The sequence below is a fragment of the Bacillus sp. FCW2 genome (genome assembly GCF_021228595.1).
Taxonomy (GTDB): domain Bacteria; phylum Bacillota; class Bacilli; order Bacillales; family Bacillaceae; genus Bacillus; species Bacillus velezensis.
This window is the reverse complement of sequence record NZ_CP089436.1, coordinates 1388418-1503760: the sequence shown is the minus strand read 5'-3', so window position 1 is coordinate 1503760 and position 115343 is coordinate 1388418. Positions and strand designations below refer to the sequence as shown.

The following is a 115343-nucleotide window of genomic DNA, read 5'->3' as shown; positions in this document are numbered from 1 at the left end:
TGATGAAGCTGTGTTTGATGAGGAAAAATACTTAAAAGTCAAAGGCCTGTACGGTAAGTTTAAGAAATCTATTGGACAAAGCGCTGTTTTAAACACAGGAGATCCTTCTGAAAGAAGCTCGTACGACTCTGAGTTACATACCCAAATATCAAATTCACAAGAACTATTCAAACAAGAGGTTTTTCAAATAAGTTCGAGTGTTAATGAAGTAACCAATTACCTAGTTAAATTATTTTATTTTGATGAAAAGACAGCTAACAAAGAAGTTTTATGGTCTGCTTTTGGCCAATACATATTTGAAAATATCAAAAAGAAAGCAAAAGAATTTTACATACCTGCTTCTGATACTAAAGGAGAGATCGAATATTTGAATAATAGATACACATTGAAAAAGGTGGTGTTGTAATGAGTGACATAAAGTTTAAAGAAAAGGATTACGCAGAGCTCTTACTCAAAAAAGGCTTAATTTCAAAAAATTTCGGCACTGAAATGAAAATCTTAGCTAAATATTTTAAATCATTGGGTAAAAAGCCAAAAGAACGAGAGAAATTACTCTATGAGTTTTGTGAAAACTATGTTACTGATTTTAGCCGGGTTCTTTATTTTAAAAAAATCAATTCAGCCCTTAATTATGCAAGGAAAAAAGAAAATGTTCTAATCAATATTGATCAAATTGAAATAACGAAAAACGAACTTGAAGTAATTGACTCTTTAGATGTTGGCCATGTACAAAAGAAACTTTGTTTTACTCTCCTAACACTAAACAAGCTTTACTCAACAATCCATGAAACTAAATATGGTGAGAAATCTGAAGAACATTTTTACGGGGGCAACAATAAGAAGTACAAAGAGTTAATTGACTCTTCACATACTTCCCTCACAGCAAACAAACTTCATCTAATTATCGGAGAACTAGCTGCCAAGGGAATTGTTGAAATAAGAAATAAAGGTTTTATAAAACTATCCTTTATATATGAGATTAACCCTGATAGCGAAGTAACGATTTTAATTAATTCTTTTAATGATATAGGACTCTATTATGACCTATATACAAATCAACCGAGGGTTAAACAATGTTCCGCTTGTAATACACCGATTAAAATTAAAAGTAACAAAACAAAGTATTGCTCCAGTTGTGCTAAAGAAATTAAATCTATACAGGTACGAAATTTGGCTAGAGAATCAATGAGAAAGATTCGCTCTAAAAATGTTAATAAAATAGAAAAACGCTGAAGCCCTTGATACATAAGGGTTTGAAGGACATTTATAAATTTTCTAGTTATGGTAAGACATGTACATATTAAGAATAAAAATAATATAATAAAGGAGAAATCACATATGAACAAAACAGAATTTGTTGGAGAAGTTGCAGAAAAATTAGGAGTTACTAAGAAAGAAGCTGCGCCTAAAGTAGAAGCAGTATTTAACGTGATCGTTGAAACACTTACAAAAGGTGAATCAATCAAGATTCCAGGAGTTGGAACGTTTGAAGTTCGTGAACGTGCAGCTCGTAAAGGGAGAAATATTCAAACTGGCGAGGAAATCGAAATCCCTGCTTCAAAAGTAGTGAAATTTAAGCCTGCTAAAGCACTAAAAGACGCAGTGAAAGCTTAATAAAAGTTACTGAGGACGACAGGAAAGGCTTCCTGCACGCTTTGTCACATAGAGCTTATGCTCCTAAAAGTGGCAGAGTTAGATGTTATGGAGGAAATTGTCGCCCTCCCCTCTTTTCGCATGTGTTCAGCTCCAGGTTAATTAATTAGAGTTCTTTTATTGATGGCATGGGGGTGTCGTCAATAATAAGCTGTTTACTGATATGTGGGATATCAGTTCTCGGCTAATATTCATTTGTTTGAGGACTTGGAATGCCAGGGTTTCGGATAAGTGGATATTAGCGGGGTATTGCCCCATCGTGGATGAAGCCTTTTCTAAACATGTCTATGCTATTTTCATACGAACAAAAGCATTAAATTCGACTTTACAACTACAACTGGTCATTGTGGTTGGTCGGATAATGGTCACTTATGAGGGTTCGAGGTTAACTCAGAAGTCTGTGTCTTAAAGAGACAGGTAAATGGCTATTATCGGGCTAAAAATGTCGGTAAGACCATTGCTACTCAAGCTGAAAAATTGCTGTTTATGTAGGGTGAATCCCATCACAGTCTTACTATGGGTGACATGTAGCCTGAATATTAATTGCGGTGTACTGCTTCGGCTTGCACTTAGGTAAGGCAGATGCGTCTCCCTTCCCTTTAAATAATGCCCTTGTAAGCTTTGTTGCTTATTAGAGGTAATCAAAAATTTTTCCGGGTTAGCGAGGCTTTGTAATTACATACCCTCGTAAAATAAGTGAAATGGCTTTTGAGCGCTTGATCACCGCTCCCATTTCACAGAAAAGGATTATTTTCGGTCTTGCCTTTTCAATTTCACTTAGAAACATATTCGCTATTTTATTCGCTACTTCTCATTCAATTTTCTGAATGGAGCCTAACCCCATGCACATACCTCCTTACACGGGTCAGAGAAGACTGTGCAAAATAAATGGCGAGCGTTTGAGACGCTTTGTTTCTCAATAAGGCGTGTAACCTGACAAGAGAGACTGAAAATGCCATTGAGAAGGCTTATAATGGGTCTTTCCTTCTTATATTTTTAAATATCTATAAACAGCTAACGTGCAAGCTCTTTTAAGGTGATGCTTGATAGAGCGATACTAAGCAGTTCACGAGACAACCGTGAATTCTCCGCCGGTGGGGACTTTAAATACGTTCCGGAAAGCGTGTAATATTTGTTGTCATAGCTCATCTGCCAGGTGTAGAAGGAGAATCCGGTTTTTATGCTCATGTACCTTGATGTACAAGGAGTTTCTGAAGACGTTATTTGGCGTCTTTTGTTATTTTCGACTTACAAAGATTTCGATCGATGAATCCGTAATCAGCGTATTCCCTGTCGATTTTGCGTACCTACTTGGGTTAATGAATAATATGTAAGGAAACGCTAATTTCGTATAATTTTCAAGGGAGGACGAAAAAGATGGACACAAATATTCGCGTTAAAGTTATGTATGATGACACGGTATATAATAAGTGGGGCGAGATTATCGATGCTATCCTTAACGAAGACACTGAAGAATATTTTGGAAAAGATCATGAAGGTCGCGAAGTATTTGTCGCATCTCTCGACATGTACGGTGAGCTCGTATTAGAGCCTGGATTTAAATTAGTAGACGACAAATAACGCAATCAGAACGAGGCTTCCGCACCCTGTGGCGAGGTCTTTTTGTGCTTGCGTTTTACTATGGATCATCCGGAATGTGCTTACGAGCCTTCCGGTACGCAAGTTATCAATAGTCTCCTTCGGGCGTTTCCCCAACGCCTATCCGACTTATCTTTTCATCTCCTTATATCCCCTTTTCGGACGTTACCGATGCTTCGGATCATCGGGCTTCCGAAGGAGCTTATTGAACGTAAATAAAACACATATTGGAGGAATTTAATTTGGCTAAAGGGAAGAAAGAGTATTCTTTTAAGAACTGCACTGTAAATGTTGATGAAGATCAAATTATTGAGCATAAAGGTGATGGCATACACATTCACTCATTATCTAAATACCTAAGAGAGCTTGAAAGCAAAACAGATCCAATTGATTTCACGTTAAAAAGTGACAGTGATGTTGTTCCTCAAGAAACTGAAGGACTTTCTGAGTAGGTGGTGACTGAATGACAGCTATTTTAGATACTGTTTTACAACGAGAAAAAGACGAATCATTTACTGATTATCATATCAGACTTTTCAAAAACAAAGACACTTATCACATTGATACACAAACAATTGCTGCCCTTTTAAACAAGGATCAGGGAACCAACTATGATGAAAGCAAATGGCGTAAAGACTTTAAACAATTTGAGCGCTGGCACGATTACTTTATCTCAAAGAATATGAACAAAGAAGTTCAACAAAAACATGAAGAAATTCGCATTGAATCCGAAAAACAAACAATCAAAGCACGAGATCAAAAAAGAGAATACCGGAAATTCATTGCCAATCAAGCACGGTTTGAACAAATTAAAGATGATGTCGTACAAGCTATTGCATCTTTAGAGTCAAAAAGACCCCTTCGCTTCACCTTCCCATCCCCCGCTATTGCTGAAAAACATGGGCTTGCACTATTCAGTGATTGGCACTTCGGAATGGAAATCGACAACCGCATTAACAAATTCAATAAAGAAATTTTTAATGAGCGTGTAGAACATCTCACGAACAAAGTGATTGAGTATGGTAAACAGAATCATGTTTCCACACTGCATGTAGCAAATCTCGGGGATTTAATCGGAGGTCTTATTCATGTGTCTACAAGAGTTCAGGCCAATGAAGATGCTGTAGAACAAATTAAATATGTATCAGAAACGCTTGCCGAGGTTTTAGCGATGTTGGCAAGTGAGTTTCAAGAAGTTAAGTTCTACAACGTAGCAGGCAATCACGGTCGGCTCTCCCCTTCTAAAAATGATATAGGGATTAAAGAAAACTTTGAATACCTCATTAATTGGTACCTCGAAGCCAGATTGAAGAACATAAAGAACATCTCCATTGAACCTGAGCAAGACGGATTCATCCCCGCTAAAATCAACAATCAGGAAGTCGTGTTTGTACACGGACACTACGATCGTGTTGATCAGTGCGTAACACGATTACCTCAATTACTTGGCTACATCCCTTCTTACATATTCGGTGGTCATATTCATCACAATTATGAAAAAGAGTACGGCAGCACAACGGTTGTTGTAAATGGAGCGCTTGTCGGTGCAGATGATTATGCTATGCAAGGTCGGTTTGGAACAAAGCCTTCTCAAAAATTTATGGTTTTTGATGATGCAGGTATTGAGGCTACATACATAATTAGATTTAAGAATGAAATATAGGGTTGCGACCAATCGCTTTAAGGAGAACGATTATGGAAAATAAAGATTTCATCAAAGATAATATCGGTAATTGTTTAAGTAAGCTGTCTGAACTACGCAAGGAAGGAAATCATCCGGCATACAAAACTATCGCCAAATCCCTGTGTGAGTACATGAAGATGATAAATACTCAAGACATGAATGAAATTAAATACTTGTCAAATATTAATAAATTAATCTCATCTGAAATGGACAATCTCAAAATCTTTATTACTACTTCATTTAATAAGAGGGATTTTAAAGCTTATCATAGTTTAAGTTGTGTTTTCGGTGAATTAAGTAGAAATTTAGGTTCTCTTAGAACTTCCCTTCGATTGATACATAAGGAATTATCTGAACGTGTACTGCATTACCAAAAGGAGGATTAAATAATGAACGTTACTTCATTTATTAATGAACTTTCAATTTATTGGGAGCAATTTTCGGAAGAATTTAAGAGGACAATTACTGAGTCTTTGTTTCAAAGGAGAGAATAAATTTGGAATTAGCAATGCACGAAGTTTATAACCTTCACTTGTATGATAAAACAACTGAGGAGTCTTTAATTGATTTAACATCTCTTCAAGATGTTGAAATCTTTTATAGCGATGAACATGAAACGTATTTGATTTTTGCGAAGAACGCTCTGTTAAACTTTGATGTACTTAAATTTTTAGGCGATTATAAAGCCCCTACCTCCTTTGAATCAAAGTTAGGGAAGAAACAATATATTTCAGTTTTAAAAGAGACTCCTCGCTCTGAATTCAAATTATTAGCTGAAACAATTGGTCGCCATATTGAGACAACAAAGTCACACAAGGTTACTTTAGAATTTAACAATGTCGAAATTATTTCTAGAGCAGAACTTAAAGGTGTTAGTGGAGAAGTATCAGGTTTAGATTTGATTTTTAAAGTAAACCCATTAGATAACGAATTCTTCAAAATTCACTATTGATAAAACTTTAATTTTATTCAGATTGGAGCAGTGTAAGTGGCTGATTACAAAGATGTTTACGAGTCTTTCTGGAAGGAAATCATTGAAGATGGAACAGGAAATATTAACAAAGAACAATTAATGAAAGAGCTGTGTGATTATAAGTATCTGTTGGATTCAATTCCTGCTGTTTATGAAGAAGTGACTTGTAATACTGTAAGTAAGCCATTTGCTGATCCTAAATATATTATTGAGACTCATAGAGAAGCTTTTATAAATAAAAGAATTGCCATAGATGATTTAAGAAACATGAGTGTGGCAGCAAAACACTATTCACCTTATGAGACAGTTGTGAGCCTAGGAGCTATTGAAGGTTTATTAAAGTAATATTAAAAACGATTGAGGATGAAGACAAAAAATGACGACTGAAGATTTTAAATACTTAAATAAACATTTAGAAACCCTCTTAGAGTTAAAACAGTCTGGATACAGATGTGATTCTGAGATTAAGCGTGTATTAGAAGCTATTCATTTAACTATTTTTGGAGAGAAAATCCAACCTCCATCCAAGCGAATGAAAGTTGTTTTTAATGACGTGGATAAATCACTACAAGAAAAGTTTCATAAAAATGCACCCAAAATGCTGCTGGTAAATGGTTCTCAGAGAGGTAAAGGTAAAACAACTCTTCTTCTTAGGCTATCACAAGAGAATAATATTCCTTTACTTGTAGGTGCTCATCAAAAGGTTTACAAAGACTTAGCCAAAGAAAAAGGAATTAGTTGTACTATTATCTCAGCCAATTATTTAGAAGGTAACCATTTTCCGAATGGCGTTTATATCGACAGTACTGTTACTAAAGATCAACTCAAAACAATTAAAAAATTAGGAATTGAGATCAAAGGAGGATTTCATCATGATGAAGTCCTCTCTTCTTTAGTTTAAATACCTTTTTAGAACGCCCAGGATGATTGCGGTACCCCCTTCCGCTCTATTACTGGGCGTTTTATAAAACGTGTTTACATCAACTAACTTTATGGAGGTGAGATATGTCTGCTGAAAAAATAAAATGCTCATGCTGCGGCAAAGAACAAAATGCCAATCAATATTATATTTCTGAATCCGCTTTTAATGCTGCAACCGGCAAACTATCAGTGTGTAAGAGTTGTCTCCAAAACGAATTCCAAAAAGACAAAGATAACTTGAAGAATGTACAAAACATCTTAAGGATGATTGATCGCCCATTTGTTTACGACTTGTGGGTTTCTGCTGTTAACGAATCCGTTTCCAAGAAAAAATCAGATGGCAATGTGTTAGGTACGTATATGAAGAATATCGGAATGAAAGATTACAAGTCAAAAACTTGGGCAGACAGTGAATTTGACTTTGAAGAAGAACAAGAATACACAACACAGTTATTACTCGCTAAAAGTACAGAAGATATATCTAAGGAAGACATAAATGAATTAATGCAATTCTGGGGTCGTGGTCTTGATGTTGAAGATTACATTTGGCTTCAAAATGAATATATTGATTTCACGAATAGGTATGAATGTGACTCTAAAGGAATGGAACTTCTTATAAATGAAATATGTTTGACGCGGCTAGATATCCGCAAACGGCGGGAGAATGGTGAAAAAGTCGATCAGCAGCAAAAAACTCTTCAAGATTTACTTGGCTCAAGTAATTTAAAACCGGTTCAAGAAACTGGAGCAAGTGGAGTTGAGCAAGAGTCTTTTGGAACCTTGATAAAAAAATATGAGAATGAGAGACCAATACCTGAGCCAGAGCCTAGGTGGAAAGATCCTGATAAAATTGGTAAATACATTAAGGTGTTTTTCCTTGGTCATCTGTCCCGAATGCTTGGTCTGAAAAATCAATATTCAGATGAATATTGGGAAGAAATGAATAAGCACACTGTTGAAGAACCTGTTACAGAAGAAGAGGAACGAGAAAATGACCTCACATAAAAATTTTACAACAGATCGCAACAAGCATAGTCGAGGAATTAATATCTTTAAAAAGGGAAACAACTTTAAAAAGAAATCAAAATCCGAACGATTAATGGATGGTATTGGTGCATGGACTTCATTCTATAGAGCAAATCCACATCGTTTCGTAAAAGAATACTTGGGCATTACGCTTAAATTGTTCCAATGTATTTTAATTTACATGATGGTACATAACCATTATTTTATGTATTTGGCCAGTCGTGGTCAGGGTAAAACTTGGTTAACCTCTGTATACTGCTGTGTGCAAGCTATTCTTTTCCCAGGTACTAAAATAGTTATTGCATCGGGGACAAAAGGACAAGCTCGTGAAGTCATAGAGAAAATTGATGACTTACGTAAAGAATCGCCTAATTTAAGGAGAGAAATAGAAGATTTAAAAACCTCAACAAATGACGCTAAAGTTGAGTTTCATAACGGCAGCTGGATTAAAATCGTCGCCTCAAATGATGGCGCACGTTCCAAACGCGCAAACCTCCTCATTGTAGATGAATTCAGGATGGTTGATTTTGAAATCATCAGTAAAGTACTCCGAAAATTCCTAACAGCTCCCCGTTCTCCTAAATATCTTGAAAAAGAAGAATATGCTCATCTCAAAGAGCGAAACAAAGAAATTTACCTCTCATCCTGTTGGTATAAAGTTCATTGGTCATTTAACAGGTTCATTACATACTACAATGCAATGATGAAAGGTTCTAAATACTTTGTTTGTGGCCTCCCTTATCAAATCGCAATAAAGGAAGGTCTTTTGGATAAAGATCAGGTGCGAGATGAAATGGCTGAAGAAGACTTCGATCCTATTGGTTGGTCAATGGAAATGGAAGCTCTCTGGTTTGGTGAATCTGAAAAAGCTTATTTTAAATTTGAAGACATTGAAAAGAACCGGAAACTTGCTTCTCCCCTCTTCCCTCCAGACTATTATAGCTTAATCAAGGATTCCAACTTCAAATATGAATCCAAGAAACCAGGAGAGATTAGACTGGTAAGTAATGACATCGCCGGAATGGCCGGTAAGGATAACGATGCCAGTGTTTACACAGTATTCAGACTGATTCCAAACTCCAATGGATATGATCGTCATATCGTATACATGGAAAGCATTGTAGGGGGTCATACAGGGACTCAAGCAACAAGAATTCGACAAATATACGAAGACTATGATTGCGACTATATTGTATTAGATACTCAAAGTATCGGGCTTGGCGTGTATGATGCATTATGTCAGCCTCTATATGATAAAGAACGCGCTAAAGAATATGAGCCGTTTTCATGCATTAACGATGAAAGAATGGCTGAGCGTTGTACTTATCAAAATGCTGAAAAAGTAATTTATAGCATTAAAGGTAATGCACAATTAAACAGTGAAATTGCGGTATTACTCAAAGATGGATTCAAACGAGGGAAAATCAAAATCCCTATCAATGAAAATGAAGGAAAAGAATACCTGAAAAGATTTAAAGGCTATGAAGGCTTATCCCCTGAGGTTAAAGGGAAATTCCTTTCAAGCTATGCTCAGATTACACTTCTAATAAATGAAATGATCAACTTAGAAGCTGAATATAGCGATAATGGACAAGTTAAGCTTAAAGAGCCAAAAAGTAAACGAAAAGACAGATATAGCTCAGTGGCTTATGGCAATTATATTGCCACAGTATTAGAAAGACAGTTAAACAAACAAACTGAATATGACGTTGAAGATGAGCTGGTCTATTTTTAAAAGAAATGAGGTGAAACATGGTTTCCTTAAATAAAGTTGACATTGAATCAGAAGAGTATAAGCAAATGCTGAATGACTATTCAACTTATACTGCTACATTTGCTTCTGGCTTTATCTCGAATATGTTTTCCAGTGGCATTGTTACGGAAGTTGAGGCCGAACAATTAAAAAACTATTTTTCTAACCCCGATCAATTTCAAGAAGAAATCGAAGATCTTGCAGAGTACTTTTACATTTCTACTGCAGAGATTCACCAACTGTTTGAATTGATTGAAGCCCTCCCTACCCTCAACTATAAAATTGATTCCTTTTATAAAGCTAAGTCTTCAGATAAGCATATTTCCCTTTTAAATAAATCCTTACATAAAGTCAAACATAAAAGACTTACTAGAGATTTGTTAAAACAGGTTGCTACAGCCGGCACTCTTGTTGGTATATGGCTTGGAGACGATAAGAGTCCCTATCCGTTTATCTTTGATGAGATTAAATATGTGTTTCCCTCTTTTAGGAGAAATGGAGACTGGGTATGTGTAGTTGACATGGAGATGTTCACTAAGTATAAAGTTGATCGCAGGAATGAATTGTTAAAAAGCCTCTCCCCTTTTATTAAACAAAGCGATTATGAAAACTTCGTGAAAGATCGAGAGAAATATCGATACAAGGAATTGCCGCAAGAGAGAACTTTCCCACTACGCACAGGAACACTAAAGAGAAATCAAGGCTTGGGAACATCTTGGGTTACCCCAGGTCTATATGATGTGCTTCACAAAAAGAAACTTAAAGATGTCGAGAGGTCTATTGCAAATAAGATTATTAACGCTGTTGCAGTATTAACAATTGGTACAGACAAAGGTAACGGAGAATATACAAACATGAAGTTGCCTAAAGCAGTTAAACAAAAAATTCATGGCGGAGTTAAGTCAGCTTTAGAAAAAAACCAAAAAGATGGAGTGACCGTAGTATCAATCCCTGACTTTGCTGACATCAACTTTCCAGATGTTAAAGCAGATGGATTAGATGGAGCAAAATTCAATCATATTAATAGCGACATTCAATCTGCTTACGGCTTGTCCGGATCCCTCCTGAATGGTGATGGAGGTAACTACGCAACATCATCATTAAATTTAGATACATTTTATAAGCGGATTGGCGTTTTAATGGAGGATATTGAACAAGAGGTTTATCAAAAGCTATTCAACCTTGTCTTACCGGACAGTCAAAAAGACAACTATTATATGAATTATGATAAAGACAAGCCGCTCACTCTGAAAGAGAAAATGGATATCCTAATTAAATTAAACGATAAAGGCTGGTCTATTAAGCATGTAATTGACAACTTAGCTGGAGTATCCTGGGAGAGCTATCTCGAACAAACTCTTTATGAAACTGAAGAGCTTAGACTCCAAGATAAAATTAAACCATACCAAACATCCTACACAATGGGTGATGGCTCTTCAAACAATGGAGAATCTGAACAATCTTCAACCGAAACTCCTACAAATGAAAATACAATAAAATCAAGAACATCTGATGGAAACAATACGCCTGAATAGTGTTCTCTTTTGAAAGGGGGTGAATTTCATTTGACAAAGAAGCAAAAGAAACGATCATGCCAGTTGCAGCTTAATGAAATTAGACAATCAGATGATCCAACAAAGTTACCTTGTACCTTCATCATATTTGATTTTGAAGTATCACATAACAACACAATAATCCCCAAAGAAGTAGCCTTGGAAGCCTCCCCTACTATTATTAATAAGCCCATCGTTGCCAAATATCATGAAGTTGAAGATATAAATACTTCAACAGATGCACTTGGTTCTCATGAAGCCTATTTAGGAACAGATAAGCATGGCGAACTTGAAGTAAAGTTGGACACAACTCCAATTGGAGTTTTCACTTCTGAAGGATACATAATGGAAATTGATACACCAGATGGAAAAAAAGAAGTTCTTGCAGCAGATGCTGTATTGTGGAGGTCTCGTTTTAATGATGCCTGTGAGTTACTACAAGAATGGTATAGCAGAGGGATCAATATCAACACAAGCTGCGAAATCTTATATTCAAACTATACAGTACAGGATGGTATTGAGGTTATTCAATCCCCTGTTTATTTGGCTGGACATGCAATTTTAAATTCCGAAAAGCGAGGCGAACATGATGTTGTCCTCCCAGCTTACGAATCTTCTAAACTTCTAAGCTTTAATGAACTACAGCGATTCGAAAAATTAGTGTTTCAAGCAGCAAGTAAAGAAAATCAAAAGGAAGGTGAAACCGTGGATAAATTTAAGAAAGTGTTTGAATTATCTCATTCAGACATTAGAACATTGCTTTATGGTCAACTAGACCCTACTCTTGACAAAGAGTCAGATTCATATATAGCAGACGTTTACGATACATATTTCATCGCAAACGTTTATAGTTGGGCAGATGAAAATAGTTATGACAAATACTATAAGTTTGATTACACCAGAACAGGCGAAGTTGTTTCAATTGATTTTGAAAGTAAAACCGAAGTGTTCATGACGCGGAACTGGGAGGAAGTTGTTCCTGAATCTGTTCAATTACAACTTAACCAGAAAGAAGAACAGATTAAGGATTTGACGAAACAAGTAAATCAAATCAATAAGGATAAAGCAGAGGTTGAACAGCAATTCAACTCTGCTAGTGAAAAGCTTATCCAACTGAACTCTGAAGTGGAGCAATTGAAGCCTTTTAAAGAAAAGCACGAGAAAGCTTTATTTGAGCAAAAATTGAATGAGAAAAATGAATTTTACAAAGCTAAATTTGAAGCTCTAAAGGCCGAGGATAAATTCAGTTCAGAAGCAGTGCAAAACCTTATTCATGCTTCTATTAAACAAGATGAGGAAGGTGAAAAAGCTGTATTACAACTTAACACAATGTTAGTTGATTTAGTTAGTACTCCTGCTGAAACAAATACAACCATTAGAGAATTTTCAAGTAAACGGGAAAATCTAATCCCTAATGATGACTCATTTGAATCCCGCTTTTCACAATAAATTTTAAACTTGGAGGAATAAAAAATGGCTACAAGATTACAAAAAGCCCTTACTGAAGTAGGTAATCATACTACTGGAAACTTGAATTCTTTAAAAATCAAAACAGTTGCTCACGGTGCAAAAGTGACTGGATCAGATATCGACAACTTCATGCTTGTTGAATTAGGTTTTGACGCTGAGGGAAATAGAACAGCTGCGAAGCTATCAGATAAAACAAAAAAAGCATATTTAATTGCTTCCCCTGAAGCACGGTATCTTGGTGAATCAATGCGAGACTTTTATAACGGTGTAGGAGAACATGCTCGAATTGTTATCCTTGAACCAGCTTATACTCGTTTTGATGTTTCTGCATTTTCATTAAATGCGGCCGTAACCGAGGTTAAACAAGGTCAAGTGGCACACTTTGATATTGCTACTCAAAAATATATTCTTAGTGATCCCGCATCACCTCATGAAGATTATGCTGATTCTTCTGCAAAGTTCCTGGTTGTAAATAACGAAGATGACCTTGTTTACACAATGGGGCAAAAACTTGTTCGCCTAGAAGTAATTGAAGCTTAATCCATAACAAATAAATTTCAATAAAAGGAGTATTCAAATGAAATTAGATACTGTGAAAATCAAAGGCTTGTTTAGCCGTGTATTAAACAACAAAATGGACGGTACAGATCAAGCTGATATCCAAACTTACATTAAGAAAGTGTTTGGCGATGGCGGAACGACACCTGATCCTTCCATGCTCCATCAATTTAATAACCTTGTCGTTGAACAAGCTGATGAAATTGCAAAACCAAAAGTAACTGAGTTACTCTCCCTTTTAGCCAATGTTCAGCAAGAAAAACGAGGTAATATTAAACAAATTAAAATTCCGAAAAAGAATAAAGCAAAAGTCATTTGGTCTGCTACAGGTTCTGGCGTTGATTTAGTTCGTGTTGAAGGTCAAGAAACTGTTCCAGCCGTTCCAAAAACTATGTCAACAGGTTTTTACTATGAGCCTCTAGACCTCGTAACAGATTCAATTACTTACTTTAATAAATTGGTGAATGATATTGCAGATGCTAAAGTCCGTCTATACCTCGATAAAATTCATCAATTAACTGCAAGTGCAATTACAGCAGGTAAAATCCCTGCAAAAAATGTTCAAACAGGCTCAAACCTTACTCTTCAACAATACAACAAAGTAGCCTCTGTGCTTCAACGTTATGGCGGGAAGCCTATCTTCGTAGCTGACACCCTTCTCATTGACTACTTCGCAATCCAACAAGGAACAGACTCAACGTATAAGAACTTCTTAACAGAAGAAATTAAAGGAGAGCTCCTTACTGCATTAAACCCTGCTACAATCGGTAGAACAACTGCTGTCAACCTCACTAACCCATTTACTGACGATACAAATAGCAAAGTTGAACTCCCTGTCAATAAAGGATATATGTTTGCCGGCGGCGTTTCTCAGAAACCATTTTCTGTTGTTGAGTATGGCGGATTGCGTCAATTGACAGAGCAAGATATTGAAGATGAAAGAATCAAGATGAAAATTGTTCAAGATGCTTCTGTTAATCTTCTGTTTGGAGAAGCGATCGGAATTATTGAAGAACAAGCTGCAGTATCAATTTAAATCGAATATGAGGATTTTTTAGGAGGATATGATTTTGACTGAGAAAATTAAGTTAGCTCGACACAGAAGCACATCTTATTTTGTTGGATTTACTGGTGATGGTGGACATAAACAATATACCTGGGCTGGAAGCAAAAATGGTAAGGTTGATATTAAAGAAGTCCCAAAAGAAGTTGTTGAGTGGCTCACAATGAATAGCGTTTGTTTTGATAAAGGTGAATTAGTTATTGTAGATGACAATGAAACAACAAAAGAGATTAAAGACTCTATTGTTGAATCAGAGGCTTATGAAAACAATATTCACACTAAAGAAGAAATAGAAAAGATGATTAAATCGGGCAATATTGCTCAACTTAAAAATAAGCTCGATAAAATCACGGTCGATTCTGAGAAGCAATTTATTATTGATGTTGCTTCAGAATTTAGCGATGACATTGCTGCAGGTAAATTAAAAGTATTGGCTGATTGGATGGGAGTCGCTGATCCTTCCCTTCTCTTTGACTAAGAGGAGGGGTTTTTATGACATCTTATGATCAAATATGGGAAACCTTTTTAAACAACTGTGAAACATCTGATTTTGATGTTCCTCAAGAAGAAGAGGACATTTATAAATCAATTCGAAATGCAATCCTTCATTTCAATAACAGATTGAGAGACAATTTAAAAGCTGATGATTCAACAGAAACTGTAAGCAGAGAATTATCTGAGGATGATATTCTTATTCTTGCACACTTCTTGAGATACATCTTTTTGTTAAATAAAAAGACCTTGTTTGAGAATACATGGCAACCCTTCACGAATGATGTGGGTATTAAGAACTTTGGCACACAGATCAATTCACTTAAACAAAGTGTAGTTGAACAGAAAAACGAAATTGAGCGTTTGATATTAAATGCTGCGGTGGATTATCTATGAGTATGATTCAAGTTAAATCGGTATTAAACAATGGACAAATTAAGATTGAAGAATTAGACGTGTATTGCAATACGCTCAGCAAGAAAAACATTTCAGTACTTTTCAAATTGGAGAAATACCTTAACAAAAAGCTACTGAGTGACCCTGACCTTATAGAAATCAGAGACATTATTTTAACAGTAAGTGGTGAGTTAAACAGGCTTAATGATTGCTTATTGACAGACGGTGATTCAATTGAAGGATTACAGTAATTATCACAAGATTAACATTAATGAGAAGCTTTTGCATGATGGAAAGCTCATTTTCAAGCAAGGTCTAAAAGGTTTTGAATCTGAGAAAGTTACGATTGATGGAATTGAAAAAACAGTAATGATTACTTCAAAGTATTCTAGTGGTGATGGAACTTCTAAATATATATTAGGTGAAATATCTGACATTTATTGTGGTGGTGTGGTTAAATATAACGGCGAAACATGGCTCATCACTTCGCTTCCTCATAGTAACAAAATATATAAGAAGGCCGAGATCAAAATATGCGGTGCTGTATTCACTCTAACCTCAGATGACAAGTCTGTTGAATCAGGTAAGGTTAACGAAATAACGGGTAAGCCAATTTACAAAAATATTCCAGGTGAAAAGACTGAAGTTCCCTGTATTTTTGAAAGGTCTACTTCGATAAATGGAACTGAATTGGCAGTAAATCTTCCAGATGGACAAGCAAATATTACAATCCCTTATTTTGTACATGAAAAATTAAAAATTGGCCTTACTCTTACTTTCTTTGGTGAAACCTACCAAGTCAATGATATAGACTACTCCAAGGTCTATGGAGACATCGGGACAATTAAACTTATAGCCAAGAAGAAAGTTGGAGGTGATAGCGAATGAGTATGATGGTCGAACATATGACAACTGTATTCAGAACTATTATGAATGATACAGAATTGAATCGTCTTTTATATTATAAAGATGACCCTCTCTCCTCTTCTCTCCCTGACGTTCAGACATTGGAAAATTATTATGATCCAGTTGATGATTCCCCATCGATATTAAGCTCCATAATCAAACGTGCTCCCAAAACTGATGATTTAACCGATCAACCAATTTGCAGGCTTTGTGTCTATCTTGGTAATGGAATCCCTAAACCCTCAACCCAAAGTGTGATGCTACTAGATCAAGACTTGATGATTGATGTTTATACACACATTAACACTTATGAGGAGACTGAATTCAGGAACCTGAAAATTACTGATCGTATTTGTAACATGCTCTTCAATCAAAATTTTGCTGGCATCGGTAAAAATGTTAAATACACTAGACTGCTCATATCGAACGCACCTGAAGGGTATTTGGGATACAAATTAATATTCACTTTCGGAGCTATGAAATGATTGATATGGAGTTTTTCATTACTGGAGAACCTATCTCTACAGAACTTGGTGAATGCAGATTCATTAAAGTTAAAGAGTACGGTCAGTTAGCCAATTATTTAAGGCTAATCAAAATGTCCAAAAAAGAGATCATTTACGTTTATAACAAAGAAGATGTTAATCGTTTCGGGGAACTTGATGAGCTTGTTGCTGAATTAAAAAAAATGACTCTTTATGAAATTTCGGGTGCCCTTCCTAATTTTCAAGAAGCCTATAGCACAGTGTTTTCTAAAATGTTCAATGGAGAAGAAATACTGGATAAGCTTACTCCTGAAAACTTCGATTCCATTAGAGAACTTGTATTAAAAATGTGTTGTTTGAAGGAAGAAAAAATAAGCTCCAATCCTGAAATTCAAAAAGCTAATGAGCGAAGCAAAAGAGTCAAGAGTCGAGATGGTGATTCAGTTGATATGGCAGATATCATTAGCACAGTGTCGACTTATACAGGCTACCTTTATAAAGACATTAATGACATGACCCTGTTTCAACTTTATATGACTTATCATCGGATTGCTCGATTCAAGCAATATGACACTTCTGCCCTCTTTGCTACAGTTTCACCAGAAGCAGGTAAAAACATTGTGAACTGGGATAAACACATTGATTTATTTGAGGAAGAGAAACATTACATAAGCCGAGATAAATTTATTAAAGAGACCAAAGGTTTTTCTAAGGGCAGCTAAAAGCTGTTCCTTTTTTTATTTTAAGGAGGAAATTTATAGATGAAAACAGTTATTCAAGATACAGCTGATGTTTATTTCAGAAGAAAATCTGATGGTCAGCTTGTATTCACAGCAGAAGCACAAACAGCTTCATTCTCCCAGGCCATCTCCGAAGAAAAACTTCGTGGTGGTATCGGAAATAAACCGCTTTATATCTTGAAGTCTGAAAAAGAAATCAATCTTACTGTCAAGAATGCATATTTCGACTTAGAGTGGTTAGCAATGACACAAGGTGAAACAATTGAGGAAGAAGCAAAAGTTCAGGTTTTCGACCGTGAACATGGTCTAATTGTTGATGACAAAAATGCGGTTACACTTAAAGGTAAACCGGTAAGTGATGTAACCTTCTTCAACAAAAAAGGATTGACTTATAAGACGCCTGTATCTACAGATGGCACGTATTTAATCCCTACAGGATTTGCTGGTACAAAAGAGAAATTAACAGCTGTATATCAGATTAACAAAATCGGCAGACGGCTCGCTATTAAAGCAAGTAAATTCTCTGAGCGATATGAAGTTGAGTACCGTACAATTGCGTATAACCCTGATACCGAAGAGGTCTATAGCGATATCTACATTCAATTCCCTAACGTATCCCCTTCAGGTGAGTTTGAAATGTCCCTCGAAAACGGTAATGCATTAGCTCCAGAAATTAAATTTGAAGCACTGGCCGACACTGACACAGACGAGATGGCCGTTGTTATTGAAGCGAGCAGAGATGATAATGTAGCCACTCCAGATCCTGACCCTGATACAGAAACTCAAACTAAATCCGTAGACGTTGGCAATTAATTTTACAGGAGTGATTTTTAATGGCAGCAAAACTTAATGATTTCGATGGCGTAAAATCTTCAGCTAGAGATGATGGAAACGGTGGTTTAGTAACTGACATTCATCTCAAATCACAAGAAAAGCCTCTACAAGTTGACTTCCCTCAAGCTGGTTTAGATGCTATCAAAGGCATCCAAGTACAATCCCCTTCCGTGACCTTGAATGAAAGAGATCCTGGTTTCTCCTCTTTTAAAACGGATAAATTCACTGTTACTTCAACAGCTCAAAAAGTTACCGCAGGTATCACTGACAGAACAGCACTTACTATTTATCCTCCTGCAGAAGGCACGATTTACATTGGAAACTCTATTGTGACTGCTGATACAGGTATCCCATTGACAGCTGGTGACAAACCTTTTTCAGTTCCTGTCGCTGCTGGTAAAACACTTTATGTCTATGTGATCAATGACGGTACTGACAGAGACGTAAGAGTATTTGAAGCTAAATAATTTGAGGGGATTCTTCCCCTCTCCTTTTTAAATAAAAGTCAGTTTTTAAACAGATTTAGGAGGTGGAGTTGTTGACAGAAACCGATGCAAATATTTTAAAAACCATTCCAGATAAAGCAACCTTTACATTCCACGAAGCAACAACTGCCCCGTCTGAAGGTGAAGAATTTGTAGTATCACATTATCGGGATATTACTGTTAAGATCTCTGGTTCCTCAACTTCAAGAGAAATAAAATTCTTTGCCGTAGATGAAAATGGTGAAAAGACAGAAATTGCTGGAACAAACAAAACTGATTTTCAATTAGGTACGGGCACATTGAATACAAATGAAATCTGGGATTTTGATATTGCAGGGCTTTTCAAATTCATGGTTGAGGTTGTTTCCGTAAATGGAGATGTAACGATTAAAGGAATTGCGGTGAGTTAATGAGTAGTAGTAAATTTGTAGGTCAGCTCAAACAAAACAATGAGCAAATTAATAATCTTAAAGATCAATTTTTCAGAACTGAATCTCATATGTCTGATCATGAAAAACGCTTGAATGACAAAGTTGATGAGTTTATGGAAAAGCAGAATTTTGATTTAAAAATGCATATTCAAAACAGTGAGAATCCACATCATGTGACTAAAGAACAAGTCGGATTATCAAATGTAATAAATGAAGAGCAAGCCACAAAAGTTGCTTTTGATGACCATCTTAACGATAAGAAAAATCCTCATGCAGTTACTAAAAGCCAAGTTGGTTTGTCTAAGGTTGATAATGTTCAACAAGCAGCAAAAATTGATTTTGACGCTCACAATGCAGACCTCGATCGACATATCACAAAGGATGAGCGCAGTTATTGGAACAGCTCTGATGAAAGGTCAAAGTCCATTTTAGCTGAACATACTAACGATCAATCAAATCCTCATAAGGTTACTGCTGAACAGGTTGGGCTTGGGAATGTAGTCAACGTAAAACAAGCTGCTAAAAGTGATTTTGATGATCACCTAAATGACACTAATGTCCATATCAATAAATCTGATCGGGATAGATGGGACGCTGCTCAACTTTTCAAACTCACTGCCGATGATGGGAAAGTATTCTACAAAGGTAGCTCCGAAAAAACCGAATACAACGATTTGATTACCACCGGGTTTTATTTAATCGCCAACCAGGGTCTTCACTCCCCTGCTAACTTGTCCAATGTCTATTTAGTTGTCATGAATTATGGTGATTCAGTAGCCCAATTTGCTTTAGAAGCATATTACGGAACACATACTTATTTCCGATTTAGGAAAAGCGATTTAACTTGGACTACGTGGCAAACACATGAAACGACTGACGGAGCACAGACCCGAGCTACTGCTGCACTCAACTCAGCTAAAACCTATACTGATACCAAGCTTTCCTCAATAACATGGTACACTCCTACTTTACAGAATGGATGGGTTAATTACACAGATGTTAACTCAACAGACCAAACAGTGTTTAAAACTCGGTATACAAAGGATGCAACGGGGACTGTTTTTGTAGAGGGAGCTATAGCAAAAGGAACGATTGGTTTTGGAGTGGCAGCATTCACTTTGCCTGAAGGATACAGGCCTGGAAGAGCGTTTCAATGGGTTGGTGTAGCTTCCCAAGCAGGAATGTCAGGAATACCTCAGACTCACAGAACGCTTGTTGATACTGAAGGAAGAGTTATTATAGAAAGTTGTACAAATACCTCCAAACCCAATGATTACATTAGTTTCGGCTTTAGTTTTAAGGCCGTGTAGGGAGAATATTATGATGCAAGTATACAAATATGACGAAAATTATATTTATGAATCCCCTGTTGTGCTTGAAGACGATAGTCCAATTCCTGATAATTGCACTATAATAGCTCCATCCGATGGTCTTTATATTCCCGAATTCAACCCTAAAACAAAAAAATGGATTGAGTCAGCATCGAAAGAATACATTGACAGCTTAAAACCACTTGACCCCGAGCCATCGGAAGCTGAAAAGGTTAAAAAACAATTAAGTGACTTAACATATCAACTAATGATGGATGGTGTACTTTAAATGAATTGGTATGAACTTATAAAAGATTATTACAACGACGGCAATGGTGTGTGGGATGAATATCGAGTAGCGCAAGCTGTAGTAAAAGGAAAAATTACACCAGAACAGTACGAAGAAATTGTTGGAAAGAAATATATTGAACCAACTACCTAATTATGATAATTTTAGGTCATGAAAAAAATAAAATTGATAACATTAACTATTGCTTTAGCCATACTAGGAGGATGTTCATTTAACGAAGTTGATTCATCAGCTTTAGGTTATGGGAAAGGAAGCAGTAAAAAATACGAGCCGCTAATGATTGCACACAGAGGCGCCTCGGAAATTGAGCCAGAACATACCCTACTCTCCTATGAACGAGCAATAAAAGACAAAGCAGACTACATTGAAATTGATTTACGACAAACCAAAGACGGTCACCTAGTCGCAAACCATGACAAGACTGTTGATCGAACCACAAACGGTAAAGGAGAAGTTGAAGATCTTACATTAGACCAGATTAAAAAGCTACATACTAGAAAAGGACAAAAGATCTTAACGATTGAAGAAATCATTAAGAAGTTTGGACAAACAACAAAGTATTATATCGAGACTAGAACAAACAACAAAGGCAAATTGGTAATGGAGAAAAAGTTAATTGACATACTCTCTAAAAATAAACTAATCGCTAATAACAAAGTTGTTTTAGAGTCATTTAGTGACAAAAGTCTAAAGAAGTTACATAAGCTAAACAATGATGTTCCTCTTGTTCAACTTTTGAAAGATGAAGACATTAAGCCGATGAGCAAATCAAAGCTAAACGAAATAAAAAATTATTCTAATGTTGTTGGCCCTAATGCAAAATTTGTTGATAAAGGTTTTGTTGATTTAGTCCACAAAAACAATATGAAAGTACATGTGTTTTTTAACGCTGATAAAGAAAGAGCACTCACATCCAAAATGCTTAAGTTGAAAGTGGATGGACTATTTACAAATAACCCAGCTTATACAGAGAAAGTTCTAAAAGAAGATTATAAATAAAATACAAGTTTTATTTAGACACCTCTCCCCTTTTGAGGTGTCTTTTTTAATGAGTTCAGAGGATATATAAGGAGGAAATGAGATGGCATCGAAAAAATTAAATCTTGGGTTGATCGAAGAAAGTGTAAGCAAATATGACAAGAAAGAACGAGTGCAACTTACCGATGACGTTCATGTTTATATTTACCCTTACTTCTCCCCTACCCGCTTAACCAAAATGCTTACTGAATTAATTACGGATCAAGAAGAGGCAAAAGAAGCAGGAATTAAGTTTGAAGATATCAATCCTGTTCATTGGGGGAACTTTTCACTAATAAAAGAATTTACAGACTTAGGCATTCCAAACGATATCAAAAATAAGGTTAAGTGGTTTGTTAAATTAATAGACTCCGAATATTTCCCAATGATTATTAAAAGCTTTCCTGAAGAAAGTATAGAGAAACTTGAAAAAGCAGCAAAAATGATGAAGATGAGTTTAGACAAATTTTCCAACATGTCTAAAAAAGAAATAAATGAACTCATCCTTAATAGGGTCGAAGAGATTGAAAATGAACAAGAGGCTGAATAATGGCCAAGAACATAAAGGAAATAGCAGCACTAATTGAATTTGCCGCGAAGCAAGCCGTTCAAAAACAATCCAGCACAAAAAATACGATGATTAAAACAGGTCAAGAGCATGTGCAATCTGATGTATATGACACATACGATCCTCTTGTATATGAACGTACTTCTCTTTTGAAGGACTCCTTCGTCATTCAAAATGAATCTAACGGAATTTCATTAGACAATACCCGTGAAGACAACGGTAAGGATGTTGCCACGGTTGTTGAGACTGGTCAAGGGTACACGTATCCAGATAAATACGGTTATGGTTATGGAAAACCTCGCCCATTTATGAAGAATACCGCTGAATCGTTAAAAGATGGACGATTAGCTACTGCTATGAAAAAAGATTTAAATACAAGTGGTATTAAAACAGAATAACGGTGGTGTATTAATGGCCAAGATCAAAAAAGTGCGCTATTTCACCAAAGAAAGAAAAGCACTTATCTCAAAAGAAAACAGAAAGAAATACGATAAGTATCTCAATAGCAACATAATCAAAAACAGAGATGTAAAAGACACTACCTATAAGGTTTACAGCAATTATATGGATCAGTTTTTGGTTTATCTTGCTGAAAAATGGTCTAATATCGATCTGTATTCTGAAGAATTCATGGAAGATGCAGTGGATATTATGGAGGGATACATTAGCTTCTGTCAGGACATCCTTTTCAACAACAAAAAAGTAATCAATACTAAGCTTTCGACAGTTTCGAGTTTTTATCTTTGGAGTCTTAAACGTGGATATATCGATAAACACCCCTTTGATAAAAAACTTGACCGTATGAAAGGTGCAAATGAAGAAAAAATCATCAACTCTTATTACCTCGATGATGAACAGATGAACCTCATAACTGAAACCCTAAAAACTGACCCGAAATTTGATATCCAAGACAAGCTAATATGGTCTATAATGCTGGATTCAGCTAACCGAATCGGGGCTATTTCCAAGCTTACTATCCAGGCTCTTGATCTAGATAACATGGTTTTTAACGACATACGAGAAAAACGCGGGTACAAGGTTGAAGTGGCATTTAATGATTACAGTAAAGAGCTTATACTTGAATGGTTAGAAATGAGAAAAGAAATGGATAACCTCGAAGTCGATTCCCTATTCATTACTAAATACGGTGGTGAATATCGTCAAATGTCAAAAGGCACTATTCAAGACCGGGTTACCAAGATCGGAGAAATTCTTGGGCTCGATGATTTTCATGCTCACTGTATCCGAAAAACTGCCCTCAATGATATCTACGTTAAAACTGGCGACCTCTCTCTTGCTGCTGAAATGGGAAATCACAAATCCGTTGAAACCACCCGTTCGAGCTACATTAAACCTCAAACAAAAGCTGAAGTCCGCCAGAAGATCATTAAAATGAAACAGAAAATGCAGGAAAACAAAAAGAAAGATTAATATCTTTAGAATGGGACTCTTCAATCCTCATCAAAATTCAGTCGAGAAAATGAAGTAGCAAATCGATGAATTGGCCGAAATTGTTGCTGAATTAACTAGGCAGCTTGATACTAAAGCTGATAAGAACCAATTCGGATCTAAACAGATTGATGAATCCAAGATCAGTGACGGTAAAGTTCTTGTTTACAACGCAAGCACCGGTAAACTTGAATACGGGAAGATTAAGAAAAGCTTGTTGGGTGACATATCAATTGATTTGCTTTAGCATCACTCTTTATGAAATCCCTCTTTTATGCAGAATCAAGATCCTTCAACCGAGGGATTTTGCTTACGTGTAAAAACAGCTATATTAACATTAATGATAAATTAAATGGGAGACCTCCTCAATGAGAAGAACAGATGAAGTCATTGAATTTATTGAGAATTTTTTGAATTAGAAGAAAGGTAAAAAGTCATTTCCTAAGACCATTTAGCAGGTTTACTTTTTTATGATGAAAAAACGGGTCTATTTTTGAATATTCCGAAGGTAATGCAATCAAGCTTGATATGAATGCTAAATAGGCTATTATAGTAACTAATGTGTTATTATGGAATCACATTAGTTACAGGAGTGATTAAAATTGCCCTCAGTTTTAGAAAATAAAATAAAGAACTTTACAAATGCTGTTGAAAAATCAATTGAAGATGAAAATTGGTACTCTGCCTTGGCTTTAGCTTTAGCACTACCTGACATCTGTGGAAACCTCCAAGACCCTAAAAGGTCATCCTCAGATAAATATATAGGGTTTTTTAATGATTTTATAAAACAAAAATACACTCGTTTAATTGGGGATCCTAAAGAACCTCAAGAATTTTTAAATGGAAGAGATATGTATGCTTTAAGATGCTCTTTCCTACATGCCGGCGAAGTGGAAATATCAAAACAAAGGATAAAAAATGTATTAGACGGTTATATTTTCTTAAAGCCAAATAATATAATTTATGCGCATATGAACAAAGTTAATGATACACTTCAATTACAAATAGATGTTTTTTGCAAGCATATTATACAAGCTGTTAATGAATGGCTTATATCTTACAAAAATATAAAAGAAATAGAGGAACGTGCAGAGTTAATGATTGATATTGTGGGATCGACTGACAATATAAGCTTTTAAAAAAGAATAATAAGAGAAATCAGATCACCTTAACATATTAACACCTTTTGACGATAGTATGGAGAGGTGATTTTTATGTTCAATAAGAACTATATCAAACGGCAATTTGTTGAACTTCGTGTTAATGAGCTTATAAAATTTATAAAAAAAGAATTCCCATATGAAGGTCAAGATTACGTGTCACATAACAATAAAATCCAAGTATTGAAATCTCTCAGCCACTCTGACTTATCAGCAATTATTGCACGCATGTCAAGAATTGAAATTGTTCACGATATAACAAAAACAGTTTCATTGATTACTGCGGTTCTTTCTGCAATAACACTTGTAATGAAATTTGTATTTGGTGAAGGAATGTCTTACACTGTGTTATTTGCGCTTTATGTCTCGTGTATAGCTATAGCAGGATTGCTAGATAGAAGGAAACATATTGCGGCTACTTATTTTAAAGACTTGGTAATACGTATCAAAGAAGATAAAGTTAGAGACGAACAAAAAGATTGACGCTGTTTCCCTCTTTCTGATGATACAGTTCTAAGCTTCTGGAAACCATGATATAATGTAGGAAAATAATACTGGTGGTGGTTGGATGATCTGGGCTATCATTCTAATTTTAGTGATTGGCGCTTTCATTATTATCGGGGTTTGCGCTTCAGATAAGCAAAAAGAAATGGATAAAAAAAGGGCAACCGAGATTGAGATCATCGGGAACTTCCCTTCTAATTACAAGTCGATTATTAATCCCGATAAAAATGCAAAGCTTACATTAGTTGAACCGGATGATAAGTTTATGATCCACAAATTCAATCAATATGGAACACTGGAAGAAAAAATTATTCCCTTTGAAAAAATCATTGAAGCCGAGGTTTCAATTGATGATTGTACAGTTACAAAAGTATCCAAAGGAAGTCAAATAACCGGCGCTGTTGTTGGTGGATTAGCAGCAGGAAGCATTGGGGCATTAGTTGGTGGGCTATCTTCCAATAAGACAGAAACAAAACACTTCAAAAAAATTGATTTAAAATTAAAACTCGATGATTTCTCCTCCCCTATTTACAGATTTGATTTCCTGCCGAGTAAAGATGAATTTGGCCTAGAGAATGTTAAAGGGTTTAAACAGGATGATCCAAAAGTTAAAGATGCTTTATCAAATGCTGAAATATGGCAAGGGATTATGGAGATTGCAATACGGAAAGCAAACAAAGTCGCTCAATAATGAGTGGCTTTTTTATATGCCCTAAAAATCACTCTCCCCTATTCGAAAGGATGTGACCTATATTTGAGTCAAGATTTAAAGATCATACTCACACCCAAAGCTGATACTTCTTCAAAAACTGTCGAACAGTTAAATCAGCAAATTAAATCTTTAGAGAAAAAGCTAAATTCCCTTAATTTAAAGACCAATATTGATGCCTCTGCTTTAAAGACTCTCAATGATTTCTCCTCTGCAGTCGACACTTATCAAAAACATCTCAAATCCTTCAATCAAACAGTTAAAGAAACTACAACTATTACCAGAAGTGCTGATGGCACTGTTGAAAAGCTTACACAGCAGTATAAGAAAAATGGCGAAATCATTCAGCGTGAAAAGAAATTCATCGACAATCGTAATCAATCACTACGTGAACAAACGCAAGAAGTTAACAGACTTACTCAAGCGACTGAAAAACTTGGTCAGGTACAGAAGAAAACAGAACAAAAGAATGCTCAAGGACAAACGACGAGGGTTACTCAAAAGAACCGCAATGGCTTTGACGATATTACCTATACTACTGACCCAAAAACAAACGCTACGTCGTCGAAAGTTACAACAAACTATGATCAGCAACGAAAAGCAATTGAACAATTAAAACTGGATTTAGAAAAACTTAGGCAACAAGGAATTGTAACTGATACCACCCTCTCCTCCCTTGGGCGGAAATTAAATACTGCTCAGACAGCACAGCAAATTGAAGCATTACAAAACAGAATTAAGATGCTCGATGATAAGTCTGCTGCTGTGGCGAAAAATAATGAACTCAGAAAAACTATTGAGTTGTATCAACGTCAAGCGCAGGTAAACGTACAAAACCTTAATACACGTTACGGCGATACTATGGGTACCGGCAATAGACAAGCTGCTCAAGATTATTTAAATGCAGTAAATAGTCTTAATGTAAGTGCCGGCGGTAATAATATCAGATCTCAAATGCAAAGCTTGAACATGCAATTTAGGGAATTGGCTTCAAATGCTCAAACAGCGTCTAGTCAAGCCTCCTCTTTTGGCACAGAGTTAACTCAAGCTTTCAAAAGTATGTCGACATATTTGATCTCCGGTTCTTTGTTCTATGGTGCTATATCTGGGCTCAAGGAAATGGTTTCCCAGGCTGTTGAAATTGATACTCTAATGACGAATATCAGACGTGTAATGAATGAGCCTGATTATAAGTATAATGAGCTTCTTCAAGAGTCAATCAACTTAGGTGACACGCTTTCAAATAAGATCACTGACATCCTGCAAATGACTGGCGATTTTGGGCGTATGGGTTTCGATGAAAGTGAACTGTCTACGCTTACTAAAACCGCTCAGGTTCTACAAAACGTCTCTGATTTAACTCCTGATGATACAGTTAACACTTTAACTGCCGCAATGTTAAACTTCAATATTGCTGCGAATGATTCTATTTCAATCGCAGATAAGCTTAATGAAGTCGATAACAACTATGCTGTAACTACTCTTGACCTAGCGAATTCAATCCGAAAAGCAGGAAGTACCGCTTCGACTTTTGGCGTTGAATTAAACGATCTGATTGGTTATACTACAGCAATTGCAAGTACCACCCGTGAATCAGGAAACATTGTTGGTAACTCACTTAAAACCATTTTCGCACGTATTGGGAATAATAATAGCTCAATTAAAGCCTTAGAACAGATTGGTATTTCTGTGAAAACTGCCAGTGGCGAGGCAAAATCTGCTACTGATTTAATTAATGAGTTAGCAGACAAATGGAATACCCTCAGTGATGCTCAAAAACAAAATACCTCAATAGGTGTAGCGGGCATTTATCAGCTTTCAAGATTTAATGCCTTGATGAATAATTTCTCCATATCACAAAATGCAGCGACCACTGCATCTAATTCCGCAGGAAGCGCTTGGAGTGAACAGCAGAAGTACGCTGACAGTTTACAGGCAAGATTAAACAGGCTGTCAAATGCATTTACAGAAATGTCGATTGCCTCAAGTGAAGCCTTCATCTCTAATAGCATTGTTGTTTTTGCAGATGCACTTAAAGGATTAATGCAAACTAGTGCTCAAATTACTAAAACAGTCGGACTCCTACCTCAAGTTTTTGGTTCTGCGACAACTGCAATCCTGCTTTTCAACACCTCTCTTCGTACAGCTACCATCTCAACTGGAATGTCTGCAATATCAACCCTTAAAAATCTTGTCTTAAACTTTAATGCTGTTGGGATTGGCGCAACCACCGCTTCAGCTAAAACTGCAGTTTGGACTCGAGTGGTTAATGCTTCAAGCGTTGCGATGAGCAACCTAAAGAAAGTAGCAGTCTCTACAAGCGCGTTTTTAGCCGGTAGTTTTCTTCCTATGGCAGCCATGGTTGGACTTGGCGTCGTTATTGAGAAGTTAATTTCTTCTTACTCTGAGTTGAAACAAGCTAGAGAAGATTTTGAACAAGCGAAAACTACAAGCATTGAAGCAATTACAACCAATAAAGATGAAACTGATAAACTGATTAGCCAATACAAAGAACTGCAAAAGGCTAAAGATGGCGGGGCTTTATCAGCCAATCAGGAGCAAGAATACTTACAAGTAACGCAGCAGTTGGCGCAAACGTTCCCGAATTTGATCGCCGGGTATGATTCTCAAGGGCAAGCAATCATAAAGAAAAACCAAGCACTAAAGGATGCTATAAAGTACACTGAAGACCTTAGTAATTTAAACAAAAAAGACATTCAAACAGGTGCCAATAGTAACTTTAAGGAAAGCTTAAAAGACATTGATAAACTCAATGATAAGATTAAACAGTATAAGCAGGTTGCCGATTATTATAAAAACGGCAAGAGTTGGGATATTTTCTCTTCTGAAAATGACAAAAAAAATCAAGGTATTAAAGCTGAACAAGATGCACTACGTACTGAACAAGAGCTATCCAGCTCACAGGCTAAAATTAGAGAGCAAGTGCAACAGACAATTGATGCCTTTAACTCAATAAAGATAAATCCGAATCTTTCAAGGGAAATATCTAACGCTTTCGATAAAATCGATTTCAGCAAAATGAATGCAGATGAACTTGAGTCATTTTCAATAAATGTTTCAAAATACATGGAAAATATCCAAAAAGCTCTGCAATCGGGAAATAAAAATAATTTTGATTCCGCCTCTAAAAGCTTAGAACAGCTTGTTAATCAATATATGAGTGGCAAAGATAAAGCTAATGGTTTGGCTTTATCTTATGATGACCTTAAAACTGCCATTGACTCTACAAACGATTCTGCACAAACTGCAAAAGTAACATGGGATGAAAATGGTGAAGGTGTAGATGCATTAGGTGAGCAAGTCGGGAATTTATCTGACAAGCTCAAAGAAGCTAAAGGTGATTTTGAAGCAATTAAAGGAATCATCGATGAATTAGTTGAATCGAAGCAAAATGATGCTGCTATATCTGCTATTCAAAATGAAGCTTATGACACTATGTCTGACAGCATCTCCCCTTTAAACAACCTCCTTGAAAAAATGTCTGAAGGTAAAAGCATATCTGCAACAGAAGCCATGAAGCTTATTCAGAAAGAACATGATCTTGCTGATGCAATTTCAGTTGAAAATGGTGTTGTAAAAATCAACAGAAATGCAGTTGTTAAGCTTCGGGACACAAAACTCAAAGCTTACAATGATATGCAACAATCTGTTAGACAAGATCTAATTAATCAGGCTAATGCATTAAATAAAAAGATTAATATGTATAAGTCTGAAGTCAAGGCTATCAAGACTGTTCAAGACGCTTATAAAATGAAATCTGAGCTTGAAGACAACAAGAAAAAGATATACGACGAACTAAAAAAAGGGAACAGTGGTGCGCTGCAGTTCCTACCCAAAACACAGGATGATTTAAACCAGGTCACTGATATCACTGATCAGCTTAAAGAGCTTGATAAACTAGCCGATTTGGCTTCAACTTCCCTATCCGAAACAGGAACATCTCTTGACGACCTTTCTTCTTCAAGTGATAAAGCCTCTGAGGAAATGAAAACATCTATGTACGTGGCTGATAAATACAAGGAAGCTCTGGAGAAAGTCACCGCTGAAGTTGAAAAGTACAATAAGCAGGTAAACGACTATCCAAAGTATTCTCAAAGTTATCGAAATGCCCTGCAGAAAGAAATTAAAGCTCTTCAACAAAAGAAAAAACTTATGCAGGAGCAAGCCAAACTCCTCAAGGATCAAATTAAGTCAGGGAACATTGCACAATACGGTATCGTAACCTCTTCCCTTTCCTCTGGTTCATCTTCTGGTGGTTCTTATTCTTCTGGTGGCGGATCTTACTCCGGTAAATACTCCAGCTACATTAATTCTGCCGCAAGCAAATACGGTGTTGATCCAGCTCTAATTGCAGCTGTAATCCAACAAGAATCAGGATTCAATGCAAGAGCTCGTTCTGGAGCAGGCGCATCCGGATTAATGCAGTTGATGCCTTCCACTGCTAAAAGCTTAGGTGTAAACAATGTTTATGATCCTTATCAGAGCATTATGGGTGGCACAAAATATTTAGCCCAACAACTAAGCAAATTTGGTGGCAATGTTGAGAAAGCACTTGCCGCTTATAATGCGGGGCCTGGGAATGTAATCAAATATGGTGGCATCCCTCCTTTCAAGGAAACGCAGAATTATGTTCAGAAGATCATGTCAAACTACACCAAGTCAATGACTTCTGCTAATTCCTCCATTGCAAGCTACTACACGAAGAATAGTGCGTTTAGAATAAGTTCTAAATATAATGCGAAAGATGGCGCTTACCGATCAACTCCACATAAAGGGACAGACTTTGCCGCAAAAGCCGGTACAGCAATTAAGTCTTTGCAAAGTGGAAAAGTTCAAATTGCTGGCTATAGTAAAACTGCCGGTAACTGGGTTGTCATTCAACAGGATGATGGAAAAGTTGCTAAGTATATGCATATGCTTGATACCCCTTCTGTTAAAGCCGGTCAAACTGTTAAAGCTGGCCAGACCATCGGTAAAGTTGGCAGTACGGGTAATTCAACTGGAAATCACCTTCATCTTCAAATTGAGGAAAACGGAAAGACAATTGACCCTGAGAAGTATTTAAAAGGTGTCGGTACATCTATTTCAGATGCATCTCAAGCTGAAGCAGAACGACAACAAGCAATAGCGCAAGCTAAATCCGACCTCCTCTCCCTTCAAGGTGACATTGACTCAGTAAACGATCAGATACAAGAGCTCAGATATGAGATCGTTCAATCGAAGCTCGATGAGTATGACAAACGTATTGGTGATTTTGATGTAAGAATCGCTAAAGACAAAGCCCTCGCTAGTCATTATCTGAGCGATAGTAAAGAGTTCCGTAAGTATACAAACGATCAGAAAAAAGCTTTAACTGAACAGCAAAAGATTCAGGGTCAGAAGGTTTCTTTTATTGAAAAAGAAATCAAAACAAACAAAACTCTGAATGCCGCTCAAAGAGCACAGCTTGCTGAGGAATTAAAACAAGCTAAGATTGATCTCATCAATTTTCAAGAAGAAGTAAGAGAACTTCAAGGACAGCTCATCCAATCTAAAGTTGACGAAACGCTTAACGGTATAGAGAAATCAACCAAGAAAACTGAATCCAAGCTTAAAGATGTTAGCAACAAAATATCCATGACCGAGGAAGATAAAGACAAGGTTAAATATTATAGCCAACAGATTAAGCTTATTCAGCAGCAACAGACTGAAGCGAAGAAGTACATCAAACAGTTGGAAGCACAAAAGAAAGCTGCCAAAGGGTTTCCGGATATTCAGAAACAAATTACTGAAGAGATCGAGAACTGGAAAGATAAGCAGAAGGACTACAATCTGGAGCTTTACAACACAAAGAAATCAATCAAAGATGTGTATAAATCTCTTGCTGATGAAGTTGTCTCTATCTACAAAGAGATGTACGAAAAGATGCGTGATATCGAATTAAAAGCGCACCAAAAAGCTACACAAGACTTGATTGATGAGATTGATAAAACTGATGATGAAGCTAAATTTCAAAAACAGTTAAAAGAGAAGCAAGACAGTATCCAAAAACTCACTGATCAAATTAATCAGTATTCTCTTGATGACTCAGAATTTGGCAAGTCAAAGGTTAAGGAATTGACTGAGCAGCTACAAAAGGAACAGTTAGATTTAGATGAGTTTCTTAAAGATCGTGAAAGTAGCAAACGAAAAGAAGCGTTGCAAGATCAGCTTCAAAAAGACGAAGATTCAATTAACAAGAAATATGATGATCTCGTCAATGATGAGCGTGGATTTAAGGAACTTGAGAAAAAGCTAATGGATGGGAAGATTACTGATATTGCTAAACAACTGAATGAATTCTCTAAGTTCATTAACAGCAATATGGAGTCCATTGGGAAAAGCATCTCTAATAACCTTATCGATAAGCTTAAAGAAGCTTCTAATGCCCTTAATACTGTGACCAAGGGTAATAAAACTGGGAAAAAGGTATCTTCTTTTGCATCGGGCGGATATACAGGAACAGGACTAGGCGCTGGTAAGCTCGCCTTCCTTCATGATAAAGAGCTTATCCTAAATAAAACAGATACTGAAAATATGCTTGAAACTGTAAAGCAAGTTCGCAATCTGTCTAATAACGATTTGAATAATGAAACACCTAAATGGGGGCAAGGTGGGAAATTAGCAGCTTTGATTAACAAAGGGATTACCTCTATTCCATCAATAATTCCGAATATTAATCAATCGAGTCTTTCTAATAGTTTGATACCAAATGTTAAAACCACTAGCCTCCCTCCTACCACAACCGTTAATTCTAATGGTGATAAAACAATTAACACACCAATTATTTTCAATGTTGATAAACTTACAGGTGGGGAAACTGGAGCAAGAACAATGCTCGAAACCATCAAGAAAGAAGTTATAAAATTAAATGGAAGCATGTAAGAGTCTGTATAATGCAGGCTCTTCAGCTTGCTTTTTGATTGTTAAGGGGGAAATTTTATGATTAGAGAAAGTCAATATTTTATGTTCAATGATATCCCCTCTTATGAAATTGGGGCAGTGAATGTAAACACAGATGGCGGACTAATGGAAGAGACATTCATAGCGAATAGAACAGTAAATGAAACATATACACGATCAGCTTCTGAGCCATATGTAGACAGTGTTAAACGTGAACCATATGAAATCCCTTTAAACTTTTACATAGAAAATCATTTAGATGAAGAAAATATTCGAAGAGTTGCACGTTGGCTAAATGTAGATGATTATAAGCCTCTTTCATTCAGTAGTAATTTAGATATCATTTATTTTGCTTTGCCAGTGAATGCAACAGATTTGGTACACAACTGCTCTAATGACGGATATGTGAAGCTGACAATGAAAGTATTTCCTTATAGGTATGGACGAGAAACAACTACCCATTGGTATGACATATCATCAGGTTCTAATAATATAGAAATTAAAAATATAGGGGATTTAGATATCCCACTTTCTCTTGAATTCAAAAAAATCGGTGATGGAGACATCACAGTCGAAAACTTGACAGCTTATAAAGAACCTCTAAAATTCACATCAATTAAACATCAAGAAGTTATTAATGTAGATGCCAATAAAGAGCTGATCACCTCCAGTGTTACTGGGTATGAGTGTTATGATCAAGTCAATGAACAGTATGTTTTTTTAACAAGGGGGATAAACAGAGTTAAAATAACGGGCGAATGTTGTATCCGGTTTATATACAGATATAAGTATTTGTAAGGGGATGTTTTATTGATTTACGATTTTAAACCAGGCCATCTCAAGCTTTCTTTAGCAAAACCAAATAAAAAGAAAATCGCTAATATAGTAGATTTCTCTAACGCCTCTCTAAATTTGAATTTTGATGAACTCCACGATCTAACTTTTAATATCCCACTTAAAGCAAGATATAATTTCAAGATGAAGCCAAACCATGTGGCAGAACTCATAAAAGGCTGGTATCTCATTAAGGCAGAGTTCTTAAACAGAGTTGAATGGTTTGTAATTACCGGGTTGACAAAGTCAGAAAATGAGGAACAAACAATACAAGTTAGAGCTCAAGGACTTCCCTACATTCTTCATAAAAGCAAAATCAAATCATATGAAGGCATCTCTAAAAATCTGTTGGAAGTTGCCACAGATTGTCTTAAAGGAACTTGCTTTACTGTAGACTTTATTGACCCCTCTTTTAATGAAAAACGCCGCTCATTTGATGTTACCTCTACCCGATATGAGTTTTTAAAGAACATTGGAGAAACTTTTGAGGCTGTGCCTATATTTGATACTGTTAACAACACAGTATCATTTTATAAAAAAGAAACTGTGTCCAAGTATAAAGGTGTCCAATTCTCTCCTAAAAGGTTCATGATTGATATGGAAGATACCATTGATATTGATGAAGTTGTAACACGGTTAGACATTACCGGTAAAGATGGAATTGTTATTAATTCAGTCAATCCTACTGGGCAGAGTTACTTGGATGATTTCTCTTATTTCCTCTACCCTTTTGAACGTGATGAAAAGAGAAATGTAATTAAGCATAGTGATTACATGGATGATGATTTGTGCCATGCAATTTTAGATTACAATGAACTTGTAAATAATGAAGGCTCTTCTTTTTACCTCCTTTTAAATCAGAAAAAAGATCTGGAAGCAATAAAAACAACACAGGAGAATACCCTCTTCACCCTAGAAAAAATTGAATTACAACAAATCTTAGATAAGATCACAGTAGCAAAAAAAGCTGGAGATGACACGAAAGACCTTATCAAGCAAAGAGATGCCAAACAACTTGAAGTTACATCAAAGAAAGCTGAAATATCCACCACTGCCAATCAGATTTCCAAGATAACTGAAGAAATAGCAGTGTTAAAAGATCGGTTATCTATGGATAAGTTTCTCGGTGAAAAGCTAATGAAAAAGTTGTCTTATTTTATCCGTCAAGATGATTGGTCTAATGACAACATTTTTGATGAAACAGAGCTGTATGAAAAAGGCCTTGAGGAACTTGGGGAGAAAAATACACCTCCGGTAGACATCAGAACAAACATTGTCAACTTATTTACTGTCAACAAAGAAAAGGATTTTTGGGGTAGAATTTACCTGGGAGATATAATCAGATTAGTTAATGACGATTTTAGAACTGATGTCAAAGCAACACTTACAGGAATGAATTTTGATTTTGAGCAGCAAAGTATACAAGTAACACTCTCGAATGGAAAAAGAGCTACTACGATAGAACAAGACTTTGCACGCTCATTGTATACTGCTAAGAAAGCATCAACTGAATTCAATAAGAAAAAGATTGATTATGATACCCTACTGACCAATTACAATGCACGAAATGATCGTATATCTGCACCCGTAGCAAACCCAACTATCCGAAATGACGGGACTGCTATAACTCACGTTGTAAATGATAATGGATCTGTAGATGTATCAATTGAATGGGATTTTCCAGACTCCGATGAGGATAAATACAATATCGATGGTTTCCTTATCCATTGCTACTCCGACACATCAGATGATACCTATCTTTTTGGTTCAAAGATGTCATCTGAACAATATTTATCAGTTAGTTATGATAAACGAATTGCAACATTAACCGGTCAAGTTTCAAATAAACACTATACATTTGGAGTACAAGCCTATCGCACAGTAGAGACATCCATTGATAGCAGTGGTCGAATACTATCTGATATTGTACAGCCTAAATCCCCTTCAGAAAACCCCTACCTCCCTTCTAATTCTGTTGAAGTGAAAGGAAGTCTAAGCGGAAAAGTTAACGGGCTTTATACAATATCCACCGAAACAAAGCCTATTTCGCCAGATGCAGGAACGATTTGGATTGATTCAAAGACTAATAAACAAGAGCTTTTTAATGGTGAAGAGTGGATTGTGTCTTCTGCGGGCTCGGCTGATTCATTAAATGGTTACACGACTTCAACGCTATCCACGCCTAATTCAATACCTGTACGTAATGACCAGGGAATCATTACAGGTTCCATAGATGGAAACGCTGAGTTTCTTGGCGGTAAACCACACTCAGAATATGCGCTATCCTCTGATGTTCCTCAGATAGCTAAAGGAACGTATGTGGGCGATGGAACAATTAGCAAACAAATATTGCTGCCTTTCACTCCAACACATGTGAAAGTGTGGCCAGTGTCTCCTAATGATTCTATGCTATTAATTGATGAGACAGGGGGTTATACGTATCAGATAAATGAAATAGGAATATCCCTGGTTGGGGGAAACTCTACATACGGAAGTATAAACGAACTTGGGTTTATAACAGGCTCAGATAGCAATCAAAGAGGGAATAAATTAAATACAAAGTACATCTGGGAAGTATATAGGCATGTAAAATAAACAGGCGTACCCTTATTGGATGCGTCTTTTTTTATTTCAACTTTCTTTCTAAATAAAATTCTACTTTATGCAAACACTTGACCGTTTTCATACGATAACACCCCTTTTTCACTTAAAAATACCTTGTAAATTATAAAAAACTTTACCACTTGATTCCATATTAGAAGTTGTGTCATGATGGATTTTGGTATATAAAGTGTTTAACAGAAAGAGTGAGGGGATCATCGATGAGTGAAAAAAAATATGAATCTATACACTGGTTTGCGTCAGTACTAGCGCTTTTATTAATAATTTTGAATAGTTTTTTTATAAAAATTGAGGGTGTAACTGTTGGTATTGCGATTGTATACATAGTGATCATGGGAATTGTTAGGAGCACATGGAAAAAGGCTTAGAGAGAAAGAAGAGATAGTCGCGCACTTGGAAGAATTGCTCAAATCAATTACACAATAAGAAAGGGCGGTGAATTTAGTTTGGATTTTCCTCAGCTCTATAACAACCCTATCCTTTCTCGAAAAAGGAAAGGTTCAAACGATGATCCTTATTTAAGTTATAGTGAAACTTTAACCGTTTATAACGGCCGAGCCGTACTTACTGAAATACCAAACCCCGAGTACAGAGTTATAGTTAGTGGTGACAGTAAGGAATGGCGAGAAATTGAAGATGGTGAATTAGAAGACAACTACTTTAAGGTTGAATACCTTATGGGGGTTGTCTTTTTCAATGATTCGAATGAAGGTAAATCACTTACTTTTACATATCAAGGAGAAGGTGCATCCTTCTTCCCTGCCTCAAGGATTTGGATTAAACGGCAAGGAAATATGGTCATTGAAACACTTCAAGGCTTAATTGATGATGCTGAAGATGCCATTATTCGTATCAACGAACGTATTGCTGAATGTGAACGTGTCACCAAGAGATGTATTGAAATAACAAATTGGTGCAGACAAGCAACATCAGATTATGAGTATGTAGTTGAGAACACTAGAAAGATTTACTTGCCGTTTGTGTACACCTATCAGGATTTATTAAACACTTATCCTTCCCCTCAAATTGGTTGGACTGTCACTGTAAAAGAAACAGGAATTGAATATCGATGGGATGGTTTTGACTGGATAAATATTAGCGTCTCAGATAAGTATGACGGTTTCAACATTGTTTCTAGCTATGTAGAGCCTTACAACATCAGATCAGTATGGTTGAGAACGAACAATGCTCCCAAAAAGATGAGGATAAAACCTTCTGCAGAACCCCCTGACGGAAGTATGGTTTGGATTAGAAAAGGATAAGGAGGAGTATATATTGAGCGACAATTTAATTCCCGTAAACACAATGGGGTATATGGACGAAGAAACAGAGCAATGGATACCCATTGATGCTATAGGGTTAAAATCAAATAATATCAGATATACTGCAGACGATATTCAAGAGGCTTTTGATAAAGCTTCTAAGGATATTAAAAACGTAATAAGCACAGTCGATTCTGGTTTAACAGATATCACAAACACTATTGGAGATATTTCAAAAATCCCTGCAGCTGGTGCAACAATTGTTGATAAAGTCTTAAATGAGTTTATCAGACGAAGTGTCAATGTTCAGGATTTTGGGGCTAAGGGTGATGGTGTTACTGATGACACTGAAGCTTTCAAAGCTGCTTTTTCCAGCGGGAAGCGAGAAGTTTTTGTACCCGCAGGTATTTATATGGTTCAAGGATTACATATCCCTTCTTATGTCAGACTTTACGGTGTTGGATCAGGATCTATTATCAAGCTTCACCCAACTGCTACCGGAACATCTTGTGTGTTAACCAATAGCGACTACACAAACGGAAATGAATATATCTTAATTGAAGACTTAGACCTCGATTGGAATTTAGACAAAAAGGACAACACCATTACAAATGGAACAAATGCAAACTGTGTGGGTATTGTTAACTCTAAATTTGTTCGGGTTAGAAACGTCAATGCTCGAAATCCAGGTCTTCATGGTTTTGATGTAAGCTCTCCTATTTGGAACACTTCTTCAGATGGTGCTGATTATTATCAACCGAAGGGCAGTAGATATGTTTGGATTGAAAACTGTACTGCAACTAATTTCGGTGACGATGGCTTCACAACTCACTATTCTGAATACATCTACTTCACTAACTGTCACGCATACAATGCCAATGGGTCTGCTCATGACAAAGGCTCATCAAATTCAAATGGTTTTGAAATTGATGACGGTTCTAGAAACGTATGGCTGGTGAACTGCAACAGTCAGAAAAACTGCAGAGGTTTTGAAGTTAAAGCCCACAATAGAGCGCCTGCAGCAAGAAATGTTAATTTAATCAACTGCTACTCAGAGAATGACATTCGTGCATTTGATTTTAGACACATCGGCTTTCATCGTGCTTCTGATAAAATTTCCACTAGTGCATTCGACATTAATGCTGTTAACTGTACTGCGAAGTCTCCAATCTTTAGTGACCTTTATAAAGAGTTGAGCCCACGAGCACTAGTAATCTCAGCTTACAGAAATGTTAACATTTCAAACTTTAACGCAATTGGAGACCCTTCTTATGATTACAAAGGAAATCCCGCAATCGCTACGCAATTTAAATCAAGAAACATTAATTTAAACAATCTTTCTATTTCTAACTTCAAAACAGCTGGAGCTGACATTTATGTATACGGTGGGGATCAAAAATCAGATAATGTAAATATTTCAAATGTAAATTGTTTTGAATCGGCGAGAATTGGTGTGCGTATTGGCAGTGGCACAGAAAATGTAAAGCTTATTAATGCAAGTTTGATAGGTGACGGGAAAGCTGACAGTATTGGTGTGTATTGTTCTAATTCTCAGGCAAGCCTAATGGGAATTTCAGTGGAAAAATACAAAAAGGCTGCCAGAATTTCAGGAGTTGATTACACTTTTGTACCAAATAATATAAAAGGCGGGACAAAGGTTGCAACCTCTTCTGGAGTACCCAAATCTAGCACAGGCTTAATAGCAGCATCTACTGGACAGCCTGAAGTATCAGGTGAAGCTTCTGCTGTTATAGGCACCACAGGTGGAGCAAAAGCAACTGGGGTCAGAACAGGAGTATTTTCCTCTTCCGGAGCAAGTTCCGTTAGCGGTTCGCGTAGCACAGTCATGTCTTCAAACGAATCCCACATTGAAGGCGATAATGTCTCACGAACTATCTTATCTTCGGGAGGAGTCAAACTCGGTACAAATGATCGCTATATGGTGGTTGGTGGATATGGTTCTACCCCATCAAGAGCGAATATCAAATGGATGCTAAACTCCATGAACGGAGATATAACATCTACCGGCAAGATGAATGGCGGAGCCACTTTCAGTGATTACGCTGAATATTTTGAAAGCCTTGACGGAAAAGCAATTCCGACAGGAACAATTGTCACTCTTGAAGGAGCTAAAATTCGCCCAGCGAGAAAAGGTGAAGATGTACACGGAGTAATCTCCGAAACTGCAGGAACTATTTTAGGCGGAGCTGATATTCACTGGCAAGGTAGATATTTAAAGAATGAATTTGGTGGATACATATATGAAGATGTAGTCAACCCAGAAACCGGTGATGTTAAGAAACTGCCTAAAGTAAACCCTGAATGGATTGAAAAAATAGATTACGTCCCCCGTGAAGAACGCCCTGAATGGAACATAGTCGGCTTACTTGGACAGGTTTATGTGAAAGTGGACAGCACTGTTTCTGTGGGAGATCGTATTGAAGGTAATTATGGCATCGGCACAAAAACAGAAGACAGGTTTTACTCTTGGAAGGCTATGGAGATTGTAACCCCATATTCAGACAAGCTTGGCTATGGCATTGCCATCTGCTTAATTAAGTAATCCCTCAAAATTAAAGGAGGTGGTTATGTTCTAGTTAAAATATAAATTTTATTCAATTTATAGCATTCAAAAACAGAGATAACAAGAGCATACGTGAGATAAAGAGAGATTGGGATTTGCCCCTTCTCTCTTTTTTTGTGCTCAAATTTAATTTTTAGGAGAGATGTTCAATATGACAATTGCAGTGAAAAAGAGATTAGTTCCAAGTGGAAAATACGCTCTGAAATGTCCGAACCCAATGACACCGGAGTATATCACTATTCATAACACAGCAAACGACGCATCAGCCGCCAATGAAATCAGTTATATGACAGGAAACAGCGAATCGACAAGCTATCATTTTGCCGTCGATGATAAAGAAGTAATTCAGGGGATTCCGCTGGATCGGAATGCTTGGCATACTGGCGATGGCACAAACGGAACCGGGAACCGTAAGTCTATTGGCGTGGAAATCTGTTGCAGCAAGTCAGGTGGTGCGCGTTACCGGGCAGCAGAGGCGCTGGCTATCAAGTTTGTGGCGCAACTTCTCAAAGAGCGCGGATGGGGCGTTGACAAAATCAGAAAGCATCAGGACTGGAACGGAAAATACTGTCCGCATCGTATTCTGTCTGAGGGACGTTGGGATCAAGTGAAAGCGGCCATTGCTGCAGAATTAAAAGCACTCGGCGGAAAAACTTCTTCCTCATCTTCAAAGCCAACAAAAGTAGTTAAAACAAATGGTTCTTATGTTAAGAACACAGTTATCGCTGACAGTCTTAATGTGAGAACCCAACGCAATGCAAACTCCTCTATTGTACTCGCTCTTCCTAAAGGCTCCACTGTCCAATACCAAAAAGGATCAACTCAAAATGGTTGGGGATATATCAAATATACAAACTCTAAAGGTGCTACATACAGCGGTTACGTAAATGTGAAGTACATTAAAAGTGATGCTGAACTTGGACAATCAACCCCAAAGCCTAAATCCACTTCTAAGCCTAAAAGCAGTGGTATCAAATCTGCAGGCAAAATTAAAATTGTCGGTGTAAAAAGCGCTGCAATCGTTATGGACAGACCCGATAAAAACAAAGCAAAGAATCTTGGCACCGTAAAGTTAGGTGACACACTCAGCATTTCTGGTTCAGTGAAAGGTTCAAACAATGCTAAGGGTTACTGGGAAGTGATCTATAAAGGTAAACGCGGCTACATCTCAGGTCAGTTTGGGTCAAAAATCTAAATATATTTAAATATCTTTGAGGATGATTGTTGATCGAGGTATATCAATGATTATCCTCTTATTTTAGGAGGTGATGTAATGTCACCTTTCTATTTTATCAAAGGTTGGTGACAAATGGATAACTTTGAGCAAAGCACCATTTCAAGATTAAGTGCACTTGAAGAAAAAGCTAAGCACACTGATAACAAAATTGACTCTCTTGAAGAAAGAACAAATGTTATTGGTCGTATTGCTACGCTTGTTGAGCAGCAAGTCGAAATTAATAAGGATTCTCAAGCACAATCGAGAGAACAGTTCAGCACTCTGAACGAAATGAGCAACAGTTTAAAAAATCTGAGTAAATCATATGAAAAACTGGACAATCGAGTTGAAATATTGGAACGCTCTGATTCTACTCGCAAAATTGATCCCTCTCAGTTTACTAAAGACCTTGTGTTTAAGGTACTGCCCAGTGTAATTGCGACTATTGTCGCAGCCTGGTTACTCATACATTTTGGCCTTAAATAAAATGAACAGGAGCGAATTTCATGACTAAAATTAACTGGAAAGTAAGACTTAAAAAGAAAACATTCCTGGTTGCAATCTTCTCTGCAACTCTTTTGTTTGCACAAGCTATTGCATCTGCTTTCGGATACGATATTTCTGTATTTAGTGATGATCTCACTGAGAAATTTAATGCTTTACTTACGTTTTTAACTGCAATGGGGGTTGTAGTGGATCCAACCACTACAGGTATCTCAGACAGTGATCAAGCAATGGAATACACAGAACCAAAATAACTCGGGGGAGTTCATCTCCCCTTTTTTTCATTTTTAATTAAGAAAGGAATGATTGTTGGCCATGCAAATAGGATCTGGATATATCGGGAGTCCAATGCTTGAGAAGTCAGAATCTAACCATGAAGTAATCCCTTCCCCACCTGCAACCTGGACGATTAAATATTCTTTCTATAAATTCAGCTTTTCGAATGATCAGGAATGCCACGTATCAATCAATGGCAGTGATCCTATCTATTTAAGAGCTGGACAAGGCTTTCAAATGGACGCTCATGATTCACCTATCACAAGCTTCAAAATTTCTGAGTCAGGAATAACATATAATTTTTTGGGGGCGCATAAATGAGTTTCTTCAATCCAATGGTTAATGTCTCAATTGTCACTGGGAAGTCTGCTTATGATATTGCAGTAGACAATGGTTTTTCAGGAACTGTAGAGGAATGGTTAGCTTCATTAAAAGGTGAAAAAGGCGATACTGGAGCTACAGGTGCAACCGGGGTTAAAGGTGCTACTGGCGCTGCCGGTAAAGATGGAAAATCAGCATATGAATTAGCCGTTCAACAAGGTTTCTCAGGAACATTGGATGAGTGGCTTGCCTCACTGAAAGCAACAGCAAACTGATAACGTACCCTTCTCTAACGAGGAGGGTATTTTTTTCGTTTCGGTCATAAACAAATTATTGATTTGTTTTTAATTTTCACTCAAATCCCCTTTACATTTCTTTCCTCTAATGCAACTATATAATAAAATGGATATGAAAGGGGTTTAGGACTTGAAGAGTGAAAAAGTCATTCCTTATGATTTAGTAGCAACAAAGATGAATCATTGGTATGTGGCTATTAAAAAGAATTGGGTCGGTAGAGCAGAAGAAATGCGTAAAGAAGTTATGCAGGAAATAAAAGTTATGGAAGAAAATCAAGATGTTTTACTATACTTCTCCCTACTTGAGTTTAGACATAAGCTAATGTTGGCATATATGTATCCTAACGCTATAAAAGACATTGAGAAAAATTATGGCGAGCTAAAAGAATATGAAGGTCATGGAAATTTAACAGGAATGCTGGAATATTACTATTACTTTTTCATGGGCATGTTCTATTTCAGACAAAAAGAGTTAACATTCTCCCTTAATTACTATAGACAAGCTGAGAGGTATTTGGATTCAATCGAGAGTGGAGATATTGAAGTTGAAAAAGCTGAATTTTATTTTAAATTGTCAGAAGTGTATTACCATATGAAACAGACTTATTTTTCAATGAATTATGCCATGAGGGCTTACGATATATTTAAAAAACAACCTGCTATTGACGGGAACCCTACATACGGGGTACAAAAGGTGCGCTGTCAATTCGTCATATTTGGTAATTTGCTGGACAGTATGAAGTTTGATGAAGCTTTAAAGCAAGCATACAAAGCGTATCAGGAGGCAGTAGAGCTAAACAAAAGTGAAAAGAATCGTGGGCATTTGATGCGTTCAGCACTGTTTAATATTGGATTGTGTTATAATCAAATGGAAGAACTTGATAAAGCATTTTTTCACTTTAATAAGTCACTTCAAATCATTGAGCCGGAAAATCATGATTACGCTGCTAAAACATTATTTGTTATCTCCTTCTTAAAGGGAAGGCAAAATGACGTTGAAAACGCAAAAAAATTTTATGAACAGGCCAAACAGCTGGCTGAACGGCATAACAATGAAATGGTACTTGAAAAGTTAAAAATGGTTAAAGGACTTTTCTTGGACTATGATTTAGACTTAGTTAGGAAAACATTCGAGTTCTTCAAAGAAAGAGGTATATACCCTGACATGGAAAGTTATGGTGTCTCTGTAGCAGATTTTCTCACTGGAAAACAGGATGCTTGGGGTGCAGTTGAATTTTATCGTTTGGCAAATGAAGCAAGAAGACAAATCAAAAGGGGAGAAGCAATATGAAAACTAAACTATTTATCTGTGCAGTTCTATTATTCGGCGTTGCCGGAACATTGGGTGCTTCCTATCTCCAACAACAAAATGATACGTTCAAGGTTGCTGAAAGAGCCGAAACGTAAAAAACTAATAACTTTGTAAGGAGAACAGAGGGAGCTGCTCTCTGTTCTCATGACTTATGTCCACCAGTCAAACCTGCTCTTTGCAATGCTGTTCCACCAGGTGTATATGAAACAGCTCGTAAGATCGCTTTAGATCCGTATTTATTTCTTATCCCGTCCATCACAAATCCAAGCTTCCTTCTCTTCTCATTATCCTTTTCAAACAGACTTAATTGCTGATTCACATCGTCTTCAATATTGGATAAAGTAACTGAAATACTTCTTACTGTTTTTCCTGTATAGAACTTATCAAACAAAATCAAGCAGTATCGATAAATATCCATTGTGATATTCGTAGGCAAATCAATTGTTTTAGATCTGTGAAAGCCACCGCCGAACTCATCTTTACTGTAACCAATTCCTAAGCTGATCGTACGCCCTACTTTGTTATGTGTTCGTGCTCTTCGTGCAACCTCTTCACAAATCTCCAAGAGGACTACTTTGATATCCTCTTTCTTCGTATAATCTCTAAGTAATATCTGACTTTTCCCGTAGCTTATTTGCCCCTGCATTAAAGGAGCTCCAATTTCAGAAAGGTCAATTCCATGGGCATGATAATAAAGCTGATTCCCCATAATGCCGAAACGTTTTTCAAGCAGCTCTAATGGATAATTGGCTAATTGGCCAACAGTCGCAATCCCCATTCGGTTTAAATTCCTTTCCATCCTCCCTCCTATTCCCCACATTTCAGATAACGGATGAACACGCCAAAGTTTTTTCGGAACATCTTCATACCTCCACCGTGCAATCCCAGTCTTTGTTTTCTTGCTCTCTAAATCAAGAGCTAACTTACTCAGCAGCATATTGTCGCCAATGCCAACAGTACAAACTAAGCCGAACTCTCTCTTCATACTGCTCTGAATTGCTTCTGCCATGACTTCAGGATTTTCTTTTCCTGCATCTAAAAAAGATTCATCAATTGAGTACGTGTGTACACATGTTTCAGGAACGAACCTGTAAAACAATTTAGTTATTTCAGTTGAAACTCTGATGAAAAGTTTCATTTGCGGGTTTACTATGTGAATTCTTGGATCATCTGGAATCTCAAATAGCCGGGAGCCAGTCTTGATTCCATAATCTTTTTTAAGTGCAGGAGACGCTGCTAAGACAACACTCCCCTGTCTATCCGTGTTTCCGACTACAGCGAGATAACATGTCATTGGATTCAATCCCATTGTTACAGCTGAAACCGAAGCATAAAAGGATTTCATATCTACACAAAGTATATTTTTACGTGGAAACTGTGAGTAATCAATCATTGTAAGCAACTCCTATGATGTCATTCATGGTGATGTATACGGTTTGATCGTGATGATCTTTTACATGTAATTTGTGTTGTTCGTAATTGAGATATTGAACTGTACCGATTAAATCCTCGGCAATTCCTTCTTTAAAGAGTTTAAACTTCAGTTCTTTATTGAATGCCATTGCTTCAGAAACCAAGATGTCAATCTCCTCAATTTGCTGTTCATCTAAAGATGGCTTCTCCATTTTCGAAACATCTAACAAGTCCTGTTTTAATTGCGTTAAATGTTCTGGAAGCATCATGGAAGTCCATTTGATTGTTCCTCGATCTCTAAGCATTTTGAATCACTCCTTTATTGATCTAATATTAACAGAACAAATGTTCTTTGTTCAATATAAATAAGAACAATAGTTCGATGTAATTGTTGGAAATGACTATTCATTAAATATCTTTATGGTCTACTCTAGTCGAGACATTGAATTCTCTCCAATAGGCATGGGAGCGAAAAGAAATCCGCAGAAAAAAGTAAACACACAGCCGCATTATTTTCTGGCAGCTGTGTGTCTTTATTTGTCTTTATCGGCTCCGGATTTCTCTTGTTTTTTATTCGGTAGCTGAATGGAAGGCGTCACACCTGACCCGCCGCTTCCGTTATAAAACTGTGGCACCTCTCCTTGAATCGCTTTAATGGAGACTGGAATATTATTTGTCACGACAGATGTCTTACTGGCAAACGGAATAATGACCTTCACTTTAATTTCCACAAAGATGCTGATATCAATCAGGGCATTGTTGATGCCGTACGGCTTTATTTTTGTTTTCACATCAGTTAACGCATCACCGATCAAGTTAAAGCGCACGGGGATTTTCGGCCCAAGATTTCCGAGAATGCTGTTTCCCGTGACCTGCCCTAAAGGAATATCAATCATAATTGCATCGGCCGTTTTCGCGCCTTTTTCTGTTTCATGCTGCTTATTGTTCGACTCCACTTCCTTCAGATGAGCCTGAAGCTGCTTTGTCACTTTCGCCTTCATACTGTTGACCATTTGTGTATTAAAATCCATCGTTGTGACTTTTCCGTTTTCATCCGTTTTCATATCGACCATATCTTTCACATTGTCGCTGTGAGACATGTATTCTTCAATGGATTCCGTAATGACCTCTGTCGCCACCCGTTTGGTTTCCATTTCTCCTATGTTCATCAGCACCGGTTTGATTGAGGAGTTGATCATCCAGAGGCTGATGACCGTCGATATGATAAAAAAAGAAAACGACAGAAGAAGCACATACCGAAAAGGCAAAGGCCCTCTCTTGCGAAGAGCTCTCCGGTATCTAGGCAAGAAAAATCCCCCCTTACATATCACAATGTATGCTTGTAAGGGGGGACATAGTAATTTATTTTCACACTTAAAAACTCCGGCACAAAGTGTTCCTTTTCTTTCGGATCACGCAAATGACGGGCTATTTTTTATATCCTGCTTATTTTAGTTTTTCTAATCCTTTTTCTTTTCATATCTTCATTAGATATTTTTGTTTGCATCTCCATAACACTTAATTGGCTTTTTAATATCTTAATGTCTTGTTTATTGAGCACTGGTGGCACATTTATTTCTGCCCTTTTTCCACTTGTTAATGAAAACTTTAAAACCTGTTTAGCTAAAGTAAATTCCAACGCCAGATTCTCCCTTAGTTAATTTCAACAATTTAAAATCATAAGAGCCATGATGCACTTACACAATAAAGATTACATGATATTGTCTTAATCATCAAACTTTGATTTTCAATTGACTGTTTCAGCTTGGTAATCTGATTCCTATAATCACAGACATATATTTGGAATTAGTGTATAATGATTCCTGTACATTAAAGCATGCTCACTCAAGGGAGTCTTGCTCATCCCCTACGAAAGGGGGTGATGCTTATGTCAACATTTCAGGCATTAATGTTAATGCTTGCATTCGGGTCGTTTATAATTGCCCTGTTGACGTATATAAATAAAAAATAGACCTCCCTTGAGACTGGAATCCTGAAGGGACAGGTCTATCACGAATAACCGCTGAGCAAGCCCTTTGATGGGTAGCTTTTTGTACAGAACCGGGGTGTTGGTAGCACCCTGGTCTTTTTATTTTATGCATTTCATAAATCAAAATGCATAAAATAATCATATAACTGTATTACCTACACTAATTATAACCACATAAAAATGGTATTTGCAATACTATTGCTTTATGGATTAAACCACTTTTACTTTGTCTAAGGACACTTATTGCTGCTTCCTCATCGCAATTGCAATACTTTTGCTTAACTGTTTAATAAATCATCATCTAGCTCAATAGATAAAATACCATCGTCCTCATCTGTTGTCTCTTCAATAAACAGACTTTGAATGAAGTCAGAGAAAGAATTTGCGACCAAAAATGTGTCTTTTATTCCATTTGTCAGTTCATGATCCCAAAAATAAACTTTCCCTGTTGCCTCTCCTTTCACACCCAGACAAACCTGGTCTCCTCCATCGCCATCAGCAATCGGGATAATCCAGTCTGGCATTTGTTCTTCATAAGTAACTGTCATTGATATAACATCAAAGTCAGCATCGTCTACCCCAAACCCATAAAATAGCCCTAATCTTAAATGATTATTACTAGCCAATGGATTCTCTTCTAAGCTTGGAAATAAAACATTATCTGCCTGTATCGTGCTTCCGCCATATCTTACAACGAATTCTTTGTACACCTCATCAAGATTTACGTTTAATTCGTTTTCAAATGCTTTGATTTTTCTTTTGCTTCTTTGTTCATTGCTTGATGCGTAATACTTTAAATTAAATTTGTTCATCTTTTCAGTGATATCGTGTATACTCATTCCAAAATCCCCACTTAGATCGGGTTTTCAGGATAATCAGCTTTATATTTATCAATTATCCCTTTTAGAGACGCATCAGACGGTTCCTCACCTAGATACTTATGTTTCCAAATGATGTGTTGATCACTGAAGCTGTAATCAGTGCTGAACCAATCAGTGTAATCAAAACTGATATTTAATTTGCCTGTTCTTTCAAGGCTTAACGTAAACGAATACCATAATTCTTGATCGTTCTCCTTGAATACTTCTCGTAGCCTCTCACTCAGATCAAACAACTTTCTCTTTTTCTCAGTAAAGTCATCTTCATCAATTGTGAAAATAAAAGGTACTTCTAAGCTATACTTGTAATTTTGTGGCTCGTCAGGAGTATTGTAATAAAAATAAGTTCCTCCTCCTGTTTCCGAAACTTGTGCATAAAACCAAAACTTTTCCCATTGTTCGGGGATCATTTCATTTATTGTTTCTGCAATCTCTTTATATAGATTGTTTAGCTCAGTCTCCATCATATGCATCACCCAATGTACTAAAATCATCCCTTAACCAATACCAGTGCTCACCCTTATTCTCAAGCAGTCGCTGTATTAAATCAGTAAATGAAGTGGCTATTACCTGTGTTTCACCAACAATTCCATGTCGATCAAAAAAGCTGTCGTAACACTTACCTTTACGATCTTCATTTAAATCAATTGTCAGATATTCTCCTTTTCCATCCGTACAAACAATATACCACTCGGAGGAAATGTCTTCTTCACAAAGTTCCCCAACAATAACGGGATTAGCCAATTTAAACTCAGTTGGTCGTACTATATATATTGGATAATCCGCATTTTCATATAAAACTGCTCCACCGCATTGTTCATAAAATTCACTAACATCTCTTGGTAGTTGATGCTTCTCGTCTATTGTCGGGAGACCGTCAACTTCCAACAGCCGGCAGTCTAGTGTAGAAGCAATCTTCTTGATTAACATATGAATACTCAAGTCTACACCTACTTTCTAAAATTGTATTGATTAAATGCATTATAATATTGCTGTCTCGCTTCTTTAGGAACATTAGCAGCATCAAACATCTTCTCAGTAAGTTCTTGTATTTCTCTAGGGGATACTTCTTTCCAGTTTACTTTGCCGCCAACTTTCTTCCCTGTTTTTTCGAACAACCATTCTCTATATACTTTCTTGGTAGCGTTGTGTTGTTCCTTAGTTAAAGCTACTGTTGGCGTATTACTACCTCTACTCACATAATTCGGAACATTATGTTTAGCCCATACATCCATTACACCGTGATGATTCTCTAAAGGACTGTTACTTGGTCTATAATCTACGACATCGAAAGGTTTTACTTCTTTATCTGACCTTTTAGCAAAACTCATTAGTTGATTTTTTAAGTTTGCTCCGTCCACTACATTGTATGGCACGTCACCTGTCAGAGCAAGGTTATACTTTGGATTATATGGCAGTAAATCCGGAATTTTAACATCCTTCAATTTCGTACCTGTCTGCCCTACCTTGTTTATGACCTTGCCTGCTGCATCTGCTTTGTTAACGGCTCCTGCGCCTTTCGTTCCGACGACAGCAACAGCCACTGAACTGACCGCATATGTCACCCATCTTGATCTGGAGTAAGCATCCCCGTTCACCATATCTTTTTGATACGATTCCTCAATAGCTGTTGAAATGGCATTATACGTGTTAATTGGGTGAGCAACTGCCCCTATGATACCTTCGATAACTTCATCAGGCTTGCTGATCAGCTGCCATAAACCTGTTACCGTGTCTTTCCCGACATCATATAAACCAACGCCGGCCCCTTTTAAAATATCCCAAGTCACTTCTCCGGCTTCTTCCATCTGTTTTGCTTGTTCAAGCTGGATCACATATTGCTGTTGGGAAGGTTCAAGGTTCTCGTAACCGATCTTTTTCGCAATCTCTAAGTATTCATCCGGATCAGTTACTCCATCGGCGAGCTTTTTCTCCAAATCCTTGATTTCCCGCTCTTTCGCTTCTTCCTTCTTAATCGTTAAATATGTGTCTGAGTGTCTTGCAATCTCGCCTTTTTTCTTATGTATGTCACTTTCTCTGTACGCCTCGGCATTATAGTGAAGTGGTGTTGCGTTTTTCCCTTTGCCCGTGGCATTTTGGAGCTGCTGGAAGTCGGCTTGGATGAACTGTTCGTTTGCTTCGGTTTCTGCGTATTCTTTCGTTAGATCATGATCAAGCTTGCCGAGCTTATGTACAGTATCGTCCCGTTTTTTGTCTGCTGAATCCAGCTTTTGATCGACATCCTCTGTAGAGAAAACATCAAGATGAACAATATCACTTATCTCATTAAGAATATCCCTCATTTCATTCCGCTGCTCTTGCATGATGGCTTTTGATTTATTCTTCGCATGAATCAACTCATGTTCTAAAAATGACTCTTCCACAAACGAATCGGCTAATCCGGCATCAGCTACTTTTCCTGAAATACTGTTAAGAAAAGCAATCTTCATATCGATCAGATCAAGCCAGCTGTCTGTAACACCAGCGTGATCTTGGAAGAATGCTTTAATGTTGTCAGCGCCTTTGCCTGAAAACTCACTATCGTCTAAGTCAGCCATTCCCTGAAACGCTTTTCTGAGATTGATAAATTGTTCTCTAATCTGATCGTATTCTTTTGCTCGTTTCTCCGCTGCTGAGATTAACGAGGATGCTTCAAATACTTTCATATCTGTCTCCTTTCCACTTAATTAATCTTTTCTAAATTTTACCATAGTTTTAGGTTCTTCGATTTTCAAAATCAGATGTTTACCTAAAATTAATTTTACAATCTTTGGTTCTATAATTATAATTAGGAAGGTTTGTCCGATATAAAGACAGAATAAACAAATTTGGGGGAATTACATTGAAGAAATGGTTATTAGGTATTGGCGCATTATCTCTAAGCTTTTCTTTGGCTGCATGTGGGTCTGATTCAGCTTCTACAGATAAAACAGATTCAGATAAGGCTAAAACAACGCAGCAAGAAGAAAAGGATACAAAAGAGACAAAGACAGACTCTCAATCAAACGACAAAAGCAATAATGACAAAAATGAAAAAGCCGAAAATGCTTCAAAGAAGGATTCGTCGGATAAAAAGACATCTGAAAATAAGAAAAAACTGGTCGATGTAACGCTTAACAGAACGGTTGACGGAGACACGATTAAAGTTAACTATAAAGGCGAACTCAAAACAGTACGTTATTTACTTGTCGACACACCTGAGACTAAAAAGCCAAACTCTTGCGTACAACCATATGGTGAGGATGCTTCAGCAAGAAACAAACAGCTGGTTAACAAGGGAAAACTTCAACTGGAGTTTGATAAAGGAGATCGTACAGACAAGTATGGCAGATTGCTGGCTTACGTTTATGTGGATGGCAAATCAGTACAAGAAACACTGCTTAAAGAAGGATTAGCACGAGTAGCTTATGTATATGAGCCAAACACGAAGTATTTAGACACGTATAAGAAAGATGAGCAAGCTGCGAAAGATAAAGACTTGAAGATTTGGAGTAAGCATGGATATGCGACTGATAAAGGATTTAATGGCTGCGTAACGAAACCGAAGAAATCAGTAAGTGTATCTAAGCCGGCTCAAAAGTCAGTTACAACACACCAATCCGAGACACATAAATCGAACCCTAGCAATTCAAATTCAAGCAGTTCAGCATCAAGCAGCTCTTCTAACTCTGCACAAGCCTCCCCTTCTGCTGGAGGAACAGAACACTTTGCAAACTGCACAGAGCTGAGAAAGAAATATCCGCACGGTGTACCAAGCACTCACCCTGCCTATACATCTAAAATGGATCGCGATAATGACAATTTTGCATGTGAGAAGAATTAATCAATTTGAAGCCCTCTGAGGCTTCTTTTTTATTTGGGCATATTCTCTATCTAAATAAAAAACCACAGAGCGCTGTGAGGGACTCTGTGGTCTATAGTGGCTGTTAAACCCCTATGATACATCAATTAGGATACTTTAAATTAGATTAATAAGCAAGCTGATCTAAAATGTTTCGTTAAAATGAGGATTTTATAAAGAAATTCCAATGTGCATGATATAATCTAACTACACTTACAATAAGAAGAAAGGATGAAATACTTGGCATTACACGAAAATTCAAGAATAGCAGTTTACTCAAGAAAATCCAGAGAAGACAGAGATTCAGAAGATACGCTCGCCAAACATAGAAATGAGCTAGAATATCTCATAAAAAGAGAGAACTTTAAAAATGTTCAGTGGTTTGAGGAAGTTGTCTCAGGTGAGACTATTGATGAACGACCAATGTTCTCAATGTTGTTGCCCAGAATTGAAAATGGCGAGTTTGACGCAGTTTGTGCTGTAGCAATGGACAGGCTTTCCAGGGGATCACAAATTGACTCCGGGCGTATCCTTGAAGCATTTAAGCAGAGTGGGACATTGTTTATTACGCCCAAAAAAACATATGATTTATCAATCGAAGGCGACGAAATGCTTTCCGAGTTTGAATCAATAATTGCTCGAAGTGAATATAGAGCAATAAAACGGAGAACGATTAACGGAAAGAAAAATGCTACAAGAGAAGGTAGACTGCATTCAGGGTCAGTTCCTTACGGTTATAAGTGGGACAAGAATATTAAAGCTGCAGTTGTTGTTGAGGAAAAGAAAAAAATATATAGAATGATGATTAAATGGTTCTTAGAAGAGGAATATTCTTGCACAGTAATTGCTGAGATGTTAAACGAACTGAAAGTCCCCTCCCCATCCGGCCGCTCTATTTGGTACGGAGAAGTTGTTTCAGAAATTCTGTCCAACGATTTTCATAGGGGCTATGTATGGTTCGGTAAATACAAGAAAAGCAAAAGCAACAACAGTATTGTTCAAAATAAAAATTTAGATGAAGTATTAATCGCAAAAGGTCATCATGAAACCATGAAAACTGATGAAGAGCATGCACTAATCCTGAATAGAATAGAAAAACTTAGAACTTATAAAGTGGCAGGAAGACGTCTAAATATGAATACCCACAGGCTTTCTGGAATTGTTAGATGTCCTTATTGTCATAAAGCTCAAGCTATAGAACAGCCCAAAGGCAGAAAAAAGCACGTTAGAAAGTGTTTGCGAAAATCTGCTGAAAGAACGAAAGAATGCGAACAAACAAAAGGAATTCATGAAGAAGTATTGTTCCAGTCGATTATGAAGGAAATAAAAAAATACAATGAAGCTCTCTTCTCCCCCACTGAGCAAGATGTTAACGATGACTCTTATACAACTCAGCTTATTGGTTTAAGAGAGAAAGCTGTTAAAAAGGCAAAAGGAAGAATAGAACGCATAAAAGAAATGTACTTAGATGGAGACATCAGTAAAACAGAGTACAAAGAAAAGCTGAAAATTTCACAAGAAACACTTCAAAAAGCTGAAAATGACTTAGCAGAATTAATTGCATCTACTGAGTTTCAAAATGCTCTTAGCGCTGAGACAAAAAAAGAAAAATGGAGCCATCATAAAGTGCAGGAAATGATTGAGTCTACAGACGGGATGTCTAACTCTGAGATAAACTTAATACTAAAGATGCTCATTAGTCATGTAACGTATACGGTCGAGGATTTGGGAGATGGTACGAAGAATGTGAATATCAAGGTCTACTATAACTAGGTTTATGTCGTACTCAATCAATAATTCTTACGACAGATCCGGTTACGACAGGCGGGAAAAACGATACGAGCTTACCGAAGAAAAACGACAGCAGAATGACAAGCAGACCCGATGCCAAAATGCTTCCGTAAATGGCTGAAATCCCGTACTCCTTACCGATGGAAATAATCGGCGCTACCGCGGTGAACGTACAGCCGAGCACAACGGGCAAGCCGATGCCAAAAAATTTATTCCTCCATACTTGAAGCAGCGTAGCCGCCCCGCACATAAAAATGTCAATTGATACGAGATATGTCAGCTGTTCTGCGTTCAGTCCCAATGCCGCTCCTACAATTAAAGGAACGACGACGGCGCCGGCATACATGGCAAGCACATGCTGGATACCGAGGGAAAGTGTTTTGGCATAGCCGTTTTTCATGAACGGACCTCCTGTACAAATGTCACTTTTCCGTCTTCAAGCGATTGAATTCTCGCCAGCGATTCGACTCGGCATCCTTTTTTCACCAGCTCATCTCTTCCCGGCTGAAATGACTTTTCAATGACGATTCCGATCCCGCAAACCGCTGCGCCTGCTTGTTTTACGATGGATAAAAGCCCTTCTGCCGCCTGTCCGTTCGCTAAAAAGTCGTCAATGATTAACACGCGGTCTTCTTTCGACAGATGATTTCCGGAGATTGCAATCTGACTTTCTGTTTTTTTCGTGAAAGAATAGACGGATGCCGTCAGCAGATCATCCGTTAATGTGAGAGACTTCCTTTTTCTCGCAAAGATGACGGGAACGCCGAGTTCAAGGCCGGCCATCACCGCAGGGGCAATGCCCGAAGATTCAATTGTGACGATTTTGGTTATCTCGTCTTTTTCAAAACGGCGCGCAAATTCCCGGCCGATCTGCTGCATGAGAACCGGATCAATTTGATGGTTTAAAAAAGAATCCACTTTCAGCACTTGATCAGAAAGAACAATTCCGTCTTCTGCTATTTTTCGTTTTAATGCTTCCACAATGATTACCCCCGCTTATAAAAAATAAAAAAAGCATTGCCCGCTCTCAATAAAAAGAGCAAGCAATGCCGAATGATCTACACGCAACGGCCGAATAAAGCCGTTCCATTGCTCACTCATAGTCGGACATTTACGGTGACCGGTAGAAACTTGCGTGCCATATCCACGCGATTATATGAGTGTTCGTATGATATTAATCAAATTATAACAAGATACACTTCTTTTGCATAGTGAAATTTGAATATTTCCGAACTTTTACAAAGAATTGGTTTTCGATTATTCGTCTTTTTAGAATTTTTAGAAAAACACCCGGTGTATACCAGGTGTTTCGTTTATAAATATAAATTTGAATATTTACCGACGAGATACTCAATGAGATATTGAACGTTCAGCTCTTCTCCCGTTGCATCTTTTATGATGTCAAGCGGCATTTTGCGTCTTCCGTGCTGATGAACCTTTTCTGTCAGCCATTGTTTGATCGGCTCAAAGTCGCCCCGTTCTATTAATTGATCAAATTCAGGCAGATCGTCAAGCATGGTATGCTTCAGCTGTGCCGCATACATATATCCGAGCGCATAGGAAGGGAAATAGCCGAAATCGCCGCCCGCCCAATGTACGTCCTGCAAAATGCCTTTTGCGTCAGATGGCGGCGTAATGCCTAAATAATCATGATATTTTTGATTCCACAATGCAGGCAGTTCTTCCACTGTCACTTCATTACTGAAAATTGCTTTTTCAATTTCATAACGGATAATAATATGAAGCGGATATGTCAGCTCATCGGCTTCAATTCGGATAAAGGTCGGTTTCGCCTCGTTGACAGCGCGTACAAAATCTTCTCTTTTCACATCTTGAAATTGATCAGGCGAAGCCTCAACCATTTTTTCATAATAGGCGGTCCAGAAATGTTGATTTCTGGCGATAAAGTTTTCATAAAATAACGATTGGGATTCATGAATTCCCATGGATGCACCGTCAGATAAGTTCGTTCCGCTCAGCGCTTCGTCAATATTCTGCTCGTAGATCGCATGCCCGCATTCATGAATCGTTCCGAAAATTGCCGTGCGGAAATCGTTTTCGTCATATCTGGTCGTCACCCGCACATCGCCCCGGTTGATTGTCGTCGCAAACGGATGCACCGTCTCGTCTAGGCGGCCGCCGTCAAAATCATACCCGAACTCTTTTAAGAAATACAAGGAGAGGTCTCTTTGTTGTTCTTTCGGAAACGTTTTCGTTATAAAGGAAGTGTCCGGTTTATTGCCGGATTCCGTCACTTTTTTGATAAGCGGAATGATCGCTTCCTTCAATTCAGAAAACAGCTGATCCAGCACCTTTACCGTAACACCCGGTTCGAAAATATCGAGCAATGCGTTGTACGGATGATCTTCATAGCCCCAATACGAAATAAACCGCTTATTAAAATTAATCAGCTTCTCAAGGTACGGAGCAAACATAGAGAAATCAGAGGCCGCCTTTGCATCCTCCCAAGCCGTTTCAGCTTTCGATGTTAAAATGACATATTCTTTATACTCATCTTCAGGAATTTTTTTATTATGATCATAATCTTTTTTCGCAAGTTCCGCCGCTTTCACTGTATCTTCAGGCAGCTCTTCTGCATGCGCGAGAAGGATGTCGATCAGCTCTTTCATCCGGTCGGATGTCTGGATTTGAAAAACGTCAGCCGACAGCTGTCCGATGCTTTCCGCCCGGTCATCAGAGCCTTTTTTCGGGGCTCCCGTTCTTAAGTCCCAATGCATAAGTGCAATGGCTTCGACATAGTGGGATACTCTTTTTAACAGATCAAAAAACTCTTTTTCATATGTATGTAAATCCATATCCGTTTCCCTCCCTTTTCACTATCAATTACAGGCTAATGGAATGCCGTGATAAAGTCAACTTCCCGGATTTAAAAAAGCCGCAGGATAAGAATCCTGCAGCTTTTGTTTTTATACGATTTTCGGTGTAACAGGCAAGATCTTTTTGACTTCGGCCAGGACCCGTTCACTTTCTCCGCCCGCATAAATGGATATGGTTCCGCTGTCCTGATTAGAACGGATAAGGCGGCCGATTCCCTGCCTGACTCTCAAGAGCATGTACGGCAGATCAACTTCCTCAAACGGATCTTTTTTCGCTCCGTTCCGCTTTGCGGTGAACACGGGGTCATGAGGCGGATACGGCAACGCCCAAATGGTCACATTCCGGAGCGAGTCACCGGGAATGTCAAGACCTTCCCATAAGTGGACGGAACAAAGCACGGATTCTTCATCCCGCTGGAACTTTTCGACCAGACTGCTGATCTCTTCGTCACCTTCGTAGTATATCGGATACGGCAGCTCCCACGCGGCAGCCTGTTCTTTAAATTCTTTCATGTCTTCAAAGGAAGGGAAAAGAACGAGGGTGCGTCCTTCATTCTCCTTAATGGTTTCAATCGTTTCGGCTGTTTTCTGCTCAGACGTCATGTCACCGTGAAGCGCAACAGACATTTGCTCCTCGTAATCGTACGGAGATTCAACGGTGAATGATAAAGGATCACGGATTCCGAGGCTGTCAGCGATATAATCAAATGAACCGCCCTCAGAAAGAGTGGCCGATGAGAAGATATAAGGAATCTTTTTAGAAAAGACCTTTTCTCCCAGCACTTCGGCTACAGTTCTCGGCATAACGACAAACGTTGAGTCTGTATCCCGCGTTTCAAGCCAGCTGATGGCATCCTTCTGATACAGCGACAGCGAATATGCCATTTGTTCGACGTATTCTTCTACAACTGACAGCTCGTACTTATCAATCGTATACATTTCCGATTCAAATACGAGCGCCTCGCCGATTTTATCGAGCAGACGGCACAGTTCGTCAGCCGCACGCTTAACGCGCTGGTCGTTTTGGATGTCCAATCGGTGAGAGCCGGCGATTTCCTTCGATTCCTCTGACAGCACATAGAAAAACTCATCGTTTGCGGCAAGGGCATCTTCAATCAGTTCGGCGAATTCCTCTCTGATGTCATTTTGAAGCAGACGCTCTAAAAACAGCTCGAGCGTCGACTGCTTCACGCGATAGGTTAACGCTTTTTGCGCGGCGAATTCCAGCAGATGTCCTTCATCAAACACGACGGCGCTGTGATCCGGCAAAAGCGGCAGCTGTCCTTCCCTTTTACGTGATTCTTCCGTCCATACATGCTCCATGTAGAAATCATGGGAGCAAACAATCAGATCCGTTGATTTTCTGTAATGATCTCTTGAAAGTGTTAAACCGCATCTATGTCTCATATCACAAGTTAAACAATCTTGGAAGGAATCATAGCTGACGCCTGCCCACTCTTCATTCGTCAAATCAGCGTACTGTTTGCGGTCGCCGTACGGATAAAAGCGCTGCATCGCTTGTGATTCGTGTACGAATGAAGGCAGCGACTCATAAAGATCCAGCCACTTTTCATCATCAGAACGCTGCATTGTTTTCTCAAGCTTTTTCAGACACAGATACTGCTCATGGGATTTGGACAGCCGTGTATCAATCTGGAGATCCAAATGTTCTGTCAGCTTGGAAATGTCGCCTTCTTTTTTGACAAGCTGTTCAATTAACGTTTCATCGGCGCATGCGATAATGGCCGGTTTACCCGTATATCTGGCATAGCTGATGGCAAACAGCAGATACACCAGCGTTTTCCCCGTACCGACTCCTGCCTCAGCGAACATGACCTTTTTCTCTTTAAATGCCCGTTCAAGCTGAAACGCCATAAATACCTGCTCATCCCGAAGGTCAAAGCCTTTCTCGGGAAGGATATCGTAAAACACGTCACCAATCCAATTGTTCAATTCTTCGTAAAAATTCTTTTCTTTTGTTAAAGCAAAAGGCAAACGTGATGTTGTCACCCAACTCCAACCCCTAACTATTCGGCATTCAGACCATCTATAATATCATTTAACCCTTTTCAATACAACAAAAAAACTTGGCCTCGCCAAGTTTTTGTCATGATCATTTCCGATTAATGATATGTGTACATAGGAACGGATGGTCTGTTGAATGTGTATGTTTTACCGCATTTTCAAGTTCTTCCTGTGCGTGTGTCATGGCGGAAGGACCGAACTCCGCTCCGGCTTCCTCCAGCCGGAAAGCAGTTGCGTCTAACGCCTTTTGTATTTTACTGAAGTGCTCGCTGTTCAGCATAAAATAAGATCACCTCTCAAATAGAAATAATCATCATTCTATGCCGATGTTTCACTTTCTATACATGCCATTCTGAATGATCCTCACCTGACCTGCACAAACTACAACAGATATTCGATCGAATATCCATCTTCACAAATTTATTCTACCCGGGAGTGATGGTTACATGAGTTATAAAGATCGATTAGATCAGCATTCTGAATTGTTTCATCACAATTGGACGCGGCCGAAACGCTCTAAATCGCAAGTGAACGGCCACACCGAAATGTCCCAGACCAACATTATTTTACGGAGCAACGCAAAAGCGCACCGCTGGTAATGGCAGAATAAAACGTAAAGATGCCGGAGAAGACGCTGTTTCAGGCGTCTTCTCTTTGTTGCGGCTTTTTCCGCTGCGGCCGCACTTTAGCCCAGTACTGATAATAATCCGTTTTGATAAAACCGTTAAAGAGCTTCCGTTTTTTGGTTGCTTTTCTTCCGTAGGCCTCTTCAAATTGTTCATTTGACGTTAACATGTAGACAGACCATGTATCAAGAGATTCAAATGCCCGGCCCATTTCTTTATACATCTGCTCGACTTCCCTTTTTTCGCCGAGCCGTTCGCCGTACGGAGGGTTTCCGACGATTACGCCGAATTCGAGTTTTGTCGTAAAATCCTGCACCCGCATTTGTTTGCATTCAATCAGGTCCCCAAGTCCCGCTTCTTCTGCGTTTTCTTTGGCGATATTTACCATCCGGTGATCCACGTCACTGGCAAAAATCTGCAGCGGCTGATCATAGTTCGCCTTTTCCTCCACTTCAAGACGCGCCTTGTCCCACAGTTCTTTTCCGATCCATTCCCAGTCTTCTGAAACAAAATCACGGTTAAAACCGGGAGCAATGTTTTGCCCGATTAAAGCGGCTTCGATGGCAATCGTGCCGGAACCGCAGAACGGATCAACGAACGGACGGTCAGGCGTCCAGTTGGTTAACTGAATTAACGCGGCAGCGAGCGTCTCTTTAATCGGAGCTCCTCCCTGATCAACCCTGTATCCTCTTTTGTGAAGGCCTGTTCCTGATGAATCCAGTGTAAGTACGGCTTTATCTTTTAAAAGGGAAATCTCCACCTTATACTCAGGGCCCGTTTCTTCAATCCATTCATTTTGTTTTCCTGATTGAAGTTTCAGCTTTTCCGCTATCGCCTTTTTGACGATCCGCTGGCAGTCAGGCACACTGGCAAGCACTGATTTCACGGACTTTCCGATAACGGGGAACTTTGCGTTTTCCGGAATGTACGCGCGCCAGTCAATCGCTTTTGTTTTTTCAAACAGCTCATCAAACGTTTTCGCCTGAAACTCGGCGACCTGTACCTTGATGCGGTCAGCCGTCCGCAGCCATAAGTTAGCGCGGCAGATCGCAAGCGCATCTCCTTCAAAGATGACTTTTCCGTTGTCTACTTTGCATTCATAACCTAAATCACGCACTTCTTTGGCGACGATCGCTTCGATTCCCATCGGCGCCGTCGCTATTAGTGTGTACTTCTTCATCGTATCACCCTGTCTCTTTTAAGCTTTCGTTTCATTCAAGATAAAAGCTCCCCTTTAAAGGAGAGCTCTAATTTGTCATATCAATAATGTTTAACGTTCTGTAAGCCATGTTTTGTTCCGTCGTACTGCAATCGGCTCATCACCTCGTACTCAGGCGGCAATCATCTATCTACAGAAAGTATTCTGTCCTTCTATCTGTTCAGTTCCTTCAAGAAGGTTCCCCTACCAAAATTTGGGTTTCTCGCTCGAGGGGTTTACCGCGTTCCACTCTCACCATTTCTGATGAGACTTCGTCACTGTGGCACTTTCAAGGATACTCAGCCATATCCGGAGACGTAGGCTTTTTTCCTGCCGTCAGCCTATCAAGGCTGCCCTAGCTTATTTCTTCGCTAGGCACGAACACTACGGGCATCTCAGCACCGTGCGAGCATGGACTTTCCTCTACAGATTCAAAGATCTGCAGCGATTACCCGAACGTTAAGAACACTTGTTCATTATAAAGCAACTTGTCTCATTTGACAAGTGTATCTGCCTTATTCGTCATAAAGTTTGCTGCCGAATACATGTTTCTCAAGGTTGGACAGCCTTTTCAGAATGTCAAAGTTGGTCGTATTGGACTGCACCGGCTGTTTTTTACTTGCTTCTTCAAGCTGTTTTTTCAGCTGCAGATTTTCCTGCTGCAGTTCTTCAATTTCTTGATGAAAGGTTTCATAATCCTTAATAATCATATCTAAAAATTTGTCAACGTCTTCTTGTCTGTAACCTCTAACGCCTGTTTTAAATTCTTTTTCCAAAATGTCTTTCGCAGAAAGCTTTACTTTATCAGCAAGCATCTTTTTCACCTCATATCGTGAATCATCATGTTATATTTTATTCAGAAACACGTCCCGTTGTCAAATATTCTCTGACGTGTTATGTAAAGAAATCTTCTTCTTCAACGGCGGCACGGAGATCATCCATCGTAATCGAATAAATCGGATATCCGTCTGTTTCACGGCGTTTTTCTGCCTGCTGCAGCATATATTTCGGCGATCCTTCCATTTCAGGATCATATAAAAGCAAAAGCGCATCTGACTTTTCAATAAAGAACGCGTTTTTCTGCCGGAATTGGAGCGGACTTTCGTACGGCCGATGCGTCAGGCTCTCCTCATAATCTGCCTGAGCAAGCATCGCTTCATACATTTCTTTATTCGGCTCCTTCCACTTTTCCTCCTGGCCGTAGAAAGGCGTGATAACGGCAACCTTTAATTCCGGATACTCTTCTCTGAGATCGTACGCCGTTTCTGCCGCCCAAAGCTCAGTCCCCAGCTGTCCTGATATGAGAATCCATTCCAAGCCTTCGTCAAGGAAGCTTCTGAGTCTGGTTTCTATCGCCTTTTTTATATAAACAAGCGCCCGGTCATCCTGTTTAAAAATCCCGAGTTCAAACGGCTTGTATCCTGTTACGGCTAATACTTTCAATTGATCACCTGCTTAAAAAATGGGGCTCCCCATCGGGCCCCATTTTGATTTGCTGATATCCTAACCGATCTTGCTTAAGCGTTCAATACTAATGATCGCAGCAAGGGCTTCCGCACTGAAAATGCTGGTGAGTTGTCGGGTCAACATTTGAAAAAGTGTGCGGATAGTAATGAACGTGCTCAAAGTTGTGGTGATTTACGTTAGTTGTATGTTGCGGATGAATATGCGGCACAACTGTGTTAGAAAAACAATGGTGTTCACAGCAATGAGTCGGATGGACAATCGGCGGCATCACGTTTGGTCTGCAACAATGATGATGAAACATGCTAAATCCCCTCTCCATTAACTTTTATTACACTGTTAGGTTATGAAGAAAAGAGGGTGCATGTTCTAATTCAATCACCCAATTTAAAAGTGCGTCAGCAAGCTGTCTTTAAAATTCGAAAATACAAACGCAATCAAAAAAACCACGACAAAGAACAAGTAAAAAACACCTTTATACATACCAACTCTCCCCTATAAATAACTAACGCTATTTTACAAGATGCGGCACCATTCTACAACAAAATCGATGCGGATTCAGAAAAAAATATTTTTGGCGAAACAGCTCGGCTTTTGCGCTTTCCCGGGCAATATTTCAAGAGGAATATTTCCTCTTGAGCCGGGCAATTCTCACATGGAGCTTCTCGGCTTCTTTTTCCGATATTTCCCCGTCTTCTGCCGCCTGCTGCGCGGCCTGCAGAGCTTTTTTGTAATCTTTTGCGTGATGCTCAAAATAGATCGCCAGCTCTACCGCTGATTGGTGTCTGCATATGTGAAGATCAGAGCCCGTCAGTTTCTCCCAAAGGGGCACGGCGTCTTGCCTGCGGTTTTGTTTTTTATAAAGCAGTGCTAAGTCAAAAAGGGCCCGATCTGAATCTTCAAAGGCTTTGCCTTGCAGCGCTTCCAGCTGTGAAACAGCCCGATCGGTTTCTTTATGAGCGATAAACCATTTCGCCATGGCGTATGCTTCCTGACGTTCTGACGTCTGATCAGAAGATGCAAAAATCTTTTTTGACATATGGATGTAAAGAGCGATGAGGGAAAGCACATCTTGTTCATTATGCGAGAGCACTCCCTTTAAAAGAGCCGGGTCCTCCGCCTTTAAAAATTGAAAATACAGCATCGGCGCCAAATAACCAGGGGTGTCTTCGTCCCTTTTAAAAGCAAGCTCTTCATTTTCAACCGCAGAAAGCGATACACGCTCTAATTTATGTTTCCAAAGCCGTCTCGCTCCGTGCAGAAGATCAAAGTGTCCGAAGTCAGGAAGTTTCGGAAGCCTGTCCCGCAGCAATGTATGCCTAGTTTTTACCTGAGGCCAGTCAAAGGCTTTTCCGTTATACGTAACAAGAGACGTAATGTCAACCTCACTTAAAAAGCTTTTGTAAAGAGCCGTCTCGTTTCCCGGTTTAGGAAGCAGATGCTGTTTAACCGCGACACGGTCTTCATACACTCTTGCATGACCGAGCAAAAAGATCATATTGCCGGCCCCGCCGCCGAGGCCGGTCGTTTCAGTATCAAAGAAGAACAGCTGGCTTTTTTCGTATCCTTCTGCTGATAAAGTATGTGTCAAACCGCCTTTATTCCATAATGCCATGACGTCATCAAGTTCACTGAAGCTGTACCGTCCGTGACGGTGCGAAAGCGGATAGACGGTTTCGCGGATAAGACAGAATTCATCCTCAAAAAAGAAAGGCTTCACTCCGAATGCCTCCCATTCTTCTCTAAATGGGACTTGAATATCCGGGACCGAAAGTTGTGAAGCTGCCGGCTTTTTTTCAGCTTCCGGCACATTCAGGTGGTTTTTCATCCGCTTTAATTTATTTTTCAAGGACATCTTTCGTCCCCCTTTTCTTTTACACGTAATTCAAGAGCCGGAGTATCGCTTTCTTTGCATCTATTCCTTCTATTTCGGAGCCGATGCAGGAAGGACATCCGTCTTGACATGGACATTGTCTGATCAGGCGCTCAGCCCCTTCATTGATTTCATCAAATCGCTTATATACTTCATCAGCAAGTCCGATTCCGCCCGGATAATGATCATACAGAAAGATTGTCGGAAGTCCGGTATGTGCGGCTTTGATTTGCGGCACGACATGCACGTCATTTCGGTCGCACATGACGTATACAGGCACGATATGCTGCAGGACGTGGGCAATGCCTAAAAGCAGCTGTTCAAGCGTTTTTTCGCCGATCTCCGAATCCGTCTCTTTCAATTCAAGCCAGGCAGCACTGGTATGCAGTTCTTCTTCTGGAAGATGAATCGGCCCTGATCCTATATTTTCAAATGTCGTCATTTTAATTTTTTTAAATATTGTCGGAAGTGCGTTCACGGTTACATCGCCGAAATGTAAGGCCGTTTTCTTTCTGCTGTCCGTTCTGTCAATGTCCAGCACTTTCAGCTGCACCGCTAAATTGGCATCTGTATAATATTCGACATCGACCTTTCGTACGTACGCTTTTTTATGGTCCCAATCAAGCTTTTCAACCTGGTACTGCACCCCTTCATGAAGATAAATCGCTTCATCATGAAGAAGCGTCATCGCGCTGAAACGGTCCATTTCTCCGATGATTTTTACATCAGCCGTCTCTGACCGGTCAACGATGACCACGTTTTCCTGTGACGCCGAACGGAGACTGATGTTGGAGGCGGGAAAAGATTCGCTCGCCCAGTGATAGCGTTCGCGGTTTTCGTGAAGCACCCCTTCTTCTTCTAAATACTCGAGAATGTCTCTTGCATCATTTTCTCCGAATGTTTCATCGGCTCTGAAAGGCAGCTCATACGCAGCGCATTTCAGGTGATCGACCAATATAATGAGATTATCAGGATTAATCCTTGCAGATTCAGGCGAGCGTTTAAAGAAATAATCAGGATGGCGCACAATATATTGGTCAATCGGATCAGAGTTCGCCACCATCACGATAAGCGCCTCTCCCTGCCGCCGTCCGGCCCGGCCCGCCTGCTGCCATGCGCTCGCGACACTGCCCGGGTACCCCGTCATCACGCAGACCTGAAGCTGGCCGATATCAACGCCAAGCTCCAGCGCGTTTGTGCTGACAACCCCGAGAATGCTGCCGTCTCTTAACCCCCGCTCTATATCTCTTCTTTCTTTCGGAAGATATCCGCCGCGATAACCTCTGACAGACTTCGCGCCGATTTCCTTTTTTACGATCTCCTGAATGTGGCTTAAAATAATTTCAACCCGCACACGGCTTCTTGCAAAAACAATCGTCTGGATCTTATTTTTCAAAAAAGTTTTGGCAAGTTCGTTCACTTCCACGGTGGCGCTTTTTCGAATATGCAACGGTTTATTTATAATCGGAGGGTTGTAAAAAGCAAAATGCTTTCTTCCGGCCGGGGCGCCGTTGTCGTCAATCAGGCGCACTGATTTTCCCGTCAGCTGCTCCGCCAATTCCATCGGATTGGCGATTGTGGCGGATGTGCAGATAAATGACGGCTTGCTTCCGTAAAAAGCGCAGATTCTCATTAAACGGCGGATGACGTTCGCCACATGGCTGCCGAATACGCCGCGATACGTATGTAATTCATCAATGACGATATATTTCAGGTTTTCAAACAGACTCACCCATTTTGTATGGTGGGGAAGAATGGCTGAATGAAGCATATCGGGATTTGTGATCACAATATGCCCGGCTTTTCTGACTTTCTGCCTGATGGCCGGAGACGTATCTCCGTCATAGGTGAAGCTTTTAATGTCCATGCCCGTCTCGTCTATGATTTCGTTCAGCTCGCTTTTTTGATCCTGTGCGAGCGCCTTTGTCGGAAATAAATAAAGCGCGCGGCTTGAGGCATCTTCCGCGATAGACTGAAGAACCGGAAGATTATAGCACAGTGTTTTTCCGGAGGCCGTCGGTGTGACAGCCACAATGCTTTCTCCGTTTTGAACCGTCTGAAAAGCGGAGTATTGATGTGTAAAGAGCCGCTCGATCCCCCTCTTTTCGAGAGCCGCCCGAATGTTCGGATCTACTTGCTCCGGCATCGGCATGGTTTTCGCCTCCCGCGGTTCCTCTTCATGCCAATGCACAATATTTTCATGATTTTTTAATTCCTGTATCAGTTCGCTCAGTGATTTTTTCTTCATCGTTCACACCTCTTTATGAGGTACAGTTTACCGAATATTTGTTTGCCTGGCTAGATGAAAATCCTGCACAAGAAAAAAAGCAGGGAATCAGCCCCTGCCTACTTCATTTTTATCGTAAAAAGCTCTGTTTGTCCTTTTTTCGCTTCATTTGCGCCTGCAAATTGCAAAGGTTCTGCGGCATCGCCATTCATAATCACCATAGGGATGACGGTGCTGCTTGCTTTTTCTTTTATTAAATCCAGCCGGCACGTTAAAAGCAGATCGCCTGTTTTCACTTTGTCGCCTTCTTTTACATGCGCTTCAAAGCCTTCACCGTTCATATTGACGGTATCCAAGCCGACATGTATCAAAAGTTCCGCTCCGGAAAGGGTGCGGATGCCGACAGCATGTTTTGTATGGAACAGCTGAATCACTTCTCCCTCAACCGGTGAAACAATGTCTCCGTTTGCAGGCTCGACGGCGATCCCATCCCCCATCATTTTTTGTGAAAATACAGGATCCGGCACTGAAGCCAAATCCATCACCGCTCCGTCAGCCGGAGAAAAAATCACTTCTTCGGCCGGCTTTTTCCGGCTGTCTCCCAATCCAAATAATTTTTTCAGCAATGTGTTGTGCTCCCCTTCCTAAATGTGAATCCGTTACCAGTTTATTCTCCACTATTTAACCATACTTTCTTTTTTCCTTCAATTCTTAACCATACGGCATAACATCGCATAGTCTGTTTGTAAAAAGGCGGTGGTCATATGGATCAATCACAAAACGATAAACTTGATCCGCAAAGAAATGAGGACATCATCAGCCATGCGATGGACCAATTTTTTCACTCAGGTCCCTTCGCAGAATTGATGCAGGGTTTTCAACACCTTGTCAATTCGGCTTTTACTGAAGCGCAAGTGACGATTGACGTCAGAGAAGAGCCGACGGGCCTCGCGGTTGATATCAGCGTTCCCGAGACATTCCGTGACGGGGATATGCTGGTGGAAACGAAAGGGTGCTACCTTCACGTTACAATCCGCTACGATCATAAACAGGCTCATTCATCCCACGTGTCTTCAAGCATGACAAGAACCGTTGTCCTCCCGTATAAGGTGAGTGAAGAAGATATGGAAACATCCTGGAATGAACAGACGCTTACCCTCTTTTTCCCTAAAAAATAAGCATGAATGATGGATATCATTCATGCTTTTTATTTGAAGATATTGGTGAGGCCTTTCACCAGCGATCCGACCTGATTTACGGCGCTTACCATCTGCCCCGTTGTATCTATCATTTTATTAAAGTCAAACTGTCCGTTCGTTTTTTTAAACTGGGAGAGTATGCCTGAGAATTGGGAAGACTGCTGCTGATTCGGTCTGGGAACGGGGTAAGGATTCACAAACCCCGGCTGCCCCCCGGGCATGGCTGCCTGAGGAGGAGGGGGAGCAAACGGCTGCTGCACATGACCGTATTCCTGATTCGGATAAAATTGCTGCGGGTACTGCCCTTGCTGATGATATGGCGGCGGCTGCAATGGCTGTATCTGCTGCGGACTCGGCTGTTGTAATGGCTGTATCTGCTGCGGACTCGGCTGCTGCAGCGGCTGTATCTGCTGCGGGTAGAAATATCCCGCCGGCTGCTGGTACATATTTTGATAGGGCTGCGCTCTCCATTGCATATGACATTCCCCCTTGTCTCTCACTAAGTTTCTGCTATATATGTATGAATTCCGCCTTGGTTATGTGCTTTCGGAGATTCTGATCTTTGTCAAATGCTGTCGAAAGTCTTAATTTTTTAAAAACAGAAAAAAGTCGAATCGTTATGTTACCATAATCTCAACATACATGAGAGGGGATGCACCATTATGAACGTATCATACTTAAGAAAGCGTTTTGCTGAAGTGAAAAAATATGAAACAGATTGTGCAGATAAACTGATGGACTTTGCAAAATTCCTCTATATTCAAGGCCATCTCACCGCAACCGAATTTCGAAACAGTATGAAGGTTCTCGAAGCAAGTGGAGCAGAAAACCCGGCGTATGAATAACATACCCGACCCCTTTATATAAAAGAAGGCAGCCGTTTTCAGCTGCCTTCTTTTTCAATTTCATCCCTTAATATACGAAGCGTATATAAAACAGATTCAGTTAAATCTCTGTATCTTTTTTTATGAATATGATGAACATATGATTGGAGCATCAGCTCTCCGAAATTTTCTGTAACGGCCTGAATCTGTGCGTGATGAACGTATTTCGGACGGTTTTCCTGAATAAACGCAAGCGCTGCTTTAGTCCAAAGCGCGCAAAGCCGGTCTCTTTTTTCAACATCGGGTTTAATAGTCTCAAAAAAATCATATGAACGGCCTGACTCTTTTCCATCCTGATACCTTTTTTCGGCTTCAAGAACCGCCTTTATCATTTGTTCTGTCAGCTCCAATAACGACTGTGTCTGCAAACGGACTCACCTCAGTACATATGGTACCAAAGTTTTTGCATAAAATCAGCTGATCCGGCAGGCTCTCGGCAAATCCTTTTTACGCCGGTCAGCCAAAAACAGGTCATCAATACAAACATGAAGCTCCCGCGCCTCTTCCTCAAGGCGGGAAAGTTTCTCCTGTCTGATTTCTTCAGCTTCCGCCTGACAGGATCTGACTGCCTGGGTAAGCGTTTTTTCAGCAGCAGAAATCCGGATTTCAATATCAGAAAGCAGACGGAGAATATCAGCCTTGCTCGTGTAAACAGACATTCATGTTCCTCCCTTTTATCACTTGCGTCTCTTTAGAATATAATTCTCGTTTTCATACCGCTCTCCTCTGCACATGACAAAACTAGAAGCAGTTCGGCAAACAAACAGAGATTATCCTAAAAGGCGTGCCTTTCGACAAAAAAGTGCCGCAAACTTTGTATGAACCGGCACGTTAATGCAAACGATACAGTTGAGGAGGTGCCGTATGAAAACGAGACCGAAAAATGCAGGTAAACAGCAAAAAACCGAAGCAAAAACGACTGATACGCTTGATAAAAAATTAGGCGGCCCAAACCGCCCTTCCACGTAACACATCAGCAGCCCGAAACCCCAGCGAACGGTTTCGGGCTTTTTCATTTCTTCAGCCACTCTTTCACCGCGAAGAGCGCATGGAGCTCCCGTCTTTTTTGGAAGTACCAGTCCGTCAGTTCAAGCTGTTTCGGCATTTTCTCCTGTAAGAAAGCCCCTTTTCTTAACCTTTTTTGAAACCAATCCGCCCTTTCGCCGTCTAATGGGTGGGCAACAATGGGATAGGTTGTCCTCAGCATCGGTGATGTTCTTTTTTTGATGCCGATCATTTTCTCCATATCAAAGCGCGAACCGGTATGAGGAACGGTATCAAGAAAACGGTAAAAAGAAGCGTGCAGATCAGGACTGAACAGAAGGCGGGCCAGCTGTTTTCCGAGCGTAATTCTTTCTTCGATTTTCGAAAACCGTTTGACGGAAATTCCGTATAAATGTCCGTCAAATGAAGGGAATATCACCGTATTAAAGTGAAACCAATCACTTAAATAAAAAGGAATCGTGCCAAAAACATTCTTTTTAAACGAAGGATTTTGTATAATAGGTGCTTGGATAGTGTTTTGTTCATTTATAATAAGAGCATACATGAGCCGTTCCGTATCTCCGTCACGCCAAAAGCGAAACCATTCTTCCTGCATAAAAGCCGAGACGCGGAAATGAGGAAGATGACGGAAAAGAGGTTCGCCGATTTGTTTTGACCACTGGTAGACCAGAAGCTGAGGATAGGCATCAGAAAAAATCAGCCAATTCGCCCTTTCATACGAAAGGAAAAACCAGTTTTTCTGACTGCTGTCAAGACCCTCCTGATAAAGGACGCCTCTTAAATCAGTCATCGACCAGCCCGCATTGCGGGACACAAAGGATGCCAAAAGCGGCCACTTGATCTCAGGATGGCGGTCATAATATGCTTTATAGGCATTCGTCCGGGAAATATTATCGGCATTTTTTATTTTTGTCTCTTTTTCGATCAGGCGAAGAATGGCGGTTACGGTCTGTCGTTTATGCACGTTCATTCACTTCCGTCACTATTAGTTTGATAAGGAGGATGGAAAAAGTGATTCGGTACCCGAATGGAAAAACTTTTCAGCCGAACAAAACGGTTTCATCCCAAAACAGCCAGAAACGGACCCATTCATACAGTAATCGCGGCATGACCCTCGAAGACGACCTGAATGAAACGAATAAGTATTATCTGGCTAACCAAATTGCTGTCATTCACAAAAAGCCGACACCCGTCCAGATTGTAAACGTCCACTATCCGAAAAGAAGCGCCGCAGTCATTAAGGAAGCTTATTTTAAACAGTCTTCAACAACTGACTACAACGGCATTTATAAAGGACGCTACATTGATTTTGAGGCAAAAGAAACAAAAAACAAAACGGCATTTCCCCTGCAGAATTTTCATGATCATCAGATTGAGCATATGAAGCAGGTGGTCAGGCAAGACGGCATTTGTTTTGTTATTATATCCGCTTTCGGAAAGGTTTATTTCCTCGAAGCCGACAAGCTGTTTGTCTTTTGGGACAGAAAGGAGAAGAACGGCAGAAAATCGATTCGCAAAGACGAATTAGAAGATGCTTCCTTTCCGATTTCCCTTGGATACTCACCGAGAATTGATTATATTAGTATTATTGAACAGCTTTATTTTTCGCAGGAACAGTAGACTGAGCGAAAGGTTGATAAACGAAAGGTTGAGATGTTATGTCAGATCAATTTATGAGCCGTGAAGAACGCCGTAAGGCAAGGCAGACGAAAAGCACTAAGCCCTCTTCACCGAAAAAAGGCAAGAAACAGCGTAAAGGCGGTTTATTCAAAAAGATTGTGCTGTCCTTGGTTATTCTGTTTGTCCTTGGCATAGTCGGCGGAGCGGCGGCATTTGCCGTTTTGGTTTCCGGCGCGCCCTCTTTGGACGAAGCAAAGCTGAAAACGCCTTACTCTTCAACGATTTACGATAAAAACGGCAAAGAAATCGCGGAAGTGGGCGGCGAAAAACGAACCTACGTCCCGATTAAGGATATACCCGATGTTGTGAAAGAAGCATTTATCGCAACTGAAGACGCCCGTTTTTATAAGCACCACGGTATAGACCCGATCCGGATCGGAGGCGCCTTGGTCGCCAACTTTACGGATGGATTCGGTTCAGAGGGAGGAAGCACAATCACCCAGCAGGTTGTGAAAAACTCGCTTTTGACCCATCAGAAAACGATTAAACGGAAAGCACAGGAAGTGTGGCTTTCACTGCAGCTGGAGCGCCATTATTCTAAAGATGAAATCTTAGAAATGTATTTAAACAGAATTTATTTCTCACCGCGCGCCTATGGCGTCGGTAAAGCGGCTGAAGAATTCTTCGGCGTAAAAGATTTGAGCAAGCTTACGGTTGAACAGGCGGCGACGCTTGCCGGAATGCCGCAAAGCCCGACCGGATATAACCCGGTTAAAAATCCGAAGGCTTCCGAAAAACGCCGAAACATTGTTCTCAGCTTAATGGAAAAGCAAGGATTCATTTCAAATTCTGAATACCAAAAAGCGAAGAAAGTGTCCATGAAAGATGAAGGCGTCGTCAGCCAAAAGGAATACGATAAAAAGGACACAAATAAATACAGCGCTTTTGTTGAAGAAGTTATGAAAGAAATTGAGACAAAAGAAAAGAAAGACGTCGATATTTCAACTGACGGACTGAAAATTTATACGACTCTTGATACGAAAGCACAAGATTATCTTGATCAATTGATGAACGGCGACACAGCCGGATTTACCGAAGGCATGCAGGGCGGCGTCACGCTCCTTGATACGACAAACGGAGAAATCCGCGCCATCGGAGCAGGACGGAACAGAACTACCGGGGGATTCAATTATGCAACACAAGGTAAAACCCAGCCCGGTTCAACGATAAAACCGATTCTGGATTACGGCCCGGTCATTGAAAATAAAAAATGGTCGACGTATGAGCAGATTGATGATTCGGCTTATACGTACTCTGACGGCACACCGATTCACGACTACGACAATAAATACAGAAATATGATATCAATGCGAGAGGCCCTCTCAGACTCGCGTAATATTCCGGCTCTGAAAGCATATCAAGCAGCCGGTAAAGATAATGCCGTCGACTTCGCAAATGACTTAGGACTAGGATTAAACAAAGAGAGTGTAACCGAATCTTATTCGATCGGAGGATTTGGTCAGGATAACCGCGGTGTATCTACTATGACAATGGCGGGCGCCTACAGCGCTTTCGGAAATAACGGAACGTACAATGAACCGCATGCGGTCACATCGATTGAATTTAATGACGGCACTAAGCTTGATTTAACACCGAAACCGAAAAGTGCTATGAGCGATTACACGGCATTCATGATTACCGATATGCTCAAAACAGTCGTGCAGTCAGGAACAGGCAGACTAGCTCAAGTACCGAACGTGGAAGTCGCCGGTAAAACGGGTACCACTAACTTTACTAAAGAGGACATTCAAAAATATAATATCGCACAAGGCGGAGTCCCAGACTCATGGTTTGTCGGATACACCCCTCAATATACAGCAGCGGTTTGGACCGGAGTTGAGTCTGGCAACAAAGCAGGTAAGAAATCACTGTCTTCTGCTGACCAGCAAGTCGCAAAACGGATTTTCCAAAAGCTGATCTCATACGTTGATGACGGTAAAGGAAGCTTCAAGCAGCCTGACAGCGTCGTCAAAGAAACGGTTGAGAAAGGCTCGAATCCTGCCGCTTTAGCCGGACCGAATACACCGGATGATAAAAAAGTGACGGAGTACTTCGTGAAAGGAACGCAGCCAACTGCCGTTTCTAAAACGTACACGAAAGAAAAAGCCGATAAACCGACAGGATTGCAAGTGAAATACGACAAAGATAAAAAATCATTAACCTTAAGCTGGGATTATGACGGTGATGCAACATTCAATGTCAAACAATCCGTTGACGGCGGAAGCTATAGTGACATTCAAAACAGTTCGGCAAAAGAAGCCGTCGTCTCAGATGTCACGCCAGGCTCCACATACAGCTTCCAGGTGACAGCGGAAAACGATGACGGAAAAAGCGATACGGCATCAGCATCTTTCAAAGTCCCGAAAGATGAAGAAGACGATGCAGATAAAGATAAAGCGACTGACGATGAACAGAAGTCTGATGAAGATAAAGATAAAGACAAGACGCAAACCGATGATTCAAACACAGATGACAATCAGACAGATACGTCTGACGGATCGGATCAAACACCCACTGATGACTCAGATAAAAATCAGGATCAATCCGATAAGGATCAAACGGATGACAACAATCAGAATCAGCCCGGTAACGGGACGGATAACAACGGACAGCAAGATAACGGCTCTGATAATGATTCCGATTCCGGTTCAGACGGCACAAATAAACCTGACAGCGGTCAAACGGACAAAAACCAAGACTCATCTTCAAATATCAACGGGCAGTCCAATTCGTCAACCATCCAGTCAAATTCCGCTCATTAGCGGACGAAATCCTTCACCTCAAACAGGTGAAGGATTTTTTTCATACAAAAAAACCTCCTTATGAGAAAAGGAGGTTTTTAACATTTGTTCATGGCTTCATGTTTATGATATTGCTTCTTCATCTCCGTCATCAATTCATCAAGCTGAATAAACGAGTGAAATTGAGTCGGTTTCGTTAAAATAAACGCCATTCGCTCCGCCCAATTGATCGGTTCGGCGGGAAAATGTTTTGTTTCAAGCACAGTCCAGTCGAGTGATGTAACCCGCTCCCCTGCCGTCCAGTGAAAAGCGGCAATCAGACAGGCAATTCCCTTCAGCATGTCATTTTGATCACATCTCGATTTTCTTGTTTGAAAAACGGGAAGCAGCGTTTCTTTCGTTTCGTTCCAAATCTGAAACAGAAACGGGACATATTCGCCCCTTTCCCTCCATGGCTGCACTGTTGGCTGACCGCTGAAATCCATATACAGCGGATGGCGGCGCAGCGCCGTTTTGATCTCGTGGCTTTCCAAGTCCGTAAGGCTGCGCAGGTATGTTTCATAGCCTGCCAGAATGTCAATCGCCGTCACCGTTTCACCAGCCCTTTTTTGTCACGCTTCTGCCCTTCTCTGCATAGCGGAAGCAAAGGACATTCCGCACAGCGGGGAGATTGCGCTTTACAATGATACCTGCCGAAAAATATTAATCTGTGGTGCGTAACAGACCAATCCTCTTTCGGCACTTTTTTCATTAATGTTTTCTCTACTTCCAAAACAGAGTCCTTCCAGCGGCAGATACCGAGCCGTTTAGAGACCCGCTCCACATGAGTGTCTACTGCAATCGCAGGTACGCCGAAAGCAACAGACACGACCACATTTGCCGTTTTCCGTCCGACACCCGGCAGATTCACAAGCTCATCCCGGTCTTTCGGCACTTCTCCGCCGTACTCTTCGATGATCATTTTGCTCAGCTTTTGAATATTTTTGGCTTTATTACGGTACAGGCCGATTGATTTAATATCCTGCTGGAGTTCTTCCAGCGATACGGCAAGATAATCTTCGGGCCGTTTATATTTTTGAAATAGCGTTTTTGTCACTCTGTTGACGAGAGCATCCGTACATTGCGCGGATAATGCGACTGCCACAACCAATTCGAAAGGATTTGAATGGACAAGTTCACATTCTGCGTGCGGAAACATATCGCCGATTTTTTCAAGACAATATTCAATCTGCTTTAAATTTAACACGTTTCTCCCCTTCTCATGTTATTGTTCCAGCCAATTGTAAAAAGGCACCTGCCTCGTATACTCTTTTTGCGGATCATTTTGTTTCGTTTGAACACGCCGGAATTTTTGGCTGTGCGCCTTCGCCTGCTCAACCGTTTTGAAGCCGTTCTTTTTCCATTCAAATAAAATCCGGTCAATATAGCGAAAACTGAGTTTCCCCGATAAAACGGCTTCTTTTAAGGCGTGTTTAATCAGAATCGCATCATGCTGATCCTGATCCTGCCATATGGCCAGCGTCTCGCATTCAAGCGGCGACAGCGGTCTTCCGAACTCTTCTTCAAAGATGGTATACAGGCTTTTTTGTTCTCTTTCTGACGTTCTTTCCTGCGTTTCGTTTTGTGAATGCTGCATGTAATCATACAGCTTCGCCCATAACGGCTGCAGAGAATATTTTTCAAACTTTATACCGTTATGGTCTTCACATTCTTCAATAAACAGAAAACCTTTTTGAATAAACATTCTCAGGCAGCTTGTACATTCTTCAGCAGAGATGGACATGCCTGATTGAAGTTCAAACGGCGTCGGAAAATAAGAGCCTTTTTCCAAATGCATTTTAATCTTCAAAAGCAGGATCAATTCGGTTTCATTCAGCCCAAGCTGCCGGTAATGTGTCAGCAGCAGGTTGGGAATGCTTGAAATGCCGAGTTCCTGCATATCTATAAATTGCTGTTTTTTCATCCTTACACCTCTTACTGTAAAAGGTTATCTCCGGGAGCTTTCCCCTTTACTTAGAAAAAGTCTCCCTTGCAGGAGACTTCGTTTTTCATAACTATTACGGATACAGACGGTTCAGAAGTCTCGGGAACGGAATCGTTTCACGCACGTGAGGCGCTCCGCTGATCCAAGCCACTGTCCGCTCAAGTCCAAGGCCGAAGCCGGAGTGCGGAACAGAACCGTATTGTCTGAGTTCAGCATACCATTTGTAAGCATCTGAATCCAGACCGTGTTCTTTTAATCTTTCTTCCAATAAATCCATATCATGAACGCGTTCTGAACCGCCGATGATTTCCCCGTAGCCTTCCGGAGCGATTAAGTCGGCACATAACACGACATCGTCACGATCTTTGGCAGGCTGCATATAAAACGGTTTTAATGACGTCGGATAATGAGTGATAAACACCGGTTTGTCATAGCTTTCTGCGATCGCTGTTTCATGCGGCGCACCGAAGTCATCTCCCCACTCAATATCGTCAAAGCCTTTTTCTTTCAGGAATTCGATCGCTTTATCGTACGTAATGCGCGGGAATGGCGCTTTGATTTGTTCAAGCTTCGATGTGTCTCTTCCTAATGTGTTCAGCTCGATCTTACAATGTTCCAGCACGCTTTGCACGATGTATGCAACATAATTCTCCTGAACTTCAAGGTTTTCTTCAAATTCAACAAATGCCATTTCAGGCTCAATCATCCAGAATTCGATGAGATGGCGTTTCGTTTTCGATTTTTCCGCTCTGAACGTCGGTCCGAAAGAGAATACTTTTCCGAGCGCCATTGCAGCTGCTTCCATATACAGCTGGCCGCTTTGAGACAGGAAGGCATCTTCATCAAAATATTTCGTCGCGAACAGCTCAGTCGTGCCTTCCGGAGCGCTTCCCGTCAAAATCGGCGGATCAACTTTCACGAAGCCTTCTTTGTTGAAAAATTCATAAGTCGCACGGATGATTTCGTTGCGGATTTTCATAATTGCGTGCTGGCGTTTCGAACGGAGCCATAAATGTCTGTGATCCATTAAGAATTCCGTACCGTGCTCTTTAGGCGTAATCGGATAATCAGTCGCTTCGTGAATGACTTCAATGGATGTAACAGCAAGCTCATAGCCAAGCGGTGAACGCTCGTCCTCTTTCACAATTCCTTTTACATAAAGTGACGTTTCCTGCGTCACTGATTTCGCGATTTGGAAGATGTCTTCTTCTACTTCAGCTTTGACGACAACTCCCTGAATGAAGCCGGTACCGTCTCTCAGCTGTAAAAATGCGATTTTACCGCTTGAGCGTTTATTAGCGACCCAAGCTCCAATCGTTACTTCCTCGCCTGTGTGTTTATACACTTGGTTGATTGTTGTTTTCAAACTCTTTCCCTCCAGAACAAGAAAGACATTCAGGAATCTGCCTGAATCTCTTTTTTCATCACTTTATTATACCCGTTCTACTCTAACGGGGTCAATGCAAGTGAAAAGCGGCTTTAAAAGCCGCTTTTTCAGAATCAGCTGTGTTTTTCCGTGAAGCGGCGGATTCTTTCGACCGCTTCTTCTAAAAGATCAAGTGACGTTGCGTAAGATAAACGGACGTTGTCCGGTGAGCCGAAGCCCGAGCCCGGCACGATGGCGACTTTTTCTTCTTCCAGAAGCGCCTTGACGTATTCATCGACATCTTTGAATCCGCAGTTTTCTGCGGCCGCTTTGGCGTTAGGGAACAAGTAAAACGCCCCTTCAGGCTTGACACAGGTGAATCCGGGAATTTCACTGAGCTGAGCGTAAATGGTGTTCAGTCTGTGCTCAAATGCCTGTCTCATCTCTTCCAGCGGCTCAGCCGGACCGTTATAGGCCGCAATAGCGCCGTATTGAGCGATGGACGTCGGATTTGATGTGCTGTGGCTCGCAAGGCTCGTCATCGCTTTAATAATCGTCTCCGAACCCGCCGCATAGCCGATCCTCCAGCCCGTCATGCTGTGAGATTTCGAAACGCCGTTAATGATGATCGTCTGCTCTTTCAATTCATCTGAAAGCTGTGCGATTGAGACGTGTTTTTTTCCTCCGTATGTAAGCTTCTCATAAATCTCGTCGGAAACGATCAGAATGCCATGCTCCAGACACACTTTTCCAAGTTCCGCAAGCTCTTCTTTCGTATACATAACACCTGTCGGGTTGCTCGGTGAATTGATAATGAGCGCTTTTGTTTTCTCGGTGATAGCCTGCTTCAGCTGCTCCGGTGAAATTTTAAACTGATTGGATTCCAGCCCTTCTGCATAGACGGGACGCCCCCCTGCCAGTTTCACCTGCTCAGGGTAGCTGACCCAGTAAGGAGTCGGTATAATCACTTCGTCCCCTTCATCAAGAATGACCTGAAATAATGTATACAGAGCGTGTTTCGCTCCGGTGCAGACAATGATTTCTGACGGCTTATATTCAATCCCCTGATCGTTTTTGAATTTTTTTGCGATACTGTCTTTCAGCGCCGGCAGACCGCCTGAAGGCGTATATTTTGTGTGGCCTTCATTCATGGAACGCACCGCGGCATCTATAATGTGCTGAGGCGTATTAAAATCCGGTTCTCCTGCTCCGAGGCCGATGACATCATGGCCTTCTGCTTTCAGCTCTTTCGCTTTTGCAGTAATTGCAAGTGTTGCAGACGGTGTTAATGCGGATACTCTTTTTGCCAATTTCAACTTGAACTCCCCCTAATACGTCTCACGGTGTGATGTTTTTGAGAATCTTGCCGCTTGTAAAGTCCACATAGCTAAAGCTATACTGCCCGCTTTTGTTGATATAGGTCACTTCCCATAACGGAACATTGTTTTCTCTCGCCGGGTGAACGCCATTCAGCTTGGAAACAAGCCCTTCGTCCCGAACGATCTTGGCAGCCTTGCCGCTTGAAATGCCGTCACTGGCTTTTTTTGAGAGGATTTTTGCTTTTTTGTCGGCCGGAACCCATACATACATATCTTTTCCATGTTTATCCGTTCCGGTAACAACATAATATTTCTGTTTGCCGACAAAGGTCTCCACTTTCTCAGCATCTGTCAGATCCGTTTTTTCTTTAGCGGCTGCGGCAGCTGTTTCGTGGCCTTCTTCTTTTTGAGCCATTGCAGATTTAAAAATGCCGGCCGAAAATAAAAGAACTGCTAAAAAAATAATACCAAATACGGCTGTAAATATTAATGCTTTTTTTCTCATCTTTTTCACCTATGTACGATAAATGGTGAAGACCGCTTCATTTTGATTTTCTTCGTCGAGCGCAAGGCCGAACATCAGATTGTCCCGTTTCAAAGTCCGGTTTAATGTATCGACGATTTTATATAAATCATCTGAATGCTCCACATTAATCGTTGACAGAATTTCAATTTTGCTTTCCATTTTTATACCCTCCATCGGTCGAACAAATTTTGTTAGTCATAACGGGATGCGCCCGCGGCATAATAAAATCACAAGGCGGCATGAACCCGCTTTTACTATAAAAACAATTCCTCATCCCACACCACGAAAGCCGCGTTTATGCGGCTTTTATTCCGTTTGGCTGACATAAGCCCCGAGTTCGGCATCCGTCAGCTCCAAAAGAGATGAAGTCGGGAGCGCTTCAAGAAACAGCCGTCCGTAACCCGCCGTCTTTACACGCTGATCTAAAAGAACGATTGTTCCCTTGTCTCCCGCCGTACGGAGCAGGCGCCCGATCCCCTGTCTGAACGTTAACACAGCCTCAGGCAGGGAAATCGTCTGAAACGGATTTTTCCCCTGCTTCTTGGCAAATTCGCATTTTGCGGCGTGAAGCGGATTGTCAGGCGCCCTGAAAGGAAGTCTTGCGATCATGACAGTTGACAATTCATCCCCCGGAAAATCAACGCCTTCCCAGAAATGATTCGTCCCGAGCAAAATCGCCCGGCTTGCCGTTTTAAAGGTTTTCATTAATTTACCGGGACTCCCGCCCGAAATACCTTGGGCGAGAAGCTGAATGCCTGAGATCTCCATACTGAGTTTCAGTTCCTGATACACTTTTTTCAGCATATCATGAGACGTAAACAGGACAAGGATCTTCGGCTGTTTTCCCTTTGACATGATTTCCGCATACTTGGCAATATGCTCAATGACTTCCCGCTCCCCGTCATATTTAACGGATTTCATCTCTTTCGGAATGATGACGTTCATCTGATCATCGTAAGAAAAAGGAGACGGGATGCTTTTGGTGCGCGGATAAAAATCCGCAAGTCCGAGCCTTTCAATCATAAATTGAAAAGACTGCTCCACCATTAAGGTCGCTGATGTGAGCACAACGCTTTTTTTGCGGGCGAAAAACTGGTCTGCCAGCATTTCACCGGGCTCCAAAGGCTGCGCATAGATGCTGACGGCGTTTTTTGCGCCTTTCGCGTCAATTTCAACCCAAACGGCTTCTTTCTCATCATTTTCAAACAGCAGCCTGCTGAACGTATCGCGATATTCTTTCAGCCCCCTGATACACTTTACATATTCGGCCGCTAAAAAAGCCGCTCCGCTTTTCATCTGATCAAGCTTTTGATGTAACAGTTTCTCCTGTACTGAAAACATGTCAAGCAGCTGATCCAGCATCGCACAAAGCCGCTCCGCTCCGTCCGTTATCATGTGAAACCCTTTATCCTGGCTTTTATGATTGAGACTATAGACGAGACGGTTCAGATCGTCTTTAGGTTTTCTTCGTTTGACAAAAGAATGCACTGAACTGAAAAATGCGTCGCTTTCCGATTGAATATGCTTCATCCACTCATCGGCGTCAAAAAAACTTTCCGCCGGCAGTTCATACGTATAAAACAGTTTCCTCATCCGCTTTAACAGTCCGTGTTCCTTTAAGGTTCCGATTCGGCTGAGCTTTGTGTGCAGTCCGATGTATGAAGCTCTCTTCCCGAGGTGCTCGCTGGCAGCGCGTTCGAAATGATGCGCTTCATCAATGATGACCGTTCCGCTTGCAGGCAGTTTTTTCGTTTCACTGCTTTGATCTGAAAACAGCAAAGCATGGTTTGTGATAATCAGATCTGCGGCCTGCGCTTTTTCTTTAGCCCGTTCATAAAACCCGGCAGCCGAGTCCTTCCCTTTTTTCAAAAAAGAATTCTCATCGTAAGCCATGCGCTCCCACAGCAATCTGCCGCCTGATGGAAGATTCAGCTCAGCGGCGTCGCCCGTTTCAGTCTCCGTCAGCCAGACGAGAAGCTGTGCTTTCGTCAAAACCGCATCATAGTTGTCATCTTCCTCATGCAGAATATGTTCAAACTTAGGCAGGCACAGATAATGTGATTTCCCTTTTAAAATAGCGGCTTTGACCGGCCAAGGAAACATACGCTCCAAAAGCGGAAGATCTTTAGACATGATCTGCTGCTGCAAAAGAGTAGAGTACGTGCTGATAATCACGGGAGTTTGTTCCGCTTTGGCAAATAAAACAGCCGGAACGAGATAACCGATCGTTTTTCCGATGCCGGGCGCCGCTTCAATCAGCGCATGCTCCCGATTGCGGAAGGCGCCAAGCACTTCATCCATCATCGAAAGCTGCCCTTTCCGCTTTTCATAGCGGGGGATGATATCGGATAAGATCTGTTCTTTTTCTTCGTTCCACTTTTCAAGGTCAATGGCCGCATTCACCGGACGGGAAACCGGAATGTGATCGGGCTCTTTGATTGAAAAAGAGGCGTATGGAATGCAGCTCTTTTCTTCCGCCGGCCTGCTTTCATGTATAAAAGAATCCAAAAGCAGCGTCAAATCGCTGATAAAATGCTGTGAAAGCCTTCTAAGCTGCTTTAACGTCGGTAAAGGCAAATGTTTCAGTTTATGTAAAATGTCTAAAAAGACCAGTCCCGTAACCTCCGCATCGCTGTCTGCGCGGTGAGGGCGGTCATGAACAATATTCAGCTCCGCGCACAACTCACCGAGCTTATATCCTTCAAACCCCGGGAAAACAATACGCGAAAGCTCAACCGTATCAAGCACTTCACAATCCGGCAGCTCATAGCCCGCTTCGCTCAGTTCATGCCGGACAAATCCGAGGTCGAAATGAATATTGTGGGCAACAAAATACGCGCCGTCAAGCAGATGAAAAATCTCCTCTGCGACCGCTTCAAACGGCAGTTCATTTTCAACCATTCCGGACGAAATTCCCGTCAGCTGTTCAATAAACGGCGGGATGACCTGATTCGGATTGATATATTTTGAAAACCGCTCAGTTATTTGTCCATTTTCAATGACAACCGCTGCGATTTGAATGATTTTATCGCCCTTTTTCGGCGAATTTCCTGTTGTTTCGACATCTATGACAACGAACCGTTGTTTGTTCATTAAAATGGACACCTCAATTCTTGCATACGAGAAAAGTGTAACACGTTTTGTTGAGAAATGGAGCGGAAAAACAGCTTTTGCCCCTAAATCTTAAAAGAAAACCCCCATGAAGGGGGCTCTTTTACAAAATCGTGTGTGCCGGCTCCTGGCCCAGCATCTGCTCGATTTTATTCTGATCATCCAGTACGGCCACCTTCGGCTGATGGCTTTTTGCTTCCTGATCAGACATCATTTGATAAGAAATAATAATGACTTTATCTCCTTCTTGGACGAGACGGGCGGCAGCTCCGTTTAAACAGATGACGCCGCTCCCCCGCTTACCGGGAATAATATACGTTTCAAGTCTCGCTCCGTTGTTATTATTCACAATCTGAACTTTTTCATTAGCGAGCATTCCGACGGCATCTAAAAGATCTTCATCAATCGTAATACTGCCGACATAGTTTAAATTGGCTTCCGTCACGGTAGCGCGGTGCAGTTTTCCGGCCATCATAGTGCGGTACATATTATGATCTCTCCCATTCATCAATATCAATAATGATATTATCAATCAGTCTGGCTTTAGAAAATTGGACGGCGCAGGCCAGAATGACCTTGCCGTTTAATGTTTTAAGCGGAGTCAGCTCCGGATAAGCGTACAGTTCGGCATAATCAATGACGCCGCTTGTGTTTTCGATGATATCGGTGACGGTTTTTATGACGGTTTCCGGATTTCTTTCACCGTCTTTGATCAGTTCGGCACCTTGCTGCAATGCTTTATAGATCATCGGCGCTTCTTTGCGTTCCTGCTCAGTCAGATAGACGTTGCGAGAGCTTTTGGCAAGTCCGTCTTCTTCTCTGACCGTGTCCACTGCAACCAATTCGATATCCATAAAGAAATCCTCAATCAATCCGTCCACAACCGCTGCCTGCTGGGCATCTTTCAGGCCGAAGTAGGCGCGGGTCGGTTTAACGAGATTGAAAAACTTCGTCAGCACAGTGGCCACTCCGTCAAAATGGCCGACGCGGGAGGCGCCGCACAACACGTCAGTTCTCCTTTTCACTTGCACGGCAACATTTTGCTCGCCTTTATACATGTCACTTGGAGACGGCGTAAACAAAACATCTGCCCCCGCCTGTTCTGCAAGCCGGGCATCGCGCTTTAAATCCCGCGGATATGCTTCGTAATCCTCGCCCGGTCCGAATTGAGTCGGATTGACAAAGATGCTCATCACGACAATATCGTTTTCTTTGCTTGCTTTTTCAACCAGCGTCAGATGTCCTTCATGAAGAAAACCCATTGTCGGGACGAATCCGATCGTCCGGCCTTCTGAGCGGTATTGTGCAATTAATTCTTTCAGCTGTTGAGTTTCTGTCAGTTGTTTCATCGCTTACTTTCCTCCGTACAAGCCTTGCAGCACAGTTTGGTTTATCTGAAAGGAATGCTTTTCTTCCGGGAAAACCCGTTCTTTCACATCACGGACATAATCACTGAGGGCCGACTCAATCGTGCCGTCGATTTTGGCGTATTGCTTCACGAACTTGGGTGTTCTGTCCACGCCGTGGCCGACGACGTCATGATAAACAAGGACTTGGCCGTCCGCTTTTGAACCGGCTCCGATTCCGATGACGGGAATGGATACTTCTTCTTTTATTTTAGCAGTCAGTTCAGCAGGCACGCATTCAAGCACGAGCATCATCGCTCCTGCCTGCTCGCATTTGATGCTGTCTTCAATGAGCTTTTTCGCGCTTTGCTCATCTTTTCCCTGCACTTTATATCCGCCTAATACGCCGACAGACTGCGGTGTGAGGCCTAAATGGCTGACGACGGGAATTCCGCCGAGAGTCAGCGCACGGATGGATTCGAAAACGCCGTCTCCGCCTTCCAGCTTTAACGCGTCCGCGCCGCTTTCCTGAATAATGGCCGCGGCGTTTTTCAATGTATCTTCTTTTGAAAGGTGGTAAGACATAAACGGCATGTCAGTTACGATAAACGTATTTTTCGCACCGCGTTTTACCGCTTTTGTATGGTGAATCATGTCACTGACCGTTACGCCGACTGTTGAATCGAGTCCGAGCACGACCATTCCGAGCGAATCCCCGACTAAAATCATGTCGACTCCCGCCTGTTCCGCAAGCTTTGCCTGCGGATAATCGTAAGCGGTCAGCATCACGATCGGCTCTCCGTTTTCCTTCATTTTCATGAAATCCAGTTTTGTTTTCATTCTGTTTCTCCTCCTCTAAACGGTGAGGAGATGAGCCGCCAATTCTTCGCAAGCAAAAAAGCCTTCTGTAAAATAAGAAGGATTCCCACTTGTTTAACGTTCGGCGAATGTCATCCCTCTGTCCCAGTCCTTTTTTGGATCAAGGCAGACTTTTCGTAATCTCTGTTCTGCTGATCAGGTGCAGTTCATTATGATACTGCCCATAGGAAGTATACCAAATTCACGAGGCTTGTACCAACTAAGATTAATTGAGCTCAATATCGGCAGAATAGATCTTCTTTATACCGTCTCTCGTTTCCAGGAGAAGAACTCCCTCATCATCAATGCCGAGCGATTTCCCGTAAAACGTTCCTTGCAGCGTTCTCGCTCTGAGCTCGTTCCCCAGTCCGACCGCATAGCTTTCCCATAGCAGCTTGATCGGTGTAAAGCCGTGGTTCAAGTAATCCTGATAGCGTTTTTCAAAAGTCAGCAAAATCTCTTGTATCAGACCCGCTCTGTCAATTTTTTCGCCAGCTTCCATGCTCAGGCTCGTCGCAATGTCCTGAAGCTCGCCGGGAAAATCGGCTTCCTGCTGGTTCACGTTGATGCCGATCCCGAGAATAACCGAACGGACACGGTCTTCTTCCGCCTGCAGCTCAGTTAAAATCCCGACGGCTTTTTTGCCGTGAATCATTAAATCATTCGGCCATTTAATGGCGGGCTGTATACCTGTAAAAGCCTCGATGGCCTGAACGACCGCAACGGCGGATAACAGGGTGAGCTGCGGCGTTTTTTGCAAAGGAACGTCGGGTCTCAGAATGAGGCTCATCCAAATCCCGTTTCCCTCCTGTGAATGCCACACTCTGGCCATTCTTCCTCTGCCTGCCGTTTGTTTATCGGCGACTACGAGCGTCCCTTCCGGCGCACCGTCATTGGCAAGTTCATGAGCGGTTTTTTGGGTGGACGGCAGGACGTCCCGGTAATGAAGCTGTTTGCCCAAAACCTCTGTTTTCAGCCCGAAACGGATTTCGGATTCACTGAGTTTCCCCGGTTTTTTAATGAGCCTGTACCCTTTTCGTCTGACCGCCTCAACCTCATAGCCCTCTTTGCGGAGCTCCTCTATATGTTTCCAAACTGCGGTTCTCGAGCAGCCGAGCGCGTCACTTATTTTCTGCCCGGAGATAAAGCCGTCACCCGCCTCAGAAAATAAATCAATTAATCGGGTTCTTAATGTTGATCCCATGATGCGAGCCACTCCTTTATGTCATGTTTTCGGTTAGGGAGCTTCCCTGCCAATACCGCTTCTTCAATCCGGCGAAGTTCTTCGGCCACCCATTTACCCGCGCGGCGGTTTCTGAGCTCCATCAGATCAGCGCCTGAAATGTCGAGGTCTCGAAGGCTTTTGATCGGCAGCTGCTCATACAGGCTCTGAACCTCTTTCAGCTTTTGTTCATCAATCGTCTTATGCTTTTTCAGCATCCCGATTTTAACGGCTGAAAACAGCGCCTCTCCCGCCCGGTACATCGCTTCCGCTTCCAGCTGCGCCGGATAAACGCTTATGATCTGCACCGCTTTTTTTATGACTTTTCCCGGCAGTTTCCATTGTTTTAAAAACGCCTCGGCGCTTTTCGGACAAAGACCGAGAAACAATAACAGCGCTGCCCAGCGTTCTTCGCGTGCATCTAAAGAAGAAAACGGAAAGCCGCTTGCTTCAAGCATTTGCTGCTCATAACCGGAAAGGCCGGGCAGCTCTTGTATCAGACCTATTTGCACCATCGTTTGAATCGCTTCTTGTGAGGAATCGCCCTGCAGCAGCTTTTCAAACTCGACGGTCTTTCGTTCTACTGATACATGTGCCAAAAGCTCCCTGTCTTTTATGACGGCCTCTCTTGTTTCTTTTTCTAACAGAAAGCCGAGCTGACTCATAAAGCGGACGGCTCTCATCATCCGCAGAGCGTCTTCCCGAAAACGGTCTTCAGGATTACCCACCGTACGGATCAGCTTTTGACCGATATCATGCGCGCCTCCGAAATAATCAAGCAGCTCTCCTTCGGCAGACATCGCCATCGCATTAATCGTTAAGTCTCTCCGCTTTAAGTCTTCTGATAAAGAAGTAATGAACCGCACAGCTTCAGGGCGCCGGTAGTCCTTATATTCTGATTCGGCGCGAAAAGTGGTGACTTCATAGGTTTCATCTTCCCACAAGACGATTACGGTGCCGTGCTCTTTTCCTACATCGACAGTCCGCTTAAAGAGGCGCTCCACCTCATTCGGCGAAGCGCTGGTTGCGATGTCCACATCACCTATTTTCCGTTTCATATAGCTGTCTCTGACGGCTCCCCCGACAAAGTACGCCTGATGGCCCGCCTTCATCAGATGATGAAGGATGGGGAGGGCTTTGACAAATTCCTGTTCCATAAGATCACTCCGGTCCTGCCAATTCGTCATAAATCCGTTCATACTGACTGACGATTCTTTGCGAAGAAAAGGCGGTCTCCACCATTTTCAGCGCATGATCAGTCAATCGTTTGCTGAGCTGTTTATCTTCTAAAACGGCAAGCGCTTTTTCAGATGCCTCCTGAATATCGCCGACTTCCACCAGAAAACCGCTTACTTGATCTTTAATCACTTCCGGGATTCCGCCGATATTTGTTCCGATGCACGGCACGCCGCAGGCCATCGCTTCAAGGAGGACGAGTCCGAAACTTTCTTTTTCAGACAGAAGAAGTTTAAGGTCGCTGATGGAATACAGCTCTTCCACCCTGTCCTGATTTCCGAGGAGCAGCACTTGATCCTGCAGTCCGTATTTTTCGACAAGCTGCCAAGCGACGCACTTTTCCGGCCCGTCGCCGACAAGCAGGAGCTTCGCCTTTGTTTTGGCTGCGATATTACGGAAAACACGGATGACATCTTTAACACGTTTTACTTTTCTGAAGTTCGAAACATGGATGACGACCTTTTCATCCGGCAAAATGCCATGCTTCTCTTTTATACTCTCTGTATTTTTCTTAAGATAAACACGTTCATCAATAAAGTTGTAGATGGTCTCAATTTTTTTATCCGGCTTGATTAAGTCATATGTTTCTCCGGCAAGCGCGGTTGATACCGCCGTCACTCTGTCGGACGCTTCGATGGCAAAACGGATTAAATCTTTTAATGACGGATCATATCCTAAAACGGTGATGTCCGTACCGTGAAGCGTCGTCACGATGCCAATGTCGCGCTTGAGCATCTGTTTGGCGAGATAAGCGCATACCGCATGCGGCAGCGCATAATGCGCGTGAATGATATCAAGATTTTCCCTCGCGGCAACCTCGGCGATTTTGCTCGCCAGCGTAAGGTCATAAGGCGGATATTTAAATACCGCGTATTGGTTGACTTCCACCTCATGAAAATGAATATTCGGATGATATGTATTTAATCTGAACGGGATGCTTGATGTGATGAAATGAACCTGGTGCCCTTTTTCCGCAAGCAGCTTGCCGAGTTCCGTCGCAATAATACCCGAGCCTCCGACACTCGGGTAGCATGTAATCCCTATTTTTAATGGTCTCATTGTCCGCCCCCAAAAACATCATCATTCAAAACGGGAAGCTGTTTTGAAAAGAAACCTTCGGCATACCCCGTCCCGGCTTCTTTGCCATACAGTCTTTCCCTCGCTTCCACCATTTCGATATAACCGTTGGTCAGCGGTGTGTTCACTGACTGCGCCGTAGGAATAAACTGGCTTTGATAGGCGTGCAGGCTTTCTTTTTTCAGATCGATGGTTTCCGTTATGTCGATTACAAAGTCCGGACGGTGAAACCCGTTGATCATATAATAGTATACGCGCTGAGCCTTATGAGCCGGCAGTTCCTGGTGATCTCTGTATTTATGAATTCCCGCCGAGAACACCGCTTCTTCGACCAAAGCCGCCGCATTGCCGTGGTCAGGATGACGGTCTTTCGGATAAGGCATGAAAACGGTTTTCGGCCGGCAGGCTCTGATGACACTGACAATCCGGCGGATGCCGTCCTCACTTTTCAAAAGCCCGCGGTCGGGAAGCGTAAGCTGGATTCTCTCTTTTACGCCGAGAATTCGGGCCGCCTTTGCCGCTTCTTCTTTTCTTATCCCTACCGTTCCGTTAGATGATAGTTCGGCCTCGGTCAAATCGCATATCACCGCGGTTTTTCCTTGAGCCGTAAATTTTGCGATCGTGCCGCCCATACCGATCTCGACATCATCACTATGGGCGCCGAACGCCAGAATATCAACGTGTTCAGACATTCGGTTCTCCTCCGCGCACAAGATTGCGGAAATCAAATGCCCCGCCATCCAGCGTCCGGACGAGGATTTCCGCTGTTCCCATATTTGTGGCGAGCGGGATCGCGTATACGTCACACAACCGGATCAGCGCCGAGACATCCGGTTCGTGAGGCTGCGCAGTTAACGGATCGCGCAGAAAAATGACGAGATCCAGGGCATTTGCTGCAATCAATGCGCCGATTTGCTGATCTCCGCCGAGCGGGCCGGATTGAAAACGTTCAACAGACAATCCGGTCGCTTCCTGGATTTTCAGGCCAGTCGTACCTGTCGCGTATAACTCATGATGGCTCAATATATCTTTATATGCGGTCGTAAACTGAACCATATCCTGCTTTTTTTTATCGTGAGCAATCAAAGCAATTTTCATTTGATGTTCTCCCCCTTGCCGATTCAGTCGATAATATTTTCGAGTCCGTATACAAGCTGGTCGATTTTCATCACTTGCTCCACTGACAGCTTCACTCCTGACATAAAGGAAGCCCGGTTATAGGAGTCATGGCGCAGTTTCAGCGTCTGGCCGTCCATGCCGAACATGACTTCCTGGTGGGCGATAAGGCCCGGCAGACGCACGCTGTGAAGGCGGATGCCGTTTAATTCAGCACCGCGGGCGCCCGGCAGAATTTCTTTTTCATCAGGATGGCCCTGCTGCTTTTCTGTACGGACGCTTGAGATCATTTCCGCTGTTTTCAGCGCCGTTCCGCTCGGGGCATCCAGCTTTTGATCATGATGAAGCTCAATGATTTCTACATCTTCAAAATAGTTGGCGGCCATTTGTGAGAACTTCATCATCAGCACCGCGCCTAATGCAAAGTTCGGAGCGATGATGGCGCCGATTCCTTTTTCTTCAGTCAAGGCTTGAAGCTCCTCTAAATCCGCTTCAGAAAATCCGGTCGTTCCCACAACGGGGCGGACGCCGTGTTCAAGAGCGGCTTTCGTATGTTTTTTGCCGATTTCAGGCGTTGTCAAATCGATCAGCACATCCGGTTTTGTTTCTTGGAAACATGCGCGGATATCCGTATAAATAAGAGCGTCTGAATCAGCTGACATCACTTCCCGCAATGTTTGCTGATCGTATGTATGGTCAATAGCGCCGACAAGCTCAAAATGAGGCGTGCGGACGGCAAGTTTTACGGCCTCCTGGCCCATTCTGCCTCTCGGTCCGGCAATGACGACTTTAATGGTTTCATTTGACATGGTTTCTCCTACTTTCCTTCTTCTTTTCTAGTCCAGCGGTCTTTATCACGTGTATTAAATTTATGCATGACGCGGTTATGAGCTTCCTCCAATGAAATATCAAGGGAGTTGGCGAGGCAGATCAGGACGAACAGCACATCGCCCATTTCCTCTTCCATGCTTTTCTCATTTTCCGTCGTTTTCTTCGGCTTTTCCCCATAATAATGGTTGACTTCTCTTGCAAGTTCGCCCAGTTCTTCCGTGATACGGGCCATCATGGCAAGCGGGCTGAAATAGCCTTCTTTGAATTGGCCGATATATTCATCGACCTCAGCTTGTAAGTCTTTCATCGTTTTGTCACTCACTGTGCGAATACCTCCTGTCATCTCTTCCATGTTAGCTAATTCAAGTACATTTGACAAATGTTAAAAACGGCAGTTTGCTGTTTTCTTTTGTATCCACTATAATATTTACGCAATCTTATGGAAGGAAAAGGGGTTTGATGCAATGCTTGGAGAAATCAGAATCAAAAACATTTGCTTTATTTTAATCGGCGCCGCTGTTTTTTCATTCGGACTGGTTCACTTTAATATGCAGAACAATTTGGCGGAAGGCGGATTTACCGGCATTACGCTGCTTTTATATGCGTTATTCCACATCAGCCCTTCTATTTCCAACCTGGTATTGAACATTCCTATCTTTTTCATCGGCTGGCGTATGCTCGGCCGGACGATGTTTGTCTATACCCTGATCGGCACCGTTTCTCTTTCTGTTTTTCTGAGTGTTTTTCAGCGCTACGAAATTCATATGCCGCTGTCCCATGATTTAGCGCTGGCCGCCTTGTTCGCCGGTGTATTTATCGGCGCGGGTCTCGGCATTATTTTTAAATACGGCGGCACGACGGGCGGGGTCGATATCATCGCCAGGCTGATCAACAAATTTTTCGGAATCCCGATGGGCCGGACGATGTTTGCCTTTGACGCCTGTGTCATTCTGCTTTCTTTGTTTACGTATCTTTCTTACAAGGAAGCGATGTACACGCTTGTAGCCGTTTTTGTCGCTGCGAGATTGATTGATTTTATCCAGGAAGGCGGCTATGCCGCAAAAGGGGCAACGATTATTTCTTCGAAAAACGATTTGATCCAGCAAAAAATCATTGAAGAGATGGAGCGCGGTGTCACCGTTTTAAAAGGACAGGGATCATATACAAAAGAAGACAGGGACGTTCTTTACTGCGTCGTTCCGAAAAACGAAATTGTGCTTTTGAAAAGCGTCATCACTTCCGTTGACCCGCACGCCTTTGTTGCAGTAAGCGACGTCCATGATGTACTTGGCGAAGGATTTACGCTTGATGAAAATAAAAATCCGATCAGACGATAATAAAAAGGCGGCTTTTGCCGCCTTTACTGTTCGTGTTTCCATTTGACAACCGGTGATTTTTTCTTTTTCAATCGGCGGGCGAATGCCGGACTGACATTGAGCGTCTGCTCGACGAAGCGCTGCGGCGTCAGTGCCAGCCATTGGTTTAAAGAGACGTCTTCGAAACGGTCGCTTTTGAAGATTTCCAGAAAGCGAAGCACGGTGTCACCGGTATTCTGAACATAATGTCCCATTGCAAAAGGAACATATCCTACGTCACCCGATTGATAGTTAAATGTCCGCGCTCTTCCTTCCGCCGCAAACACCGTCATTTTCGCTTCTCCTGAAAGATAATACTGCCACTCGTCCGTATTCGGATGCCAATGCAATTCTCTCATGCCTCCGGGTTCGACCTCCACAAGAGCTGCGGCAATCGTTTTTGACACCTTAAACGTTTTTGAATCGACAATCTTTACTCTTCCCCCGCTGGTAACAAGGGGCTCATGCCGGGAAAGTTTGTAGCTGAACGGCTCCAAAACGGTGCCTTCCGGGGAAGAAACTGCAGCCTGCTCAATAGGGGGAGGCGGTTCCAACTGGAACATGTAACGCTCTTTCTTGTGAATATAAGCCAACTCATAACCCGGAACACCGAAGTTCGCCTCCAGCACGCTGCGCGGGGTGTGGGCAAACCAGTCCGTTACTGAAAAGGTGCTGTTTTCTGAAAAAGAGCCGTCATCAAAGACGAGCAAAAACTCACTTCCCTGCTCTAATCCTTGAATGGAATGAGGAATGCCGGAAGGAAAATACCACAGATCCCCTTCACTGACATTATCAATAAAATTCCGCCCATTTTGATCGACCGCAGTTAAACGGACTCCTCCGTTAATCACATATCCCCATTCGGCTTCTTTATGCCAATGAAGCTCCCGCACAGCTCCCGGCTTCAGTCTCATGTTCACCGCCGCGATGTTTTTGGATACCGGCAGTTCCCTGACCGTCACCTCTCTGGACCATCCTCCGTCTTCAAGCCTCATATGCGTATCAGAAAATGAGAATTTCAAATTTTGAACCGTTCCTGCATCCGTTGAAGGCGGAACGAGCATGTCAGGATTCTGGAAGTCACGCGGGAGGTTTCGCGGTCCTTCGTCAGTCGCCCCTTTTCTGCCTCTGATCGGCTGCGGGAGGTGTTTTGAAGCCAATTGCTGGATGAGTTTTTTCACTGGCTTAGCTCCTTTACAGCAATTTGTGTTTATTTAGACTTAGGATACTCACGCTTTTTCTCTTTCTTTTTTTCCGCTCTGTATTTTCGGTAGCCGACATATGTCAGCGCAGTAATAATGATACCGCCTGTTGTCAGAATGACCCAGAGCAGCGAAGGATCAGCGTCATCCCGCTCCACCTTGTCAAAAACCCGCTTTAAATCCTGCTGCAGGAGCGTCAGACGCTCAAGCTTTGTTCCTTTTGTCATCTGCTGAAACCCTTCCTGCTCAATTACCTCGATATGTTTCGCCACCGTATCAAGCTGGCCGGCCGACACATCCATTGTCAGGCTGGGATAAATTAAATCATATAATGATATAAATTCATTCCACTTTTCATTGAAATTTTCACTTCCGTTTCCGCTGACATCTTCTTTTAAGGCGCTGAATGTCGCCATAATCGGTCTTTCAAGCGAACCCCACAGCGGATCGGAGTGGTCTTCCATCGCATCCATTACCAACCTGAACTGGGCGGCTGCCCGGATTTTTTCGTTATCTGAGGCGTCTGCCTGTTTCAGAACGCGCACTAAATCATTGAAACCCAGAGTCACCTGCCTGACTTCGGCGCCGTTCAGTGAGTTTACGTGTGTCATTTTTTTCTTAAAGTAGCCAAGCACTTGCAGAGCCTCATCATACTGCGAATGCCGCGTCATTTGGAAAACGGTATCCGAAAGGTCGTTCAGTTCCTTGAGACCGCCCTCATCTTCAGCTTTGGCAGTTGTGATGAAACACATAAGAGCAAGTAAAAGACAGATCGTCAGCTTTCGTTTCATAGAGGTCCCTCCCACTCCTTCTCTTTACAGAATATGAGGAGCGGGACAAGGTTAGACCAAGATTCTATCAGTGTAAGTCAAGCTTTATCCGTCTTTTGGAAATCACCAAATAGTATGCAAGGCCGAGTGAAAATATGCTCAGCCAGAATGTAGCATAGCCGATCTCTTGCATATAGTCATTGAGCATTGAGTAGCGGGGCATCATGCCGAAAAGATAATCAATGACATCATTATGAAGCGTCCAAACAGCGGCAGCGGCAAGATGCCATAACCGGAACCGAAAATACGGGCTGTATAAAACGCCTTGAACGGCCATGGCAAAATGTGAAGCAATCAGCATGTACCCTTCCCAAGGCATCTGCCCCATTTTGGCCAACACAAAGACATTCATTCCGACCGCCCACAGCCCGTATTTTACAAGAGTTACAAGAGCCAGCGCTTCAAACAGCGGCGCGTTTCTTTTCATGAGAAATGCCAGAAGCACGAACAGGAAGAAAAACGTCGCCGTCGGGCTGTCAGGCACAAATATCAGAAATCGGAACGGCGTGTCCGCAAGCTGAGGCACATACCAATAATAGCCGTACACCGTACCGATAAAATTAACGGCAAGAACAAGCAGAAGCATGCCGCGCAACCCTAAAAGATAAGAAATCCACCTCATACCATCAACTCTCAGTCCGTAAAAAGTATGTATCATGCAAAAAAAGCTGACATCCGGTCAGCTCTTTTCATAAAAGTATATCCTGCTATTGTCTGCTTCACAATACGTTATTTCGCTGTCGTTTCAGAAATGAACTTCGCCAGCTGATCAAGCTGTTTGTCATTCCCTTTAAAAATACCGGCTGGCATCTGCCCTTTCCCTTTGACGGCGATTTTTTTAATTTCTTCCGGGCTCAGCCCGTTATCGACCAGGGACGGACCGGCGCTTCCGCCTTGAAGATTATCCCCGTGACAGGAAATACAGCCTTGTTCTTTAAATACCTTATAACCGTCTGATTCAGTATCAATGGCGGCTTCTTTTTTGATTTTCCCTTGCTCCTCCGCCTTCGCCCAGTCATGCGTCGCGACTGACTGCCACGTTAAAAAGACCGTAGCGCAAAGCGCCAAAAGCATCATCCCGACCGCAACCGGACGTTTCCACGGCCTTCTTTCAGACCCCCTGTCGAGAAACGGAGCCAAAAGCAGCGACCCGAAGGCAAGACCCGGTATAATCATCGCGCCGATAACGGTGTAGCTCCCTGCGGCATATTCATATTTTAATAGCTGGTATAAAAATAGAAAATACCAATCCGGCAGCGGAATATACCCTGTATCCGTCGGGTCCGCCACCCGTTCTAAAGGCGGCTCGTGCACAATCGTTAAAACGAGAAATCCGACGAGGAAAACGGCCCCGACCATCCATTCTTTCAGCAGGAAATTCGGCCAAAACGCCTCTGTCTTTCCAGGATACTCTGAATAGTCTTTCGGTATATTCGGTTTTTTTTCAGCCGGTATCCTTGAATCTCCTACAAACTTCATTCCTTTCCCCCGGTGCATGTCATCCCCTCCCTTTTATATCAGATTTGTATTAAAGCGGTCCTGAAATTCCCTGCTTGCGGATCATGACAAAGTGGGCGCCCATGAGCGCAAACAAAGCGGCAGGGAGAAAAAATACGTGAATCGCAAAAAATCTCGTCAGCGTTTGGGCGCCGACAATATCGTGGTGGCCGGCAAGAAGAGTTTTCACCTGCGCTCCGATCAATGGCGTCGCCTCCGCAATCTGAAGACCTACCTTTGTCGCAAACAGCGCCTTCATATCCCACGGAAGCAGATACCCTGTAAAACCGAGACCGAGCATCACAAAAAAGATCAGAACACCGACGATCCAGTTCAATTCCCGAGGCTTTTTATAAGCTCCCTGAAAGAAAACCCGCAGCGTATGTAAAAACATCATCACAATGACTAAACTTGCGCCCCAATGGTGCATACCCCTTACAATCTGCCCGAAAGCGACTTCATTCTGCAAATAATACACGGATTCCCACGCGTTTTTTATATCCGGCACATAATACATCGTTAAAAACATCCCGGACAGCACTTGGATAACGGTTACAAAAAACGTCAAACCGCCGAAACAATAGACAAAAGCCGAGAAATGGTGAGCGGGATTTACATGTTCCGGCACTTCATGGTCGGCGATATCCCGCCACATCGGCGTAATATCGAGACGTTCATCCACCCAGTCATAAATTTTATTCAGCATGTCACCCTTCCCCCCTAGGCTTTGCTTTTCCAAGATACAAAAAGCCGTCCTTTACTTTTTGCTCATAACGGTCAAGAGGCGCGAGCGGCGGCGTGCCCGGAACGTTCGTGCCGTCTTTTTCATACAGCCCGTAATGGCAGGGACAAAAGAATTTGTTCGGATTTTTAGGATCATTGTTCCAGTTTACGGTGCAGCCCAAATGTTTACAGATCGGAGAAAGCGCTATAATTTCATCCCCGTGCTTGTAAACCCAGGCTGACCTGGATTCTTCCGATTCGTACCAGGCGTCGACTTGATGAATTTTAAAGTCAAACCGCTTCGGCTCCTTCGTCAGCTCATCCACACTGACAACCTGCACCATTTTTTGATCTCCCGTCGGTTTTAATACCGGGTCCAGCGCAAAACGGACCATGGGCATAAGCGCACTGGCGGCCATAAATCCCCCCACGCCGGTGAGCGCATAGTTTAAAAATTGTCTTCTTGATATATCTTGTTTTCCGCCCATCTCTTCCCCCCCTAAAGATTGACCAAAAATTAACTAAAATAGAAAATAATTCAGAGATTTGACACCCTCATAATATATGAATCTTTCAGCAAGGTCAACAGAGGCAAAACGGGTGTTTTGCGGGATGTATGGAGTTTTTAAGAATTGTTCCACTTCTGTAACAAAACGTTCAAAATTTCTCCGCACTTGTCATCCGCTATTTTTCTCTTTAAAGAGTCTTTCATATGTTCAAACGGAACGGCAGGTATGTATATGACATCAGACCCTATTTCAGAATCCTTCCATTTTTCGTCTGCCGTCAGGAACAAGGCGTGCCGGAAGTTGGTCATCACCTCTTCTTTAAGTTTTTGAAGCAGGGCGATTTGTGATTGGTCTATATCAACATATGTATAAGAGGGGAATAAATATACCCGTCCCTTCAATTGGCGCTCAAGCTCTTCAGAAAGCAATTGGGTGCTTTCCCCCTGTTCAACGGCCTCTTTTAAGCCTCCTGAAGATGTTATGGAAATTAACGGAATGACAGCGGTATCAATGTAATCCGCAGATTGTAAATAGGCATCGGCATCAGCGGCCCTCCATCTCATGTCTCGTTCCTCCTCTTTACGCAACAAGCCTTGCATACTCTGCAAGGCTGTCATTTATGTGAGCTGATTCAATTGGCGGGAAAGCTTTTCAAATGTTTCTTTGTCGTGGCGGTCCAGCGCCTCGTCGATATCTTTAAGCAGCTTTTCCCGCTGGAAAGTGGAAATGGCATGTTCTAATATTTTTTCAGCCATCCCCTGATCCTGTTTATTTTCAAACAGGTCTTTCGGCAGATGCGGATTTGATTCAAGAACAGCGGCATATTCCGGTGAGCTGTAGGCCGAACGGAAATTCAGCTGGATAAATAAATCCTGCTGTTTATTTAACCGGATGTCGTGAAAAGATTTTTCCGCGTCCGTAGTCATGACATTTTCTTTGTAAAACCTAAACGGCACCTCATCAACGCAATGAGTAGACATGATAATGCCTCGCGGGCAAAATTCAGCTTGTTCTACAAAATGGACTTTTTCCATTAATGAATCATGACTCATTAAATAATTTAAAATCCAGACGCACTCCCGGCGTTTAAGCTGATAATGATTTAAAAACCAACGGATAAAATCCTTTTTTTCATTGACAGAAACAGGGGTCTGCATGTAATTCCCTCCTCTATCGATCGTATAATCTGACATCACTTATACATTCAGCAAGCGTGGTCCAAAATCCTGCTTATCTTAAAAATTCATCCTCTATCCGTAAGATTGTTTCTTCAAGCTCTTCGTTTGTTCCATCCATTGAAAGCACTTGTTTTAAAAGCGGCAGCGCTTCTTTCTGGAGACCCTCTTCCAATAAGAAGTGAGCGTATTCATATAAGAAATCCCGATCATCCTGATAATGGAGATACGCAGCTTCGAAGCTTTTTTTCGCTTCAGCGTATTGCTCAAGGCCTGTATAGGCACCCGCCAAATACCAATTGTATTTCGGATCTTCTTCTCCGTAGCCGCGGACTTCCTGAATCAGATCAATAATCTCTTCAAAGCTTTCTTCTTTATGATAGACGGCTAAAAGCGTATGGAGCGCTTCCACGTAACCCGGATCGAGCGCCAGCGCTTCCTGAAGAAGCTTTTTGCCTTCCTCTTCGTTGCCGAGCTTTAACGCCATTTTCGCCGCATAGAGAAAAAGCTCTTTATTGTATTCATCGTAAGTAATACCTTCTTTAGCGGTTTTTAATGCATCTTCATACATGCCTTCTGCCTCGTAGCTTTTTGCAAGCGGCATATAAAGCGATGAATAGGAAGGATCAAGCCCTTTTAAATCAGACAGCTGCTTGATGGCTGTTTTGACCATTCCCGCCTGATAGGCTGTGAACCCGTACCCGAAAATCGTATTCGGTTCTGTATGTTCTGCCGCCGCTTTTTCATACCATGAAATCGCTTCCTCAAATTCACCCGCCGCGCTCAATGACTCAGCCAGCCTCTGATGAACATTTACGCCGCCGATTTCGTGCCGTTCTTTTGCCGTCTCTTCATAGTACGGAACGGCTTTTGCGTATGACCCCTGAGTGAAGTATAATTCCCCCAGAGCGAAATCAATAACAGGTTCATCTTGTAACATCGCTTTCGCCTGTAACAGCTTTTGCTCACTTACTTCAAATAAGCCCTGCATCTGATACAGATCAGCCATTAAAAGAAGGCTTTCCGCGTAAGACGGGTCTTCCGGAGAAATTGTCTCCAGCACCTCAAGAGCTTTTTCTTCTTCATCAATATCTATTAACAATTCGGCGTAAAAATTCGTCAGCTCAGACTCATCCGGATAAAGGTCATGCAGATCACTGATCAGCGCTAACGCTTTTTCGGCGTTTCCCCATTCATAGTAGAGCTGGGCTGCAATGGCTTTGTCTTCGTCATGAAGCTGCGTTTCAGCTTTTGAAAGCGCTTTGAGTCCCTTTTCGGTTTCACCTGCTTCAACTAATTTTATGGCTTCTTGAATCAATGTATTCAAATCAGACCGGTCCTTTCTTTTCCTATACCTCATCAACCAATGAAAAGGGTTTTTATTCGGGTTATTCTTATCATAATTCAGACAGGGCCTGCCCGCAAATAAGATGCTTCACCCGGCATTATAGTTTATCAGAAAATGGTTAAGAGGAAAACGGCAAAAAAGGGGACGGCATCTTTATACGCAAACAGCGCAATTTGTTCCGGCTGTTTCTGTAACGAAAACGCATTCCCCCTTTCTTTTATTTTTCTGTTTAAGACAAGCTATGTCAAAGCCCAAGATTTTATGACACATGAAGAAAAAAGCCCGAAGAATCGTCTTCAGGCTTTTTTGGCTAATTGATCTAAATGCTCAAAAAATGACGGATATGAGACATGGATCGCCTCAGTATCACGGATGTCAATCGGCTCTTCTGTCAGGCATGAAGCGATACCGAGCATCATGCCGATGCGGTGGTCGCCGTGGCTTGACACATCGGCTCCGCCCGCAAGCGTTTTATTGCCGTGTATTTTCATGCCGTCTTCAGTCGGTTCAATGTCTGCACCGATTTTCCGGAGCTCTGATACGACGGTGTCGATCCGGTTCGTTTCCTTCACCTTCAGCTCCGCAGCGTCTTTAATGACAGTTGTGCCTTCAGCCTGCGTTGCCAAAAGGGCGATAATCGGGATCTCGTCAATTAAACGGGGAATGATTTCTCCGCCGATTTCTGCCGCTTTCAGATCTGAAGTTTCAATAACCAGGTCTCCGTAAGGCTCCGCGCTGTCCGCTTCTGAAGGAATCACTTCAAGTGAAGCCCCCATTTGCTTTAAGACATCAATCATTCCCGTGCGTGTCGGATTCAGGCCGACATTTTTCAGCACAATCCGGCTTCCGGGAACGACAGCACCTGCCGCGAGGAAAAAGGCTGCTGAAGAAATATCGCCGGGCACGAAAATATCAGCCCCCCGAAGCTTCTGACCGCCCGTTACGGAAGCGCTCGTCTCCGTTTCCGCAAGCTTGGCGCCAAAAGCGTTCAGCATCCGTTCCGTATGGTCTCTTGATTTATGAGGCTCAGTGACGGTTGTCGTCCCTTCAGCCTGCAATCCGGCAAGCAGCACGGCGGATTTGATCTGCGCGCTTGCAACAGGGGAGACGTAATCAATGCCTTTCAATTGTCCGCCTCTTACGGATAAAGGCGTAAATCCTCCGTCCGCTCTTCCGTCAATCGCGGCTCCCATCTGTTTTAAAGGCTCTGTCACCCTCTTCATCGGGCGCTTTGCAATGCTTTCGTCCCCCGCTACCGTACTGTGAAATGGGCGTCCGGCTAAAATGCCGAGCATCAGGCGGATGGTCGTGCCGGAATTTCCGACATCAAGAAGGCTGTCAGGCTCACTAAGTGCGTCAATGCCCTTCCCGTATATCGTTACATCACTTCCGTTTTGTTCAATGGAGACACCCATTTTTCTGAAGCAGGCAATGGTGCTCAGACAATCGGCTCCGGGCAAAAAGTTTTTTACCGTTGTCGTTCCTTCCGCAAGCGCTCCGAACATAACAGAACGGTGGGAGATGGATTTATCCCCCGGAATATGAATTTCACCGTTTAAAGACGTCACTTTTTCTCTTTTCAATGTTTTCCACCTCAGTCAGCGTAAAATGTGTCATATTTAGCGCGGGATTGAATGCAGGTTTCCGCCCGCTTCCTGTCATCATCAGTCTGGAAACTGATTCTGAGAATTCCGTTAATATCTTCTCTTGTTTCGATAATGCGGATGTTGGTGATACTGATTTTTTCTTCTGCCAATATCGCCGTAATTTCCGAAATGACCCCCGGATGATCGGGAACATCGACATAAAGGTCATAAAAGGACGGGATCGCTCCTTTTTGACGGAGCGGCAGACCGTCGCGATAATCTTTCGCTTTTTTAAAATATCCGAACAGGCTGTCCGCATCTTCATTTTCTACATAAGATTCGATCGTGTCAATCTCCCATTTCCATTCTTTGAAGCGGTCAAGCAGTTTATCTTTGTTATGAAGAAGTATGTCCCTCCACATCGCCGGACTGCTTGAGGCGATCCTGGTGATGTCCCGAAAACCGCCGGCTGCGAAACGTTTCAAAAACGGATAATCTTCTTCAGCATGATGAGCCTGATGTACGAGGCTTGCAGCAACGATATGAGGGAAATGGCTGATGACGCTCGTTACGCCGTCATGCTCCTCGGGAGTCATCTCCACAAAGTGGGCGTTTGCCGCTTTCAAAAGTTCCTTCAGATGCGTTACTGACTCTTTAGAAGTTGATTTTCCGGGTGTTAAAATGTAAAACGCATTTTCGAATAAAAATTCTTTCGCGGCAGCGGCCCCGGATTTATGAGATCCCGCCATCGGATGGCCGCCGACAAATTGATAGTGAGCCGGAAGCACTTTGTCGGCGTAGCTGACGACTTTCTGTTTCGTGCTGCCGACATCCGTAATCAGGAGTTCATGGGTGATGTCTGATGCGGCCAGCACATCGAGCATTTTCAGCGTTTGGGCGACAGGCGTGGCGATAATGACAACAGACGCTTGCTGCGCCCCTTCCGTAAATGAGCCGGCCCGCTCGTCAATAATTCCGAGCTTCAGCGCGGCAGTGAGCTGTTCTTCCGAAATATCCACACCGATAATCCGTTTATGCGGATGCTCCTTTTTGATGGCCAATGCGATCGATCCGCCGATCAGCCCGATCCCCGCAAGCAATATAGTATCCTTCATTTCACTCATTTCCTTTTTCAACTATTTTAATAGAGCAAAGAGGTGATGCCTGATCACCTCTTATAATATTGCAGCTAAAATTGTGAGAATTTCCTCATTCTGCTCTTTCGTACCGACCGTAATCCTTAACGCTGTCGGAAATCCGAGCGCCTGTCCTGAGCGGACGATATATCCTTTTTCCAACAGGGCTTGGAACAGTTCATCCGCCGGGCGGTTAAAATCAATGAGCACAAAGTTGGTTTGTGAAGGATAACAAGTTAATCCGTGAGTTTCTGCAAAATCATAATACTGCTTAAGGCCTGCTTTATTTTTCTCGACGCATTCCCGAATAAATATCTGGTCATCAAGCGCTGCCAGTGCCGAAGCCTGACCGATTCTGCTCGTATTGAACGGCTCTCTCGCCGGTTCAATCTGGCGGATCAGCGCTTCGTCCGCAATGCCGTATCCGACACGCAGCGCGGCAAGTCCGTACGCTTTAGAGAAGGTGCGGAGGATCATGACATTCGCATATTGCTTTAAAAGCGGAATGCTTTCTGGGTAATCTTCCGCCGTGACATACTCGTAGTACGCTTCATCAAGTACAACGAGTATATGCTCGGGAACTCTGTTTAAAAAGGCAATTAGCTCTTGCTCAGAAGTATATGTCCCTGTCGGATTATTGGGGTTGCATACCCATATGACTTTCGTCTCGCCGTCAATTGCTTCCAGCATCCGGTCCAAATCATGAGCGCCGTCACTGCGGAGCGGCACCTCGCGCACCTCAGCGCCTTCAATCACCGCATTGTGTCTGTATTGCGGGAAAGTCGGGGCGGCGGTAATCGTGTTTGCCTGATCATTTAATAAAGAACGGCAGATAATCTGCACTAGCTCATCAGAGCCGTTGCCGAAAATGATCGAAGATTCACTGACCTGCAGATGCTCACTGAGCCGCGTTCTCAAAGCGGCACTGTAACCGTCGGGATACAGCGCAAGCTGCTCAATCTCCTGATGCAGCGCATCTTTAGCGGCCTGTGAACAGCCGAACGGATTTTCGTTAGAAGCGAGTTTTACTACTTTCTCAAGCCCGTATTCCATTTTCACTTCTTCTATTGGTTTGCCCGGCTGATACGGTTTCAGCTGTCGCAGCTGTTCTTTAATCTGCAAATCCAGTCACCTCATTTTACACTGTACAGTCGTCCGAACGTCTTTGCGTATTCTTCAAATTCAAGAAGCGCATCAGCTCTTGTGCCGGGATTCACAAGCTTTGTTTTAAGCTCTTCAACTTTTTTGACAAGCGCGCTGCCGACAACGACACCGTCAGATATTTCATTCATCCTGTCAACCTGTTTGCGGTTTGAAATGCCAAAACCGACCGCCACCGGAACAGAGCTGAATTCTTTCACCTTACGAATGAAAGAGTATACAGACGGATCGAACTCGCTGCGTACGCCCGTCACTCCTAAAGAGGATACACAATACACAAAGCCGCAGGCCTGTTCAGTAATTATTTTCAAACGGTCTTCACTTGTCGGCGCAACCAGTGAGATATAAGCGATGTTCTCCTTTTTGCATGTCATTTGCAAAAGGGCGTTTTCCTCTAATGGAAGGTCGGGTACAAGCAGACCGTCTATGTCGTTTTCCCGCAGTAAAGCGAAAAAGCATTCTTTATCTAATTGTAACACAGGATTATAATACGTAAAGAGGATAATTGGAATATGAACGCCGTTTTTTTTCATTTTGCCGCCAAGTTCAATTGCTTTTACGATATTCATTCCGTTTTCCAGAGCCCGTTTTGAAGCCCGTTGTATGACGGGTCCGTCCGCGAGCGGATCTGTGTAAGGAACGCCGATTTCAAGGGCAGAAGCGCCTGCATTCTGCAATGATATTGCCAGCTCAACAGAAATGTCAGGAAGCGGATCGCCAGCTGTAATAAAAGGGATAAATAATTTTTCAGAATCTCGCAGATTAAACATGTGTCTCCACCCCGTTTTCCAAAACATTCATCAGCGTATGAACGTCTTTATCTCCTCTTCCCGATAAACTGACGAGAATGATTTTATCTTTATCCATGTCTTTTGCCATTTCAAACGCTTTTGCCAGGGCGTGGGCAGATTCAATAGCCGGAAGAATACCCTCTGTTTCAGAAAGCAGACGTAACGCGGCAATCGCTTCATCGTCTGTCACGCTTTCGTACGTTACACGGCCGCTTTTATGCAGATAGGCGTGCTCAGGGCCGATCCCCGGGTAATCAAGGCCTGCTGAAATGGAATACGGTTCGATAATCTGCCCGTATTCATCTTGTATTAAATAGGTCATTGAACCGTGAATCACCCCGAGCGTCCCTTTTGCGATCGTTGCCGCATGCAGCGGCGTATCAATTCCTTTTCCGGCCGCCTCGGCGCCGATCAGCTCAGTATCTTCGTCTAAAAAGGCCTGAAAAATGCCCATCGCATTGCTTCCGCCGCCGACACATGCAACAACCTTATCCGGGAGCGTTCCTTCAACCCGGCGGAGCTGTTCTTTCGCTTCCTCGCCGATGATTTTCTGGAATTCGCGAACGATATACGGATACGGGTGCGGCCCCACTACAGAACCGATAAGGTAGAAATGATCTTCACAATGCTGGACCCAATACCTGATTGCCTCATTCGTCGCATCTTTCAGCGTGCCGTTGCCGCTTGTGACCGGCACCACTTCCGCGCCGAGCAGTTTCATCCGGAATACGTTCAGCGACTGGCGTGCAACGTCTTCTTCACCCATAAAAACCGTACACTTAAAACCGAATTTTGCGGCGGCTGTCGCGGCAGCCACACCGTGCTGTCCCGCACCGGTTTCGGCGATGATTTTCGTTTTGCCCATCTTTTTGGCAAGCAGAATCTGGCCTAGCGCGTTGTTAATTTTATGAGAGCCGGTATGGTTTAAATCTTCTCTTTTCAGATAGATTTTCGCCCCTCCCAAATACTCCGACACCCTGTCTGCGAACGTTAATGCGGTCGGTCTTCCGGAGTAATCAAACAATAGTTTTTTATATTCGGCATGAAAAACGGGATCATTCCTTAATTCTGTGAAAGCCGTTTCGATTTCCTCAAGGGGCCGCATCAATGTTTCAGGGACAAATTTGCCGCCGAATTCGCCGTATCTTCCGATTTCATTTGGATATGGATACATAGTGGTTCATCCTTTCTTCTAAAATCCGGATCAGTGTTTGATCCTTTTGTCCGTTTTTTTCAATTCCGCTGGCAAGATCTATACCGCACGGACGCGATCTCAGTAAGCCGGTAATCGTTTCAGGATTAACGCCGCCCGCGATAAAACAGCGCTTGTTTGCATTTTGAGCCTGCTTTCGGTACAAGGGGACACGGGCCCATGAAAACGCGATTCCCGTGCCGCCTCTCATTCCTTTTACTGAAGAATCAATGACATAACCGTCGACAGCAGGTGCGAATTGAGCCATCTGACGGAGCGTCCCTTCCCCGTGATGGAGCGCTTTCCATATCTCCGAGCGCACTAGCGGGCGGAGGCGGAGGGCATCCTCAGGCGATTCATCACCGTGAAGCTGGATGACGTCAAGTGCCAGATCAGAGGCGATTTGCGCGATGTTTTCTATCGTTTCATTTACAAATACTCCGACATGTTTCTTGTCTGTCCGGACCTGCTCTTTCCATTTCCGGATCTCATCCGGCGTTACTCTCCGTTTGCTTGCGGCAAAAATAAATCCCAGATAATCCGCTTCTGAAGCTGCCGCAAGTTCATAATCACGCTTCGATCGTATTCCGCAGTACTTTAACTCAGGCTTTTTCATATCGTCACTCCCCGAACAGTCCGCGGATCGCCTTTTGCTGCGAATCCTCTCTCATTAAGGATTCTCCGGCCAATACAGCCTGCGCCCCGTGCTTGTTGACAAATTGCAGGTCAGCCAAAGAACCGATGCCGCTTTCGCTGACCAGCAGGCAGCCGTCCGGTACAAGCTGCGCTATTTTTTCCGTTTGCGAAACAGAAGTACGGAACGTTTTTAAGTCCCGGTTGTTTATGCCGAGAATGTCCGGCTGAAACACTTGTAAAATCCGTTCAAGCACAGTTTCATCATGGATTTCAACGAGAACGTCCATGCCCTTCTCGCGGGCCTCTAGATAAAGCTCATGAAGCTCTGAAGGTTCCAGCGCTTCCCCGATCAGCAAAATGGCATCGGCGCCGATCCTGAACGATTCCTCCACCTGAAGGGAATCAATAATAAAATCTTTTCTCAGCACGGGAAGAGACACGGTTTGTTTAACATCTGTCAGAAATTGATTTCTCCCCTGAAAAAAACGGGTATCCGTGAGAACTGAAAGGGCGTCGGCTTTAGCCGCTTCATAATCCGCCGCAATCGTTTCCGGAACAAAATGCTCTTTAATCAATCCTTTAGACGGCGAAGCTTTTTTCACTTCGGCAATCAGCCCGATAAAACGGTTCGGGTTCAGGAGCGCTTTTTTAAAGGATCTCCGTTCAATTTGACAGGTTTCCGGCAGCACGATGGATTTTATTTCTTCTTTTTTCTGCTGAATGATTTGATCAAGCATACATTTCTTCCTCTTTCTGTTTCAGACGTTCGAGCTGCCTTTTAGCATCTCCGTTTTGAATCGCTTCTAAGGCGGTTTTCGTTCCTTCTTCCAGATCGTTTGCAAGACCTGCCGTATAAATGGCCGCGCCCGCATTTAAGGCGGTAATATGCAGAGCGGATGACGGAGCTTTATTTGCAAAAATATTCTGAATGAGGAGCGCGCTTTCTTCCGATGAACTCACTTGAATATCCTTTAGTGAACCTTCTGTAAAACCGAATTGTTCAGGTGAAACGGAATATTCCAGACGTTCACCGTTTTTCAGTTCAATGATATCGGTCGGTGCTGAGATGGACAATTCATCTAATCCGTCACGGGCAGAGACAAGCATGACGTGTCTGACATCAAATTGTTCCAAAGCGCTTGCCATCAGGCGCGCTTTATCAAATGAATAGACGCCGATCACCTGCCGCTTCACCTGCAGCGGGTTGCTGAGCGGGCCCAGCAGATTAAATACGGTTCGGAAGCCAAGCTCTTTTCTTGCGGCGGCGACGTGCTTCATTGACGAATGAAACAGCGGCGCAAACAAAAACCCCATTTGTTTCATTTCAATGCTGCGTTTGACGCTGTCTGGAGTGGCTTGAATGGAAACCCCCAGCTTTTCCAGCACATCCGCGCTGCCGCTTTTAGACGAAACGGAGCGATTTCCGTGCTTGGCAACTTTAGCTCCGGCGGCAGAAGCTGTAATTGCCGCTGCCGTGGATATGTTAAACGTAGAAATCCCGTCTCCGCCTGTTCCGCACGTATCAACGACATCCGCCAAGCCACCTGATGTCTGTGCCCGCGCCCGCATCACTTTTACAAATCCGGCAAGCTCCTCCGCCGTTTCACCTCGGTGGGCTAACACCGATAAAATCCCGCCGATCTCAGACTGCGACATGTCCCCGTTCATCATCATTTCCATCAGCTTTTCAGCTTCTCCGGTTTTCAGCGTACGGCCATTAACGCACGATTGCAGAAATTTGTTCATCCGTCTTCTCCTCCCCGCCAGAAAAGATGTCTTCTGCGATTTGAATCGTTTTTAAAAGCGCCCCCGCTTTGTTACAGCTTTCTTCATATTCGGCTTCCGGGACGGAATCGGCGACTATTCCCGCGCCCGCCTGCACCGATGCCGTACCGTTTTTGACACTCATGGTGCGGATGGTAATACACGAATCAATTGACCCGTCAAATCCGATATAAGCGATACATCCGCCGTAGGTTTCTCTGGAAGTCGGTTCTAATTCATTTAAAAGCTGCATCGCGCGGATTTTCGGAGCGCCCGTGAGTGTTCCTGCCGGGAATGCTGACATCAGCGCGTCAACGGGATGGACGCCCTGTTTTAAACGGCCGGTTACAACAGAGATGATGTGCATCACATGTGAAAAAGAAACGACCTTTGTGAATTCCGGAACGGCTACGGAACCGTACTCCGCAACTCTGCCGATGTCATTGCGCGCCAGATCGACGAGCATGTAATGTTCAGCTTTTTCTTTTTCGTCATTCATCAGCTCTTTTTTCAGGCGTTCGTCCTCTTCTTTTCCGGCGCCCCTTCTTCTCGTTCCGGCAATCGGATGAATTTCCAGGTGCCTGTCATGCACGCGGATCAGACGTTCAGGCGAACTCCCGACAATGTCTCTGTCAGGCAGTTTGATATAGTACATATAGGGTGAAGGATTGATGATGCGGAGCACCCTGTACAGCTCAAATGAATGTCTGGATACCGGAATGTCAAACTTTTGCGAAAGCACCCCTTGAAAAATGTCTCCCGCTTTTATATATTCTTTCAGTTTATTAACACCGGCCATAAACTCTTCTTTCGTATAATTGGATGTCACATCGGCAAAACTTGGCGTGTCAAACGTTTCTTTAGAAAAAAACGGCTCTTTCATATCTTTCGATTCTGTCAAAATACCGATAAGCTTACGAAGCTCCGCGCAATTTTCTTTAAAAACGGCCCGCTTTTCTTCCTCCGTCTCCCGACCGTTAAGCTCCGCATATTGAATGAAATGCACTTGTTTCGTTTCGTGGTCGTACGCGATGATTTTCCGGCAGACAAACAGCATGCATTTTTCGAAATCTGTTTCTTTCGCGTGGCTTGGCACGGAAGGCTCAATCAAAGGAATCATGTCATAGCTCAGATAACCGACAGCCCCTCCCGAAAATGGGATATCAAGCTCGGGTGTTTTAATGCGGAAGCTCTCATTCATCCAGTCAAGCACGGCTTTTAATTCTCCCGCTTCAAACAGCGTATGCCCATTTGGATCAGCGGCAGTGAATGTGTTATGACTCTCTTTAATGGTGATAAAAGGATCGAGGCCGATAAAAGAGTATCTCGACCAGCTTGACGACTCATCCTTGCTTTCTAAAAGATACGTAATGTTTCTGTCCAGTTTTTCAACCATCTGAATGGGTGTGATCGTGTCGACCGTAAAAGTCTCTGCGATTGGAATGGTGCGGTGTGTCAGACTGTCCTTTAAAAATAAAGAAACATCCGATTGTAAATTCATGATTCTCCTCCTTACGGTAAGGAGAATGAGATGAAGAGTGAGAGGAGTCTTGCGTATAAGAAATAAACCCAAAAGAAAGGATTCTTTTGGGCAGAATAAAAACGTGTTTATCTCAGCTCAGCTAAACTCATTCTCTGCTACCCTATTCTAAACTCAACTGTTCAATATCTTACTTACCAGCTCTATACACACTCTTGTGTATTTCTAAGCTTTGTTTATCGTATTACATGTCAGTATTTTTTGTCAATGATAAATCCGGCCTTAACACAACGGCTTTTTCTAAATAGACATGCTTGATTTCATCCTGAGGCGTATCCGTCTGAACCGTCATCAGGACACGGATACACTTTTGCAGAGCGCCGGTGACATCCATTTCCTGCATGCACGTCACCGGGACGTACTGCCACCCGGAAAGGCGGCGGACCGCTTTTGCCGGAAATACGGAATGGATATCAGGCGTGGCGGATAACAGGATCTGCACAACGTCTTCCGGCTTGCATCCATTTTGTTCAATGATTTTTTCAAGCAGCTGCTGTGTTTTTTCTAAAATTTCTTGTTCGGTGTCTTGTTCCACCGTTGTTGCTCCGCGAATGCCGCGTATCATCATGCTGTTTCCTCCATTCGCCATTTGTTCAGCAAATTTTCGAGCTCATCTTTTGAAAGCATGCAGTCCCGCGCTTCGCCTAATTCTTTTAACACGATGAACTGTGTCATGCCTCCGCGCGTTTTTTTATCATTCATCATCCGGGCGGAGAGAACCGGCGTTTCAATATCTTGTCTGATGCTTCCCGGGTAGCCGAGCCCAATCAGCCATTGCGTGAGTTCTTTTCTGTTCATCTTGCATCCCGCAACCTGTTCACTCACGTAAAGGGCAAACTGCATGCCGAGGGCGACCGCATCTCCATGTGTAATCCGGCCGTATCCGTATTCCGCCTCAACGGCATGGCCGAGCGTATGGCCGAAATTCAGAAAAGCTCTTATCCCCTCTTCCTTTTCGTCCTCACGCACGACGGCCGATTTGATTGAAATTCCTTTATAAATCATTTCATTCAGCTCAGCGCTTGTCAGTCCTTGCAACGTGTCAAACGTGAGAAGTTTTTCTAAAAAAGCATGATCGGCGATAAACGCATGTTTAATCACTTCAGCCATACCCGATCTCAGCTCTTGTTCCGGCAGGGTTTTCAGTAGCTCCGTATCGTAAATCACCGCTTTCGGCTGATAAAACGCGCCGATTAAGTTCTTTCCGAGTTTATGGTTGACGGCCACCTTGCCGCCGACCGCGCTGTCATGGGCAAGCAGTGTCGTCGGCATTTGAATGAAATCAATTCCGCGCATAAAAGTTGCTGCGCAAAAGCCGGCCAAATCACCCGTCACGCCGCCTCCGAAGGCGATCATACATGAGGAGCGGTCCATATTGAAAGCGATCGCTTCCGTTTGAATCCGTTCATACTCTTTCAGAGACTTCGCTTCTTCTCCGCTTGGAACGATCACTTTTTTCACGGGCCATGTTTCGTTTAAAAGCCGGAACATCTCATCACCGTAAAGCCGGTCAACTTCAGCATCGATGATGAGAAGGATCTTTGTCAGCGGCCTGTTCAGTGAAGACAAAAGGGCAGCGGCCTGTTTCCTTATGCCTTCACCGATATACACGGGATATGCGGAGGTAGCTGTCCGAACCTCAAGCTCTTTCATCAGAATTCCCTCGATAGTTTTTTCATGTTTTCAACATTTTCTTTAATGCGGTCGATCTGGTCAAGCCCGAATTGTTCGACGACGGCATTTGCGATTTCCCAGGCCACTGCTGCTTCAGCCACTACACTTGCTGCCGGAACCGCGCAGCTGTCTGAACGTTCAATGCTCGCTGTAAACGGTTCTTTCGTTTCAATGTCGACACTTTTCAGCGGCTTGTACAAAGTAGGGATCGGTTTCATAACGCCGCGGACGACAATCGGCATTCCCGTCGTCATACCGCCTTCTAATCCTCCGAGCCTGTTTGTGGCGCGTGTATAGCCTTTCTCTTCATCCCATACGATTTCATCATGAACTTCACTGCCGTTTTTGCCGGCCGCTTCAAAACCGATGCCGAACTCGACGCCTTTAAACGCGTTAATCGACAGAACGGCAGCAGCGAGCTTGCTGTCCAGCTTACGGTCATAGTGGACATAGCTTCCGACACCGACCGGCATACCTTCGACGATCACTTCAACGATTCCGCCGATCGAGTCGCCGTTTGCCTTCGCTTCATCAATGGCTGCCATCATTTGACGGCCTGCTTCTTCATCGTAGCATCTGACCGGTGATTCTTCCGTTACCCGTTTGAGATCCTCAATGGATGTGTAATCGGTTTTCTCTGCTTTTACGCTGCCGATTTGCAGGACATGCCCGGCGACTTTAATGCCAAGCTCCGCTAAAATCTTTTTAGCGACGGCTCCGGCAGCCACGCGAACCGTTGTCTCACGCGCGGAAGATCGTTCTAACACATTTCTCATATCGCGGTGATTATACTTAATAGCACCGTTCAAATCTGCGTGTCCCGGTCTCGGTCTTGAAATCTGGCGCTTCATTTCACTTTCTTCTTCTTCTGTAATCGGTGCGGCGCCCATGATTTTTGTCCAGTGAGTCCAATCTTTATTTTCTACAACGAGCGCGATGGGTGAACCGAGGGTCCGGGCATGCCGCACGCCGCTCGTGATCTTCGCTCTGTCCGTTTCAATCTGCATGCGGCGTCCGCGGCCGTGCCCTTTTTGACGTCTGGCAAGCTCAAAATTAATGTCTTCTTCAGTTATATAAAGCCCCGCAGGCACACCTTCTATAATTGTCGTCAGCTGCGGACCGTGTGATTCTCCGGCTGTTAAGTATCTCATTTCTTTTTTCTCCCTTCATCGCATTAACGCTTTTAAGTAAAACTATACCACAAGTTTTCATTAAATGTCTTCTATCTTTTTTGATAAAAAAATGTATCAGTGCTCTCAAGGCCGAATTTTTCCGGGCTGAAAATTTGTTCTGTACTGCCGACAAACAGAATTCCGTTCTTTTTCAGACTGCCCGCCATTTTCACATACAGCTCTTCTTTTGCTTTTTCAGTAAAATAAATAAAGACGTTGCGGCAGACGATCAGGTCAAAATCCTGTTCATAGCTGTCGGCAAGCAGGTTGTGCCGCTTAAACCGGATGTTTTTCTGAATCTCTTGTTTTACTTGATAGCTGCTGTCAGCCTGCTTGGTGAAATAACGGCTTTTCACGGAAGCCGGCACCTCTTGCAGCGAGCGTTCCTGATAGATGCCCCGCTTGGCTTTGCTTAGCGCCTTTTCATCAATATCTGTCGCCAATATATCAAATCCGGCCAGTCCCGTCTGCTGATTGAGAATCATAGCCAAAGTATAGGGCTCCTCTCCCGTTGAACAGGCCGCACTCCATATTTTTAACGGTTTGTTATGCTTTATTAACGGAAGAATTGAGGTTTCAAGAACTTCCCACCGTTTATAATTTCGGTAAAATTCAGAAACATTGATCGTCATTCTGTCCAATGTTTCGTTTAATAAAAGCTTGTCCTTTTCCAAAGCGGCGGCAAATTCCTGAAAATCTCTGAACCCCTTCTTTTCATAAAGGGACGTCAGCCGCCTTTTCATCTGTGCTTCTTTGTATAAAGATAAATCAACGCCGGTTATTTGTTTCCACTTGGTGATAAAAATGTCGTAAGGCTCCATTGCTTCTCTCCCAATCTCGCTGTCTTTTGTCCTAGTATAGCCTGTTTTCTGTCGAAATTGTACGATTTCAATAAAAAAATCAGCCCGCGGGCTGATTTGTGAGAAACGAAAAGACAGGGCAACACAGCCTCTGTCTTTCATAAATGATGTAAACCTTTTCATAATACGAGAAAAAGAAAGGCTGACGGCTTAGTACACCCAGTCGGCCATTAATTTTTGATACGGTACAAGCTCTTCCTGTTTAAAGAAAATGTGAATTTCCCGCTCAGCGCTTTCTAAGGAGTCTGAACCGTGAATGATATTTTTGCCGACAAACATGCCGTAGTCACCGCGGATCGTGCCCGGCAGTGCATCTTTCGGGTTCGTTTTTCCGATCAGCTGTCTTGTGATCTCTACTACATTTTCCCCTTCCCATACCATTGCAAATACGGGTCCTGATGTAATGAATTCCACAAGCTCGCCGAAAAACGGCTTCCCTTTATGTTCAGCATAATGGTTTTCAGCCATCTGTTCTGAAACTTGCATTAGCTTGGCTCCTGCCAATTGTAAGCCCTTACGCTCAAATCTGGATAAAATCTCTCCGATCAGCTGGCGCTGTACGCCGTCCGGTTTTACCATGATAAAAGTTTTTTCCATAAGATTCTCCACCCCATCATTATGTATAGGCTTTCAAGTTGCACACCGAAATCGTAACATCTTTCTGACAATTAATCAATCCAGGGCGGAGAATGTTCACATCTTGTTCGTAAAAGGAATTTAAAATTTCCGTTTGCCGATATATTTGGCGATGGCGGCCAATGATGAGCGCGCCCGTCCTCTCGGCAGTGTATTCAGTTTTTCAAACGCTTTTTTTAAGTACCTGTCACTGACGGCCATTGATTTTTCAATCGCGTCTGTGCGTTTAATATTTTCAATAATGGGGGCGAGCTGCTCCTGTGTTGTTTCACTGTTAATTAATTTCAGCTGATTTTTCAATTCAGGCTGACGGAGCGCGTACAAAACGGGCAGAGTGACATTTCCTTGCAGCAGATCCCCTCCGACCGGTTTTCCCAGTTCCTCTTCCGTTGAAGTGAAATCAAGAATATCGTCAATAATCTGATAGGACATGCCCACGTAATAACCGAACCAATATAATGCTTTATGAATTTTCTCATCAGCTCCCGAAGCGATGGCGCCGAGCTGGCAGCTGACGGCAATGAGAAGAGCCGTTTTCCGTTTGATGCGGCGCAAATAGGTTCTGAGGTTTTGCTCCATATTGTATTTATCTCTGATCTGTTCAATTTCTCCGAGGCATACTTCTACGATGGTTTTGGACAGGATCCGGTGGGCTTTCGGCTCATCCAATCTCGTCATCATCTCAAGTGAGCCCGCTAGCATATAATCACCGGTATACATGGCGATGCGGTTGTCCCACTTGGCTTTGATGGTCGGTTTTCCCCTCCGCAGCTCGGCGTCATCAATGACGTCGTCATGCACGAGGGACGCCATATGAATCATTTCCAGCGTCACCGCAACATATTTTATTTTATTAATGTCATAGTCGCCGAACATGCCGGAAAGCAATACGAAAACGGGGCGGATCCTCTTGCCTCCCGCCTGGAGCAGATGGAGCCCGGCTTCACTCAGCAAGGGATAGTCTGACCGCACCGTTTGCTCAAGCTCCCTTTCGATCACATCAATATCGTCATTTAAAAAAGAATAGGCCATTTTAAATTTCATATCATTCACCCAAACATCTGTATATTCATCATTTCCAACCGATATGCGTAGCGGCCACTCCGCCGGTAAACGAATGGTATTTGACATTCGTCAGGCCCGCTTCTTCAAACAGACGCGCAAGTTCTTTCATACCGGGAAATTCTCTTGCCGATTCTTGAAGCCAAGAATATTCTTTATAGCTCTTCGCAAACATTTTTCCGAAGAAAGGCATGATGTATTTAAAATAAAGAAAATATGCCTGTCTGAATCCGAACATTTCCGGCTGGGATGTTTCCAGACATACGACCTGCCCGCCCGGTTTGACGACCCGCCGCATTTCTTTCAGCACGGTCAGATAGTCGGGAACGTTTCGCAGCCCGAAGCCGATGGTGACAAAATCAAAAGAATCATCAGCGAAAGGAAGCTCCATCGCATTTCCGTGCAAAAGCTCAATTTGGCTGTAACCGCCCTCTTTCACTTTTTTCTCACCGATGCTCAGCATATTTTTGCTGAAATCCAGTCCTTTGATTTCGCCGCTTTTTCCGGCCGCTTCTGCGAGGGCAATCGTCCAGTCAGCCGTTCCGCAGCAGACATCAAGCGCTTTTGCGCCTTCTTTTACATTCATGATCTGCATCGTTTTATCGCGCCATTTTTTATGCTGCTGAAAACTGATAACAGAGTTCATTTGGTCATAATTTTTATAGATTTTTTCAAACACGCCGTGTACGCGCTGTTCTTTTGACTCTTGCATGTTGATTACCCTTCTTCCACTTTCTGATGATATGTTTTGTCCTGGCTGATCGCCTTAAGCCGGTTCAGCATGAGGTTTTGGATTGGTGAATTGAGCGGCAGCAGCGTTTCAATGCTTTGCTTTGCCTTTCGGAAGCTATCTTCCATTATGTCAGCCTTTGATTTCCCTGACTTTACAATATTGCCGATGACATCGAGAAATATAGCATTGCCGTTCATCAGCCGCTTATATACAAAAAAATCACTCGCCAGCTCTTTCCAGCGCGGAAGATTAAAGTGGTCTGACACTCTGTGAAACAGGGCCGCTTCCACAATTGCCATGCTTTCGATCAATTGATTCAAGTCATTGACAGACCGATCGTACAGACGGATTTTATGCTCATTGATTTCTTTAATTGCCGTAGCGAGCGTCCGTATCATATAGATATCCTTCATTTCAGATAAAAGCGAATAATACAGTCCGCTGAAATAGTCGCCGGCAAGCACGGTGAGCTGCCGGTTTTTATTTTCGTCTCGCTTTAACGCTCTGGCTGTTGTCACTTCATCGTGGGTATCAAGGGCGCTTTGGACAAGCATCGCAGTTACTATGTAATTTTCTCTGTCGTTGTTCTTAATGTCCGCCTCTTCAAACAAAGCGTGAAAAAGAAGAAGCTTATCCTCATCGATTTTAGGCGCAGAAATATGTTTCGCTAAATAAGGATGAGACAGCTTTTGTTTTAATTTCGTATTTAGATTCGCTAAAGTTCCGTAGATGTCTTGCAAAAATATCACCCTTGTCCCCAAATTCACATTTATTCTAATATGTATGAGATTTACTCGTCATTATTATACGCAGGTATCATTATAGCATAAAAAAAAGAAATTGGCTGTATTCTCCCGCCGTTTGCGGGCATTTGGCAAA

Annotated in this window: 121 protein-coding genes, 1 other RNA gene, 6 pseudogenes and 1 riboswitch (1 of these 129 only partly in view); of the genes and pseudogenes, 58 read left to right on the top strand and 70 right to left on the bottom strand. The window is 42.0% G+C overall.

Annotated elements, in window-relative coordinates:
• The 47 genes and pseudogenes from K3G25_RS07645 to K3G25_RS07415 all read left to right on the top strand — a co-directional run.
• A protein-coding gene (locus K3G25_RS07645; RefSeq protein WP_029974518.1) for an RNA dependent RNA polymerase crosses the window boundary here: on the top strand, nt 1–406 show its 3' end. 2366 nt of this gene lie to the left of the window's left edge; the window shows 406 of its 2772 coding nt (coding positions 2367–2772); the start codon falls outside the window, past its left edge; it ends in the stop codon at nt 404–406.
• Nucleotides 406–1233, top strand: a complete 828-nt coding sequence (locus K3G25_RS07640) for a hypothetical protein (protein ID WP_076983617.1) — start codon at nt 406–408, stop codon at nt 1231–1233. The genes K3G25_RS07645 and K3G25_RS07640 overlap by 1 nt, the downstream gene beginning before the upstream one ends.
• Before the next feature lie 48 nt (nt 1234–1281).
• Entirely contained in the window at nt 1282–1614 is a 333-nt protein-coding gene (locus tag K3G25_RS07635; RefSeq protein WP_267894988.1) for an HU family DNA-binding protein, read from the top strand.
• A 587-nt stretch (nt 1615–2201) separates the two neighbouring features.
• A pseudogene (locus K3G25_RS07630) lies at nt 2202–2357 on the top strand (hypothetical protein); the annotation flags it as partial.
• A gap of 673 nt (nt 2358–3030) precedes the next feature.
• On the top strand, nt 3031–3234 hold the full coding sequence (locus tag K3G25_RS07625; protein WP_029974513.1) for a hypothetical protein: 204 nt from the start codon (nt 3031–3033) through the stop codon (nt 3232–3234).
• 260 nt (nt 3235–3494) lie between these two features.
• Nucleotides 3495–3704: a YonK family protein gene (locus K3G25_RS07620; protein ID WP_029974512.1), complete on the top strand. Its 210-nt coding sequence runs from the start codon at nt 3495–3497 to the stop codon at nt 3702–3704.
• 11 nt (nt 3705–3715) lie between these two features.
• Nucleotides 3716–4915, top strand: coding sequence for a metallophosphoesterase family protein (locus K3G25_RS07615; RefSeq protein WP_029974510.1), 1200 nt, complete (start codon nt 3716–3718; stop codon nt 4913–4915).
• Between the two features lie 32 nt (nt 4916–4947).
• On the top strand, nt 4948–5322 hold the full coding sequence (locus tag K3G25_RS07610) for a hypothetical protein (protein WP_029974508.1): 375 nt from the start codon (nt 4948–4950) through the stop codon (nt 5320–5322).
• Nucleotides 5323–5432: 110 nt separating this feature from the next.
• Nucleotides 5433–5888, top strand: coding sequence for a hypothetical protein (locus K3G25_RS07605; protein ID WP_029974507.1), 456 nt, complete (start codon nt 5433–5435; stop codon nt 5886–5888).
• 36 nt (nt 5889–5924) lie between these two features.
• On the top strand, nt 5925–6254 hold the full coding sequence (locus tag K3G25_RS07600) for a hypothetical protein (protein WP_232489644.1): 330 nt from the start codon (nt 5925–5927) through the stop codon (nt 6252–6254).
• 31 nt (nt 6255–6285) lie between these two features.
• Entirely contained in the window at nt 6286–6810 is a 525-nt protein-coding gene (locus tag K3G25_RS07595; protein WP_110124754.1) for a hypothetical protein, read from the top strand.
• Between the two features lie 104 nt (nt 6811–6914).
• Nucleotides 6915–7835, top strand: coding sequence for a hypothetical protein (locus K3G25_RS07590; RefSeq protein ID WP_110124753.1), 921 nt, complete (start codon nt 6915–6917; stop codon nt 7833–7835).
• Nucleotides 7822–9591 (top strand): terminase large subunit domain-containing protein, encoded by a 1770-nt coding sequence (locus K3G25_RS07585; RefSeq protein WP_110124752.1) that lies wholly within the window; start codon nt 7822–7824, stop codon nt 9589–9591. Before K3G25_RS07590 ends, K3G25_RS07585 begins: the two co-directional genes overlap by 14 nt.
• Before the next feature lie 17 nt (nt 9592–9608).
• The gene (locus tag K3G25_RS07580) at nt 9609–11144 is read left to right on the top strand and encodes a hypothetical protein (RefSeq protein ID WP_110124751.1); all 1536 of its coding nucleotides are present in this window, start codon (nt 9609–9611) and stop codon (nt 11142–11144) included.
• 30 nt (nt 11145–11174) lie between these two features.
• A complete protein-coding gene (locus K3G25_RS07575; protein ID WP_110124750.1) occupies nt 11175–12611 on the top strand; it encodes a DUF8531 domain-containing protein in 1437 nt (478 codons plus the stop codon).
• Nucleotides 12612–12635: 24 nt separating this feature from the next.
• A complete protein-coding gene (locus K3G25_RS07570; RefSeq protein ID WP_110124749.1) occupies nt 12636–13172 on the top strand; it encodes a hypothetical protein in 537 nt (178 codons plus the stop codon).
• A 37-nt stretch (nt 13173–13209) separates the two neighbouring features.
• Nucleotides 13210–14226 (top strand): hypothetical protein, encoded by a 1017-nt coding sequence (locus K3G25_RS07565; protein ID WP_110124748.1) that lies wholly within the window; start codon nt 13210–13212, stop codon nt 14224–14226.
• Nucleotides 14227–14260: 34 nt separating this feature from the next.
• Nucleotides 14261–14731 (top strand): hypothetical protein, encoded by a 471-nt coding sequence (locus K3G25_RS07560; protein WP_041915576.1) that lies wholly within the window; start codon nt 14261–14263, stop codon nt 14729–14731.
• 14 nt (nt 14732–14745) lie between these two features.
• Nucleotides 14746–15141, top strand: a complete 396-nt coding sequence (locus K3G25_RS07555; protein ID WP_014472031.1) for a hypothetical protein — start codon at nt 14746–14748, stop codon at nt 15139–15141.
• Nucleotides 15138–15392: a hypothetical protein gene (locus K3G25_RS07550; RefSeq protein WP_110124747.1), complete on the top strand. Its 255-nt coding sequence runs from the start codon at nt 15138–15140 to the stop codon at nt 15390–15392. Before K3G25_RS07555 ends, K3G25_RS07550 begins: the two co-directional genes overlap by 4 nt.
• Nucleotides 15376–16029: a hypothetical protein gene (locus tag K3G25_RS07545; protein ID WP_110124746.1), complete on the top strand. Its 654-nt coding sequence runs from the start codon at nt 15376–15378 to the stop codon at nt 16027–16029. Before K3G25_RS07550 ends, K3G25_RS07545 begins: the two co-directional genes overlap by 17 nt.
• Complete coding sequence (locus K3G25_RS07540) at nt 16026–16532, top strand: hypothetical protein (RefSeq protein WP_110124745.1); 507 nt, start codon at nt 16026–16028, stop codon at nt 16530–16532. Before K3G25_RS07545 ends, K3G25_RS07540 begins: the two co-directional genes overlap by 4 nt.
• Nucleotides 16529–17254 carry a hypothetical protein gene (locus tag K3G25_RS07535; protein WP_110124744.1) on the top strand — a complete coding sequence of 242 codons (726 nt, stop codon included), beginning with the start codon at nt 16529–16531 and terminating at the stop codon, nt 17252–17254. The genes K3G25_RS07540 and K3G25_RS07535 overlap by 4 nt, the downstream gene beginning before the upstream one ends.
• Nucleotides 17255–17293: 39 nt before the next feature.
• Nucleotides 17294–18085 (top strand): hypothetical protein, encoded by a 792-nt coding sequence (locus tag K3G25_RS07530; protein WP_072589304.1) that lies wholly within the window; start codon nt 17294–17296, stop codon nt 18083–18085.
• Nucleotides 18086–18105: 20 nt separating this feature from the next.
• The gene (locus K3G25_RS07525) at nt 18106–18573 is read left to right on the top strand and encodes a hypothetical protein (RefSeq protein WP_110124743.1); all 468 of its coding nucleotides are present in this window, start codon (nt 18106–18108) and stop codon (nt 18571–18573) included.
• Between the two features lie 71 nt (nt 18574–18644).
• Entirely contained in the window at nt 18645–19001 is a 357-nt protein-coding gene (locus K3G25_RS07520; RefSeq protein ID WP_014470098.1) for a hypothetical protein, read from the top strand.
• Nucleotides 19001–20332 carry a pyocin knob domain-containing protein gene (locus tag K3G25_RS07515; protein WP_110124742.1) on the top strand — a complete coding sequence of 444 codons (1332 nt, stop codon included), beginning with the start codon at nt 19001–19003 and terminating at the stop codon, nt 20330–20332. Before K3G25_RS07520 ends, K3G25_RS07515 begins: the two co-directional genes overlap by 1 nt.
• A gap of 10 nt (nt 20333–20342) precedes the next feature.
• Nucleotides 20343–20621: a hypothetical protein gene (locus K3G25_RS07510; protein ID WP_232489643.1), complete on the top strand. Its 279-nt coding sequence runs from the start codon at nt 20343–20345 to the stop codon at nt 20619–20621.
• Nucleotides 20622–20774 (top strand): XkdX family protein, encoded by a 153-nt coding sequence (locus K3G25_RS07505; protein WP_014470095.1) that lies wholly within the window; start codon nt 20622–20624, stop codon nt 20772–20774.
• A gap of 18 nt (nt 20775–20792) precedes the next feature.
• Nucleotides 20793–21641 (top strand): glycerophosphodiester phosphodiesterase family protein, encoded by an 849-nt coding sequence (locus tag K3G25_RS07500; RefSeq protein ID WP_071181785.1) that lies wholly within the window; start codon nt 20793–20795, stop codon nt 21639–21641.
• 82 nt (nt 21642–21723) lie between these two features.
• Nucleotides 21724–22209, top strand: a complete 486-nt coding sequence (locus tag K3G25_RS07495; protein ID WP_062623494.1) for a hypothetical protein — start codon at nt 21724–21726, stop codon at nt 22207–22209.
• The gene (locus tag K3G25_RS07490; RefSeq protein WP_062623495.1) at nt 22209–22625 is read left to right on the top strand and encodes a hypothetical protein; all 417 of its coding nucleotides are present in this window, start codon (nt 22209–22211) and stop codon (nt 22623–22625) included. Before K3G25_RS07495 ends, K3G25_RS07490 begins: the two co-directional genes overlap by 1 nt.
• Nucleotides 22626–22638: 13 nt before the next feature.
• Entirely contained in the window at nt 22639–23658 is a 1020-nt protein-coding gene (xerC, locus tag K3G25_RS07485; RefSeq protein WP_062623496.1) for a site-specific integrase, read from the top strand.
• A 620-nt stretch (nt 23659–24278) separates the two neighbouring features.
• The gene (locus K3G25_RS07480) at nt 24279–24815 is read left to right on the top strand and encodes a hypothetical protein (RefSeq protein ID WP_052510545.1); all 537 of its coding nucleotides are present in this window, start codon (nt 24279–24281) and stop codon (nt 24813–24815) included.
• A gap of 75 nt (nt 24816–24890) precedes the next feature.
• The gene (locus K3G25_RS07475; protein ID WP_045207987.1) at nt 24891–25319 is read left to right on the top strand and encodes a hypothetical protein; all 429 of its coding nucleotides are present in this window, start codon (nt 24891–24893) and stop codon (nt 25317–25319) included.
• A gap of 85 nt (nt 25320–25404) precedes the next feature.
• Complete coding sequence (locus K3G25_RS07470; RefSeq protein WP_045207988.1) at nt 25405–26031, top strand: hypothetical protein; 627 nt, start codon at nt 25405–25407, stop codon at nt 26029–26031.
• 63 nt (nt 26032–26094) lie between these two features.
• Nucleotides 26095–32973: a phage tail tape measure protein gene (locus tag K3G25_RS07465; protein WP_232489642.1), complete on the top strand. Its 6879-nt coding sequence runs from the start codon at nt 26095–26097 to the stop codon at nt 32971–32973.
• A gap of 57 nt (nt 32974–33030) precedes the next feature.
• Complete coding sequence (locus K3G25_RS07460) at nt 33031–33789, top strand: phage tail domain-containing protein (protein WP_127010483.1); 759 nt, start codon at nt 33031–33033, stop codon at nt 33787–33789.
• 12 nt (nt 33790–33801) lie between these two features.
• Nucleotides 33802–36420, top strand: coding sequence for a DUF7359 domain-containing protein (locus K3G25_RS07455; protein ID WP_127010481.1), 2619 nt, complete (start codon nt 33802–33804; stop codon nt 36418–36420).
• 227 nt (nt 36421–36647) lie between these two features.
• The gene (locus K3G25_RS07450; RefSeq protein WP_185855140.1) at nt 36648–36815 is read left to right on the top strand and encodes a hypothetical protein; all 168 of its coding nucleotides are present in this window, start codon (nt 36648–36650) and stop codon (nt 36813–36815) included.
• Nucleotides 36816–36893: 78 nt separating this feature from the next.
• Nucleotides 36894–37709, top strand: coding sequence for a hypothetical protein (locus K3G25_RS07445; RefSeq protein ID WP_127010479.1), 816 nt, complete (start codon nt 36894–36896; stop codon nt 37707–37709).
• 13 nt (nt 37710–37722) lie between these two features.
• Nucleotides 37723–40272 (top strand): peptidase G2 autoproteolytic cleavage domain-containing protein, encoded by a 2550-nt coding sequence (locus K3G25_RS07440; protein ID WP_224988064.1) that lies wholly within the window; start codon nt 37723–37725, stop codon nt 40270–40272.
• A gap of 172 nt (nt 40273–40444) precedes the next feature.
• A pseudogene (locus K3G25_RS07435) lies at nt 40445–40928 on the top strand (N-acetylmuramoyl-L-alanine amidase family protein); the annotation flags it as partial.
• Nucleotides 40929–41602: 674 nt separating this feature from the next.
• The gene (locus tag K3G25_RS07430) at nt 41603–41995 is read left to right on the top strand and encodes a hypothetical protein (protein ID WP_014417852.1); all 393 of its coding nucleotides are present in this window, start codon (nt 41603–41605) and stop codon (nt 41993–41995) included.
• 20 nt (nt 41996–42015) lie between these two features.
• The gene (locus K3G25_RS07425; RefSeq protein WP_014470077.1) at nt 42016–42267 is read left to right on the top strand and encodes a phage holin; all 252 of its coding nucleotides are present in this window, start codon (nt 42016–42018) and stop codon (nt 42265–42267) included.
• 339 nt (nt 42268–42606) lie between these two features.
• Nucleotides 42607–42885, top strand: coding sequence for a hypothetical protein (locus tag K3G25_RS07420; RefSeq protein WP_022553060.1), 279 nt, complete (start codon nt 42607–42609; stop codon nt 42883–42885).
• A gap of 151 nt (nt 42886–43036) precedes the next feature.
• Nucleotides 43037–44197, top strand: a complete 1161-nt coding sequence (locus K3G25_RS07415; RefSeq protein ID WP_014417849.1) for a response regulator aspartate phosphatase — start codon at nt 43037–43039, stop codon at nt 44195–44197.
• Between the two features lie 163 nt (nt 44198–44360).
• Here the strand turns inward: K3G25_RS07415 and K3G25_RS07410 are convergent, their stop codons facing one another.
• The 4 genes from K3G25_RS07410 to K3G25_RS07395 all read right to left on the bottom strand — a co-directional run bounded on the left by K3G25_RS07410 (nt 44361) and on the right by K3G25_RS07395 (nt 47270).
• Nucleotides 44361–45611, bottom strand: a complete 1251-nt coding sequence (locus tag K3G25_RS07410; protein ID WP_232489641.1) for a Y-family DNA polymerase — start codon at nt 45609–45611, stop codon at nt 44361–44363.
• Complete coding sequence (locus K3G25_RS07405) at nt 45604–45936, bottom strand: YolD-like family protein (RefSeq protein WP_021493636.1); 333 nt, start codon at nt 45934–45936, stop codon at nt 45604–45606. The genes K3G25_RS07410 and K3G25_RS07405 overlap by 8 nt, the downstream gene beginning before the upstream one ends.
• Nucleotides 45937–46164: 228 nt before the next feature.
• A complete protein-coding gene (yunB, locus tag K3G25_RS07400; protein ID WP_021493637.1) occupies nt 46165–46938 on the bottom strand; it encodes a sporulation protein YunB in 774 nt (257 codons plus the stop codon).
• Nucleotides 46939–47066: 128 nt separating this feature from the next.
• Nucleotides 47067–47270 carry a hypothetical protein gene (locus K3G25_RS07395; RefSeq protein ID WP_021493638.1) on the bottom strand — a complete coding sequence of 68 codons (204 nt, stop codon included), beginning with the start codon at nt 47268–47270 and terminating at the stop codon, nt 47067–47069.
• 243 nt (nt 47271–47513) lie between these two features.
• On the opposite strand from K3G25_RS07395, the gene K3G25_RS07390 reads away from it, so the two are divergent.
• Nucleotides 47514–47603, top strand: a complete 90-nt coding sequence (locus K3G25_RS07390; protein WP_076982784.1) for a putative holin-like toxin — start codon at nt 47514–47516, stop codon at nt 47601–47603.
• Nucleotides 47604–47899: 296 nt separating this feature from the next.
• Here the strand turns inward: K3G25_RS07390 and K3G25_RS07385 are convergent, their stop codons facing one another.
• Genes K3G25_RS07385 through K3G25_RS07370 form a run of 4 tightly spaced genes read right to left on the bottom strand, consistent with a single transcriptional unit; the run spans nt 47900 to nt 51165 of the window.
• A complete protein-coding gene (locus K3G25_RS07385; protein WP_021493639.1) occupies nt 47900–48460 on the bottom strand; it encodes an SMI1/KNR4 family protein in 561 nt (186 codons plus the stop codon).
• 14 nt (nt 48461–48474) lie between these two features.
• Nucleotides 48475–48963 carry an antitoxin YezG family protein gene (locus K3G25_RS07380; RefSeq protein ID WP_021493640.1) on the bottom strand — a complete coding sequence of 163 codons (489 nt, stop codon included), beginning with the start codon at nt 48961–48963 and terminating at the stop codon, nt 48475–48477.
• The gene (locus K3G25_RS07375; protein WP_014417844.1) at nt 48953–49441 is read right to left on the bottom strand and encodes an SMI1/KNR4 family protein; all 489 of its coding nucleotides are present in this window, start codon (nt 49439–49441) and stop codon (nt 48953–48955) included. The genes K3G25_RS07380 and K3G25_RS07375 overlap by 11 nt, the downstream gene beginning before the upstream one ends.
• Before the next feature lie 8 nt (nt 49442–49449).
• On the bottom strand, nt 49450–51165 hold the full coding sequence (locus K3G25_RS07370; RefSeq protein ID WP_021493641.1) for a T7SS effector LXG polymorphic toxin: 1716 nt from the start codon (nt 51163–51165) through the stop codon (nt 49450–49452).
• Between the two features lie 413 nt (nt 51166–51578).
• Here K3G25_RS07370 and K3G25_RS20870 point away from each other — a divergent pair.
• From K3G25_RS20870 to K3G25_RS07360, 3 genes and pseudogenes are all read left to right on the top strand, one after another.
• Nucleotides 51579–52034 (top strand): annotated as a pseudogene (locus tag K3G25_RS20870) (thermonuclease family protein); the annotation flags it as partial.
• A 183-nt stretch (nt 52035–52217) separates the two neighbouring features.
• A pseudogene (locus tag K3G25_RS20865) lies at nt 52218–52322 on the top strand (excalibur calcium-binding domain-containing protein); the annotation flags it as partial.
• A gap of 249 nt (nt 52323–52571) precedes the next feature.
• Entirely contained in the window at nt 52572–54113 is a 1542-nt protein-coding gene (locus K3G25_RS07360) for a recombinase family protein (RefSeq protein ID WP_232489640.1), read from the top strand.
• 19 nt (nt 54114–54132) lie between these two features.
• On the opposite strand, the pseudogene K3G25_RS07355 reads toward K3G25_RS07360, so the two are convergent.
• The 5 genes and pseudogenes from K3G25_RS07355 to K3G25_RS07335 all read right to left on the bottom strand — a co-directional run.
• Nucleotides 54133–54531, bottom strand: a pseudogene (locus K3G25_RS07355) (solute carrier family 23 protein); the annotation flags it as partial.
• Nucleotides 54528–55112 (bottom strand): xanthine phosphoribosyltransferase, encoded by a 585-nt coding sequence (gene xpt, locus K3G25_RS07350; protein ID WP_003153553.1) that lies wholly within the window; start codon nt 55110–55112, stop codon nt 54528–54530. The pseudogene K3G25_RS07355 and the gene xpt, both read right to left, overlap by 4 nt.
• Before the next feature lie 99 nt (nt 55113–55211).
• A riboswitch (purine riboswitch) is annotated at nt 55212–55311 on the bottom strand.
• A gap of 133 nt (nt 55312–55444) precedes the next feature.
• Complete coding sequence (locus tag K3G25_RS07345) at nt 55445–56947, bottom strand: carboxypeptidase M32 (RefSeq protein WP_014418224.1); 1503 nt, start codon at nt 56945–56947, stop codon at nt 55445–55447.
• Nucleotides 56948–57058: 111 nt separating this feature from the next.
• Nucleotides 57059–58978, bottom strand: a complete 1920-nt coding sequence (locus K3G25_RS07340) for an ATP-dependent DNA helicase (protein ID WP_014721409.1) — start codon at nt 58976–58978, stop codon at nt 57059–57061.
• 103 nt (nt 58979–59081) lie between these two features.
• The gene (locus K3G25_RS07335) at nt 59082–59273 is read right to left on the bottom strand and encodes a hypothetical protein (RefSeq protein ID WP_003153550.1); all 192 of its coding nucleotides are present in this window, start codon (nt 59271–59273) and stop codon (nt 59082–59084) included.
• A gap of 166 nt (nt 59274–59439) precedes the next feature.
• On the opposite strand from K3G25_RS07335, the gene K3G25_RS07330 reads away from it, so the two are divergent.
• Nucleotides 59440–59592, top strand: a complete 153-nt coding sequence (locus tag K3G25_RS07330; protein WP_003153548.1) for a YpzG family protein — start codon at nt 59440–59442, stop codon at nt 59590–59592.
• A gap of 40 nt (nt 59593–59632) precedes the next feature.
• Here K3G25_RS07330 and K3G25_RS07325 read toward each other — a convergent pair whose 3' ends face one another.
• From K3G25_RS07325 to K3G25_RS07285, 9 genes and pseudogenes are all read right to left on the bottom strand, one after another.
• Nucleotides 59633–60799, bottom strand: a complete 1167-nt coding sequence (locus K3G25_RS07325; RefSeq protein ID WP_022553050.1) for a THUMP domain-containing class I SAM-dependent RNA methyltransferase — start codon at nt 60797–60799, stop codon at nt 59633–59635.
• Nucleotides 60800–60895: 96 nt separating this feature from the next.
• Nucleotides 60896–61277: RNase P RNA component class B (gene rnpB, locus K3G25_RS07320), an RNA gene on the bottom strand.
• A gap of 55 nt (nt 61278–61332) precedes the next feature.
• Nucleotides 61333–61632: a cell division regulator GpsB gene (gene gpsB, locus K3G25_RS07315; RefSeq protein WP_003153541.1), complete on the bottom strand. Its 300-nt coding sequence runs from the start codon at nt 61630–61632 to the stop codon at nt 61333–61335.
• A gap of 79 nt (nt 61633–61711) precedes the next feature.
• A complete protein-coding gene (locus K3G25_RS07310; protein WP_022553049.1) occupies nt 61712–62260 on the bottom strand; it encodes an SLOG family protein in 549 nt (182 codons plus the stop codon).
• A gap of 88 nt (nt 62261–62348) precedes the next feature.
• Nucleotides 62349–62585 carry a spore coat protein CotD gene (gene cotD / locus K3G25_RS07305; RefSeq protein ID WP_003153539.1) on the bottom strand — a complete coding sequence of 79 codons (237 nt, stop codon included), beginning with the start codon at nt 62583–62585 and terminating at the stop codon, nt 62349–62351.
• An 83-nt stretch (nt 62586–62668) separates the two neighbouring features.
• Nucleotides 62669–62776 (bottom strand): annotated as a pseudogene (locus K3G25_RS07300) (hypothetical protein); the annotation flags it as partial.
• A 121-nt stretch (nt 62777–62897) separates the two neighbouring features.
• On the bottom strand, nt 62898–64136 hold the full coding sequence (locus K3G25_RS07295) for a ribonuclease H-like domain-containing protein (protein WP_232489639.1): 1239 nt from the start codon (nt 64134–64136) through the stop codon (nt 62898–62900).
• 19 nt (nt 64137–64155) lie between these two features.
• On the bottom strand, nt 64156–66402 hold the full coding sequence (locus K3G25_RS07290) for a DEAD/DEAH box helicase (RefSeq protein WP_014418230.1): 2247 nt from the start codon (nt 66400–66402) through the stop codon (nt 64156–64158).
• A 98-nt stretch (nt 66403–66500) separates the two neighbouring features.
• The gene (locus K3G25_RS07285) at nt 66501–67007 is read right to left on the bottom strand and encodes a PTS sugar transporter subunit IIA (RefSeq protein WP_012117833.1); all 507 of its coding nucleotides are present in this window, start codon (nt 67005–67007) and stop codon (nt 66501–66503) included.
• Nucleotides 67008–67145: 138 nt separating this feature from the next.
• Here K3G25_RS07285 and K3G25_RS07280 point away from each other — a divergent pair, with 138 nt between their 5' ends.
• Nucleotides 67146–67559, top strand: a complete 414-nt coding sequence (locus K3G25_RS07280; protein WP_017418017.1) for an Hsp20/alpha crystallin family protein — start codon at nt 67146–67148, stop codon at nt 67557–67559.
• A gap of 29 nt (nt 67560–67588) precedes the next feature.
• Here K3G25_RS07280 and K3G25_RS07275 read toward each other — a convergent pair whose 3' ends face one another.
• Complete coding sequence (locus K3G25_RS07275; protein WP_017418018.1) at nt 67589–68056, bottom strand: YppG family protein; 468 nt, start codon at nt 68054–68056, stop codon at nt 67589–67591.
• A gap of 186 nt (nt 68057–68242) precedes the next feature.
• On the opposite strand from K3G25_RS07275, the gene K3G25_RS07270 reads away from it, so the two are divergent.
• Nucleotides 68243–68425: a YppF family protein gene (locus K3G25_RS07270; protein ID WP_003153532.1), complete on the top strand. Its 183-nt coding sequence runs from the start codon at nt 68243–68245 to the stop codon at nt 68423–68425.
• Between the two features lie 38 nt (nt 68426–68463).
• Here K3G25_RS07270 and K3G25_RS07265 read toward each other — a convergent pair whose 3' ends face one another.
• Entirely contained in the window at nt 68464–68832 is a 369-nt protein-coding gene (locus tag K3G25_RS07265; protein ID WP_017418019.1) for a YppE family protein, read from the bottom strand.
• Between the two features lie 45 nt (nt 68833–68877).
• Nucleotides 68878–69123, bottom strand: coding sequence for a DUF5446 family protein (locus K3G25_RS07260; RefSeq protein WP_014418233.1), 246 nt, complete (start codon nt 69121–69123; stop codon nt 68878–68880).
• Nucleotides 69124–69328: 205 nt separating this feature from the next.
• Here K3G25_RS07260 and sspM point away from each other — a divergent pair, with 205 nt between their 5' ends.
• A complete protein-coding gene (gene sspM / locus K3G25_RS07255; protein ID WP_003153525.1) occupies nt 69329–69433 on the top strand; it encodes an acid-soluble spore protein SspM in 105 nt (34 codons plus the stop codon).
• 43 nt (nt 69434–69476) lie between these two features.
• Here sspM and K3G25_RS07250 read toward each other — a convergent pair whose 3' ends face one another.
• On the bottom strand, nt 69477–70439 hold the full coding sequence (locus tag K3G25_RS07250) for a DUF2515 domain-containing protein (protein ID WP_022553046.1): 963 nt from the start codon (nt 70437–70439) through the stop codon (nt 69477–69479).
• 41 nt (nt 70440–70480) lie between these two features.
• Between K3G25_RS07250 and recU the strand changes: the two genes are divergently transcribed.
• Both recU and K3G25_RS07240 read left to right on the top strand, forming a co-directional pair.
• Nucleotides 70481–71089 (top strand): Holliday junction resolvase RecU, encoded by a 609-nt coding sequence (gene recU / locus K3G25_RS07245; protein ID WP_014418235.1) that lies wholly within the window; start codon nt 70481–70483, stop codon nt 71087–71089.
• Nucleotides 71090–71127: 38 nt separating this feature from the next.
• Entirely contained in the window at nt 71128–73911 is a 2784-nt protein-coding gene (locus K3G25_RS07240) for a PBP1A family penicillin-binding protein (protein WP_022553045.1), read from the top strand.
• A gap of 77 nt (nt 73912–73988) precedes the next feature.
• Here K3G25_RS07240 and K3G25_RS07235 read toward each other — a convergent pair whose 3' ends face one another.
• From K3G25_RS07235 to K3G25_RS07150, 18 genes are all read right to left on the bottom strand, one after another.
• A complete protein-coding gene (locus K3G25_RS07235) occupies nt 73989–74480 on the bottom strand; it encodes a YpoC family protein (RefSeq protein ID WP_022553044.1) in 492 nt (163 codons plus the stop codon).
• On the bottom strand, nt 74477–75136 hold the full coding sequence (gene nth, locus K3G25_RS07230) for an endonuclease III (protein WP_007612187.1): 660 nt from the start codon (nt 75134–75136) through the stop codon (nt 74477–74479). The genes K3G25_RS07235 and nth overlap by 4 nt, the downstream gene beginning before the upstream one ends.
• Nucleotides 75137–75154: 18 nt before the next feature.
• Entirely contained in the window at nt 75155–75853 is a 699-nt protein-coding gene (gene dnaD / locus K3G25_RS07225; RefSeq protein ID WP_003153516.1) for a DNA replication protein DnaD, read from the bottom strand.
• A gap of 94 nt (nt 75854–75947) precedes the next feature.
• Entirely contained in the window at nt 75948–77240 is a 1293-nt protein-coding gene (gene asnS / locus K3G25_RS07220) for an asparagine--tRNA ligase (RefSeq protein ID WP_003153515.1), read from the bottom strand.
• Between the two features lie 134 nt (nt 77241–77374).
• Nucleotides 77375–78556: a pyridoxal phosphate-dependent aminotransferase gene (locus tag K3G25_RS07215; protein WP_007612190.1), complete on the bottom strand. Its 1182-nt coding sequence runs from the start codon at nt 78554–78556 to the stop codon at nt 77375–77377.
• Between the two features lie 22 nt (nt 78557–78578).
• A complete protein-coding gene (tseB, locus tag K3G25_RS07210; RefSeq protein WP_022553042.1) occupies nt 78579–79064 on the bottom strand; it encodes a cell wall elongation/penicillin-binding protein regulator TseB in 486 nt (161 codons plus the stop codon).
• Nucleotides 79065–79073: 9 nt separating this feature from the next.
• Entirely contained in the window at nt 79074–79244 is a 171-nt protein-coding gene (locus K3G25_RS07205; RefSeq protein ID WP_003153512.1) for a YpmA family protein, read from the bottom strand.
• A 147-nt stretch (nt 79245–79391) separates the two neighbouring features.
• The gene (gene dinG, locus K3G25_RS07200; protein ID WP_053284889.1) at nt 79392–82178 is read right to left on the bottom strand and encodes an ATP-dependent DNA helicase DinG; all 2787 of its coding nucleotides are present in this window, start codon (nt 82176–82178) and stop codon (nt 79392–79394) included.
• A gap of 121 nt (nt 82179–82299) precedes the next feature.
• On the bottom strand, nt 82300–82683 hold the full coding sequence (gene panD, locus K3G25_RS07195) for an aspartate 1-decarboxylase (protein ID WP_003153510.1): 384 nt from the start codon (nt 82681–82683) through the stop codon (nt 82300–82302).
• A 1-nt stretch (nt 82684) separates the two neighbouring features.
• Nucleotides 82685–83545, bottom strand: a complete 861-nt coding sequence (panC, locus tag K3G25_RS07190; RefSeq protein WP_029973653.1) for a pantoate--beta-alanine ligase — start codon at nt 83543–83545, stop codon at nt 82685–82687.
• Nucleotides 83546–83548: 3 nt separating this feature from the next.
• Nucleotides 83549–84382 (bottom strand): 3-methyl-2-oxobutanoate hydroxymethyltransferase, encoded by an 834-nt coding sequence (gene panB, locus K3G25_RS07185; protein ID WP_007409480.1) that lies wholly within the window; start codon nt 84380–84382, stop codon nt 83549–83551.
• A gap of 244 nt (nt 84383–84626) precedes the next feature.
• Entirely contained in the window at nt 84627–85604 is a 978-nt protein-coding gene (locus K3G25_RS07180; RefSeq protein ID WP_014418241.1) for a bifunctional biotin--[acetyl-CoA-carboxylase] synthetase/biotin operon repressor, read from the bottom strand.
• Nucleotides 85589–86779, bottom strand: a complete 1191-nt coding sequence (locus K3G25_RS07175) for a CCA tRNA nucleotidyltransferase (protein WP_095272862.1) — start codon at nt 86777–86779, stop codon at nt 85589–85591. Before K3G25_RS07175 ends, K3G25_RS07180 begins: the two co-directional genes overlap by 16 nt.
• Before the next feature lie 4 nt (nt 86780–86783).
• Nucleotides 86784–87917 carry an N-acetyl-alpha-D-glucosaminyl L-malate synthase BshA gene (gene bshA / locus K3G25_RS07170; protein ID WP_029973651.1) on the bottom strand — a complete coding sequence of 378 codons (1134 nt, stop codon included), beginning with the start codon at nt 87915–87917 and terminating at the stop codon, nt 86784–86786.
• A complete protein-coding gene (gene bshB1 / locus K3G25_RS07165) occupies nt 87914–88627 on the bottom strand; it encodes a bacillithiol biosynthesis deacetylase BshB1 (protein ID WP_014418244.1) in 714 nt (237 codons plus the stop codon). Before bshB1 ends, bshA begins: the two co-directional genes overlap by 4 nt.
• Nucleotides 88620–89033, bottom strand: coding sequence for a methylglyoxal synthase (gene mgsA / locus K3G25_RS07160; RefSeq protein ID WP_003153499.1), 414 nt, complete (start codon nt 89031–89033; stop codon nt 88620–88622). Before mgsA ends, bshB1 begins: the two co-directional genes overlap by 8 nt.
• Nucleotides 89034–89056: 23 nt before the next feature.
• Nucleotides 89057–89860, bottom strand: coding sequence for a 4-hydroxy-tetrahydrodipicolinate reductase (gene dapB, locus K3G25_RS07155; protein ID WP_003153497.1), 804 nt, complete (start codon nt 89858–89860; stop codon nt 89057–89059).
• An 8-nt stretch (nt 89861–89868) separates the two neighbouring features.
• Nucleotides 89869–90204 carry a nucleotide pyrophosphohydrolase gene (locus K3G25_RS07150; protein ID WP_232489638.1) on the bottom strand — a complete coding sequence of 112 codons (336 nt, stop codon included), beginning with the start codon at nt 90202–90204 and terminating at the stop codon, nt 89869–89871.
• 142 nt (nt 90205–90346) lie between these two features.
• Between K3G25_RS07150 and K3G25_RS07145 the strand changes: the two genes are divergently transcribed.
• Nucleotides 90347–91219: a YitT family protein gene (locus K3G25_RS07145; protein WP_003153493.1), complete on the top strand. Its 873-nt coding sequence runs from the start codon at nt 90347–90349 to the stop codon at nt 91217–91219.
• A gap of 23 nt (nt 91220–91242) precedes the next feature.
• On the opposite strand, the gene K3G25_RS07140 is transcribed toward K3G25_RS07145, so the two are convergent.
• The 26 genes from K3G25_RS07140 to hepS all read right to left on the bottom strand — a co-directional run bounded on the left by K3G25_RS07140 (nt 91243) and on the right by hepS (nt 115204).
• Nucleotides 91243–92418, bottom strand: a complete 1176-nt coding sequence (locus K3G25_RS07140) for an oxalate decarboxylase family bicupin (protein WP_232489637.1) — start codon at nt 92416–92418, stop codon at nt 91243–91245.
• 29 nt (nt 92419–92447) lie between these two features.
• Nucleotides 92448–93230, bottom strand: coding sequence for a sporulation protein YpjB (gene ypjB, locus K3G25_RS07135; RefSeq protein ID WP_025649791.1), 783 nt, complete (start codon nt 93228–93230; stop codon nt 92448–92450).
• 67 nt (nt 93231–93297) lie between these two features.
• A complete protein-coding gene (locus K3G25_RS07130; protein WP_021494235.1) occupies nt 93298–93891 on the bottom strand; it encodes a lipoprotein heptaprenylglyceryl N-acetyltransferase LhaT in 594 nt (197 codons plus the stop codon).
• Between the two features lie 107 nt (nt 93892–93998).
• The gene (locus K3G25_RS07125; RefSeq protein WP_007409471.1) at nt 93999–94766 is read right to left on the bottom strand and encodes a menaquinol-cytochrome c reductase cytochrome b/c subunit; all 768 of its coding nucleotides are present in this window, start codon (nt 94764–94766) and stop codon (nt 93999–94001) included.
• A 31-nt stretch (nt 94767–94797) separates the two neighbouring features.
• The gene (qcrB, locus tag K3G25_RS07120; protein ID WP_003153485.1) at nt 94798–95472 is read right to left on the bottom strand and encodes a menaquinol-cytochrome c reductase cytochrome b subunit; all 675 of its coding nucleotides are present in this window, start codon (nt 95470–95472) and stop codon (nt 94798–94800) included.
• Between the two features lies 1 nt (nt 95473).
• The gene (locus K3G25_RS07115) at nt 95474–95977 is read right to left on the bottom strand and encodes a Rieske (2Fe-2S) protein (RefSeq protein ID WP_003153484.1); all 504 of its coding nucleotides are present in this window, start codon (nt 95975–95977) and stop codon (nt 95474–95476) included.
• A 137-nt stretch (nt 95978–96114) separates the two neighbouring features.
• Nucleotides 96115–96561, bottom strand: a complete 447-nt coding sequence (locus K3G25_RS07110; RefSeq protein WP_003153483.1) for a YpiF family protein — start codon at nt 96559–96561, stop codon at nt 96115–96117.
• Nucleotides 96562–96615: 54 nt separating this feature from the next.
• Entirely contained in the window at nt 96616–97155 is a 540-nt protein-coding gene (locus K3G25_RS07105) for a ReoY family proteolytic degradation factor (RefSeq protein WP_003153482.1), read from the bottom strand.
• A gap of 73 nt (nt 97156–97228) precedes the next feature.
• Nucleotides 97229–98500, bottom strand: coding sequence for a tetratricopeptide repeat protein (locus tag K3G25_RS07100; RefSeq protein ID WP_014418250.1), 1272 nt, complete (start codon nt 98498–98500; stop codon nt 97229–97231).
• 317 nt (nt 98501–98817) lie between these two features.
• Nucleotides 98818–100104, bottom strand: a complete 1287-nt coding sequence (gene aroA, locus K3G25_RS07095; protein ID WP_182071789.1) for a 3-phosphoshikimate 1-carboxyvinyltransferase — start codon at nt 100102–100104, stop codon at nt 98818–98820.
• A gap of 11 nt (nt 100105–100115) precedes the next feature.
• Nucleotides 100116–101231: a prephenate dehydrogenase gene (locus K3G25_RS07090; protein ID WP_061862633.1), complete on the bottom strand. Its 1116-nt coding sequence runs from the start codon at nt 101229–101231 to the stop codon at nt 100116–100118.
• Nucleotides 101232–101282: 51 nt separating this feature from the next.
• Complete coding sequence (hisC, locus tag K3G25_RS07085) at nt 101283–102365, bottom strand: histidinol-phosphate transaminase (RefSeq protein ID WP_121984472.1); 1083 nt, start codon at nt 102363–102365, stop codon at nt 101283–101285.
• A gap of 11 nt (nt 102366–102376) precedes the next feature.
• Nucleotides 102377–103174 carry a tryptophan synthase subunit alpha gene (trpA, locus tag K3G25_RS07080; protein WP_232489636.1) on the bottom strand — a complete coding sequence of 266 codons (798 nt, stop codon included), beginning with the start codon at nt 103172–103174 and terminating at the stop codon, nt 102377–102379.
• Nucleotides 103167–104369 (bottom strand): tryptophan synthase subunit beta, encoded by a 1203-nt coding sequence (gene trpB / locus K3G25_RS07075; protein WP_101287830.1) that lies wholly within the window; start codon nt 104367–104369, stop codon nt 103167–103169. The genes trpA and trpB overlap by 8 nt, the downstream gene beginning before the upstream one ends.
• The gene (locus tag K3G25_RS07070; protein WP_232489635.1) at nt 104350–105003 is read right to left on the bottom strand and encodes a phosphoribosylanthranilate isomerase; all 654 of its coding nucleotides are present in this window, start codon (nt 105001–105003) and stop codon (nt 104350–104352) included. The genes trpB and K3G25_RS07070 overlap by 20 nt, the downstream gene beginning before the upstream one ends.
• 4 nt (nt 105004–105007) lie before the next feature.
• Nucleotides 105008–105760: an indole-3-glycerol phosphate synthase TrpC gene (trpC, locus tag K3G25_RS07065; RefSeq protein WP_232489634.1), complete on the bottom strand. Its 753-nt coding sequence runs from the start codon at nt 105758–105760 to the stop codon at nt 105008–105010.
• Complete coding sequence (gene trpD / locus K3G25_RS07060; RefSeq protein ID WP_014418258.1) at nt 105753–106769, bottom strand: anthranilate phosphoribosyltransferase; 1017 nt, start codon at nt 106767–106769, stop codon at nt 105753–105755. Before trpD ends, trpC begins: the two co-directional genes overlap by 8 nt.
• A complete protein-coding gene (trpE, locus tag K3G25_RS07055) occupies nt 106741–108288 on the bottom strand; it encodes an anthranilate synthase component I (RefSeq protein WP_014418259.1) in 1548 nt (515 codons plus the stop codon). The genes trpD and trpE overlap by 29 nt, the downstream gene beginning before the upstream one ends.
• Nucleotides 108289–108511: 223 nt before the next feature.
• Nucleotides 108512–108895 (bottom strand): chorismate mutase, encoded by a 384-nt coding sequence (aroH, locus tag K3G25_RS07050; protein WP_003153463.1) that lies wholly within the window; start codon nt 108893–108895, stop codon nt 108512–108514.
• The gene (aroB, locus tag K3G25_RS07045) at nt 108892–109980 is read right to left on the bottom strand and encodes a 3-dehydroquinate synthase (protein ID WP_014418260.1); all 1089 of its coding nucleotides are present in this window, start codon (nt 109978–109980) and stop codon (nt 108892–108894) included. Before aroB ends, aroH begins: the two co-directional genes overlap by 4 nt.
• Nucleotides 109980–111152 (bottom strand): chorismate synthase, encoded by a 1173-nt coding sequence (gene aroC, locus K3G25_RS07040; RefSeq protein WP_003153459.1) that lies wholly within the window; start codon nt 111150–111152, stop codon nt 109980–109982. Before aroC ends, aroB begins: the two co-directional genes overlap by 1 nt.
• Before the next feature lie 71 nt (nt 111153–111223).
• The gene (locus K3G25_RS07035) at nt 111224–111994 is read right to left on the bottom strand and encodes a protein-glutamate O-methyltransferase (RefSeq protein ID WP_021494243.1); all 771 of its coding nucleotides are present in this window, start codon (nt 111992–111994) and stop codon (nt 111224–111226) included.
• Nucleotides 111995–112183: 189 nt separating this feature from the next.
• Nucleotides 112184–112630, bottom strand: coding sequence for a nucleoside-diphosphate kinase (gene ndk / locus K3G25_RS07030; protein ID WP_007409456.1), 447 nt, complete (start codon nt 112628–112630; stop codon nt 112184–112186).
• A gap of 120 nt (nt 112631–112750) precedes the next feature.
• Nucleotides 112751–113713, bottom strand: a complete 963-nt coding sequence (gene hepT / locus K3G25_RS07025; protein WP_003153454.1) for a heptaprenyl diphosphate synthase component II — start codon at nt 113711–113713, stop codon at nt 112751–112753.
• Nucleotides 113714–113741: 28 nt separating this feature from the next.
• Entirely contained in the window at nt 113742–114443 is a 702-nt protein-coding gene (gene menG / locus K3G25_RS07020; RefSeq protein WP_003153453.1) for a demethylmenaquinone methyltransferase, read from the bottom strand.
• A 5-nt stretch (nt 114444–114448) separates the two neighbouring features.
• Nucleotides 114449–115204: a heptaprenyl diphosphate synthase component 1 gene (gene hepS / locus K3G25_RS07015; protein ID WP_007409455.1), complete on the bottom strand. Its 756-nt coding sequence runs from the start codon at nt 115202–115204 to the stop codon at nt 114449–114451.
• Nucleotides 115205–115343: the final 139 nt, after the last annotated feature.

What these genes read in the sequence shown, in the direction of transcription:
- K3G25_RS07495 (WP_062623494.1), top strand. Translation starts at nt 21,724, where the DNA reads ATGGCATCGAAAAAATTAAATCTTGGGTTGATCGAAGAAAGTGTAAGC.
- bshB1 (WP_014418244.1), bottom strand. Translation starts at nt 88,627, where the DNA reads ATGTCTGAACACGTTGATATTCTGGCGTTCGGCGCCCATAGTGATGAT.
- K3G25_RS07540 (WP_110124745.1), top strand. Translation starts at nt 16,026, where the DNA reads ATGAGTATGATGGTCGAACATATGACAACTGTATTCAGAACTATTATG.
- sspM (WP_003153525.1), top strand. Translation starts at nt 69,329, where the DNA reads ATGAAAACGAGACCGAAAAATGCAGGTAAACAGCAAAAAACCGAAGCA.
- K3G25_RS07345 (WP_014418224.1), bottom strand. Translation starts at nt 56,947, where the DNA reads ATGGATTTACATACATATGAAAAAGAGTTTTTTGATCTGTTAAAAAGA.
- aroB (WP_014418260.1), bottom strand. Translation starts at nt 109,980, where the DNA reads ATGAAAGAGCTTGAGGTTCGGACAGCTACCTCCGCATATCCCGTGTAT.
- K3G25_RS07290 (WP_014418230.1), bottom strand. Translation starts at nt 66,402, where the DNA reads ATGAAGAAAAAATCACTGAGCGAACTGATACAGGAATTAAAAAATCAT.
- K3G25_RS07420 (WP_022553060.1), top strand. Translation starts at nt 42,607, where the DNA reads ATGAGTTTCTTCAATCCAATGGTTAATGTCTCAATTGTCACTGGGAAG.
- K3G25_RS07585 (WP_110124752.1), top strand. Translation starts at nt 7,822, where the DNA reads ATGACCTCACATAAAAATTTTACAACAGATCGCAACAAGCATAGTCGA.
- K3G25_RS07555 (WP_014472031.1), top strand. Translation starts at nt 14,746, where the DNA reads ATGACATCTTATGATCAAATATGGGAAACCTTTTTAAACAACTGTGAA.
- K3G25_RS07110 (WP_003153483.1), bottom strand. Translation starts at nt 96,561, where the DNA reads ATGAGATGGAGGGCCGCTGATGCCGATGCCTATTTACAATCTGCGGAT.
- K3G25_RS07525 (WP_110124743.1), top strand. Translation starts at nt 18,106, where the DNA reads ATGGCAGCAAAACTTAATGATTTCGATGGCGTAAAATCTTCAGCTAGA.
- K3G25_RS07410 (WP_232489641.1), bottom strand. Translation starts at nt 45,611, where the DNA reads ATGATTGATTACTCACAGTTTCCACGTAAAAATATACTTTGTGTAGAT.
- K3G25_RS07295 (WP_232489639.1), bottom strand. Translation starts at nt 64,136, where the DNA reads ATGTCCTTGAAAAATAAATTAAAGCGGATGAAAAACCACCTGAATGTG.
- K3G25_RS07370 (WP_021493641.1), bottom strand. Translation starts at nt 51,165, where the DNA reads ATGAAAGTATTTGAAGCATCCTCGTTAATCTCAGCAGCGGAGAAACGA.
- bshA (WP_029973651.1), bottom strand. Translation starts at nt 87,917, where the DNA reads ATGAGACCATTAAAAATAGGGATTACATGCTACCCGAGTGTCGGAGGC.
- K3G25_RS07035 (WP_021494243.1), bottom strand. Translation starts at nt 111,994, where the DNA reads ATGGAGCCTTACGACATTTTTATCACCAAGTGGAAACAAATAACCGGC.
- K3G25_RS07565 (WP_110124748.1), top strand. Translation starts at nt 13,210, where the DNA reads ATGAAATTAGATACTGTGAAAATCAAAGGCTTGTTTAGCCGTGTATTA.
- K3G25_RS07580 (WP_110124751.1), top strand. Translation starts at nt 9,609, where the DNA reads ATGGTTTCCTTAAATAAAGTTGACATTGAATCAGAAGAGTATAAGCAA.
- K3G25_RS07070 (WP_232489635.1), bottom strand. Translation starts at nt 105,003, where the DNA reads ATGAAAAAGCCTGAGTTAAAGTACTGCGGAATACGATCGAAGCGTGAT.
- K3G25_RS07270 (WP_003153532.1), top strand. Translation starts at nt 68,243, where the DNA reads ATGAACGTATCATACTTAAGAAAGCGTTTTGCTGAAGTGAAAAAATAT.
- trpB (WP_101287830.1), bottom strand. Translation starts at nt 104,369, where the DNA reads ATGTATCCATATCCAAATGAAATCGGAAGATACGGCGAATTCGGCGGC.
- K3G25_RS07275 (WP_017418018.1), bottom strand. Translation starts at nt 68,056, where the DNA reads ATGCAATGGAGAGCGCAGCCCTATCAAAATATGTACCAGCAGCCGGCG.
- panB (WP_007409480.1), bottom strand. Translation starts at nt 84,382, where the DNA reads ATGAAAACAAAACTGGATTTCATGAAAATGAAGGAAAACGGAGAGCCG.
- gpsB (WP_003153541.1), bottom strand. Translation starts at nt 61,632, where the DNA reads ATGCTTGCTGATAAAGTAAAGCTTTCTGCGAAAGACATTTTGGAAAAA.
- K3G25_RS07090 (WP_061862633.1), bottom strand. Translation starts at nt 101,231, where the DNA reads ATGAGTGAAATGAAGGATACTATATTGCTTGCGGGGATCGGGCTGATC.
- K3G25_RS07240 (WP_022553045.1), top strand. Translation starts at nt 71,128, where the DNA reads ATGTCAGATCAATTTATGAGCCGTGAAGAACGCCGTAAGGCAAGGCAG.
- K3G25_RS07500 (WP_071181785.1), top strand. Translation starts at nt 20,793, where the DNA reads ATGAAAAAAATAAAATTGATAACATTAACTATTGCTTTAGCCATACTA.
- K3G25_RS07360 (WP_232489640.1), top strand. Translation starts at nt 52,572, where the DNA reads ATGAAATACTTGGCATTACACGAAAATTCAAGAATAGCAGTTTACTCA.
- K3G25_RS07405 (WP_021493636.1), bottom strand. Translation starts at nt 45,936, where the DNA reads ATGCTTAGAGATCGAGGAACAATCAAATGGACTTCCATGATGCTTCCA.
- K3G25_RS07335 (WP_003153550.1), bottom strand. Translation starts at nt 59,273, where the DNA reads ATGCTGAACAGCGAGCACTTCAGTAAAATACAAAAGGCGTTAGACGCA.
- K3G25_RS07385 (WP_021493639.1), bottom strand. Translation starts at nt 48,460, where the DNA reads ATGAGTATACACGATATCACTGAAAAGATGAACAAATTTAATTTAAAG.
- K3G25_RS07180 (WP_014418241.1), bottom strand. Translation starts at nt 85,604, where the DNA reads ATGGGATCAACATTAAGAACCCGATTAATTGATTTATTTTCTGAGGCG.
- K3G25_RS07115 (WP_003153484.1), bottom strand. Translation starts at nt 95,977, where the DNA reads ATGGGCGGAAAACAAGATATATCAAGAAGACAATTTTTAAACTATGCG.
- K3G25_RS07550 (WP_110124747.1), top strand. Translation starts at nt 15,138, where the DNA reads ATGAGTATGATTCAAGTTAAATCGGTATTAAACAATGGACAAATTAAG.
- K3G25_RS07530 (WP_072589304.1), top strand. Translation starts at nt 17,294, where the DNA reads ATGAAAACAGTTATTCAAGATACAGCTGATGTTTATTTCAGAAGAAAA.
- K3G25_RS07105 (WP_003153482.1), bottom strand. Translation starts at nt 97,155, where the DNA reads ATGCAGACCCCTGTTTCTGTCAATGAAAAAAAGGATTTTATCCGTTGG.
- panD (WP_003153510.1), bottom strand. Translation starts at nt 82,683, where the DNA reads ATGTACCGCACTATGATGGCCGGAAAACTGCACCGCGCTACCGTGACG.
- K3G25_RS07390 (WP_076982784.1), top strand. Translation starts at nt 47,514, where the DNA reads ATGCTTATGTCAACATTTCAGGCATTAATGTTAATGCTTGCATTCGGG.
- qcrB (WP_003153485.1), bottom strand. Translation starts at nt 95,472, where the DNA reads ATGCTGAATAAAATTTATGACTGGGTGGATGAACGTCTCGATATTACG.
- trpE (WP_014418259.1), bottom strand. Translation starts at nt 108,288, where the DNA reads ATGAATTTACAATCGGATGTTTCTTTATTTTTAAAGGACAGTCTGACA.
- K3G25_RS07640 (WP_076983617.1), top strand. Translation starts at nt 406, where the DNA reads ATGAGTGACATAAAGTTTAAAGAAAAGGATTACGCAGAGCTCTTACTC.
- K3G25_RS07535 (WP_110124744.1), top strand. Translation starts at nt 16,529, where the DNA reads ATGATTGATATGGAGTTTTTCATTACTGGAGAACCTATCTCTACAGAA.
- K3G25_RS07205 (WP_003153512.1), bottom strand. Translation starts at nt 79,244, where the DNA reads ATGGAAAGCAAAATTGAAATTCTGTCAACGATTAATGTGGAGCATTCA.
- xerC (WP_062623496.1), top strand. Translation starts at nt 22,639, where the DNA reads ATGGCCAAGATCAAAAAAGTGCGCTATTTCACCAAAGAAAGAAAAGCA.
- trpD (WP_014418258.1), bottom strand. Translation starts at nt 106,769, where the DNA reads ATGAACAAATTTCTGCAATCGTGCGTTAATGGCCGTACGCTGAAAACC.
- K3G25_RS07590 (WP_110124753.1), top strand. Translation starts at nt 6,915, where the DNA reads ATGTCTGCTGAAAAAATAAAATGCTCATGCTGCGGCAAAGAACAAAAT.
- K3G25_RS07625 (WP_029974513.1), top strand. Translation starts at nt 3,031, where the DNA reads ATGGACACAAATATTCGCGTTAAAGTTATGTATGATGACACGGTATAT.
- hepT (WP_003153454.1), bottom strand. Translation starts at nt 113,713, where the DNA reads ATGAAATTTAAAATGGCCTATTCTTTTTTAAATGACGATATTGATGTG.
- K3G25_RS07510 (WP_232489643.1), top strand. Translation starts at nt 20,343, where the DNA reads ATGATGCAAGTATACAAATATGACGAAAATTATATTTATGAATCCCCT.
- K3G25_RS07505 (WP_014470095.1), top strand. Translation starts at nt 20,622, where the DNA reads ATGAATTGGTATGAACTTATAAAAGATTATTACAACGACGGCAATGGT.
- cotD (WP_003153539.1), bottom strand. Translation starts at nt 62,585, where the DNA reads ATGTTTCATCATCATTGTTGCAGACCAAACGTGATGCCGCCGATTGTC.
- panC (WP_029973653.1), bottom strand. Translation starts at nt 83,545, where the DNA reads ATGAAACAACTGACAGAAACTCAACAGCTGAAAGAATTAATTGCACAA.
- dapB (WP_003153497.1), bottom strand. Translation starts at nt 89,860, where the DNA reads ATGTCAAATGAAACCATTAAAGTCGTCATTGCCGGACCGAGAGGCAGA.
- K3G25_RS07430 (WP_014417852.1), top strand. Translation starts at nt 41,603, where the DNA reads ATGGATAACTTTGAGCAAAGCACCATTTCAAGATTAAGTGCACTTGAA.
- ypjB (WP_025649791.1), bottom strand. Translation starts at nt 93,230, where the DNA reads ATGAAACGAAAGCTGACGATCTGTCTTTTACTTGCTCTTATGTGTTTC.
- K3G25_RS07460 (WP_127010483.1), top strand. Translation starts at nt 33,031, where the DNA reads ATGATTAGAGAAAGTCAATATTTTATGTTCAATGATATCCCCTCTTAT.
- trpA (WP_232489636.1), bottom strand. Translation starts at nt 103,174, where the DNA reads ATGTTTAATCTGCGAGATTCTGAAAAATTATTTATCCCTTTTATTACA.
- K3G25_RS07250 (WP_022553046.1), bottom strand. Translation starts at nt 70,439, where the DNA reads ATGAACGTGCATAAACGACAGACCGTAACCGCCATTCTTCGCCTGATC.
- mgsA (WP_003153499.1), bottom strand. Translation starts at nt 89,033, where the DNA reads ATGAAAATTGCTTTGATTGCTCACGATAAAAAAAAGCAGGATATGGTT.
- ndk (WP_007409456.1), bottom strand. Translation starts at nt 112,630, where the DNA reads ATGGAAAAAACTTTTATCATGGTAAAACCGGACGGCGTACAGCGCCAG.
- K3G25_RS07175 (WP_095272862.1), bottom strand. Translation starts at nt 86,779, where the DNA reads ATGGAACAGGAATTTGTCAAAGCCCTCCCCATCCTTCATCATCTGATG.
- aroH (WP_003153463.1), bottom strand. Translation starts at nt 108,895, where the DNA reads ATGATGATACGCGGCATTCGCGGAGCAACAACGGTGGAACAAGACACC.
- K3G25_RS07450 (WP_185855140.1), top strand. Translation starts at nt 36,648, where the DNA reads ATGAGTGAAAAAAAATATGAATCTATACACTGGTTTGCGTCAGTACTA.
- K3G25_RS07130 (WP_021494235.1), bottom strand. Translation starts at nt 93,891, where the DNA reads ATGAGGTGGATTTCTTATCTTTTAGGGTTGCGCGGCATGCTTCTGCTT.
- K3G25_RS07595 (WP_110124754.1), top strand. Translation starts at nt 6,286, where the DNA reads ATGACGACTGAAGATTTTAAATACTTAAATAAACATTTAGAAACCCTC.
- K3G25_RS07570 (WP_110124749.1), top strand. Translation starts at nt 12,636, where the DNA reads ATGGCTACAAGATTACAAAAAGCCCTTACTGAAGTAGGTAATCATACT.
- K3G25_RS07490 (WP_062623495.1), top strand. Translation starts at nt 22,209, where the DNA reads ATGGCCAAGAACATAAAGGAAATAGCAGCACTAATTGAATTTGCCGCG.
- tseB (WP_022553042.1), bottom strand. Translation starts at nt 79,064, where the DNA reads ATGAGAAAAAAAGCATTAATATTTACAGCCGTATTTGGTATTATTTTT.
- K3G25_RS07325 (WP_022553050.1), bottom strand. Translation starts at nt 60,799, where the DNA reads ATGAAGAAGTACACACTAATAGCGACGGCGCCGATGGGAATCGAAGCG.
- trpC (WP_232489634.1), bottom strand. Translation starts at nt 105,760, where the DNA reads ATGCTTGATCAAATCATTCAGCAGAAAAAAGAAGAAATAAAATCCATC.
- K3G25_RS07470 (WP_045207988.1), top strand. Translation starts at nt 25,405, where the DNA reads ATGATCTGGGCTATCATTCTAATTTTAGTGATTGGCGCTTTCATTATT.
- K3G25_RS07425 (WP_014470077.1), top strand. Translation starts at nt 42,016, where the DNA reads ATGACTAAAATTAACTGGAAAGTAAGACTTAAAAAGAAAACATTCCTG.
- dinG (WP_053284889.1), bottom strand. Translation starts at nt 82,178, where the DNA reads ATGAACAAACAACGGTTCGTTGTCATAGATGTCGAAACAACAGGAAAT.
- K3G25_RS07145 (WP_003153493.1), top strand. Translation starts at nt 90,347, where the DNA reads ATGCTTGGAGAAATCAGAATCAAAAACATTTGCTTTATTTTAATCGGC.
- K3G25_RS07330 (WP_003153548.1), top strand. Translation starts at nt 59,440, where the DNA reads ATGAGTTATAAAGATCGATTAGATCAGCATTCTGAATTGTTTCATCAC.
- K3G25_RS07515 (WP_110124742.1), top strand. Translation starts at nt 19,001, where the DNA reads ATGAGTAGTAGTAAATTTGTAGGTCAGCTCAAACAAAACAATGAGCAA.
- K3G25_RS07610 (WP_029974508.1), top strand. Translation starts at nt 4,948, where the DNA reads ATGGAAAATAAAGATTTCATCAAAGATAATATCGGTAATTGTTTAAGT.
- K3G25_RS07615 (WP_029974510.1), top strand. Translation starts at nt 3,716, where the DNA reads ATGACAGCTATTTTAGATACTGTTTTACAACGAGAAAAAGACGAATCA.
- K3G25_RS07280 (WP_017418017.1), top strand. Translation starts at nt 67,146, where the DNA reads ATGGATCAATCACAAAACGATAAACTTGATCCGCAAAGAAATGAGGAC.
- K3G25_RS07125 (WP_007409471.1), bottom strand. Translation starts at nt 94,766, where the DNA reads ATGCACCGGGGGAAAGGAATGAAGTTTGTAGGAGATTCAAGGATACCG.
- K3G25_RS07380 (WP_021493640.1), bottom strand. Translation starts at nt 48,963, where the DNA reads ATGGAGACTGAGCTAAACAATCTATATAAAGAGATTGCAGAAACAATA.
- K3G25_RS07635 (WP_267894988.1), top strand. Translation starts at nt 1,282, where the DNA reads ATGGTAAGACATGTACATATTAAGAATAAAAATAATATAATAAAGGAG.
- menG (WP_003153453.1), bottom strand. Translation starts at nt 114,443, where the DNA reads ATGCAAGAGTCAAAAGAACAGCGCGTACACGGCGTGTTTGAAAAAATC.
- dnaD (WP_003153516.1), bottom strand. Translation starts at nt 75,853, where the DNA reads ATGAAAAAACAGCAATTTATAGATATGCAGGAACTCGGCATTTCAAGC.
- aroC (WP_003153459.1), bottom strand. Translation starts at nt 111,152, where the DNA reads ATGAGATACTTAACAGCCGGAGAATCACACGGTCCGCAGCTGACGACA.
- K3G25_RS07260 (WP_014418233.1), bottom strand. Translation starts at nt 69,123, where the DNA reads ATGTCTGTTTACACGAGCAAGGCTGATATTCTCCGTCTGCTTTCTGAT.
- K3G25_RS07475 (WP_045207987.1), top strand. Translation starts at nt 24,891, where the DNA reads ATGTTCAATAAGAACTATATCAAACGGCAATTTGTTGAACTTCGTGTT.